This is a genomic window from Microcella alkalica (assembly GCF_014595885.1).
GTDB lineage: Bacteria > Actinomycetota > Actinomycetes > Actinomycetales > Microbacteriaceae > Microcella > Microcella alkaliphila_B.
The window spans coordinates 510,955-623,059 of the sequence record NZ_JABUKC010000002.1 but is presented as its reverse complement, the minus strand read 5'-3'; the positions used below and the strand labels follow the sequence as shown (position 1 = coordinate 623,059).

Genomic DNA, 112,105 nt, shown 5'->3' with positions numbered 1-112,105 from the left:
CCCTGGCCGATGCGCGCGAGCAGCACGGCAAGCTCGACGGGAACATCCTCGCCGCGCTCATCAGCGAGGGCGATCCGGGCGCCCTGCACGCCCTGGCGCAGCTTGGCCGCTGGCTCGGGCAGGCGTGCGCGAGCCTGTCGGCCGTGCTCGACCCCGAGATGTTCGTCTTCGGCGGCGGCGTCTCGATCGCCGGCGATCTGCTGCTCGACCCGGTGCGCGAGGCCTACCTCGCCCACCTGCCCGCCCGCGGCTACCACCCCGAACCCGCGTTCGTGACGGCGCAGCTCGTCAACGACGCCGGGGTCGTCGGGGCCGCCGACCTCGCGCGCATCCACGCCGCGGGGCTCGAGGCGCCCAGCGCCGGTTAGGGTTGTCGCACACGATCGCGAGGGAAGGGGGACGACGGTGTTCTACTGGCTCATGAAGAACCTCGTCATCGGGCCCATCCTGCTGACGGTCTTCCGGCCCTGGGTGCGCGGCGTCGAGAACGTGCCGCGCTCGGGCCCGGTCATCCTCGCCAGCAACCATCTGTCGTTCGTCGACTCGATCTTCCTGCCGCTCGTGCTCGACCGCAGGATGGTCTTCCTGGCCAAGAGCGACTACTTCACCGGCAAGGGCATCAAAGGCTGGCTGACGCGCTTCTTCTTCGAGGCCAGCGGGCAGCTGCCGATCGACCGCTCGGGCGGCAAGGCGAGCGAGGCCTCGCTCAACACGGGCCTCCGCGTGCTCGCGGAGGGTCTCGCGCTCGGCATCTACCCGGAGGGCACCCGCAGCCCCGACGGCGTCATGTACCGCGGTCGCACGGGCGTGGCGCGCATGATCCTGGAGTCGGGGGCGACCGTCGTGCCCGTCGCCATGATCGACACCGAGAAGGTCATGCCGATCGGCTCGCGAATGCCGAAGGTCATGCGGCCCGGCATCGTCTTCGGTGAGCCGCTCGACTTCACGCGCTTCGCCGGGCTGGAATCCGACCGCTTCGTGCTGCGCTCGATCACCGACGAGATCATGTACGAGCTCAACCGACTGAGCGGCCAGGAGTACCACGACGTGTACGCGACGACCGTGAAGGACAAGCGCCCGGCGCACCTGCGCTGACCCCGAAGGATGCCCGGGGTCGCGCCGTTCGCGGGCCTCGCGACCGCGCGCGGCGGCCTCTCGCCGCTCGGCTAGGCTCGTCCCAGCGGCAAGGGTGCCGCATCCTGCCCTGTTCCCCGTCGCTGTGAAGGACGTTCCACCGTGGTCGATGCGACCGAGCCCGTCATCTCCGCCGATCCCGCCGTGCTCGCGGGACTCGACCACTGGCGCACTCTCCCGATCAAGCAGCAGCCGGAGTGGCCCGACCCCGCCGCCGTTGCCGCCGCCTCCGCCGAGCTCGCCTCGATGCCGCCGCTCGTCTTCGCCGGTGAGGTCGACCAGCTGCGCGAGCGGCTGGCGCGCGCCGCCCGCGGCGAGGCGTTCCTGCTGCAGGGCGGCGACTGCGCCGAGACCTTCGCCGGGGCCACCGCCGACCAGATCCGCAACCGCGTGAAGACGATCCTGCAGATGGCGGTCGTGCTCACCTACGGCGCCTCGATGCCCGTCATCAAGATGGGCCGCATGGCCGGCCAGTTCGCGAAGCCGCGCTCGAGCGACACGGAGACCCGCGGCGACGTCACGCTGCCGGCGTACCGCGGCGACATCGTCAACGGCTACGACTTCACGCCCGAGTCGCGCCAGGCCGACCCCGCGCGGCTCGTGAAGGGCTACCACACGAGCGCGGCGACGCTGAATCTCATCCGCGCCTTCACGCAGGGTGGCTTCGCCGACCTGCGGATGGTGCACAGCTGGAACAAGGGCTTCGCCTCCAACCCCGCCAACCAGCGCTACGAGGGCCTCGCGAGCGAGATCGACCGCGCGATCCGCTTCATGGAGGCGGCGGGCGCCGACTTCGACGAGCTCAAGCGGGTGGAGTTCTACTCCAGCCACGAGGGCCTGCTCATGGACTACGAGCGCCCCATGACGCGCATCGACTCGCGCACGGGCACGCCGTACAACACGAGCGCGCACTTCCTCTGGATCGGCGAGCGCACGCGCGACCTCGACGGTGCGCACGTCGACTTCTTCCGTCGCATCCGCAACCCCATCGGCGTGAAGCTCGGGCCGACGACGACGCCCGAGACGATGGAGCGCCTCATCGATGTGCTCGACCCCGATCGCGAGCCCGGTCGCCTCACCTTCATCACGCGCATGGGCGCGGGAAAGATTCGGGATGCCCTGCCGCCGCTGCTCGAGGCCATCCAGCGCTTCGACGCGACGCCGCTGTGGGTCACCGACCCGATGCACGGCAACGGCCTCACGACGCCCACCGGCTACAAGACGCGTCGCTTTGACGACGTCGTCGATGAGGTGAAGGGCTTCTTCGAGGCGCACCGCGAGGCGGGCACGCACCCCGGCGGCATCCACGTCGAGCTCACGGGCGACGACGTGACCGAGTGCCTCGGCGGCTCGGAGATGATCGACGAGGCGACCCTCGCCACGCGCTACGAGTCGCTCTGCGACCCTCGCCTGAACCACATGCAGTCGCTCGAGCTGTCGTTCCTCGTCGCCGAGGAGCTCAGCCGCGCGCCGCGGGCGTAGAGCCGATACACGCAGGAGGGGCCCCGGTCGTCAGGGGGTGCAGAGCCTCAGTCGAAGTACGCCGAGATCGTGATCTCGCTGTTGCGGATCGCCTGGCCGTCCTGCGAGGGCTCGACGGCCTGCACGGTGGCGATGCCCCAGAAGAACTCAGGCACGTTCGTGTCGACGATCGGCACGAAGCCCGCCTCCTCGAGCAGGCCGATCGCGGCCTCGATGCTCTCGCCGATCACGTCGGGCACGTCGACGAGGTCCGGTCCGCGCGAGACGATGAGCGTGAACGCGTCGCCGGGGCGGATCGGCCCCTCCTCGGCCGCGACCGCCCGCAGCACGAGGCCCGCGGCAATGTCGTTGTCGAACTCGCTGTCGCCGCCGACCGTCGCCGTCAGCCCGAGCGCCTCGAAGGCAGCGCTCGCCGTCGCCGGCTCGACCCCGACGACGTTCGGCAGCGGGCCGAGCGACACGATGAGGGTCACGGGCGTTCCTCGGAACGAGTCGGCGCCCTCGGCGAGCGCGGTCTCGGCGCCGTCGTCGGCGACGGAGACGACCGCGATCGCCGAGCCCTGCGCGATGCCGTCGTCGATCTGACGGATCGACTCCTCGGCGACGACGAAGCCGGCGGTCTCGAGCGCCGCGCGCGCGTCGGCCTCGGGCAGCCCCGCGACGGCGGGCACCGTCGTCGGCTCGGCGCCGAGCGAGACGACGATCGTCACCTCGGTGTCGCGCGGCACGGTCTCGCCCGCAGGAGGGTCGGTGCCGAGCACCGATCCCGCCGGCACCTCGAGGTCGTAGGCCTCGCCGCGCTCGGCCGCGACCGTCAGGCCCTGGTCGAGCAGCGCGGCCTCGGCCGCCTCGGGCGACGCGCCTCGGACATCCGTGATCGTCACCTGCGCGCCGGGGCCGGCCCCGAACCACCAGCCGGCGCCGCCGGCCAGCAGGGCGAGCAGGAGCACGAGCGCGAGGGCGATCCAGCCACGGCGGCGACGCCCCGCCGTGCCGCGGGCCAGCTCACCGGTCGCCGACAGCGGCGCGGCAGGAGCGGCGCGCGGGGGCGCGACGCCCCCGATGACCTGCGTCTCGGCCGTCTGCGTCGGCGGCACGAGCGGGGTCGTGAACACCATCGTCTTCTGCGGACCGGTGGCCGAGAGCGAGGTCTCGAGGGAGCGGGCGACCTCGGTGACCTGCTCGAGGAGGGCACGGGCATCCGCCGGCCGGTGCTCGGGGACGCGCGCCGTCGCCCACAGCACGAGCTCGTCGAGCTCGGCGGGCACGCTCGGGTTCACCGAGCTCGGCGCGGGCACCGAGTCGTTCGCGTGCTGGAAGGCGATCTGCATCGGCTGCTCGCCCTTGAAGGGCTGCTCGCCCGTGAGCATCTCGAACATCATGATGCCGACCGCGTAGATGTCGCTGCGGGTGTCCGCGACGCCGCGCGTGACGAGCTCGGGGGAGAGGTAGGCGATCGTGCCCAGCAGCGCGGCGCCCGCGGCCGTCGCGGCCGACGCGGCCCGCGCGAGGCCGAAGTCGCCGATCTTGATGCGCCCGTCGTCGGCGAGCAGCACGTTCTCGGGCTTGAGGTCGCGATGCACGATGCCGGCCTTGTGGGCGGCCGCGAGCCCCGACAGCAGGGCCTCGACGATGTCGAGGGTCTGCTGCGGCGTGAGGGCGCCGTACTCCTGCAGCAGCTCGCGCAGGGTGATGCCCGGCAGGTACTCCATGACGAGGTAGGCGGAGTCGGCATCCTGCCCCTGGTCGAAGACATTGACCACGTTCGGGTGCGCGAGGCGCGCCGCCGAGCGGGCCTCCTGGATGAAGCGCGCCGTGAACTGACTGTCGTCGGCGAGGTGGCCGTGCATGATCTTCACGGCGACGAGCCGCTCGAGTCGAAGATCCGTGGCGAGGTAGACGGTGGCCATGCCGCCGCGCGCGATCCGCGAGCGCACCTGGTAGCGACCGTCGATGAGCCGCCCGATCATGGGGTCGGACGTCGAGGTGCTCACCCGGCCCAGTCTAGGTCGCGGGCCCTCGTCGGGCGGGGCGCCACACGGCCTAGGTGAGTTCGTAGAGCCAGGCCCAGGCCGAGGCCTCCCACTTGGCGTAGTGGTCGGGGTACGCCGAGATCTGCACCGCCTGCGCCGCCTGCGTGACGGTCATCGACTGCCAGCCGCGGATGTCGAGAAGGCCCCGCGTGTAGCCCTCGCGGCCGACGTAGAACAGGCGAGCGGCGTGGGCCGGATCCTGCAGCTCGGCGACCGTGCCCCAGCCGGTGCTCGGCCGCTGCTGGAAGAGGCCGACCGAGTCGCGGTCGCCCCACGAGAGGTTGCGCATCGAGGATTCCTGCATCGCAGTCGCGAGCGCGATGACGATGCCGTAGTCCGGCACGCCCAGCTGACGACCGACCTGGATGATCGTGGCGGCGTGCGCGCGGCCCTCCGCGTTGAGCGGCGTGATCGTGCCGGCGGAAGGCGCGGAGGGGGCCGGTGCGGGTGCCGGCGGCGCGGCGGGAGCCGGAGTCTGACTGGTCGGTGCCGGCGCCGGCGCGGGAGCCGGTGCGGGCGCCGCCGCGGGTGCGGGCCCGCCCGGGAGCACGGGACGCTCGGCGATCGGCATGGCCGTGACGGCCGAGACCGTCTCGCTCGCCGGAGCGGCGGGCGCGCTCGTCGTGCCGGGGATGACGAGGGTCTGGCCCGGGTAGATGATGCTCTTCCAGGTCAGGCCGTTGGCGTCAAGGATCGACTGGGTGGAGACGCCGAAGCGCGCGGCGATCGCGGAGACGGTGTCGCCGCTGCGCACCTGATAGGCGCCGCCGGGCGACACGGGGGCCGACGGCGCGGCGCCCTTCGTCGGCGAGCTCGTGAGGGTGAGCACCTGGCCCGGGAAGATCACCGACTTCCAGCTCAGCCCGTTGAGGGCCAGCACGCCGGCCGTCGAGAGGCCGAACCGCGCCGCGATGGAGGAGACGGTGTCGCCCGCTTCGACCGTGTAGAAGGCGGGGGCGGCGGTGGTCGCGACGGCGGTGGCCGGCATCGCACCGGGCGTGATCGCCGTGCCGATCTGGGCGAGTGCGGCGCGCAGGGTGGCGGGGCCGAGGGCCTGCTGGGGCTTCGGGCTCAGCGGCTTGCGGGGCGCGGCGTGGGCGGCGTCGACGGGGCCGGTGAGGCCCAGGCCGAGGGTCAGGGCGCCGGTCAGCACGAGCGGCATCGTCGAGAGGGCCGCGCTGCGGGCGCGAGCGGCGGCACGGGCGGAGGCGTCGCCGGTGGCGGCGAGCGTCGGTGCGGCCGTGGAGCCCGGCGTGCGGGGGGTCAGGCCGCCGAACACCCTGCGGGCGCGCTCCCGCGCCTCCTCCTGCTCGCGGACGACCTCCGCGTCGTCGTGGGCGGTGGTGCTGCGGTCGAGCTCGATCATCAAGCCGTCCCCTCCTGACGCCGGTGCGGCCAGCGTCGGCCGCGAGCGGATCCCCGTCCGCCGGTTACACATTAACACTCGTGTCAATCATCGTGGCGGATGTGGTTTGCGTTAACACGTTCGTAACATGAGCGCTGCGCGGTGCCGAGCCCCCGTTCGTGGCACGCTGGAAGCGTGACCGCTGACTCCCGTCGCTGGCTGACCGTCCCCGACCTGGTCGAGATCCTCGGCGTCTCGCCCGGCCGCATCCACCGCCTGCTCGAAGACCGCCACCTGCTGGGCGTGCGGCGCGACAAGGTGCTCGTCGTGCCGGAGGAGTTCCTGCGCGACGGCGAACCCCTCCACGAGCTTCGCGGCACCCTCATGCTGCTGGCCGACAACGGGTTCACCGACGACGAGGCGATGGAGTGGATGCTCTCGGTCGACGACGCGCTCGGCGTCGCCCCCGTCGAGGCGCTGCGGGCCGGCCGCAAGGCTGAGGTCCGGCGCGTGGCGCAGGCGCTGCTCTAGCGGCCGCTGGGCGCGGAGAGGTCAGTGCGCGCCGAGATCAGTGCGCGCGGCGGGTCACCAGATCGGCGAGACCGACCAGCTCGGCGCGCGCCGCGCGGCTGAGCGGTGCGTGGTCGAGTGCCGTCACCGCTTCGCGCACCGAGCGGGCGATGATCGACTCGACCGTGTCGACGGCGCCGCTCTCGCGGATCGTCGCCTGCAGCGTCGCGATCTGGTGCGGGGTGAGATCCGGGTCGCCCAGCAGCTCGTCGATGAGGCGCACGGCGGAGGCCGGCAGCGCGCGGCGGGCGAGGGCGATGAGCACGGTGCGCTTGCCCTCGCGCAGATCGTCGCCGGCAGGCTTGCCGGTCACCTCGGGGTCGCCGAACACGCCGAGCAGGTCGTCGCGCAGCTGGAAGGCGACGCCGAGGGGCAGGCCGAACGCGCGCAGGGCATCCACCTGCTCGTCCGTTCCTCCCGCCATGAGCCCGCCCAGTGCGAGCGGCGCCTCGATGGAGTACTTCGCCGACTTGTAGGTGACGACGCGGTGGGCGCGGGGGAGCAGGTCCTCCTCCGGCGACTCGCGCCAGGCCACCTCCTCGAGGATGTCGAGGTACTGGCCCATCGTGACCTCGGTGCGCATGACGTGGAACTCGCTGCGCGCGCGGCGGGCCGAGGCGCGGTCGGCGACGAGGGAGAGACCCTCGGCGAGCAGCTCGTCGCTCCACCCCAGCAGCAGGTCGCCGAGCATGAGCGCGGAGGAGGTGCCGTAGCCGGCAGCCGAGCCGACCCACTCGCGCGAGGCGTGCTCGGTCTCGAAGCGGCGGTGCATCGACGGCATGCCGCGCCGGGTGTCGGAGTTGTCCATGATGTCGTCGTGCACGAGCGCCGCGGCGTGGAAGATCTCGAGCGCCGCCGCGAGGGCGATGACCGCGTCGAGCTCGTCGTGGTCGTCGAGGTCGGCCAGCAGGTCGTCGGGCCGCTGCGTGCCGATGACGGCGTGCCAGCCCCAGTACGCGAAGAGCGCGCGGAAGCGCTTCCCGCCGCGGAGGAGGTCGCGGGAGGCGTCGATGAAGACCTCGAGCTCGTCGGCGATCGAGGCGAGGTGGGTGGCCCGTTCGGTCAGGAAGACGTCCAGTCGGGCGTTGACCAGGTCGACTAACCGCAATCTCTCAGACACTCGCCTAGCCTATCCAGCGGGCCGAGCCTAGAATGAGGAGGCGCCGGGAGCCCACCCGCGCGATCTGTCGAACAAGGGGTCCACATGCCGCTGTCGGAGCAGGAGCAGCGCCTCCTCGAAGAGATGGAGCGCAGCCTCTATCAGAACGACGCCGACTTCGTGGCGACCGTCTCGGGTCGTCGCGGTCGACCGAACTACACGCAGATCGTGCTCGGCTCGCTGCTCGCCATCGCGGGCGTCGCCACCCTCGTCGCCGGCGTCATCGTGCAGCTGCCGATCGTCGGCGTCATCGGCTTCGCCCTCATGCTCGCAGGCGTGCTGCTGGTGCTCACCCCCGGCAAGGCCGCGCAGGCGGATGCGACCGCCTCGACCTCCGGTTCGGCTCGCCCCGCGCCGCAGCGCAAGCGCTCCTCGTTCATGGACACGATCAACGAGCGCTGGGAGCGCCGGCAGGACGGCGACCAGGGCCGCTAGCCCTCCGCCGGGCATCCCGGCACGCAGCCTTCAGGGGCCGACCTTCGGGTCGGCCCCTTCTTCATGCGCTTCCGCTACGGCGCTGGCCGTGCTCCACTTCGCTCCACCCCCACCCGTGCCCTGCGCGCCCTCCGCGCGATTCCGCGGGTTGAGGATGCTGCGCTCGACGTGATCGGCCGCCGAGCGCTCGGGAAGCAAAGAGATCCCTCCACGGTGCTCCACGGGGCGACAGCCTCGATTTCTCGCGGAGGTCGTGCCCCCATTTCGAGCTACAGTGGGTCGAAAAGATGGCGTTGTGGAGCATTGTGGAGTAAAGTGGAGGTCACCTAGAACTTCAGGCCGGCGAAGGAAGGGGGAGCGGACGATGTTCCTCGGCACGCACACCCCCAAGCTCGACGACAAAGGGCGCATCATCCTGCCGGCGAAGTTCCGCGACGAGCTCGCGAACGGCCTCGTGCTCGCTCGCGGCCAGGAGCGCTGCATCTACGTCTTCAGCGCCGAGGGCTTCGCGGCGCAGGTCGAGAAGATCCGCCAGGCGCCGCTCACGAGCAAGCTCGCTCGCGACTACGTGCGCATCTTCCTGTCGGGCGCGAGCGACGAGCGCCCGGACAAGCAGCACCGCGTCACGATCCCTCCGGCCCTGCGCGAGTACGCGGGGCTCGATCGCGACCTCACGGTCATCGGTGCGGGCGACCGTGCCGAGATCTGGGCCACCGAGGCCTGGAACGCCTACTACGCCGAGAAGGAAGAAGCCTTCTCCACCACCGAGGAGGAGGTGATCCCGGGCCTCTTCTGATCGCGAGGCGTCGGACTCCCAGCCGTCATCGCCCTGACATCACTTCCCCGGTGCCAGGTCGACGGATGGGGATCCGGGCCCCGCGCTCCACCTCCGGAACACGATGACCGAGACACGCCACATCCCCGTCCTGCTCGAGCGCACGCTCGAGCTGCTCGCCCCCGCGCTCGAGCGCGAGGGCGCGGTCATGGTCGACGCGACGCTCGGCCTCGGCGGCCACAGCGCCGCCGCGCTCGAGCGCTTCCCGAACCTGACGATCGTGGGCCTCGACCGCGACACCGACGCCCTCGCCGCGGCGACAGAGCGCCTGGCGCCGTTCGGGGATCGCTTCCGCCCCGTGCACACCGTCTACGACGGCATCCGCTCGGCCCTCGACGCGCTCGGCATCGCCGAGGTCGACGCCGTGCTGTTCGACCTCGGTGTCTCCTCCATGCAGCTCGACGAGGCCGACCGCGGCTTCGCCTACGCGCAGGATGCTCCGCTCGACATGCGCATGGACCGCACGTCGGGGCGCACCGCCGCCGACGTGCTCGCGACCTACCCGGAGGAGGAGCTGCGGCGCATCTTCTACGCCTACGGCGAGGAGAAGCTCGCGCCGCGCTACGCCCGCCGCATCGTCGAGGCGCGCGCCGTCGCCCCGATCGAGCGCAGCGCGCAGCTGAACCAGATCATCTTCGACGCCACGCCCCGGTCGGCCCAGCGCACCGGCCACCCGGCGAAGCGCGTCTACCAGGCCCTGCGCATCGAGGTGAACGACGAGCTCTCCGCGCTCGAGACGGCGCTGCCGGCCGCGCTCGACGCGCTCGCGGTCGGCGGCCGCATCGTCGTGCTCGCGTATCAGTCGCTCGAGGATCGCATCGTCAAGCGCGAGCTCGCCGCGCGCGTCCGCTCGACGGTCCCCGCGGGCCTGCCGATGGAGCTGCCCGAGCACGCCCCCCGCTTCCGCCTGCTGGTGCGCGGCGCCGAGCTCGCCGACGAGGCCGAGCGCGCCGCGAACCCCCGAGCGATCCCCGTGCGCCTGCGCGCGGCCGAGCGACTGCGAGCGGCCGCGTGAGCGCCGTCCTCGCCCCGACCCCCCAGCGAGTCGCGGCCTCGAGTCCCCGCCGGGCGCCGCGACCCGTGGAGGTCGTCGCCACCCGCTCCCAGCGGCGTGCGCGCCCCCGCGCCGTCTACGCGGTCGTGTCGACGGCCGGCGTCTTCGCGATCCTCCTCGCCCAGCTGCTGCTGTCGATCACGCTCTCGGAGGGCGCCTACCGCATCGCGGCCCTGCAGTCGCAGGCGGTCGAGCTCGACCGCAGCGCCCAGGTGCTGACCGAGAGCCTCGACACGCTGCGCTCGCCCCAGAACCTCGCCGCGAACGCCGAGTCGCTCGGCATGGTCGCGAACGCGAGCCCCGCCTACCTGCGGCTCGCCGACGCCACCGTGCTCGGCGCACCGGTCGCCGCGGGCAGCGGCGCGGGCGTGCTCGCCGGGCGCGACAGCATGATCGGCAACGTGCTGCTGGCGGATGTCCCGCTCGTGTCCGACGCCGCGACCGGTGCAGCGGCCGCTGCCGAACCGGGCGTGGCGACCGGGGGTGATGCGTCGCCATCGGTAGCCTCGGGCCCGACCGCACCGACCGCCACCGCGCCCGGAGCCGCCCCGCAGGCGCCCTCCGGTGTCGCCCCGAACCTCCCCGCCGCACCGCCGGCGGGCCCGGCGACGCTCCCGTCGCCGGTGACCCAGTAGCCCAGAGGGCACCGACCGAGCACCACCGAGCAGCACCCAGGGGAGGACGACCGCGTGATCGCCGTTCGACGCACTCGCCGCCGCCTCGCCGTGACGGTGCTGCTCGTGACCGCCATCCTCGCGGCGTTCTTCATCCGACTGGTCGACATCCAAGTCGTGCGCGCGGGCGAGCTCGCGGAGCAGTCGGAGGCGCGTCGCTCGATCCCGCAGGTGCTGCCGGGCGCGCGCGGCGACATCGTCGATCGCAACGGGGTCGTGCTCGCCGACACGGTCTACCGCTACGACATCACCGTCTCGCCGCGCTTCGTCGCGCCGTCGACGATCCTCGACGAGGAGACCGACCAGCGCATCACCCGCACGGTGTTCGAGGCGCTCACGCAGCTCGGCGCGATCACGGGGCAGGATCCCGCCGCCCTGCAGTCGCTCATCGACGCCGAGCTCGCCGCCGACCCCGACGACGACTTCGCCTACCTCGTGCGCGGGGTGGAGGCCGACGTGTACGAGGCGGTGCGCGAGCTGCGTATCCCCTGGGTCTACTTCGAGCGTCAGTCGGCCCGGGCGTACCCCAACGGGCAGGTCGCCGGCAATCTCGTCGGGTTCCTCGGCACCGACGGCCCGCAGACGGGGCTCGAGCTGAGCGCGAACGAGTGCCTGCAGGCGACCGACGGCACCTCGACCTACGAGCGCGGCGCCGACGGCGTGCGGCTGCCCGGCACGACCGTGGTCGAGCAGGAGCCGATCGATGGCGGCACCCTGCAGCTCACGATCGATTCCGACGTGCAGTGGTTCGCGCAGCAGGCGATCGCCGAGCAGGGCACCGCGGTCGGGGCCGACTGGGCGACGGCTTTCGTCGTGCGCGTCGCCGACGGCGCGATCATCGCCGCCGCCGACTGGCCGACGGTCGACCCCAACGACGTCAACGGCACGCCCGTCGACAATCTCGGCGCCCGCAGCTTCACCGCCCCCTACGAGCCGGGCTCGACGATCAAGGCGCTGACCTTCGCGGCGCTGCTCGACGAGGGCGTCACGACGCCGCTGGAGAAGTTCACGGTGCCCGGCCGGTACGCGACGATCCTGAACTACACGATCGGGGATGCGTGGGCGCACGGCGACCTGCCGCTCACGACCGCGGGCATCCTCATGAACTCCTCGAACGTGGGCACCTCGATGGTGGTCGAGCGCACCAGTCTCGAGCAGCGCGCCGAGATGCTCACCCGCTACGGCCTCGGCGAGCCGACGGCCGTCGGCTTCCTCGGCGAGGAGGGCGGCACGATCCGCGACCCCGCCTCGATCGACGGGCACAGCGCCTTCACGCAGATGTTCGGGCAGGGCATGACGGCGACGAGCGCGCAGGTGGCGAGCGCCTACCAGGCGATCGCCAACGGGGGCGTGCACATGCCGCTCACCCTCGTGGCGGGGTGCACCCGCGCAGACGGCACGACGACCATGCAGCCGAGCGGCGAGGGCGAGCGCATCCTCTCGGAGGAGGCCGCAGACACGACCGTGCAGATCCTCGAATCGGTGGTGACCGATGGGTTCCTGTCGTCGCAGCTCAGCATCCCCGGCTACCGCGTCGCGGCGAAGACCGGCACCGCCGAGGTCGCCGAGAACGGTCGCTACGGCGGGCAGCGCATCGTCTCGCTCGCCGGCATCGCTCCGGCCGACGACCCCCAGTTCGTCGTGGTCGTGACGCTTGCTCGTCCCGATACGATGAAGACGTCGGCTGCCGCGGCGCCCACCTTCCGCTCGATCATGACGCAAGTGCTCAAGACGTTCCGGGTGCCGCCTTCGACGCAGCCCCCGCCGCGTCTGCCCCTGACGTGGTAGGCCCCGCCGAGAAAGAGGTCGTGTTGTCCGGTCGCGTTCCCCCCGTCCTGCGGCCCGAGCACCCCTCCGCGCGCCCGCTGGGCGGGCTCGTCGAGGCGTTCGGGCTCGAGGCCGCGCATGGTCGCGTCGACGGCGTCGAGGTCACCGGCATCACGCTCGCCACGGGTGACCTCCGGCCGGGCGACCTCTACGTGGGGGTGCGCGGGCAGCACCGGCACGGTGCCGAGTTCGCGGCCGCCGCGGTCGAGGCGGGGGCCGTCGCCGTGGTCACCGACCGCGCTGGCGTCGAGCTCGCGGCGGGCCTTGGCGTGCCCGTGCTCGTCGTCGACGATCCGCGGGCCGCCCTCGGCGCGCTCTCGGCGTGGGTGTACCGCACCGACGAGGAGCCCCCGCTTCTGTTCGGCGTCACCGGCACCAACGGCAAGACCTCGACCGCCTACCTGCTCGACGCGGTGCTGCGCCAGCTCGGGCTCGTCACGGGCCTGTCGTCCACGGCCGAGCGCAAGATCGGCGACCTCACCGTCGTGAGCCGCCTCACAACTCCGGAGGCGAGCGAGATGCACGCCCTGCTCGCGCGCATGCGCGAGGCCGGTGTGCGCGCCGTCGCCGTGGAGGTCAGCGCGCAGGCGCTCAGCCGGCACCGCGTCGACGGCATCGTCTTCGACGTCGCGGGCTTCACCAACCTCAGCCACGACCACCTCGACGACTACGCCGACATGGAGGAGTACTTCCAGGCGAAGCTGCCGCTGTTCCAGCCCGACCGCGCGCGCCGCGGCGTCGTGTCGCTCGACACGGCTTGGGGCGAGCGCGTCGTCGAGTCGGCGCGCATCCCGGTGACGACGATCACGGCGAAGCCCGGCGTCGAGGCCGAGTGGCGCGTGGAGCTGACGGAGGAGACCCCAGCGTTCACGGCGTTCCGCCTCACCGGCCCCGACGGTCAGTCGCTCACCACGCGCGTGCCGCTCATCGGCTGGCACATGGCCTCCAACGCCGCGCTCGCGATCGTCATGATGGTCGAGGCCGGCTTCGAGCTCGCCGTGATCGAGCAGGCGCTCGGCGAGACCGGCATCGACGCCTACCTGCCCGGCCGCACCGAGCGCGTCTCCGGCGACCGGGGGCCGAGCGTCTTCGTCGACTTCGGCCATAGCCCCGACGCCTTCGAGCAGACCCTCGGCGCCGTGCGCGCCTTCACGACGGGCCGCACCATCATGGTGTTCGGCGCCGACGGCGACCGTGACGCGACGAAGCGGCACGACATGGGCCGGGTCGCCGCCGAGGGCTGCGACGTGCTCGTCATCACCGACCACCACCCGCGCTTCGAAGACCCGGCGTCCATCCGCGCGACCCTGCTCGAGGGCGCCGCGATGGCGACCAACCGGCCGGAGATCCACGAGGTGAGCCCGCCGGAGGCGGCGATCCGCGTGGCCGTGAACCTCGCGCAGGAGGGCGACTCGATCCTGTGGGCCGGGCCGGGGCACCAGGACTACCGCGACATCCGCGGCGTGCGCACCGAGTACTCGGCGCGCGACGAGGCGCGCGCGGCGCTGCGCGAGGCCGGCTGGCCGACGCGATGAGCGAGCCGCTCGTCATCGACGACCTCGAGCACCGGCTCGACGGCGCCCGCATCCACCTCCGGTGCGCCCAGGAGCGCGCGACCGTGACGCTCGACGCGCTCGGCGACGCCGTCGTCGACGCGGCGCTGGCGCGAGTGCGAGAGGCGCTCGCGCGCGGCGCGAGTCTCGCCGAGGCCGCGACCGCGGCGGGGCAGACCGCGGAGGTCCCGGGCCGCTGCGCGCGCATCCGCACCGCCGACGGCCTCATCGTGCTCGACGACACCGGCGCGACGACCGCCGACGAGGTGCGTCGCTCGCTCAAGGTGCTCGCGGACGCGACGCGGGGCGTCACGCGCTCGTTCGCGGTCGTCGGCGAGCTCGTGAGCGAGCCGACGTCGTGGTTCGACGACCACGACCAGCTCGGCCGGCTCGTCGTGCGCCTCGACATCTCGCAGCTCGTCGTGGTCGGCCACGGCGCCCGCCACACGGCCACCGCGGCTGGGCTCGAGGGCTCGTGGAGCGGGGAGTCGCTGCTCGTCGACGACCTCGACGCCGCCTACGATGAGCTTCGCGCCCGGCTCCGCCCGGGGGATGCGGTGCTCGTGACCGCCGCGGGCGTCACGCCCCTGGCACCCCTGATCGACCGCCTGACGGAGGAGACGGCATGAGAGCCCTGCTGCTGTCCGGCGCCTTCGCGCTCGCCTTCACCCTCCTGCTGACGCCGCTGTTCATCCGCCTCTTCCGGCGCCTGGAGTGGGGCCAGTTCATCCGCGACGACGGCCCGCAGACGCACCACACCAAGCGCGGCACGCCCACGATGGGCGGCATCGTCGTCATCGCCGGTGCGACCCTCGGCTACTTCTTCGGCCACCTCGTCGACCAGACCGCGCCGACGCAGTCGGCGATGCTCGTGCTGCTGCTCATGGTCGGGCTCGGCGTCGTCGGCTTCATCGACGACTTCATGAAGGTGCGCAATCAGCGCAGCCTCGGCCTGACCGGCTGGGCGAAGGTCGCCGGGCAGGTGATCGTCGCCTCCGGCTTCGCCATCCTCGCGATCTCGTTCCCCGACGCCGACGGCCAGACGCCCGCCTCGACGATGGTGTCGGGCGTGCGCGACATCGACTGGCTCGACTTCGCCGCGCTCGGCGCCGTCGGCATCGTGCTGTTCGTGGTCTGGATCAACCTCATCGTCGTCAGCACCTCGAACGCCGTGAACGTCGCCGACGGCCTCGACGGCCTCGCGACGGGCTCGGCGATCCTCGCGATCGCGTCGTACATCATCATCGCCTTCTGGCAGTTCAACCAGAACTGCTTCAACCCGAACCTCGACCCCGAGCTGGCGTACAAGTGCTACGAGGTGCGCGGCGATTCGCTCGACATCGCCGTCGTGTCGGCGGCGATCGCGGCCGCCCTCATCGGGTTCCTGTGGTGGAACACCTCGCCCGCCCAGATCTTCCTCGGCGACACCGGCTCGCTCGGCATCGGCGGCGCGATCGCGGGCCTCGCGATCGTGACGCGCACCGAGCTGCTGCTCGTGCTCATCGGCGGGCTCTTCCTCATCGTGACGGGCTCGGTCATCGTGCAGCGGCTGTACTTCAAGATCACCAAGGGCAAGCGCATCTTCCTCATGAGCCCGCTGCACCACCACTTCGAGCTCAAGGGCTGGGCCGAGGTCACGGTCGTCGTGCGCTTCTGGCTCATCGCGGGCCTCTTCGTCGCCGTGGGCGTCGGGCTGTTCTACCTCGAGTGGGTCAGCCAGTGACGCCGAGCCGGCTCGACGGGCTGACGAGCTGGCGCGCCGACTGGTCGGGCCTGCGCGTGCTCGTGCTGGGGCTCGGCGTGACGGGCTTCGCGGCCGCCGACACGCTCGCCGAGCTCGGCTGCCGCGTCACGGTCGCCGCACGCAACCCCGACGCCGATCGCGCGCGCATCCTGCCGGTCATCGGCGTCGACCTGATCGAGCTCGAGGGCTCCGATGAGGATGCTCTGCCGCAGCTCGCCGCCCTCGAGCCCGAGCTCGTCATCGTCTCGCCCGGGTTCCGCCCCGATCATCCGATCGTGGGGTGGGCCGCCGACCGCGCGCTGCCGATGTGGGGTGACATCGAGCTCGCCTGGCGCGTGCGCGACAAGGTCGAGCCGGCCGCCGAGTGGGTGCTCATCACGGGCACGAACGGCAAGACCACGACGACCCAGCTGACGGCGGCGATGCTGCAGGAGGGGGGGCTGCGCGTCGCCCCGTGCGGCAACATCGGCGTGCCCGTGCTCGACGCGGTGCGCGATCCGGCCGGCTTCGACGTGCTCGTGGTCGAGATCTCGAGCTTCCAGCTGCACCAGCTGCCGACGGAGGGCCCCGGCGCGCTGCACCCGCTCGCGAGCGTCTGCCTCAACCTCGCGGAGGATCACTACGACTGGCACGGCGGCGCGCAGGCGTACCGCGACGCGAAGGCGAAGGTGTACGCGAACACGCGCTTCGCGTGCGTCTACAACCGCGCCGACGACGCGACGATGCGCATGGTCGAGGAGGCCGACGTGCACGACGGCGCCCGCGCGATCGGCTTTGGGGCCGACACGCCGGGCCCGAGCGATGTGGGGCTCGTCGACGACATCCTCGTCGACCGCGCCTTCCTCGACGACCGCCATCGCTCCGCGCTCGAGCTCGGCACCCTCGACGACGTGCGCCTCGCGGGGCTCGCGACGCCGCACGGTCTCGCGAACGCGCTCGCGGCGGCGGCGCTCGCGCGCGCGGCGGGCGCCTCGCCCCTCGCGGTCCGCGACGGCCTGCGCCGCTTCCGCGTCGACCACCACCGCACCGAGATTGTGCTCGAGGCCGGCGGCGTCATGTGGGTCGACGACTCGAAGGCGACGAACCCGCACGCCGCGAACTCGGCGCTGAGCGCCTTCCGCTCGATCGTGTGGATCGTCGGCGGCCTCCTGAAGGGCGTCGAGCTCGACGCGCTCGTCGAGGCGCACCGCGCGCGGCTGCGGGCGGCCGTCGTGATCGGCGTCGAGCGGGCGGCGGTCGTCGCGGCGTTCGAGCGACACGCGCCGGGGCTCCCCGTCTTCGAGGTCGCCGCCGACGACACTGGGCAGGTGATGCGGGCGGCCGTCGAGCAGGCGGCAGCCGTGGCGCTCGATGGCGACACCGTGCTCCTGGCTCCTGCGGCCGCATCCATGGACCAGTTCACCGACTACGCCGACCGCGGCCGTCGCTTCCAGGAGGCGGTGCGCGAGCGGCACAGCCGCACCTAGACCGTCGTACGGCGCGAGCACCCGGGGGAGGGGATCGCATGACCACCACCCGCCCGCCGCACCGCGCGCCGGGGACGCGAGCGCAGCATCCCTCGTCGCCCATCGCCGAGCCGACCAGGCCGGCGCACGGTGCCGCCGCGGTCGTCGCGGTCCGCCGCCTGTTCACGGCGCAGAGCGCCGACTGGATGCTCGTGCTCGGTACGACGGTCTTCCTCGTGCTGTTCGGGCTCGTCATGGTGCTCTCGAGCTCGTTCGTGCAGTCCGGCAAGGGCGGCGGCGACTTCTTCGGCATCTTCCTGCGGCAGAGCATCTTCGCCGCGATCGGGATCCCGCTCATGCTGCTCGTCTCGCGCCTTCCCGCCGTCTTCTGGCGGCGCTGGGCGCGCAACGCGGTGCTGCTGGGTCTGGGCCTGCAGCTGCTGGTCTTCGTGCCCGGCATCGGCTGGGGGTACGGCGGCAACCAGAACTGGATCAACATCGGCGGCATCAGCGCCCAGCCGAGCGAGTTCCTGAAGCTCGCGCTCGTGGTGTGGCTCGCGACGGTGCTCGCACCGCGCGCCGACGCCTTCACCGACTGGCGCAGCGTGGCGATGCCGGCGCTGCCGATCTCGGCGGCCGCGATCGGCCTCGTGCTGCTCGGTCAGGATCTCGGCACCGTGACGATCATGGCTTCGATCGTGCTCGCCGCGCTGTTCTTCGCGGGGGCGCCGCTGCGGTACATTCTTGGGCTCGTCGCTCTCGGGGTCGGCGGGGCGGTGCTGTTCGCGCTGACGGGCGCGTCGCGCTCCGACCGGATCAGCGCCTGGCTGAACGGCTGCACCCCCGACCAGCTGGAGGACGTCTGCTGGCAGCCGATGCACGGCATGTGGGCGCTCGGCTCGGGCGGCGTGTTCGGGGTCGGCCTCGGCAACTCGGCGCTGAAGTGGTCGTGGCTGCCGCACGCCGAGAGCGACTACATCTTCGCGATCATCGGCGAAGAGCTGGGGCTCATCGGCGCGATGGTCGTGCTCGTGCTGTTCGCGGTGCTCGCGATCGGCATGGTGCGGCTCATGAGGGCCCACACCGACCCGTTCCGGCGCATCGCGACGGGGGCGGTGCTGGTCTGGATCGTCGGCCAGGCCTTCGTCAACGTCGCCGTGGTGCTCGGCATGCTGCCGGTGCTGGGCGTGCCGCTGCCGCTCATGTCGGCGGGTGGCACGGCGCTCGTGGCGACGCTCATCGCGATCGGCGTGGTGCTGTCGCTCGCGCGCGATGTGCGACCGGGGCTGCCGTCGTGACGACGGCGCTGCTCGCCGGCGGGGGCACCGCCGGTCACGTGAACCCCCTGCTCGCGCTCGCCGATCACTGGCGAGCGGTCGAGCCCGAGGTGGGCATCCTCGCGCTGGGCACGGCGGGCGGTCTCGAAGAGCGCCTCGTGCCGGCGCGCGGCTATGAGCTGCTGACGATCGCGCGCGTGCCGTTCCCGCGCCGGCCGAACGCGGCGGCCCTGCGGTTCCCGTCAGCGTTCCGGGGCGCGGTGGCGCAGTCGCGTGCCATCATCCGCGATCGGGGGGTGGATGTCGTGGTCGGCTTCGGCGGGTACGCCTCGGCCCCCGCGTACGTCGCCGCACGCCTCGAGCGCGTGCCGATCGTGGCGCACGAGGCGAACGCGCGGCCCGGCATCGCGAATCGGCTGGCTGGCTGGCTGGGCGGGCGCGTGGGCACGACCTTCCCCGGCACGCCGCTGCGCGGCGCGCGCGTGGTCGGCATGCCGCTGCGACGCGAGATCGTCGAGCTCGACCGGGCGGCGGCCCGGCCGGAGGCCATGGCGTTCTTCGACCTCGACGGCTCGCGGCCGACGCTGCTCGTGACGGGCGGCTCGACGGGGGCGCGCCGGCTCAACGAGACGGTGTCGGCGTCGATCGCGCACCTGCTCGGCTCGGGCTGGAACGTGCTGCACATCACGGGCCGCGACCGCGGCGGCGACGACCCGGGGCTGCCGGGCTATCGCGTGCTGGAGTACTGCGACCGCATGGATCTGGCGTTCGCGGCCGCCGATCTCGTGGTGTGCCGCTCGGGCTCGGCGACGGTGAGCGAGCTCGCCGCGGTGGGCCTGCCGGCGATCCTCGTGCCGTACCCGGTGGGCAACGGCGAGCAGCGGCTGAACGCGCGCGAGCTGGTCGCGGCGGGCGGTGCGCGCCTGGTCGACGACGCGGCATTCACGCCCGCGTTCGTGTCCGACGAGCTCGTGCCGCTGCTGACGGGCCGCGCCGAGGTGGCGCGCATGGCAGCGGCGGCGCAGTCGGTGGGGCGCCGTGACGGCAGTGCGGCGCTGCTCGCGTTGGTGCGCGAGGCGCTCGGCGCCGAGCGCGTAGGGTGATCGGCGATGACGATCAAGCCCGACCTCTCGCTCGTGCTGCCCGATGACCTGGGCCGCCTCCACTTCGTCGGCATCGGCGGCTCCGGCATGAGCGGCATCGCCCGGCTGTTCCACGAGCGGGGCTTCGCGGTGACCGGCAGCGACCGCTCCGATTCGGCGACGGTGCAGGCGCTGCGCGATCTGGGCATCCCCGTCTCGATCGGGCACGATGCCGCCCACGTGGGCGACGCCGACACGCTCGTGGTGACCGGTGCCCTGTGGGTGGAGAACCCGGAGTACCAGGAGGCGCTGCGGCGCGGCCTGCCCGTGCTGCACCGCTCGCAGGCGCTCGCCTGGCTGGTGCGCGGCGAGCGGCTGCTGGCGGTCGCGGGCGCCCACGGCAAGTCGACGTCGACGGGGATGCTCGTCACGGCGCTGCGCGCCCTCGACCGCGACCCCTCGTTCGTGAACGGCGCGGTGATCCAGGGCGCGGGCACCTCCTCGGCGTGGGGTGAGGGGGATCTGTTCGTGGTGGAGGCCGACGAGTCGGACGGCTCGTTCCTGCTCTACGACACCGCGATCGCGCTCGTCACGAACATCGACTCCGACCACCTCGACCACTACGGCTCGGCGGAGGCGATCGCCGAGGCCTTCGTCGACTTCGCGCGCGCCGCGGGCGAGCTCGTGGTGCTCTCGGCGGATGACGCCGGCACGCGTGCGCTGCGGGAGGCGCTCGTCGCGCGCGGCTCGGCGCCGCGCATCCTGACTTTCGGCGAGGCCGCCGACGCCGATGTGCGCTTGACGGCGGTGAGCGAGTCCGGGCCGATCGCCTTCACGATCGTCGCCGACGGCGTCGCGGCGCACGGGCAGCTGGGCGTGCCGGGCCGGCACAACGCGCTCAACGCCGCGGGCGCGGTCGCGGTGCTGCTGGGCATCGGCATCCCCCTCGGCGAGGCGGTCGCCGCGCTCGACGGCTTCGCGGGCACGCTGCGGCGCTTCGAGTCGCACGGCGAGGCCGCGGGGGTGCGGCTCTACGACGACTACGCCCACCACCCGACGGAGGTCGCGGCGGCGCTGCAGACGGCTCGCTCGGTCGTGGGCGAGCACCGGGTGATCGCGATCCACCAGCCGCACCTGTTCAGCCGCACGCAGGCGATGGCGGGCGAGTTCGCGGCGGTCTATGAGCGCCTCGCCGATCACACGGTCGTGCTCGACGTGTACGGCGCCCGGGAGGATCCGATCCCCGGTGTGACGGGCGCCCTGGTGAGCGAGGCCTTCGCCGAGCCCTCCCACGTGGACTACCGGCCCGACTGGGCGGAGGCGGCCGAGCGCGTCGCGGAGATCGCGCGTCCCGGCGACATCGTGATGACGCTGTCATGCGGCGACGTGTACCGCATTCTGCCGCAGGTGCGCGAGGCGATTCTCGCCGCGGCGCCCTCCGCATCGGTGTCGGCGGATGCCCCTGACGCCGCCGAGGAGCCGCTGCGGTGAAGCGCCCCGAGGGCTTCGATCGCGGGCGCCAGCCCGGGTCGGGGGCTCCTGCGGGTTCCGGCTCCGCGGCGTCGCGGCCGGCGGGTCGCGTCGGTGCGCCGGGCCCGGCCGCTCCGCCGTCGCCGGCGTCGGGCCGTGCCCCGCGCGGGTCGCGCGTCGTGCGCCCGTCGGCGCCCGCCGCGGCTGCGGAGCCGGCGGCCGCGTCGCGCCCGCCGGTCGCCGGCGGCCGGGGGAGCGCGGAGGCGGATCCGGGTCGCTCCGGCGGTGGCGTGGGTCGCCTGCTGCCGGCGCGTTCGGTGGATCCGGCGGTGGAGGCGCGTCGGCGCGCGGACCGCGCCGAGCGCGCGGCGGCGAGGGCGGCTCGTCGGGCGGAGCGGGCGGAGGCGCGGCGCTTCACACGGCGCTCGCGTCGTCGTCGGCTGCTGACGTGGGGGTCGGTGGGCACGCTGTCGGTGCTGCTGCTGACGGTGGTGGCGGTGTCGCTGTCGCCGCTCATGGCGCTCACGGACATCCGCGTGACGGGGACGGTGCGGCTGGATCCTGCGGCGATCTCGCAGGCGCTGGAGCGGCACAGGGAGACCCCGCTGGCGCTGCTCGACGAGGGTGGTATCCGGTCGGATCTGGAGGAGTTCGCGCTGATCCGCTCGTACTCGCTGGAGGTGGTGCCGCCGCATTCGCTGCTGGTCCGCATCGTCGAGCGGGCGCCGATCGGGGCGGTGGAGCGCGGGTCGTCGTTCGATCTGGTGGACGCGGCGGGCGTGGTGGTGGAGTCGTCGCGGGAGCGTCCGGCGGGTGTGCCGCTCATCAGGGCGGGGGAAGCGTCGCCGGAGGAGGCGGCCTTCCGCTCGGTCGCGGAGGTGCTCGAGGCGCTGCCGGACGAGCTGGCGGCGCGGGTCGACGTCGTGACGGCGTCGACGCGCGACGACGTGGCGTTCACCATCCGTGACGCGGGTCATCGGGTCGTGTGGGGCAGCGCGGAGCGCTCGGCGTACAAGACGCGCGTGCTGGAGGCGGCGATCGCCGTGAACGACCCGGCGGTGTCGTGGCAGTTCGACGTGTCGGCGCCGGACAGCGTGATCGTCCGTCGTCTCTGATGGCATTCGCCGACACGCGGGGCGCCTGCTGAGGCGCTGCGGCCGCGACCCATACCGTGATCGCTCAGGAGTACATACTGAGCATAACTTTAGACCTCAACTGAAGGTTTAAGGTTTGACGCGGAGGCCGGACGTGACCAGCAACCAGAACTACCTCGCCGTGATCAAGGTCGTGGGCATCGGCGGCGGCGGTGTCAACGCGGTCAACCGCATGATCGAGCTCGGCCTGCGCGGCGTCGAGTTCATCGCGATCAACACCGACGCCCAGGCGCTGCTCATGAGCGACGCCGACGTCAAGCTCGACGTGGGCCGAGAGCTCACGCGCGGGCTCGGCGCGGGTGCCGACCCCGAGGTCGGCCGACGCGCCGCCGAGGATCACGCGGAGGAGATTGAGGAGGCCCTCGCGGGCGCCGACATGGTCTTCGTCACCGCGGGCGAGGGCGGCGGCACGGGCACGGGCGGCGCTCCCGTCGTGGCGCGCATCGCGAAATCGATCGGCGCCCTCACGATCGGCGTCGTCACGAAGCCCTTCAGCTTCGAGGGCAAGCGCCGCCAGGCGCAGGCGGAGGACGGCGTCGCGGCCCTCAAGAACGAGGTCGACACGCTCATCGTCGTGCCCAACGACCGCCTGCTCGAGATCAGCGACCGCGGCATCAGCATGCTCGAGGCCTTCGCGACCGCCGACCAGGTGCTGCTCGCCGGCGTGCAGGGCATCACCGACCTCATCACGACCCCCGGCCTCATCAACCTCGACTTCGCCGACGTCAAGAGCGTCATGCAGGGCGCCGGCAGCGCGCTCATGGGCATCGGCTCGAGCAGGGGAGCCGACCGCGCCATCAAGGCCGCCGAGCTCGCCGTCGCGAGCCCGCTGCTCGAGGCGAGCATCGACGGCGCGCACGGCGTGCTGCTGTCAATCCAGGGCGGGTCGAACCTCGGCATCTTTGAGATCAACGACGCCGCGAAGCTCGTGCAGGAGGCTGTGCACCCCGAGGCCAACATCATCTTCGGCGCCGTCATCGACGACACCCTCGGCGACGAGGTGCGCGTGACGGTCATCGCGGCCGGCTTCGACGGCGGCGAGCCCACGACGGTGCCCAAGGATCGCCGCTCGTCGTTCGTGCCGGCGGCCCCGGGCGAGCGCGTCACGGCGCAGCCGGGGGAGTCCGCGCCCGACGCGGGCCACGACCTCGCCGCGACCGCGCCGATCGACCCGCTCGAGGTCGAGGCCGACGACGACGACCTCGACATCCCCGAGTTCCTGCGCTGACGACGTGAGCGCGGCACCCGAGCTCGCCGAGCGGTACGCGGCGGTCACGGCGGGCATCGCCGAAGCGTGCGCCGCCGCAGGCCGCGCCCCGGAGGAGATCACGCTCGTCGTCGTGACGAAGTTCCACCCCGCGCAACTCATCCGCGAGCTCGTCGAGCTCGGCGCGCGGCACGTCGGCGAGAACCGCCACCAGGACGCCGCGCCGAAGGCCGCCGAGCTCGCCGACCTGCCGCTCACCTGGCACTTCGTGGGCCAGCTCCAGTCGAACAAGGCGAAGGCCGTCGCCCGCTACGCCGACGTCATCCACTCGGTGGACCGCGCATCCCTCGTCACGGCGCTCGCGGGGGCCGAGCGCGCCGTCGACGTCTTCCTCGAGGTGAACCTCACCGACGACCCCGGCCGCGGCGGCGTCGCGCCGAGCGAGGTCGAGCGCCTCGCCGAGCAGGTGCTCGCGACCGAGCGCCTGCGCCTGCGCGGCGTCATGGGTGTCGCGCCCCTCGATGAGGATGCCCGCAGCGCGTTCGCGAGGCTCCGCGCGATCGGCGAGCGGGTGCGCACGATCGCACCCCACGCCACCGACCTCTCGGCCGGCATGTCGGGCGACTACGCCGAGGCCATCGCCGAGGGGGCGACACACCTGCGCATCGGCACCGCAATCACCGGAAAACGCCCGGCCCCGCACTAGCCTGCAAGCGCACCACGACTCGAAGGACGCCTCATGACGAACCCGCTTCGCAAGACCATGGTCTACCTCGGCCTCGCCGATGAAGAGGTCGAGTACGACGCGCCCGCCGAGCAGCGCGCGCAGCCCGCGCCCTCCGTCGCCGCCGTGCCCGCTCCGGGCCCGCAGCGCGCCCCCGTGACGCCCCTGCGTCGCCCCGCCCCGACCCGGAACGCCGCTCCTGCCGACATGAATGAGATCCTCACCGTCCACCCGCGTCACTACAAGGACGCGCAGGTCATCGCCGAGAGCTTCCGCGAGGGCATCCCCGTCATCATCAACCTCTCGCAGATGACCGAGTCGGAGGCCCGTCGTCTCGTCGACTTCGCCAGCGGCCTCTCTCAGGGCCTCTACGGCAAGATCGAGCGCGTCACGAGCAAGGTCTTCCTGCTCTCGCCGGCCCACGTCGCGGTGAGCGGCGAGCAGGCGGAGCCCGAGCCGGGCGTCGACGCCTCGTTCCTCTCCTGAGCGGCGGCCTCGCCGGGTCGTGCTCCCAGCGTGACCTGGAAGACTAGGAACCGTGCAGGCCGCTCTCTCCATCGTGTTCGGCGTGATCTACGTCGCATTGCTCATCGTCTTCATCGCCATGTGGGCCCGGTTCGTCTTCGACTGGATTCAGGCGCTCAACCGGTCCTGGCGGCCGCAGGGTGCCGTGGTCATCGCCGCCGAGGTGAGCTACACGATCACCGACCCGCCGATCCGCGCGGTGCGTCGCGTCATCCCGCCGATCCGGCTCGGCGCGATCCAGCTCGACCTGGCCTGGACGATCGTCATGATCGTGCTGTTCATCCTCATGTCGATCGTCGGGCCGCGCTAGGCCGGAAGGCTCTGCCGCACCGCCCTCCGAGTGGATAGGGTGGGGGCACCGATGTGACGCGTGAGGTCCGCTGTTGCTAGCGTTACCTCATCGTTATCCGACCGCTCTCCAGAAAGTTTCGAGGTAGACGGCATGGCCCTCACTCCCGAAGACGTCGTCAACAAGCGCTTCCAGTCGACCAAGTTCCGCGAGGGATACGACCAGGACGAGGTCGATGACTTCCTCGATGAGATCGTCGTCGAGTTCCGCCGCCTCAATCAGGAGAACGACGAGCTGAAGCAGCGTCTCGTCGCGGCCGACGCCCGCATCGCCGAGCTGCAGCGCAGCGGGGGCGCAGCGCCCGCCGCCGAGGCCCCGCAGGCCCCGACGCCCGCGGTCTCCGCTCCCGCCCCCTCGGCTCCCGCGGTCTCGGCTCCCGCGTACTCGGCGCCCGCGCCGGCGTCGGCTCCCGCCGCGACCGACGCCTCGCTCGAGACCACGAGCACGAACAACCTGCTGCAGCTCGCGCGCCGCCTCCACGAGGAGCACGTGCGCGAGGGCATCGCCAAGCGCGACGAGCTCATCGCCGAGGGCCAGGCGACCGCCGCTCGACTCGTGAGCGAGGCCGAGGGCCAGCAGCGCCAGATCGTCGAGCAGCTGCAGGCCGAGAAGACCTCGCTCGAGGCGCGCGTGGAAGAGCTGCGCGTGTTCGAGCGCGAGTACCGCAACCAGCTGCGCACCTACATCCAGGGCCAGCTGCGCGAGCTCGAGGGCTCGACCGCCTCGGTGGCGCAGCCGGGCTCGGCCGCGGCCCCGGGCTCGGCCGCGGCGCCCATCGGCTCGGCACCGGTCGGTGCCCCCGGCTCCGCCCAGTTCCCGGGCTCCGCGCCGAGCTTCGGCCAGCCGCAGCAGACCCCGGGCCAGTACCCGGGCTACGGCTCCTGAGCCTCAGCCTCTCGTCGGGGACGGGAGGAGCGCCGTGACCGAGTCGCGCGCTCTTCCCGTCCCCGACGGTCTGTCCGGCGAGCGCGTGGACGCAGCCCTGGCGAAACTGCTCGGGTTCTCCCGCTCCTTCGCGGCGGAGGTCGCCGAGGCCGGCGGGGTCACGGTCGACGGCCGCACGGTCGGCAAGTCCGATCGACTGCCGCGCGACGCGTGGCTGGAGGTCTCGTGGCAGCCGCGACGCGAGCCGAGCATCCAGCCGGTCGCGGTCGAGAGCCTGCGCATCGTGCACGACGACGACGACCTGGTCGTGATCGACAAGCCCGTCGGCGTCGCCGCCCATCCGAGCGTCGGGTGGGAGGGACCGACCGTGCTCGGCGCCCTCGCCGCCGCAGGGTTCCGCATCGCCACCTCCGGTCCCGCCGAGCGGGCCGGCATCGTGCACCGGCTCGACGCCGGCACGAGCGGGCTCATGGTCGTCGCGAAGAGCGAGTCGGCCTATCGCGAGCTCAAGCGGCAGTTCCACGACCGCGAGGTGTCGAAGATCTACCACGCGGTCGTGCAAGGGCACCCCGACCCGTTCTCGGGCACGATCGACGCCCCGATCGGCCGGCACCCCGGCTCGGCGTGGAAATTCGCCGTGGTCGCGGGCGGCAAGCCGAGCGTCACCCACTACGACACGCTCGAGGCCTTCCCCGCCGCGACGCTGCTGGAGATCCACCTCGAGACCGGGCGCACCCACCAGATCCGCGTGCACATGGCCGCGCAGCGCCACCCCTGCGTGGGCGACGCGATGTACGGCGCCGACCCCGTGCTGAGCGCGCGACTCGGCCTCACGCGGCAGTGGCTGCATGCCATGCGACTCGGGTTCCGGCACCCGGGCAGCGGCGCCGAGGTCGAGTTCTCCTCCGTCTACCCGGACGACCTGCAGCACGCGCTCGACGTGCTCCGCGCCGCCTGAGTGTTCAGCGGCCGCCCAGCGCCGCGCGCCAGTCGTCGGCCGTGAGGCGGTACTGCCGGAAGACCACCTCGCCGAAGGTCGTCTCGCCCGCGGGCTCGAAGCCCCAGCGGGCGAGCGCGCGGTCGGGCGACGTCCGCGAGTGCGGCAGCGCCACGAGCACGACCGGCAGCCCGAGCTGCTCGAAGCCGACCTGCAGCATCCGCCGCGCGACGGCCGCCCCGAGGCCCCAGTGCGCCGGGTCGAGCACGAGCGCGAGATCCGCGCCGGCCTCCTCGTGCTGGAAGCCGCCCCAGCCGACGAACCGGTCGTCGACCATGACCGCCCATGGCCCGTAGCCGTGCTCGGCCCACTGGGCATCCTTCGCACCGACCCAGGCCTCGGCCGCCGGCACGGTGAAGGGCTCGCCGACGAGCGGCATGTGCCGGGCGTTGCCCGGCTCGTTGAGCAGCGCCGCGACCTCCTCGACGGGCACGCCCGTGAGTCGCGTCAGCTCGATCCGGGGTGCCGTCATGCCGGGAGGCCAGCGCGCTCGGGCGCCTCCCGGCGCCGCTCCCGATGGCTCTCCCGACGGCCGTCTCCGAGCGCGGATGCGCGGCTCGCGCGCCACGCCCACGACACGCCGAGCGCCCCCTCCGACCGACCTAGACTGGTGACCCCGCACGACCAGGGCCGACCCTCGCGACCGACCCGCCGACCGCACCCGGAGGTGCCGTGACCACCGACTCGTTCGTCCACCTCCACGTGCACAGCGAGTACTCGATGCTCGACGGAGCGGCCCGCGTGAAGCCGCTCATCGAGGAGGCGGTCGCCCAGGGCATGCCGGCGATCGCCGTTACCGACCACGGCAACATGTTCGGTGCCTTCGACTTCTGGCGCACCGCGACCGAGGCCGGCATCAAGCCGATCATCGGCACCGAGGCGTACCTCACCCCGGGCACGCACCGCACCGACAAGACCCGCGTGAAGTGGGGCACGGGCGGCGAGGATGACGTGTCGGGCGCCGGCTCGTACACCCACATCACCCTGCTCGCCGAGACGACCGCTGGCATGCACAACCTGTTCCGCCTGTCGTCGCTCGCCTCGATCGAGGGCTACTACTTCAAACCTCGTATGGATCGCGAGCTGCTGAGCCGGTACAGCGAGGGCATCATCGCCACGACGGGCTGCCCGAGCGGCGAGGTGCAGACGCGCCTGCGGCTCGGCCAGTACGAGAAGGCTCGCGAGGCGGCAGCGGAGTTCCGCGACATCTTCGGCCGCGAGAACTACTTCGCCGAGATCATGGATCACGGCCTCGGCATCGAGCGCCGCATCATGAGCGACCTCATCCGCCTCGCGAAAGACCTCGGGCTACCGCTCGTCGCGACGAACGACCTGCACTACACGCACCCGGGCGACGCGAGCTCGCACGCGGCCCTGCTGTGCGTGCAGTCCGGCTCGACCCTCGACGACCCGAACCGCTTCAAGTTCGACGCCGACGAGTTCTACCTCAAGACCCCGGCGCAGATGCGTGAGCTCTTCCGCGACCACCCCGAGGCCTGCGACTCGACGCTGCTCATCGCCGAGCGCGTGAACGTCGCTTTCGACACGGCCGCCAACTACATGCCGCGCTTCCCGGTGCCCGAGGGCGAGACCGAGAACAGCTGGTTCATCAAGGAGGTCGAGAAGGGCCTCGAGCAGCGCTACCCGGGCGGCGTGTCGGCCGAGGTACGAGCGCGGGCCGAGTACGAGATCGGCGTCATCACGCAGATGGGCTTCTCGGGCTACTTCCTCGTCGTCGCCGACTTCATCAACTGGTCCAAGCGCAACGGCATCCGCGTCGGCCCCGGCCGCGGCTCGGGCGCCGGCTCGATGGCCGCCTACGCGATGCGCATCACCGACCTCGATCCGATCGAGCACGGCCTGCTGTTCGAGCGCTTCCTCAACCCCGACCGCGTCTCGATGCCCGACTTCGACGTCGACTTCGACGACCGTCGCCGCGGCGAGGTGATCCGCTACGTCACCGAGAAGTACGGCGACGAGCGCGTCGCGCAGATCGTCACCTACGGCACCATCAAGGCCAAGCAGGCGTTGAAAGACAGCTCGCGCGTGCTCGGCTTCCCCTTCGGCATGGGCGAGAAGCTCACGAAGGCGATGCCCCCGGCAATCATGGGCAAAGACATGCCGCTGTCGGGCATCCTCGACCCCGCGCATCCGCGTCACAAGGAGGCGGGCGATTTCCGCGCCGTCATCGAGGTCGATCCGGATGCTCGGCGCGTGTTCGACACGGCCCTCGGGCTCGAGAACCTCAAGCGCCAGTGGGGCGTGCACGCGGCGGGCGTGATCATGTCGAGCGAGCCGCTCATCGACATCATCCCGATCATGAAGCGCGAGCAGGACGGCCAGATCGTCACGCAGTTCGACTACCCCGCGTGCGAGTCGCTCGGCCTCATCAAGATGGACTTCCTGGGGCTGCGCAACCTCACGATCATCGACGACGCGCTCGACAACATCCGCGCCAACCGCGGCATCGAGCTCGTGCTGGAGGATCTCGCCCTCGACGACCCGGCCGCGTACGAGCTCATGGCGCGCGGTGACACGCTCGGCGTCTTCCAGCTCGATGGTGGCCCCATGCGCTCGCTGCTGCGCATGATGAAGCCCGACAACTTCGAAGACATCTCGGCCGTGCTCGCGCTCTACCGCCCCGGCCCGATGGGTGCGGAGTCGCACACCAACTACGCGCTGCGCAAGAACGGCCGCCAGCCGATCACGCCGATCCATCCGGAGCTCGCCGAGCCGCTGGAGGAGGTGCTCGGCACGACCTACGGCCTCATCGTCTACCAGGAGCAGGTCATGGCGATCGCGCAGAAGCTCGCGGGCTACACGCTCGCGCAGGCCGACCTGCTGCGGCGCGCGATGGGCAAGAAGAAGAAGAGCGAGCTCGACAAGCAGTTCGAGAACTTCAGCGCCGGCATGCAGGCGAACGGCTACTCGGCCGACGCGGTGAAGACGCTGTGGGACATTCTGCTGCCGTTCTCCGACTACGCCTTCAACAAGGCGCACTCGGCCGCCTACGGCGTCGTGTCGTACTGGACGGCCTACCTCAAGGCGCACTACCCGGCCGAGTACATGGCCGCCCTGCTGACGAGCGTGGGCGACTCGAAGGACAAGATGGCGGTGTACCTCAACGAGTGCCGCCGCATGGGCATCACGGTGCTGCCGCCCGACGTCAACGAGTCGATCGGGTTCTTCGCCGCCGTCGGCGACGACATCCGCTTCGGGCTCGGCGCCGTGCGCAACGTCGGGCACAACGTCGTCGAGGGCATCCGGCAGGCGCGCGAGGAGAAGGGCCGCTTCACCGGCTTCCACGACTTCCTCAAGAAGGTGCCGACGCCCGTGGCCAACAAGCGCGCCATCGAGTCGCTCATCAAGGCCGGCGCCTTCGACTCGCTCGGCGCCACGCGGCGCGCGCTCATGGAGATCCACGAGAGCGCCGTCGAGGCCGCCGTGAAGGAGAAGCGCGCGGAGGACAACGGCGACTTCGGCTTCGACTTCGACAGCCTCTTCGACGAGCCGACGGCGACCGAGCAGGTGCCCGACCGGCCGGAGTGGGCGAAGAAGGACAAGCTCGCCTTCGAGCGCGAGATGCTCGGCCTCTACGTGAGCGACCACCCGCTCGCCGGGCTCGAGATCGCCCTCGCCAAGCACGCGGGCGCGCCGATCGCCGAGCTCAACGACAATCCGCCCGACGACGGCGAGCAGGTCACCGTCGCGGGGCTCATCACGAGCGTGCAGCACCGCGTGGCGCGCAACTCCGGCAACCCCTACGGCATGGTGACGATCGAGGACTTCGGCGGCGAGCTCACCGTGATGTTCCTCGGCAAGACCTACCAGGAGTTCGGTCCGCGCCTGCAGGCCGACTCGATCGTCGTCATCCGCGGTCGCGTCAACCACCGCGACGACGGCATCACCCTGCAGGCCATGACGCTGCAGACGCCCGACTTCGGAGTCGCGAGCGAGACGGGCCCGCTCGTGCTCTCGCTGCGCGAGCAGCGCGCCACCGTCGACGTCGTCACCGAGCTCGAAGCGGTGCTGCGCCGCCACCGCGGCTCGACCGAGGTGCGGCTGCGGCTCGTGCGCGACGAGGCCGCGCGGGTGTTCGAGCTGCCTCACCGCATCGAGCCCACGGCGGGCTTCTTCGGCGAGGTGAAGAGCCTGCTGGGGCCCCGCGCGCTCGCCTGAGCCGGGCATCCGCTGAGAATCGCTCGGCCGCGCCGTCGGTCGCACCAGAATGTTGGCGACGCCTCGACGAGGAGGCGGCACGATTGCGCGCAGCGCAGAAGGAGATCGCGATGGGCATCGACGACATCACCGGCAAGGCCAAGGAGTTCCTCGACAGCGAGCAGGTCAAGGGGATGCTCGAGAGCGAGCAAGCCGAGAACATCAGTGACACGGTGCTCGACGGCGTCGCCGACGTGGCCGACAGGGTCACGGGAGGTCGGTTCACTGAGCAGATCGACGACGTGAAGGCGAACATCGACGGCGCGATCGGCACCGACCGCGGGGGAGCGGCCTCCTAGAGCTCGTCGCCGAGGGCGCGGTAGCGGCGCTCGTGGTAGAGCAGCGGCTCATCGGGCTCGCCGAGCGAGCCCTGCTCGATCTGCACGGCGATCATCGCGCTCTCGGCGACGTGGGTGCGGGCCACGATGCGGCCGACCATCCACGCCGTGACGCCGCGCAGCACGGGCAGGCCGTGCGGCCCCTCCTCCCAGTGGTCGCCGTCGAAGCGGCGGTCGTGGTCGCCGGCCATGATGCGCGCGACCTCCAGGTCGTCGAGGCCGAGCATGTGGATCGCGACGTGGTCGGTGCCCTCGATCGCGGGCCAGCTGCTCGCCGTGCGCGCCATGTTGAAGGTCGCGAGCGGGGGAGTCGCCGCGAGCGAGGCGAGCGAGGTCGCCGTGAAGCCGACGGGTCGGCCGTCGGGCGTGCGCGCCGTGATCACGGCGACCCCGGCCGCGTGGCGGCGGAAGGCCTGCGCGAAGGCGTCGAATCCGGTGGCGTCGGCTGCTGCGGTCATCACGCTCGATCCAACACCGCCCTCGCCCGGCTATTCCCGAGGCTGGCCGCGATTAGGCTGAGCGGGCCATGATGCAGACCCTCGACCTCCGCGGCCGCGCCCTCTCCACCGCTGAGCTGCTGGCCCTCGTGCCCCGCTCCGCGAGCGACGTCGGCTCCGCCGTCGATGCCGTCGACGCCCTCATCGCGGATGTCCGCGAGCGCGGCTCCGCGGCCCTCCTCGATCAGGCCGAGCGCTTCGATCGCGTCCGCCCGCCGCACGTGCGCGTGCCGCTCGGCGCGCTGCGCGAGGCCGAGGCCGCGCTCGACCCCGCGGTGCGCGCCGCCCTCGTGGAGGCGATCGACCGCGTGCGCCGCGGCACCGCCGCCCAGGTGCCGCCGACCGTGGAGACCGCGATCGCGCCCGGCGCGCGCATCGTGCAGCGCTGGCAGCCGGTCGACCGCGTGGGCCTGTACGTGCCGGGCGGCAAGGCCGTGTACCCCTCGAGCGTCGTCATGAACGTCGTCGCCGCGCAGGTCGCCGGAGTGGCGTCGATCGCGCTCGCGAGCCCACCGCAGGCAGCCTTCGGCGGCTCGGTGCACCCGACGATCCTCGGCGCGGCCGCCCTGCTCGGCGTTGACGAGGTCTACGCGATGGGCGGGGCGGGCGCCATCGGGGCGCTCGCGTACGGCGTCGCCGACCTGGGGCTCGAGCCGGTGCAGGTCATCACGGGGCCGGGCAACCTGTTCGTGGCGACCGCGAAGCGCGCCGTGAAGGGCGTCGTCGGCATCGACTCGGAGGCCGGCCCGACCGAGATCCTCATCATCGCCGACGCAAGCGCCGACCCCGACCTCATCGTCGCCGACCTGGTGAGCCAGGCCGAGCACGACGAGCTCGCTGGGGCCGTGCTCGTGACCGACGCGCCCGAGCTCGCGGCCGCCGTGGCCGAGCGCCTGCCCGCGGCGGTCGCCGGCACGCACCACCGCGAGCGCGTCGAGACGGCGCTGCGCGGCCCGCAGTCGGCGCTCGTGCTCGTCGACGACCTCGAGCAGGGCGCTCGCTTCAGCAACGCCTACGCCCCCGAGCACCTCGAGGTGCACGTGAGCGAGCCCGACCCGCTCGTGCCCCGCTTGACGAGCGCGGGCGCGATCTTCGTCGGCGATTCCACGCCCGTGAGCCTCGGCGACTACATCGCCGGCTCCAACCACGTGCTGCCGACCGGTGGCCAGGCGCGCTTCGCCGCGGGGCTCGGCGCCTACAGCTTCCTCCGCCCGCAGCAGATCATCGAGTACGACCGCGCCGCGCTGCGGCAGGTCGCCGAGCAGGTCGGGGTGCTGAGCGACGCCGAGGCGCTCCCGGCGCACGGCGACGCGGTGCGGGCACGCTTCCGCGGCGAGCAGCGCTAGCGGCTCGGCCGGTAGGCTGAGGCACCATGCACTGCCCCTTCTGCCGGTTCCCGGACAGCCGCGTCATCGACTCGCGCACGAGCGACGACGGGCTCTCCATCCGCCGCCGTCGGCAGTGCCCCGAGTGCGGTCGCCGCTTCTCGACGACCGAGACCGCGAGCCTCTCGGTCATCAAGCGCACCGGCGTCGTCGAGCCGTTCTCGCGTGAGAAGATCGTGGCCGGCGTGCGCAAGGCGTGCCAGGGCCGCCCGGTGACCGACACGGATCTGGCGCTGCTGGCCCAGAAGGTGGAGGAGAACCTGCGCGCGACGGGCGCGTCGCAGCTCGAGGCGAACGACATCGGGCTGGCGATCCTGCCCGAGCTGCGCCAGCTCGACGAGGTCGCGTTCCTGCGCTTCGCGAGCGTCTACCAGGCCTTCGAGAACCTCGACGACTTCGAGTCGGCCATCCGCCAGCTGCGCATCGAGGACGAGCAGCGGGCTGCCGGGGCGGCGGAGTGACCGCCTACGACCTGCTGTTCCGCCAGGTCTTCGCGCGCCTGGATCCCGAGCGCGCCCACCACCTCGCGGTCTCGGTCATCCGGGCGATCCCGCGGCTCGGGCTCACGCGCCTCGTGCGCCGGTTCACCGCGCCCGACCCGAGCCTCGCGGTTGAGGCCATGGGGCTGCGCTTCGAGTCGCCTTTCGGCATGGCCGCGGGCTTCGACAAGGATGCGGAGAGCATCCGCGGGCTCTGGGCGCTCGGATTCGGCCACGTCGAGATCGGCACGGTGACCGCGATCGCGCAGGAGGGCAACCCGCGGCCGCGGCTGTTCCGCCTCATCGCCGACCGCGCGGTCATCAACCGCATGGGCTTCAACAACCGCGGGGCCGAGCACGCCGCCCGGAACGTGCGTCGCGAGGCCGCGCGCAGCCCCCGCCCGATCATCGGCGCCAACATCGGCAAGAGCCGCGTCGTCGCGGTGGAGGATGCCGTGGCCGACTACCGCGCGTCGGCGCGCCTGCTGGCCCCCGTCGCCGACTACCTCGCGGTCAACGTCTCCTCACCGAACACGCCGGGGCTGCGCGGCCTGCAGGACGAGGCGCTGCTCGGCCCGCTGCTCGACGCCGTGCTCGAGGAGGCCGGCTCGACGCCCGTGCTCGTGAAGATCGCGCCCGATCTCGACGACGAGGCGATCGACGCCGTTGCCCGCCTCGCGGTCAAGAAGGGCCTGCGCGGCATTATCGCCACCAACACCACGATCGGCCGCGAGGGTCTCGCGACCGACGCCGCGACCGTCGAGGCGGCGGGAGCCGGCGGACTCAGCGGCGCACCGCTGAAGGCGCGCGCGCTCGAGGTGCTGCGCCGCGTGCGCGCCGCCGTGCCCGCCGACTACTGCGTCATCGCCGTCGGCGGCATCGACACCGCACAGGACGCGGCGGAGCGGCTCGAGGCGGGTGCGACGCTCGTGCAGGGCTACACCGCGTTCCTGTACCGGGGCCCGGGCTGGGCTCGGCAGGTCACTCGGGGCCTCGCCAGCCACCGCGCCGCGGCGCCGACGCGCTAGGACCGACGCGCTAGGACCGACGCGCGAGCCGCAGGCGGTCGCGCTGCGGTCCGCCGCGGCTCAGGCCGGGAATTCGCCGCGCTTCACCTGCGGCTTCGGCAGGCGCAGCACGCGCAGCTGCAGCGAGCGCATCGCGGCGTACCAGCGCACGCCGCGCTCGACCTTCGAGGCGCCGAACTTCTCGGCGAGGCGCCGCTTGACGAGGAAGCCGAGGATCGTGGCGTCGAGCACGGCCACGAGGAAGAACGCCCACAGCGCGAGGATCGCGTAGACGTCGAGACCGGGCACGAAGCTCAAGATGATGACGGCGAACATGACCGGGATCATGAATTCGCCCACGCCCCAGCGCGCATCGACGTAGTCGCGCACGAACTTCTTCTGCGGGCCCTTGTCGCGCGTCGGCAGATAGCGCTCCTCGCCGTTGGCCATGCCGATGCGGGCGCGCTCGCGCGCCTCGTTCATCTTCGCGCGGGCCGCCTTGGCCGCCTCCTTGCGGTCGTTCGGCACGAGCGGGCGCTTGCGCGCGGCCTCGCGCTCCTTGCGCGACGGGGTCGGGCGGCCCTTGCCGGCGAGCGTGGAGGCCGCGCTCGCGTCGGCGCTCGGCGCGCTGCCGTTCGCGGCGGTCGCGGCGGCGTCAGCGTTGTCTCGGGGGGCCACGGCGGCACATCCTTCCGGGTGAGGGGCGCGCACTAGATTACCGGCATGACGCTCCACGATCGGCCCACGAGGCCCGCCACCCCGACCGACCTCCTCGAGCAGCTGCGCGGCAGCGTGCGCGACGGCTTCCCCGCCGCCGTGGCCGACCTGTCGCGGCTCGTGCGCATCCCCTCGGTCTCGTGGGACGGCTTCGACCCGGCCCACGTGCTGGCCTCCGCCGACGAGGTCGCGCGCCTCGTGCGCGAGCTCGGCGTGTTCGACGAGGTCCTCGTCGACCGGGTCGAGATCCCCGGCACGGGCGTGCTCGGCCAGCCCGCGGTGCTCGCCCGCCGCGAGCCGAGGGCGGGCCGGCCCACCGTGCTGCTCTACGCGCACCACGACGTGCAGCCTCCCGGTCGCGATGAGGACTGGTCGACGCCGCCCTTCGAGCCGACGGTCATCGGCGACCGGCTCTACGGCCGCGGCGCCGCCGACGACAAGGCCGGTGTCATCGCGCACGTCGCCGCGATCCGCAGCCTGCTCGAGACGGTCGGCGACCCCGAGCTCGGCATCGTCCTCTTCATCGAGGGGGAGGAGGAGTTCGGCTCCCGCTCGTTCACCGCCCTGCTCGAGAAGCACCGCGAGCTGCTGGCCGCCGACGTGATCGTCGTGGCCGATTCCGACAACTGGGATGCCCGCACCCCGTCGCTCACGGTCGGGCTGCGCGGCAACGCGGCCTTCACGCTCACGATCTCGACCCTCGGGCACGCCTCGCACTCCGGCATGTTCGGCGGGGCGGCGCCCGATGCGATGCTCGCCGCGATCCAGCTGCTCGCGACGCTGCATGACGCGGACGGCTCGGTCGCCGTGGAGGGCCTGCGCTCGCACGACCAGGAGGTGCCGGAGTACTCGGAGGAGCGCTTGCGCGAGGAGGCGGCGCTGCTCGAGGGCGTGCGCCCGATCGGTCGCGGCCCCGTGCTGAGCCGACTCTGGGCGCAGCCCACGGTGACCGTCACGGGCATCGACGCGCCGAGCGTGCAGAACGCCTCCAACACCCTGCTGCCGAGCGTGTCGGTGAAGATCAGCGCGCGGGTCGCGCCCGGGCAGTCGGCGGAGGAGGCCTTCGCCGCCATCCGCCGCCACCTCGAGGCGCATGCGCCGTACGGCGCCCACTTGAGCTTCGGCGCCGTCGACCTCGGCAACCCGTTCCTGGTCGATACGAGCGCGTGGGCGGTCGACGAGGCGCTCACGGCGATGCGCGAGGCATGGGAGGCCGACCCGGTGATGGTGGGCGTGGGCGGCTCGATCCCGTTCATCGCCGAGCTGAAGGAGACCTTCCCCGAGGCGCACGTGCTCGTGACGGGCGTCGAGGACCCCGACACGCGCGCGCACAGCCCCAACGAGTCGCTGCACCTCGGCGTGCTGCAGCGCGCGATCCTCAGCGAGGCCGTGCTGCTGGCGCGCCTCGGCGGAGCGGTCGAGCTCTCGGCCTAGCGACGTACACTGGCAGCAGTCCCATCGACTCCGGGAGGAACCCCATGACCGACACCGCTCTCGACACGCACGGCGTCGCCCTCACCGACGCGGCCGCCGCCAAGGTCAAGTCGCTGCTCGAGCAGGAGGGCCGCGACGATCTGCGACTGCGGCTCGCGGTGCAGCCCGGCGGCTGCTCGGGCCTGATCTACCAGCTCTACTTCGACGAGCGCCTCCTCGACGGCGACGTCACGCGCGACTTCGACGGGGTCGAGGTCGTCGTCGACAAGATGAGCGTGCCCTACCTCGACGGCGCCTCGATCGACTTCGAGGACAGCATCCAGAAGCAGGGCTTCACGATCGACAACCCCAACGCGCAGGGCTCCTGCGCGTGCGGCGACAGCTTCCACTGAGCCGCACGCGAGCCGGGGGAGCAGGCCTCCCCGCGGTGATCGCGACCCGCAGATCGACCGGCGCGGGCATCCCCCTTCGAGAGGATGCCCGCGCCGTCGTCGTTCGACGCGGAAACGGTCGTCGCAAGCGTCGTTCAGCGCCGATCTCGCAGGTTCCCCGGAGCGTCGGAGGGCAATCCGACCGGTGCCGGTGACGTAGACTGACAAGCGATTCACGTCCTGCTTCCACTCCCTCGAGAGGCCCACCGGTGCGTTCCAACCGACGTCTTCGATTGGCGGCGATCCCCCTCGCCGTCGTCACCTCGCTCGTGCTCGCGGCGTGCACGCCGCAGATGCAGCTGGGCTGGCTCCCCACGGAGCCCGGAACGACCAACCAGGTCGACCGCGTCATCGGCCTCTGGGTGACCTCGTGGATCGTCCTGCTCGGCGTCGGCGTCATCACCTGGGGCCTCATCATCTGGGCCGCGGTCGTCTACCGCCGCCGCAAGGGGCAGACCGGGCTGCCGGTGCAGCTGCGCTACAACATGCCGATCGAGATCCTCTACACGGTGATCCCGCTCATCCTCATCATCGGCTTCTTCGCCTTCACCGCGCGCGACCAGCAGGCCATCGAGGAGCCCCTCGCCGACCCCGATGTCACGATCGAGGTGTACGGCAAGCGCTGGGCGTGGGACTTCAACTACGTCAACGAGAACGTCTACTACCAGGGCATCCAGGCGCAGGAGCGCGAGGATGGCCAGCTCGACATCTCGACCGTGCCGACCCTCTACCTCCCGGTCGGCCAGAAGGTCGAGGTCAAGATCGAGTCGCGCGACGTGCTGCACTCCTTCTGGATCGTCGACTTCCTCTACAAGAAGGACATGATCCCGGCGAAGTCCAACTACTGGTACTTCATCCCCGAGAAGGAGGGTTCGTACGTCGGCAAGTGCGCCGAGCTCTGCGGCGAGTACCACTCCCTCATGCTCTTCAACGTCGAGGTCGTCTCCCAGGACGAGTACGACGCCTACATCGAGTCGCTGCGCGCGGCCGGCTTCGAGGGCCAGGCCGACGAGTCGCTCAACACGAACTCCAACCTGCCGGGCACCACCGGCTCCAGCGAAGAGGAGTAAGCGGCATCATGACGACGACCGCACCCCGCCCCTCGCTCGGCACCACCGAGCCCGGCTACAGCAGCCCCAAGGTGGCCCGCAAGGGCAACGTCTTCGTCGGCTGGATCACCTCCACCGACCACAAGACGATCGGGTACATGTACCTGATCACCTCGTTCGCGTACTTCCTCATCGGTGGCGCGATGGCGCTCGTGATCCGCGCGCAGCTCTTCGCGCCGGGCCTCGAGATCGTGGCCACGAAGGAGCAGTACAACCAGCTGTTCACGATGCACGGCACGATCATGCTGCTGATGTTCGCGACGCCGCTCTTCGCCGGCTTCGCCAACGTGCTCATGCCGCTGCAGATCGGCGCGCCGGACGTAGCCTTCCCGCGCCTGAACGCGTTCGCGTACTGGCTGTACTCCTTCGGCTCGCTCATCGCGGTCGCCGGCTTCTTCACCCCGCAGGGCGCCGCGTCGTTCGGCTGGTTCGCCTACGCACCCCTGTCGAGTCAGACCTTCTCGCCGGGCATCGGCGGCAACCTCTGGGTCTTCGGCCTCACCATGAGCGGCTTCGGCACGATCCTCGGCGCCGTCAACTTCATCACGACGATCATCGTGATGCGCGCCCCGGGCATGACGATGTGGCGGATGCCGATCTTCACCTGGAACACCCTGGTGACCTCGCTCCTCGTGCTCATGGCGTTCCCGGTGCTCGCCGCGGCGCTCTTCGCGCTCGGCTCCGACCGCATCTTCGGCTCGCACTTCTTCGACGCCGCCAACGGCGGTGCGATCCTCTGGCAGCACCTGTTCTGGTTCTTCGGGCACCCCGAGGTGTACATCCTCGCCCTGCCGTTCTTCGGCATCGTCTCGGAGATCATCCCGGTGTTCAGCCGCAAGCCGATCTTCGGCTACAAGACCCTCGTCTACGCGACGATCGCCATCGCCGCCCTGTCGATGACGGTGTGGGCGCATCACATGTACGTCACCGGCTCGGTGCTGCTGCCGTTCTTCGCGCTCATGACGATGCTCATCGCGGTGCCGACGGGCGTGAAGATCTTCAACTGGATCGGCACGATGTGGCGCGGCTCGGTGACCTTCGAGAACCCGATGATCTGGACGATCGGCTTCCTCATCACCTTCGTCTTCGGCGGTCTGACCGGCGTCATCCTCGCCTCGCCGCCGCTGGACTTCCACGTCTCCGACTCGTACTTCGTCGTGGCGCACTTCCACTACGTGGTGTTCGGCACGGTCGTCTTCGCGATGTTCGCCGGCTTCTACTTCTGGTGGCCGAAGTGGACGGGCAAGATGCTCAACGAGCGCCTCGGCCAGATCCACTTCTGGACCCTCTTCATCGGGTTCCACACGACCTTCCTCGTGCAGCACTGGCTCGGCGTCGTGGGCATGCCACGCCGCTACGCCACGTACCTCGTCGAGGACGGCTTCACCTGGATGAACCAGCTGTCGACGTTCGGCTCGTTCCTGCTCGCCGCCTCGATGATCCCGTTCCTGCTGAACGTGTACATCACGGCGCGTCGTGCGCCCAAGGTGACGGTCAACGACCCGTGGGGCTACGGCCGCTCGCTCGAGTGGGCCACGTCGTGCCCGCCGCCCCGCCACAACTTCACCTCGATCCCGCGCATCCGCAGCGAGTCGCCGGCGTTCGACCTCAACCACCCGGAGGCGGGCATTCCCGTCGGCATCGGCCCGGCGAAGGACGCCCCTGACGCGCCCACCTTCGACCTCGACGACCAGAAGGTGAAGTAGCCCTCGCCATGAAGACCAACATCAACATCTTCTGGATCCTCGTCGGCTTCTTCGCCCTCCTCACGGCGGTCTACACGACCTGGGCCCTGATCGACACGAACGAGGTCGAGTGGGTCGGCACCGTCGCCATCGGCCTCTGCGCGGTGCTGTCGGCCTTCATCGCGTTCTATCTGCAGCTCGTCGACCGCTCCAGCGGCGGTCTGCTGCCGGAGGACCGCCTCGACGCCGACATCGACGACGGCGACCCGGAGCTGGGTCACTTCTCGCCGTGGAGCTGGTGGCCGATCTTCCTCGCCGGTGGCGTGAGCCTGGCCTTCCTCGGCCTCGCTGCGGGCATCTGGATCGTGTTCTACGCCGTGCCGCTCGCCCTCGTCGGCATCGTCGGCTGGGTGTACGAGTACTACCGCGGCAACTTCGGGCGCTGACGTGGCGGTTCGACGCGCTCTGGCGGGCGACGCCGACGCCGTCTTCGGACTCGTCCAGCAGCTGGGGGCCGCGTTCATCCCCGTGCGCGCGGCGTTCGACGCGAGCTACGCCGAGCTGGTCGAGGCGCCGGAGGACGCGGACACGCTCCTCCTCGTCGCCGAGGACGAGCAGGGTCGCGTCGCCGGCTACGCCCTGACGACGATCGCGCGCCTGCTCTCCACGAACGGGCCCTCCGCGCAGCTGCAGGAGATCGCGGTCGACGAGGCGGTGCGCGGGCAGGATCTCGGCACGCAGCTCGTGCACGCCGTCGAGGCCGAGTGCATCCGTCGCGGCGTGCGCCAGATCACGGTCGCCAGCCGCCGCGCCGGCGGGTTCTACGACCGCCTCGGCTACAGCCAGAACGCCGAGTACATGCGTCGAGTCTTCTGATCCACCGATGACCGGGTCGGTGCGGCTCGAGACGGACCGGCTCGTCATCGAACCGCTGGTCGAGACCGACATCCCCACGTTCGTCGCGTACCGTCGCGACCCCGCGGTCGCTCGATACCAGTCGTGGGGCGACGACTTCTCGGTCGCCGACGCCGAGGCGCTCATCGCCGGTCAGCCGGCAACATTCCCGCTGCCCGGTCAGTGGGTGCAGCTGGCGCTCCGCCCACGGGGGCCTGCGGGTGATGCGTCGCCGGTCCTGCTGGGCGACATCGCGATCGGGGGTGACGCTGTGCAGCCGGACACCTTCGAACTCGGCGTCACGATCGCACCGGCGCATCAGGGCGCGGGTCTCGCTCGGGAAGCCCTCGAGGCCGCGATCGAGCATCTTTTCTTCGCGCGAGGCGCGCACCGGGTGCTCATGCAGGGCGACGCCCGCAACGAGCCGGTGCTGCGTCTGATGCGCCGGCTCGGCCTGCGGCACGAGGGCAGCATCTTCGAGGGGGATTGGTTCAAGGGGGAGTGGACCACGCTAGAGCGCTTCGCGCTCCTGCGCCGGGAGTGGTCGGCGCGCTAGCCCTCAGAGCGCCTCGAGAACCTCGGTCAGGCGCGCGGCCGTGCGCTGGGCGGCGGGATAGCTCTCGGGCCAGCTGCGCCCTCGCGGCACCCAGACGGCGACGAGACCGGCGCGCTGGGCGCCGAGCACGTCCCACGGGTGGCACGCGATGAGCGCCGTGCGCTCCGGCGTCGTGCCGAGCCGGTCGCACGCCCCGAGGTAGGCCTCGCTGTGCGGCTTCCAGGTGCGGGTGCCGTCGACGCTGAGCGTCTCGACGTCGCCCTCGAGGCCCAGCCGCTGCAGCAGGGCACGTGCGACGCCCACGCCGCCGTTCGTGAGGGTCGCGACGCGCAGACCCGCGTCGAGCATCCGCCGGATGCCCGGCTCGACGTCCTCATGAGCCGGCAGCCCCGCCACCACCGTCGGCAGCTGCTCGGCGAGAGCCGCGGCGCGCTCCTCGTCGGCCTCGCCGCCGGCCGCGGCGGCGAGGAGGTCGCGCAGGGCCGTGCGGCCGAGCGGGCCGAAGCGCGCCGGTACGCCCGCGAGGCTCGCCGCGAGGCCGTCGCGCAGCACGGAAGCCAGCCACGCGCTCGCGGAGCCCGGGCCGAGGCCCTGCTCGCGCATCCACGCCTCGAGGGGGCCCAGATCGGTCAGTGTCTCGTTGACGTCCAGCAGCACGGTCGTGACGTCGGAGAGCCGCGTGGGGTGCTCGGTCATGCGCTCACGCTACGCGCTCGCCGGGGAAACGGCGACGGCCCGCCCCGACGAGGGGAGCGGGCCGTCGGTGAGAGCGGCGCTAGTGGCGCTGCGACTCGAGCTCCTTCTGCGTGACCGGCGCGATGCGGTCTTCGAAGAACCAGCGCGACAGGCCGGCACGCACCCGCTGGCGAGCGGTGATGCGACCGCGCGCGTCGGGGCGCACCATGAGCGGCTGGTACTCCTCGTAGCTGACGAGCTTCCAGCGCTCGAAGTCGTCGAGCTGCTCGTGCACTTCGATGTACTCGCCACCGGGCAGGCGCACGATGCGGCCGGACTCGTAGCCGTGCAGCGCGATCTCGCGATCCTTCCGCATGAGCGCGAGGCACACGCGCTTGGTGATGAAGTACGCGATGAACGGGCCGACCACAGTGACGAACTGCAGCGCGTGGATGACCCCCTCGATCGAGAGGCGGAAGTGCGTCGCGATGAGGTCGGAGCTCGCCGCGGCCCACAGGCCGGCGTAGAAGGTCACGCCGGCGGCGCCGATCGCGGTGCGGGTCGGGTTGTTGCGCGGGCGCTCGGCGATGTGGTGCTCGCGCTTGTCGCCCGTGACCCACGCCTCGAGGAACGGGTAGAGGGCGGCGGCGGCGAGGAACACCAGGAGACCGACGAGCGGGATGAGTACGTTCCACGACCAGGTGTAGCCGAAGATCACCGTCTCGAGGTGCGGCGGGATCAGACGGAGGGCACCGTCGGCGAAGCCGATGTACCAGTCGGGCTGCGTGCCTGCCGACACCGGCGAGGGGTCGTACGGGCCGTAGTTCCAGATCGGGTTGATCGTGAACAGCGACGCGATGAGCACGATGACGCCGAAGACCAGGAAGAAGAACCCACCGGCCTTCGCGGCGAACACCGGCATGACCGGAGCGCCCACGACGTTGTCGTTCGTGCGGCCGGGGCCGGCGAACTGAGTGTGCTTGTTGACGATGAGCAGCACCATGTGCGCACCGATGAGCGCGACGAGGATCGCCGGCAGCAGGAGGATGTGCAGCACGTAGAGGCGCGGGATGATGTCGGTGCCGGGGAACTCATCGCCGAACAGCAGGTAGGAGATCCAGGCGCCGGCCACCGGCACGGCCTTGATCATGCCGTCGATGATCCGCAGGCCGTTGCCCGAGAGCAGGTCGTCCGGCAGCGAGTAGCCGGTGAAGCCGAGCGCCATCGCGAGCACGAAGAGCAGGAAGCCGATGACCCAGTTGAGCTCGCGCGGCTTGCGGAAGGCGCCCGTGAAGAACACGCGGAGCATGTGCAGGCCGATCGAGGCGACGAAGAGCAGCGCCGCCCAGTGGTGCACCTGACGCATGAGCAGGCCGCCGCGGATCTCGAACGAGATGTCGAGCGAGGAGTGGTAGGCGACCGACATCGGGATGCCCTGGAGGGGCACGTACGAGCCCTCGTACTCGACCTCGGTCATCGACGGGTCGAAGAAGAAGGTGAGGAACGTGCCGCTGAGGAGGATGACGACGAAGCTGTACAGCGCCACCTCGCCGAGCATGAACGACCAGTGGTCGGGAAAGATCTTGCGACCCAGCGCCTTGACGGCGGTCGACGCGCTCGTGCGCTCGTCGATGTAGTTCGCCGCCCACCCGGTGAACCGCATGCCGCGCGACGGCGCGGCTGCGACAGCCGGGGCGGCGGGCTCAGTGGCGGTACTCACAGTGCACGCTCCCAGAAGCTCGGACCCACAGGTTCGGTGAAGTCGCTCTTGGCGACGAGGTAACCCTCTTCATCCACAGTGATCGGGAGCTGGGGAAGCGGGCGCGCCGCCGGTCCGAAGATGACTTCGGCGTGGTTGGCCACGTCGAACTCGGACTGGTGGCAGGGGCACAGCAGGTGGTGGGTCTGCTGCTCGTACAGCGCGACGGGGCAGCCGACGTGCGTACAGATCTTGGAGTAGGCGACGATGCCGTCGTAGGACCAGTCTTTGCGGTCCTCGCGCTCGTTGAGTCGGTCGAGGGGGAGACGCATGAGCAGCACGGCCGCTTTCGCCTTCTCCTCCAGCTTGTGCGACTCGAGCTCGGCGAGCCCCTCGGGGATGACGTGGAAGGCCGATCCGATGGTGACCTCGGAGGCCTTGATGGGCGTGCCGGAGGGGTCGCGCGTCAGTCGCACGCCCTCCTCCCACATCGTGTGCTTGAGCAGCGCGACCGGGTCCTCCGCGGGCGCGAGGTCGCGGAAGATCGCGATCGCAGGGATCGGCGTGGCCACGAGCGCGCCGATGAGGGTGTTGCGGACGAGGCTGCGGCGCGTGAAGCCCGACTCCTTGTTGGCGGCCTGGAAGATCTCGACGGCCTTCGCGCGCGTCTCGTCGGAGCCGCGGGTCGGGTGGCGCTCCTCGACGAGCTCGTGCCCGTGCATGAGGGCCTTCGACCAGTGCACCGCGCCGATGCCGATGCCGAGCAGGCCGAGCGTGATGCCGAGGCCGAGGAAGAGGTTGTTCAGACGGATCGTCTCCGGCTGACCCTCCACGATCGGGAAGGCGACGTACGCGACGACCGCGAGCACGCTGCCGACGACAGAGAGCAGGAACAGGCCCGAGACGGTGCGCTCGGCGGCCTTCTCCTTCTTGGGGTCGAGATCGGTGACCCGGAGGCGCTCGGGCGGGAAGCCCGGGTTCTGGATGCGATCGGCGCGCTCGACGGCGACCCCGGGGGAGGGTGCGCTGCTCGAGTGCTTCTCGACAGCCGTCTCCGGGGCCTCGCCGCCGGTCGCGCCGTCGTGAACGTCCGCCATTATGGTCCTTTCCTAGCCTGCTGCTCGGGCCGTCAGTTCGACTTCGCGGTGAGCCAGATGGTCACTGCGATGAGTCCGCCGAGGCCGAAGATCCAGATGAAGAGACCCTCCGACACCGGGCCGAGCGAGCCGAGGTCGAAGCCGCCGACCGAGGGGTTCTCCTCCACGTACTTCAGGTACGTGATGATGTCGTTCTTCTCCTCGGGGGTGAGGTTGAGGTCGTTGAAGACCGGCATGTTCTGCGGACCGGTCGCCATCGCGCCGTAGATGTGCACGGGGTCGACGCCCGCAAGACCGGGGGCGTACTTGCCCTCGGTCAGGGCACCGCCGGCGCCGGCCACGTTGTGGCACATGGCGCAGTTGATGCGGAACAGCTCGGCACCGATCGCAGCGTCGCCGTCGCCGGCGAGGTAGCGCTCCGGCGGCACGGCGGGGCCGGGAGCCAGCTCGGCGACCCAGGCGGCCATCGCGTCGATCTGCTCCTGCGTGAACTGCACGGGCTTGACCTCGGCCTGCGGGCCGGAGGCCGCCATGGGCATGCGACCGGTGCCGACCTGGAAGTCGACGGCGAGGGCGCCGACGCCGATGAGCGACGGACCTGCCTCGGTGCCGGCGGCCTGGAGGCCGTGGCAGCTGGCGCAGTTGGCGGCGAAGAGCTTGCCGCCCTCCTCGACCAGCTGCTCGCTGGCCGCGGTCGTCTCAGCGGTCGCCGAAGTCGTGGCGAGGGCGTAGGCGCCGCCGGTCGCGAGGAGGCCGACGACGAGCAGGGCCGCGGTCGCCAGGGGGTGCCGGCGGCCGGAGCGGCGTGCTGCGGGGGAGGTGGGTGCCATGGTGTGCTGCGTCTCGATTCGCTTGCTTACTGGAGGACGTAGATGACGAGGAAGAGGCCGATCCAGACGACGTCGACGAAGTGCCAGTAGTACGAGACGACGATCGCGCTCGTGGCGTCGCGGTGGGTGAAGACCTTGACCGCGTACGCGCGGCCGATGACGAGGAGGAAGGCGATGAGACCGCCGGTCACGTGCAGACCGTGGAAGCCGGTCGTGAGGTAGAAGGCCGAGCCGAAGGCGTCGGAGGTGAGCGTGACGTACTCGCTGACGAGGATCGCGTACTCGTAGACCTGGCCGATGACGAAGATCGCGCCCATCGCGTAGGTCAGGAAGAACCACTCGACCATGCCCCACTGGGTGGGCTTCCAGCCGGTGCGGCGGGCCTGGAGGCGCTCGGCGGCGAAGACGCCGAACTGCGCGGTCACGCTCGAGAGCACCAGGATCGTCGTGTTCACCGCGGCGAACGGGATGTTGAACACCTCCGTGCCGGCCTCCCACAGCTCGGGAGAGGTGGACCGCAGCGTGAAGTAGATCGCGAACAGGCCTGCGAAGAACATGACCTCGCTGCCGAGCCAGACGATCGTGCCGACCGCGACGGTGTTCGGCCGGTTGATCGTGGGTGCGGTGAGAGATCTCGACAGAGAGGTACTGGTCACCTGATCATTATGACGGATGCCGCGGCCACTTCTTGCCCGCCGACATGCCTTCTCGCGGTGATTCACTAGCCTTTACCCATGTCCACCGCCCCGACCTGGCCCGGCCTGCTCGCTCGACTGCTCGAGGGCGAGGACCTCTCGATCTCCGAGGCCTCCTGGGCCATGGAGCAGGTCATGGCGGGCGAGGCCACCGCGGCCCAGCTCGCCGCCTTCCTGGTGGCGCTGCGGGCGAAGGGCGAGACGGTCGACGAGTTCGTCGGCTTCCGCGACGCGGCGCTCGCGCACGCCCGCTCGGTCGACATCGATCCGATGGCGCTCGACATCGTCGGCACGGGCGGCGACCCGTTCGGCGCGGTCGTGAACGTCTCCTCGATCGCCTCGATCGTGGTCGCCGCGGCGGGTGTGCCGGTCGCCAAGCACGGCAACCGCGGCGCTTCCAGCGCCTCGGGCGCCTCCGACGTGCTGAGCGAGCTGGGCATCGACCTCGACCTGTCGCCGGAGGGGGTCGCGCACGTCTTCCGAGAGGTCGGGCTCACCTATCTGCACGCTCAGACCTTCCACCCGGGGTTCCGGCACGCCGGCCCCGTCCGCCGGGAGCTGGGCGTCTCCACCCTGTTCAACGTGCTGGGCCCGCTCGTGAACCCGGCGCGGCCGGAGGCCTCCGCCGTCGGCGTCGCGCACCTCGACCGGGTGCCCCTCGTGGTCGGCGTCTTCCGCACCCGCGGAGCGACCGCGCTGGTCTATCGAGGCGATGACGGCATCGACAAGCTGACGACGACGGGGCACAGCCACATGTGGGAGGTCTCGCGCGGCTCCGTCACCGAGCACGACATCGACCCGCGCGAGCTCGGCATCGCCACGAGCCCCGTCGAGGCGATCCTCGGCGCCGGCCCCGCGCACAACGCTGGCCTCGCACGAGCGGTGCTCGCCGGCGAGGCTGGCCCGGTGCGCGACATCGTGCTGCTGAACGCGGCCGCGGGCCTCGTGTCGTTCCGACTCGCGCAGGATCCCACGCAGCTCACCCGGTCCATCGCGGAGCGGCTGCGCGAGCAGCTGCAGGTGGCCGCCGACGTCATCGACTCGGGTCGCGCCGAGCGGAAGCTCGCGGAGTGGGCGGCGGCGACGCAGGAGGCGAGCCGCCTCGGGGCTTGACCCGGGCATCCGGGGGGTGGATGCTGGCGACCGGTCGGCGCGCGGCGCCGCGGAAGGAGCCGGGCCCATGACCGCGTCGATGGTCTTCCTCAATCTGCCGGTGCGCGACCTCGCGCGGTCGCGCGCGTTCTTCGAGGGGCTCGGGTTCGAGATCGAGCCGCGCTACACGGGCGAGGAGAGCGCCTGCATCGTGCTCGGCCCGACGATCTTCGCGATGCTGCACGCGCCCTCGTCGTACGAGCGCTTCGATCGGCGACCGCTCGCCGACGCCCGGGCGCACGCGACGGGCATCTACGCCCTCGGGGTCGACCGGCGATCCGACGTCGACGCCATCGCCGACCGGGCGATCGACGCGGGCGGCTCGGCCGCGCGCGAGCCTGAGGACCTCGGCTTCATGTACCTGCGCAGCTTCCACGACCCCGACGGGCACCTCTGGGAGATCGCGTGGATGGACCAGACGGCGGCCGAGAGCTCATCGCCCGCCGAGTGACGGAGCGCCGCGATCACGCCAGCGGGTCGTGCCCCCAGTTCATGAGCGAGTACCGCCACGGGGTCTCGCGAACGTCGCCCTTCGGTCGCTGCGCGGAATGCCGGCGCACGAAGCCGACCACCTTCCGCATGTGGGCGTAGTCGTCGGCGGTCAGATCGCTTTTGCGCGTGCGCAGCAGCGTCACGATGCGGCGGCCGCTGCGGTGACCGGTCGACTCCCCGCCGCCGGAGGAGTCGCCGACGGCGCGGCTCTCGTCGGTCTCGAGCCAGCGCTCCAGCTCGGCGGGTGCCATTGTGATGGCCTCGCGGAACTCGCGGTACGTGGTGTCGTCGTCGCCCATCGCCCCAGCCTCGCGCGCCCGCCGTGCCCGCGCCCGAGCATCCTGGCAGCTCCCAGGCCGTTCGGAGGGCGTTCCCCGAGAACGACGGCCGGCGGCGCGCGGGGCGCCTAGCCTCACCGGCATGACGAAGCGATTCGAGGCGGGCGACCGGGTGGCGTGGAACTCGCACGGCGGCGAGGCCGTCGGCGAGGTGGTGCGACGCATCACGAGCGATGGCGAAGTGGCGGGGCGGATGGTGCGGGCATCCGCCGACGACCCGCAGTACCTCGTGCGCAGCGAGAAGAGCGGCGGCGAGGCCGTGCACCGCCCGGAGGCGCTGCGCCGGCGCTAGGGCTCGGCGCGGGGGAGCAGACCTGCTCCGTCGATGACCTCGAACACGAGCTGCGTCTCGGTGTGGCGCACGCCCGGGTGGCCCTGCAGGTGCTCGAGCACGAGGTCGCGCAGCGCGGTCGTCGACGAGACCGCGACGTGGAGCAGGTAGTCGTCGGCGCCGGCGACGTGGAAGATGCGCACAACGTTCGGGATGTCGCGCAGTCGGGACTGGAACGCGCGCACCTGCTCTCGCCCGTGACTCGCGAGCCGCACGGTGATGACCGCCTGGATGCCGAGGCCGAGCGCCTCGGGATCGATCTCGGTCGTGAAGCGCCGGATCGTGCCCGAGTCGCGCAGCGCGCGCAGGCGCTGGCTGCACGTCGACTCGGCGATGCCGGCGCGCTCGGCGAGCGCCGCGTTCGTGAGACGGCCGTTGCGCTCGAGCTCGGCGAGCAGGGCGAGGTCGGTGGGGTCGAGCGCGGGTCGCGCGATCTGCGGGCGAGAGGGCTCGGGCATGTCCTCAGGATGCAGGATGCGCGGCCAGAGCGCCAGAGAACGCAGAGTGTGCGTGCTTTCGCCCATCACGGCGCAGAGTGCGCGAAGATCGGCGCATGCACGACGATGTGGCGTTCGAGACTCTGGCCGTTCGAGCGGGACGCGGTGACCTCACCGCGCTGGGGGTGCACGCGCCGCCCCTCGACCTGTCGTCGACGAACCCGCTGCCCGACATCGAGCTCGGCGGGGCATCCTATGAATCGCTGGCCACGGGCCATCACCCGACCGAGGGCGGCAACGTCTACGCCCGCCTCTGGAACCCCACCGTCGCCCGGTTCGAGGAGGGGCTCGCCCAGCTCGAGGGCGCCGAGGAGGCCGTCGCCTTCGCCTCCGGCATGGCGGCCTTCAGCGCCGCCGTCATGGCGGCCGCCGGCCGCGGCCGCGGTCGTCACGTCGTCGCCGTGCGGCCGCTCTACGGCGGCACCGACCACGTGCTCGCCTCGGGCATGCTGAGCGTCGAGACGACGTTCACGACCGCCGACGGCATCGCCGCCGCCGTGCGGCCCGACACGTGCCTCGTCGTCATCGAGACGCCGGCCAACCCGACGCTCGAGCTCGTCGACATCGCGGCGGCCGTCGAGGCGGCGGGTGACGCGCCCGTGCTCGTCGACAACACCTTCGCGACCCCGGTGCTGCAGAACCCGCTCGCGCTCGGGGCGCAGCTGGTCATGCACAGCGCCACGAAGTACCTAGGCGGCCACGGCGACGTCATCGGCGGCGTGCTCGCGGGCTCGGGGGAGTGGGCCACGAGCATCCGCCCCGTTCGCGCCCTCACGGGCGGACTGCTGCACCCGCTCGCCGCGTACCTGCTGCATCGCGGCCTGCCGACGCTCGCCCTGCGGGTGCGCGCGCAGCAGGCGACGGCGCGGATGCTCGCCGAGCGTCTCGCGCAGCATCCGGCCGTGACGCGAGCCTTCTACCCGGGCCTCGGCGACAGCGACCCGACCGGGCTCGTCGGGCGCCAGATGCGCGGCGGCGGCGCCATGGTCTCGCTCGAGCTCGCCGGCGGACTGCCGGCGGCGGAGGAGATGATCCGCGAGCTGCAGCTCTTCACGCACGCCGTGTCGCTCGGCGGCGTCGACTCGCTCGTGCAGCATCCAGCCTCGCTCACGCACCGCCCGGTGGCGCCCGAGGCGCGGCCCGGCGCGGGCATCCTGCGCCTGTCGATCGGGCTCGAGCACCTCGAGGACCTGTGGGCCGACCTCGAGCGGGGGCTCGCGGCGACGCGCTGAGCGCTGCCCGGGTGCTAGACAGGAGCGTGGGCTCCGCACCGTTGCGCGTCGTCATCGCACCCGACTCGTTCAAGGGTTCGTTGCGTGCGAGCGGCGTCGCTCGAGCGATCGCGGCGGGGTGGCGAGCTGAGCGCCCGCAGGACGAGCTCGACCTCGTGCCGATGGCCGACGGGGGAGAGGGCACGCTCGATTCGCTTGAGACCGCGCTGCCGGATGCTCGGCGCATGCCCCTCGGGGTGACGGGCCCCGACGGCCGCCGCGTCGCCGCGCACTGGCTGCTGCTCGCAGACTCCGCGGGCGGCTCGACCGGCGTCGTCGAGCTCGCCGCCTGCTCGGGCATGGAACTGCTCGAGCGCCCGCGGCCCCTCGACGCGCACACGATCGGCTTCGGGGAGGCGGTGCGCGCCGCGCTCGACCACGGGGTCGACCGGCTGCTGCTCGCGATCGGCGGCAGCTCCTCGACCGACGGCGGGGCTGGCGCGCTCTCTGCCCTCGGCGCACGACTGCTCGACCACGACGGGGCGCCCATCGGCGGCGGGGCGCGCGGGCTCGCGCAGCTCGCGGCGGTCTCGGTCTCGGCGATGCGGCCGCCGCCGCCGGGCGGCGCCGTCGTGCTGAGCGACGTGGCGCATCCGCTGCTCGGCCCGCAGGGCGCAGCGACGGTCTTCGGGCCGCAGAAGGGGCTCGTCGGCGCCGATGCCGAGCTCGCCGAGCGCGCGCTCGGCCGCTGGGCCCGGCTGCTCGTTCGGGCGACCGGTGCCGAGGCCGATCTCGCGGCGCACCGCGGCGCCGGCGCGGCCGGCGGCACCGGCTTCGGTCTGCTCGCGTGGGGAGCGACCCTGCGATCGGGTGCCCGCGCGGTCGCGGAGGCGGTGCGGCTGGACGAGCGGATCGCTACCGCCGACCTCGTCGTCTGCGGGGAGGGGCGGTTCGACGCGACCTCGAGCGCCGGCAAGGCGGTGGGCGAGGTTGCTCGCCTTGCGGCCGACGCCGCGGTGCCCGTCGTGCTGGTCTCAGGGGCGATCGCCGCACCGGTCGACGCGTTTGCGGCATCCCTCGCCCTGGATCAGCTCGCCGGCGGGACGACCGCGGCGATCACCGAGCCGGAGCGGTGGCTGCGCGAGGCGGGTTCGCGGATCGCGAAATCGAGGGGGTGAGGGCCCGCGCGCGCCCGACGCGTGGCGGGCCCTCGACGGGCTGCGTCAGCGGCTGGAGGACCGCTCGGACGGGTTGCCCGTCGTCTCGAGGCAGTTCGACGCGCCCGACGTGCCCATGTGCGGGCCCGCCTTGCTGCCCTCGGCATCGGTCGTGGCGCGCGCGTGGGCGCCGAACCACGAGAAGCCGGGAGACGTGCCGGTGCTGTCGAGGCAGTGGGCGGCGGATGCGGCGCCGGCGCTGCCGAGCACGATCGCGCTCGCGACGATGGCCGTCGCGAACGCCGAGGAGAGGACCTTCTTCATCGAAACCTCCGGGGGAGTGGGGGAGCGGGAGTGCTCGCACCGCTTTTTCGGAGCCGAGTGCCCCCCGGATGGGGGTCGCGCTCACATCGGCGCGACGTAGAGCCAGTGAGCGCCCTCGCGCACGAAGCGGCTCACCTCGTGGAGCTCGCCGACGCCGTCGGGGGAGCGGTGATGCGCGACGAACTCGACGACGCCGTCGCGGTCGAGCGGGCCGCCGCGCTCGGTGCGCAGCACGTCGAGGCGATACCAGCGCAGCTCGGGATCGAGCTCGAGCGCCGCGGGCCTGGTCGACGGATGCCACGTCGCGAGCAGGTACGCGGCATCGCCGACCGCGAAGGCCGAGAACCGCGAGCGCATGAGCTGCTCGGCGGTCGGCGCCGCCCGCTCACCGCGGTGCAGCGGGCCGCAGCACTCGTCGTAGGGGAGACCGGTGGAGCAGGGGCAGCGCATCGTCGCAGGCTACCGGCGCCGATGCGGTCGCGCCGTCAGCGGGCGGGTCGCGGACCGTCCGGGTCGGGGTGCGGCTCCGAGGCCGGGTGCGACTGCTGCCACGGCCACCGGCCGTCGAGCTCGACCTCGAGCGTGAAGCTCAGGAAGGTGCGGATGAGCACGATGACCCCGAGCACCGCCAGGGAGTCGAGCGTGGGCTCGATCGCGACGGTGCGGATGATGTCGGCGGCGACGAGCAGCTCGAGCCCGAGGAGGATGGCGCGGCCGAACCGGCGACGCGTCGCGCCGTAGACGTCGGTCGCTCCTCGTCGCGCGTCACGCCCGGCGAGGATGACGGCCAGCACGACGCCGGCGGCGATGACGGCGACGCCCGCGATGTCGATCACCGTGCCGACGAGGTCGATGATCTCTCGCAGCGACATCCGACCATGCTCGGCCGCGAGGGCGCTGCGCGCGCGGGGGTGTCGCTCGCCCTCGTCCGGCGATACTGTGCCGCCCCATGAGATTCTTCATCGGCGTCATCGACGTCAGCACGGGCACGGCGGACGTGGGGGAGATGGCCGCGATCGACGCCTTCAACGCCTCGCTGCGGGATGCCGGGCACTGGGTCATGGCGGCGGGTCTCGCCGCGCCGGCGGAGTCGACGGTGATCGATGCGCGCGGACCCGAGCCGGTCATCCGCTCAGGGCCCGTCGCCGACACGGCCGACTACGTGGCCGGATTCTGGATCATCGAGGCGACCGACCGGGATGCCGCGCTCGCGCTCGCGACGGAGGGCTCGCGCGCCTGCAACCGCCGCGTCGAGCTCCGCCCATTCCTGTGACCGCGCCGTTCCTCCGATCGCGATCGCATCCGCGTCGCACGGCACCTGTGGCCGACTGCGGCGCTCGACCGCGAGCGTGGAGGAGGATGCTCGAACCGACGACTGCCGACCGAGGAACGAGGATTCCGTGCGTTATCTGCTGCTGATCTGCGACGACCCGAGCGCCGAGCCGTACGACCCCGACGGCGACAACATCGAGGAGTGGGTGAGCTCGCTCGAGGACTCGGGCGCCTACGTCGTCGGTGATCGCCTCCGGCCGGTCGTCGAGGCGCGCACCGTGCGGGTGCGCGGGGGAGAGGCGGCGGTGACCGAGGCGCCCTTCTCGGCCGGTCCGGTGTCGCTCGCAGGGTTCGACGTCATCGAGGCCGCCGACCGTGACGCGGCGATCGAGATCGCCGCGCGCCACCCGATGGCGCGTTTCGGAGCGGTCGAGGTGCGCGAGCTCTGGCCCTTCGAGGGCTAGCCGCGCAGGGGCGACCCTGCCACGCGGAATCGAGCACCGCTCATCTCACCCGAGAGGAGCGGCATCGCCTCGCCGATCGCGGCGCGCACGCTCGGCAGCGCGAGCGACGCGGCGTGCGCCTCAGGCGAGGTCCACAGCTCGAGCACGTGCACGGCGTCGGGGTCGTCGTCCGCGACGCCGACCTCGTAGAGCAGGCAGCCAGCGCCGGCGAGCTCGGCGCTGGGCCGGGTCAGGATCGACAGGAGCTCGTCGCGACGGCCAGGCCGCGCGCCCAGCCGGCCGACGTTCGCGAAGGTCATGCGGGGGACTCTGCCATGATGCGCGGACATTCCGCCCAGTGGATCCACGCCGCGCTGCGGTGCGTTCGAGTTGACATAATGATGATTATCGGATGTCAGTCCCGATGCGGGAGGGGGCTCCGGAGCCGCCTCAGCCGCCGAACTCGCCGTGGAGCACGATCGGACTCTGATTCTCGGCGCAGGCGGCGCCGATCACGACGAACCCGGGCTCCAGCGCCCGGTAGGCCGTGCCGGGCGCTGGCGTGGTTGCGCTGAGCTCGCCGTGCAGCTGAGTCAGCGCCGCGGACAGCTCTGTCGTCGATGCCGCGGCGAGCTCGCCGAGCTCGACCGTCGCGCCCTGCACGCGCTCGCGCCACGCCGTCTCGTCGAAGGCTGCGTACTGCGTGAGCCCCACGTCGGCGTTCATGAGCGCGCTGGAGACCTCGGAGAACGCCGCGCACTCCGCCACGAGCGCCTCGTCGACCGCGAACTCCGCGGTCGAGAACGTCGGCTCCGCCGTCCAGATCGCGCCGGCGTCGAGCTGCACGGCGAGCGTCGGTGCCGTGCGGCTCTCGATCGGCCACGACAGGCTGTGCGGCTCGCCGCACGTGCCGCTGAGCGGCGACTGGCCGAGCATCATCGAGTCGCCCAGCTCGACACTGAAGGCGCCGTCACCGTCGCAGTGGAACGCGATGCTCACGGAACGAGCGTCCTCCGGGATGGGGAACGCCACGCCCGGAAAACCCGTCGGCCCCTCGCCGCTCACCGGGTCGAGCGCGCGGGTCGACGCCGTGGACTCGGCGGGTTCGGCCGCGACCGGCTCGACCTCGGGGCTGGCCGCGGCGGAGCATCCGCTCAGGGCGATGCCCGCCGCCACAGCGGCGAGTGCGGTGATGCGACGGAGGTGACGGTGCGCGGTCATCGGGCTCCTTCGGCCTGATCGCCCTGCCGGGCGGATGCCGCCGCGGCGAGCCCGCGACCTCGGTCGTAGCGATCGCGGCCCCAGAGGAACCACACGAGCGGGCCGACGAACTGGGCGATCACGACGAAGGCGTACCAGCCGAGCTCTTCGAGCCCCGTCATCGCCGCTGCTCGGCGATGGATCGACACGAGCGCGCCGGCGAACAGCCAGAGCAGCGCGCCGATGGGCACGAGCCACGCGATCGCGAACAAGACGTCGAAGGCGGCTGGCACCGCGGGGTTCATGATCTCGGCGGCGCGCGGGGGCATGATCGTGACGCTACTGCGACTCCCCCGCGAAGTCGAGCAAAACTTCCACCTCCGTCGCGCCGCTGCCTTCATTGGCACGTAAAGGGTGAAGTGTGGTACACTTGTCGGCGGGGGGGAGTATCCCCGACCCGCGTCGCGTCGTCACTACGATCCGTCCGCACGGATCCGGCGCCACGGGCCGATCTCAGACCATCTCGGCCGGGAAAGACCTCCTGAATCGCCTCAACGACCTTTCAGGAGTCACGTCATGGACGTTCCCCTCTGGCTGTGGTTCGCCGTCATCGGCGGCATCCTCGTCATGCTCGCGATCGACCTCGTCGCGCACCGCAAGGCCCACGTCATCAGCGTCAAGGAGGCGGCCGCGTGGTCGGTCGTCTGGGTGACGCTCGGCGTCGCCTTCGGCGGCTACATCTGGTGGGAGTACGGGGCCGAGCTCGGCCAGCAGTACTACGCCGGCTACCTCATCGAGAAGTCGCTCGCCGTCGACAACGTGTTCGTGTGGGCGATCATCTTCGCCTTCTTCGGCGTGCCCCGCGAGTTCCAGCACCGCGTGCTCTTCCTCGGCGTGCTCGGCGCCCTCGTGTTCCGCGCCATCTTCATCGCTCTCGGCGCGGTGCTCATCGACCAGTTCTCGTGGATCCTCTACGTCTTCGCGGCCTTCCTGCTCTACACGGGCTGGATGATGATCCGGAAGCGCAACGAGCACATGGACGTCGCGAACTCGAAGATCCTCAAGACCTTCAAGCGCTTCGTGCCGATGACCGACGCCTACCACGGCCAGAAGTTCCTCATCCGCAAGGCCGGCGTCATCGTCGCCACTCCCCTGCTCGCGGTGCTCGTGCTCGTCGAGGTGACCGACATCATCTTCGCGGTCGACTCGATCCCGGCGATCTTCGGCGTGACGAGCGAGCCGTTCATCGTGTTCACCGCGAACGCCTTCGCCATCCTGGGCCTGCGGGCGATGTACTTCCTGCTCGCCGACCTGATCCACCGCTTCATCTACCTCAAGCTCGGCCTGGCGTTCGTGCTCATCTGGGTCGGCATCAAGATGCTGCTGCTCGACGTCTACAAGATCCCCACGAGCGTCTCGCTCGCCGTCGTCGCGATCATCATCACCGTGTCGATCGTCGCGAGCCTGCGCGCCACGAAGGGCGAGGGCCGGCACGAGGTGCACGTCGAGAACGCTCCCCCGTTCCGCATCGCGAGCGAGGAGGAGATGGCCGAGGCCGAGCCCGTGTTCGGCAAGCGGCCGATCGCGGCCGGCATCGCGGCGGATGCTCCCTCGCGGTTCCACGAGGGCGACGAGCCCGCGGGCCCGGGCGCTCAGTCGAGCGGCGCGGCTGACGCGAACGACCGCAGCAGCCGCGGCAGGTCGTAGGGCTCGAACGGCTGGCCGGTGGCGAGCAGCTCGTCCGCGGTGAACCACCCGTGGGCGGTCACGTCGATGTGCTCGTCATCGGTCCAGTTCGTCGACACCGGCTCGAAGCGCTCGCAGCGCACGAGGTAGTACTCGGCGTGGCCGCGGTCGTGGTCCGCGGCATCCCACGCCACCTCGAAGTCGATCGACCAGACGGGCGTGCCGACGCTCTCGACGACGAGCCCGGTCTCTTCGAAGAGCTCGCGGATCGCCGCCTGCTCGTGCGTCTCGCCCGGGTCGACGCCGCCGCCCGGAGTGATCCACCGGGCCCACCGGCTGGAGTCGGGCGAGGCCGTGAAGAACAGCAGTGCGGCCCCTGCGTCGTCCAGGAGGATGATGCGGGATGACCGGCGCAGGCCCGGCGTCGGGGCCACGGTGCTACTCCCCCGCGGCGTACTCGGTGAAGTAGCCGACGTCGCCGACGAGGCGCGTGTTGTCGGCCGGCACGGGGTCGACCGCGGCCTGCGCGACCTCGGCGGCGAACTCGGCGACGTTGTACAGCTTGCCGACGGCCTCCTTGCGCGCCTCGATGGCGCCGGGGTTGGCGCGGTCGAGCAGCGTCGCGGTGACGGTGCCCTCGATCATGTCGCCCGAGACGACCGTGAAGCCGATGCCGGCGGCCTGCAGCTGCGGGATGAACTCGCGCAGGGCATCCTCGCCAGCGCGCTTGGAGAGCGCGACGGGCTCGTACTCGGGCATCGTCGGCACGGTGCGGATGAAGTGGGCCTGGTGGCTGGTGACGAACACGATGCGCGAGCCCTCGTGCAGCAGCGGCAGCGCCTTCGTCAGCACGTTCACCTGGGCGTCGCGGTTGAGCCGCAGCGCGTAGTCCTCGCCCATGCCGGCCTCCATGCCGCCGGAGGCGTTGAGCACGAGGATGTCGAGGGCGCCGAAGCGCTCGCGCACAGCATCCATCATCGATTCGACGGAAGCGGGGTCGGTGAGGTCGGCGCCGATCGCGAGACCCTGCGTGCCGTTTGCCTCGAGCTCGGCGAGCAGCTTCTCAGCCCGCGGCGCCTTCGAGCGGTAGTTGATGACGACGTTCGCGCCGGCGGCGGCGAAGTAGCGCACGGTGTCGGCGCCGATGCCGCGGGAGGAGCCGGTGACGAGGGCGGTCTTGCCGGCGAGCGAGCCGGGCTGCAGGGGGCTGTTCACGACTCCCGACCCTACCGCGGATGCCCGCCGTGTCGGGCGCCCTGGGGCGTCGGGGGCCGGTGATAGCGTGAGCATCAGTCGACCCAGGAAGGCGCCGATGCCCGACCTCACCCAGTACCTCTGGATCATCTGGCTGGTCTTCGTGCTCGTGTGCGTGATCATCGAGCTGCTGACGCTCGAGTTCACCTTCCTCATGATCGGCGCCGGCAGCCTCATCGGCGGTCTCGGCGTGAACCTCGCCGGCGGCCCGTGGTGGCTGCAGATCGGCGCGGCGGCCATCGTCTCGGCCCTGCTGCTGTTCACGATCAGGCCGCTGCTGCTGAAGACGCTGCGGCGCGGCGCCGATGAGCGCGGCGCGCGCACCAACGTCGACGCCCTGCAGGGCATGCAGGGGCGCGTGACAGCTGATTTCTCCGGCGACACCGGCTACGTGCGGCTCGCCAACGGCGAGACCTGGACGGCCAGGCTCGCCCCCGAGCATGAGACCACCACCCTGCGCGAGGGCGATCGCGTCGTCGTCACGCGCATCGACGGAGCGACCGCCGAGGTCGCCCCGCATGAGAGGAGCACCACGTCGTGATCAGCCTCACCGACTTCGTCGGGCAAGTCTTCACGGTCGGCCTGCTGGTCGTCCTCGGCATCTTCGTCGTCGTCGTCATTCTGCGCTCGATCCGCATCGTGCCGCAGGCGTACGCCGGCGTCGTCGAGCGCCTCGGGCGGTACCACAAGACCCTCCAGCCGGGCCTCAACCTCCTCGTGCCCTTCATCGATCGGCTGCGTCCGCTCGTCGACATGCGCGAGCAGGTCGTGTCGTTCCCGCCGCAGCCCGTCATCACCGAGGACAACCTCGTCGTCTCGATCGACACGGTCGTCTACTTCCAGGTGACGGATGCCCGTGCCGCGACCTACGAGATCGCGAACTACCTCGCCGCCGTCGAGCAGCTCACCGTCACGACGCTGCGCAACGTCGTGGGTGGCCTCAACCTCGAGGAGGCGCTGACGAGCCGCGACAACATCAACGGCCAGCTGCGCGTCGTGCTCGACGAGGCGACGGGCAAGTGGGGCATCCGCGTCAACCGCGTGGAGCTCAAGGCCATCGACCCGCCCGCGAGCATCCAGGATTCGATGGAGAAGCAGATGCGTGCCGAGCGCGACCGCCGCGCCGCGATCCTCACCGCGGAGGGCACGAAGCAGTCGCAGATCCTCGAGGCGGAGGGGCGCCGCCAGGCCGAGATCCTCAAGGCCGAGGGCGACGCGAAGGCGCAGGTGCTGCGCGCGCAGGCCGAGGCTGAGGCGATCCAGACCGTCTTCGACGCCATCCACAAGGGCGACCCCGACTCGAAGCTGCTCGCCTACCAGTACCTGCAGACCCTGCCGAAGCTCGCCGAGGGCGCCTCGAACAAGATGTGGATCATCCCGAGCGAGCTCACCGAGGCGCTCAAGGGCATCACGAACGGCTTCGGGCTCGGGCCCTCCGCCGGTCGTACGCCCGGCGGCGAGTCGCGCACCGAGCCGATCGTGCCGGGGGCGACCTCCTAGGTGCGGTCGGAGGCGGCTGAGGCGTACTTCTCCCCCGCGCTCCCCCGCGTGCTCGCGCACCGGGGGCTCGCGGTCGACGCGCCCGAGAACACCCTCCTGGCCTTCGCGCACGCGCTCGCGATCGGGGTCGAGCATCTCGAGACCGACGTGCACGCGAGCCGCGATGGCGTCGCGGTGATCGCCCACGACGCCGACCTCGATCGCGTCGCGGGCATCCCGGGCCGGGTCGGTGAGCGCACGGCGGCCGAGCTCGCGCAGGTGCCGCTCGGTGAGGGGCAGGGTTTCCCCACGCTCGCCGAGGCGCTCGAGGCCTTCCCGGAGGCGCGCTTCAACATCGACCTCAAGAGCGCGGAGGCGGTCGCGCCCGCGGTCGACGCGGTGCGGCAGCTGCGTGCCGAGCATCGCGTTCTGCTGACGTCGTTCAGCGAACGGCGGCGCGCCGCGGCCCTGCGCCTGCTGCCGGAGGTCGCGACGAGCGCCTCGGCACCACGGTTCGCCGCTGCCCTGCTCGCCGCGCGCCTCGGCGCCGTGCCGCTCGTGCGGGCGGCCCTCGCGGGCGTGCACGCGGTGCAGATGCCCGAGCGCGCGCTCGGCGGCGAGACGACCGCTCCCCGCGTGCTGCGGGCCTTCCGCGCCGCGGGCGTCGAAGTGCACGTCTGGACGGTCAACGATCCCGCGACGATGCACACGCTGCTCGATCGCGGCGTCGACGGCATCGTCACCGACCGCGCGGATCTCGCGCTCGAGGTGCTGCGCTCCCGCACCTAGCGATTCTGTACCCCGGTGACGTGAATCGGGGGACACTGGCAAAGGTCTGGGAAAGCCGCTCTCGCACTCGCCGACGCGGGCGGAAAGGTCTATACCTTTTCATGGAAACGCGACGCGGAAGGGGTGCATCATGGCCGATCGAACGCTCCGGGGCATGCGCCTCGGCTCGCAGAGCATGCAGAGCGAAGAGGGTGTCGAGTTCGCCTCCCGGCAGCGTGCGCAGTACCGCACGAGCGACGGCGAGACCTTCGAGGTCGTCTTCGCCGCCGACGCGGAACTGCCCGAGACGTGGGAGTCGCCGAAGTCGGGCCGCGAGGGCGTGCTGCTCTCGCCCGACGGCACTCCCGTCGACATCGAGCAGGGTGAGGTCAAGGCCGCGCGCACCCACTGGGACATGCTGCTCGAGCGCCGCACCATCGCCGAGCTGGAAGAGCTGCTCAAGGAGCGCCTGCAGCTGCTGCGCCAGCGCCGCGGCACCGACGAGCGCCTCGGCGCGTAGCGCCCGCCGCGCATCCCCCTCCGTCGGCCGCCGACGCCTCCCTCCCGTGCCCCCGCGTGACGAGCGCCTAGGCTCGAGGATCATGGCGCTCCCCCAGCACGACACCCTCGTCAGCTACCCCGACGGCGCAATCGGCTCCACCGGCACCGTCGTGCACGTCGAACCCCTCGTGGACGGCCGTTCGGCCGTCATCCTCGACCGCACGGCGCTGCACCCCGTCGATACCGCGTGGCCCGACCAGCCGGCCGACCGCGGAGAGCTGCGCCTGGCCGACCGCGCGCTGCCCGTCGTCGACGCCGTCATGGGCGGCGTGCACGACGGCACGCTGCTGCTCGGGCGCGACCTGCCGGTGCGCACCGGCACCGAGGGGTGGGTCTTTGTCGTCGCCCACGTCATCGAGGGCGAGCCGCCCGCCGAGGGCGAGGTCGTCGAGGTCGTCGTCGACGCCGAGCTGCGCGGGGCGCTGTGTGCCGGGCACACGGCCTGCCACCTCGCCTCGCTCGCGCTCGACGGCGCGCTCGCCGACGCCTGGACGAAGGATGCCCCGCGCGACGCGCTCGGGCATCCGGCGTTCGACCAGCTCGCGATCGTGACCTCGCGCATCCACGAGCACGGTTCGATCGACACCTACCGCATCGGCAAGTCGCTGCGTCGGAAGGGCTTTGCGCCCGCGGCGCTCGACGCGCTCGCGGCGGTCGAGGAGCGCGCGAACGCCGCGCTCGCCACCTGGGTCGCCGCGGGCGGCGCGGTACGCATCGAACGCGACGACGAGGCGATCACGGCACGCCGGACCTGGGTGTGCGCGCTACCCGAGGGCGAGGTGCGCATCCCCTGCGGCGGCACCCACGTCGATGACCTCGCCGTGTTCGCGAGCCTGAAGGTCGCGCTCGAGCGGCGCGAGGTCGAGGGCGGGCTCGAGCTCGTCATGACGACGACGGCGACGATGCGCTGACCGCGCGCCGCACGCGACTCGACGCGGCGGCGCTCAGACGCGCGACGTCGACGGCAGCGGTTCGCGGCCGAGTCGCGCGCTCGTGCCCCACGCGGTGACGCGCCACAGCGCCTCGGCGACGATGCCGGCGTGCATCTTCGAGCGGCCCGTGGCGCGCTCGACGAAGGCGATCGGGTGCTCCAGGATGCGCCCGCCCGCGCGCTCGAGCCGCCAGGCGAGCTCGACCTGGAAGCAGTAGCCGTGCGACGACACGACCGAGCCGTCGAGGCCCGCGAGCACGGCGGCGCGGTAGACGCGGAATCCGGCCGTCAGGTCCTGCACGCGCGAGCGCAGCATCCACCGGGCGTAGGCGTTGCCGCTGCGCGAGATCGCGCGCCGCAGCCACGGCCAGTTCACGACCGCGCCGCCGGGCACCCAGCGCGAGCCGATGACCAGGTCAGCGCCCTCGCGCTCGGCGAGGCCGAGCATCGCCGGCAGCTCGGCGGGGTCGTGCGAGCCGTCGGCGTCGATCTCGACGACGAAGCGGTAGCCGCGCTCGAGCGCGATCGCGAAGCCCGCGAGGTAGGCGGCGCCGAGGCCCGCCTTGCCCGGGCGGTGCAGGACGCTCACCCCCGGGTCGGCGGCGGCGAGCTCGTCGGCAATCGCGCCGGTGCCGTCGGGCGAGGCGTCATCGACGACGAGCACGGCGGCCTCCGGCACCGCGACGCGGATGCGTGCGACGATGCTGCGGATGCTCTCGGCCTCGTTGTACGTCGGCAGCACGATGAGCGCGCTCGCGCCGGTCCCGCTCACGCTCGCCGCCCCCGCGAGCCGCGCACCGCGAGGCCGGCGAGCAGGAGGGCGGACGCGCCGAGCAGGCAGACGAACCACTCCGGGGTGCGGCCGAGCGCGTGCGCGGGCGTGACGACCTCGCTCAGCGCGACCTCCTGCACCATGACGCCCGGCTCGAAGCGGGGCAGCTCGTCGACCGTCGACCCGTCGGGCGCGATGATCGCGCTCGAGCCGACCGTCGAGGCCTGCACGACGCTGCGCCCCGACTCGATGGCGCGCAGGCGGGCGATCGAGAGCTGCTGCAGGGCCTGATCGGTGCGCCCGAAGTCGGCGTTGTTCGTCGGCGCGAAGAGCACTGTCGCGCCCTCGTCGATCATACGGGCGAGCAGGTCGTCGTCGACAATGTCGTAGCAGATGGCGATGCCGGCGACGAGGTCGTCGAGCTCAAGCACCGTGTCGCGCTGCCCGATCGAGTAGTCGCGCGGCACGAGGTCGAACAGGTCGGGCGCGAGCGGGTAGAAGACCTCGCGCTCGGGCAGGTACTCGGCGAAGGGCACGGGATGGATCTTGTCGTACTGGTCGACTGCGCCCTCGCCGGCCTGCCACAGCAGCACCGAGTTGTAGGTGCGCTCGCCGTCGGCGGTGATCGTGCCGACGACGACGGGCGCCTGCAGTCGATTCGACACCGAGTCGAGCGCGCCGGCGGCGTAGGGCTCGCGCAGCGGGTCAAGGTCGGAGGCGTTCTCGGGCCAGACGACGACGTCGAGCGGCGGCTCGGCGCCGGCCGCGGCGCCCTCTCCCCCGCCGAGGTCGTACAGCGGCACGCTCGCATCGAGGTGATCCTGCAGGATGTCGCCGCGCTCGTACTGCGCGAAGAGCCCCGTCTGCGAGTTGCCCTGCACCGCGGCGACGCGCGCCGAGCCGCTCGTCACGGTCGGGAACGCCGGCCAGACGAGCATCGTCGCGGCGAGCCCCGTCACGAGCGCGCCGCGCGCGACGACCGGCGTGCGCCGCTCGACCGCGACCGCCGCGAGCACCGCGGCCAGCAGCGCGAGCAGGAAGCTCAGCCCCGAGACCCCCACCCACGCGGCCCAGTGCGCGAGCGGGCCCCCGGCGTGCGAGATCGCGAGCCTCCCCCACGCGAACCCGCCCCACGGCCACACGTTCGAGATGCCCTCGCGCGCCGTCCACAGCCCCGCGATCACGACGGGGGTGAGCAGCAGGCGGCCGGCGACGCCGGGGAAGGCCACGGGCATCCACCGCCAGGCGAGCGCGATCGGCACGGCGCCGAGCGCGACGAAGAAGACCTGCGCGAGCGTCAGTGCGAGCCACGGCACGATGCCGAGGTACACCGTCAGCCACTCGATGAGCACGCCGTAGAAGGTGAAGCCGGCGACCGCACCGACGAGCAGGGCGCCGCCGATCGAGCGGCCGCGCAGGCTCCACAGCACGAGCGCGGTGCCGACGATCGTCAGCGGCCACCAGCCGCGGTCGGGGAACCCGAGATCCATCGTCCAGCCACCGAGGGCGGCGGCGAGCAGGGCGACGCCGAGTCGCGGCACGGCCGGGGCGGGCGCGGCGAGCGCGAGCGGCGGGGCGGCGAGTGACGGTGCGGCCTCGCGCGGGCGGGCGGGAGCATCCATCACGGTTCGATCCTAGAGAGCGCGAACGGGCGGATGCTCACGCCACCGAGCTGTAGGCGACGATGCCGCGCCGCACCGCGTCGAGGGCCGTGCGCGCGGTGCGCCCGACCGGCCCGTCGGCGACGAGCGAGACCTGGTCGAGCAGGTCGATGGTCTGCTTGCACCAGCGCACGAAGTCGCCCGCGGCGAGGCCGGACTCGCGCAGCACGACCTCGAGGCTCTTGCCGCTCGCCCACTGGTGCATGGGCAGCGCGAGCGTCGTCGCGAGCGGGTCGGAGCCGGGCAGGCGGTGCTCGCGCTCCAGGTCGTCGAGCTCGGCCCACAGCAGCTGGGTGCGCTCGAGCGCGATGCGGAACGGGCCGCGCGGCAGGGCGTACTCGGGGGCCTGCCCGTCGTCGCGCCGGGCCTCGAACACGATCGCGCACGCCATCGCGGCGAGGGCGGGGGCGTCGAGGTCGTTCCAGTAGCCGCGGCGCAGGCTCTCGGCCACGAGCAGGTCGCGCTCGCCGTAGATGCGCCGCAGCGCGCGGCCGTCGGCGGTGAGGCCCGTGCGACCGTGCTCGTCCTTCTCGAGGTAGCCGAGCTCGCCGAGCACCTCGGTGACGCGGTCGAAGACCTGCGCGACGGCGCCCGTGCGGCCGCGGATCTGCCGGCTCACCTTGTCGCTCTCGCGCTTGAGGCGCCACCAGCGCTCGGCCCAGCGGGCGTGCGCCTCGCGGTCGGCGCAGCCGTGACAGGGGTGCTTGCGCATGCGGCGTCGCACGCCCTCGATCTGCCGCTGGCGCCGGTCGCGCTCAGCGCGGCCGCCCTGCTCGCCCACCCGGGCGCGCTCTCGCTCGAGGTCGCTGAGCTCGCGGCGCAGCGCCGAGTACTCGGTGAAGTCACCGAGGTGGCACTGCATGCTGCGCGCGTAGCCCTCGAGCGACTCCTGCTGCTTGCGCACGGTGCGGGCGAGGTCGACGACGGCGCGGTCGGCCTGGAACTGCGCGAACGAACTCTCCAGGATCTCGCGCGTGCGCTGGCGCCCGAACTGCTCGATGAGGTTGACGGCCATGTTGTACGTCGGCCGGAAGCTCGAGTTCAGCGGGTACGTGCGGCGCGAGGCGAGGCTCGCAACGGCCTGCGGATCGAGCCCGCCCGTCCACTGGATGACGGCGTGGCCCTCGACGTCGATGCCGCGGCGACCGGCGCGGCCGGTGAGCTGCGTGTACTCCCCCGGCGTGATCGGCACGCGCGCCTCGCCGTTGAACTTCTCCAGCTTCTCGAGCACGACCGTGCGCGCGGGCATGTTGATGCCGAGGGCGAGCGTCTCGGTCGCGAAGACGACCTTGAGCAGCTTCCGCTGGAAGAGCTCCTCGACGACTTCCTTGAACGCCGGCAGTAGCCCCGCGTGGTGCGCGGCGACGCCGCGCTGGAGGCCGTCGAGCCACTCCCAGTAGCCGAGCACGGCGAGGTCGTCGTCGCGCAGCGTGCGGCAGCGCTCCTCGACGATCTGGCGGATCTCCTCGCGCTCCCACGACTCGGTGAGCTTGATGCCCGAGCGCAGCAGCTGGCGCACCGCGCCGTCGCAGCCGGCGCGGGAGAAGATGAAGAAGATCGCCGGCAGCAGGTTGCGCTGCGCGAGCAGCATCGCCACCTCGGCGCGCTCCAGGCGGCCGTCGCCGCCGGGGCGCTTCTCCCACCGTCGAGGGTGGTGCTGGCGGCCGCGGTGCGGCGTGTGCCCGCCCGCGCGCGCGAGCTGCACGAGCTCGGGGTTGACGCGGTTCGTCGCAGCTTGCCCGCTGGAGTCGAAGAGGTCGACGAGCTTCGAGCGCACGAGCACGTGCTGCTCGAGCGGCACCGGTCGGGTCTCGCTGACGATCACGTCGGTGTCGCCGCGCACGGCCTGCAGCCAGTCGCCGAACTCCTCGGCGTTCGACACGGTCGCGCTGAGCGAGACCAGGCGCACCGGCAGCGGCAGGTGGATGATCACCTCCTCCCACACCGCACCGCGGAAGCGGTCGGCGAGGTAGTGCACCTCGTCCATGACGACGTACTGCAGGTCGGTGAGCAGCGCCGAGTCGGCGTAGAGCATGTTGCGCAGCACCTCGGTCGTCATGACGACGATGCGCGCGGTCGCGTTGATGTTGGTGTCGCCCGTGAGCAGCCCGACCTCGCTCGGCCCGTACTGGGCGACGAGCTCGTTGTACTTCTGGTTGCTGAGCGCCTTCATCGGCGCGGTGTAGAAGATCTTCGCCCGGGGGTCGAACATCGCCAGGAAGACGGCGAACTCGGCCACGATCGTCTTGCCGGCCCCGGTCGGCGCGGCGACGAGCACGCTGCGCCCCTCCTCGAGCACGGCGCACGCGGCCTGCTGGAAGGGGTCGAGGTCGAAGGTCAGATGGTCGCGGAACGCCCGCAGACGGGGATGCTCGCGCAGGGCCCGCGCGGCGGCGAAGCGCTCGGCGGGGCTCGGCTCGGCCGCCGAGGTCATGCGACCACGTCGGCGGTGCGGATCGCGCGGGTCATGCGGGCGCCGCGTCGATGCCGTACTCGGCGGCGAGGGCGGCCTCGCGCTTGGCGACGCGCTTGTCGTTGATGACCGAGATGCCCGCGGCGAGGTAGTACAGCCCGACCATGGGGATCGCGAGCAGGAACATCGACATGATGTCGGCGGCCGGCGTCGCGAAGGCCGTGAAGACCGTGATCGTCAGGATCGCCCAGCGCCAGGCCTTGAGGATGCTCGCGCCCGTGATGACCCGCGCGAAGTTCAGCATCACGAGCACGACCGGCAGCACGAAGCCGATGCCGATCGCGAGGATGAGCTTGAGCGAGAAGTCGAGGTAGAACTTCGCCGTCAGCAGCGTCGCCGTGCCCTCCGCGGCGAAGCCCGTGAGCAGCTCCACGATGTGCGGCAGCACGAACCAGCCGGCGGCGCAGCCGGCCAGGAAGAGCGGCAGGGCCGCGGCGAGGAACCCGATCGCGTACTGCTTCTCGCGGCGATGCAGCGCTGGCACGATGAAGGCCCACAGCTGGTAGAGCCAGATGGGCGAGGCGATGACGACGCCGAGCACCAGCGCGATGACGAGCTTCGTGTCGAAGGCCTCGGTGACCGCCGTGTAGTTGATCGTCGCATCGCGCCCCTGCGCTTCCGCCACCACGCGGAGCGGCTCGCTGAGCGCCGCCCAGACGGGATCGGCGAGGAACCATCCGCCGACGGCGGCGGCGAGGATCGCGACGCCGATGATGGTCAGGCGCTTGCGGAGCTCGACGAGGTGCTCGCCGAGCGACATCCGACCCTCGGAGTTGCGAGGACGGGCGGTGCGGATTGCCACGGCCTAGGGCTTGGGCGTGGTGTCGGTCCCCTCCGCGGTCGTCGCGGCCGGCGCGGCCGGGTCAGCGGGAGCGTCGGGGTTCTTCACCTCGCTCTTGAAGATCTTCATCGACTGCCCGAGGCTTCGCGCCAGCGCGGGAAGCTTCGGCGCCCCGAACAGGAGCAGGATGACGACGAGCAGGATGACAGCGTGCCAGCCGGTGAATGCGTTGCCGAACATGGGGTCGTCCTCACGAGAAAGGGGCGAAGTGCTTGCAGTCTACCCGTCGTGAGCGAGCGCGAGCCGAACGAGCGGTATGCGGTGGCCGAGTCGCCGCGGGCCTCGTGCGACCTCAGTCGAGCGGCTCGCCGGAGGCGGCGAGAGCCTCGCGGGCCCACTGCGCGGCCGCGGCACGAGCATCCGCCGGTTCGGTGATCGCGCCCACGCCGGCGAGGCGGGCCGCCAGACGACCGACGAGACCGCGATGGGCCAGCGGGATGCGCGCGATCGCGCGGTCGCCGGCGTACTCGACGGCGTCCTCCGGCCCGAGGTAGTCGGCGATGAGCGGCAGCGAGGCGGCCGGCAGCTCGACCGTCACGAGCAGGTCGTCGGCGTCGCTGCGGAACAGCTCGCCCGCGTCGGCCGTCGAGGGCTCGTGCGGCTCGGCGTCGCCGATCGGGACCGCGCTCGCCATGCGGTCCAGGCGGAAGGTGCGCTCGGCCTCGCGACTCAGGCACCAGGCGCGCAGGTACCAGACGTCGTCGACCGACTCCAGGCGGATCGGATCGACCTCGCGCTCGTCGCGCTCGCCGCGCGTCGTCACGTAGTCGAGCCGCAGCCGCTGCCCGGCCGCGACCGCCGCGGCGACCGTCTCGCGCAGGGCGTCGGCCGTGCGCGTCTGCACCGCCACCGGGGCGACCTCGCCCGAGGCGCCGCGCGCGAGCTTGCCCATGAGGCGCTCCAGGTCGTCGCGCTCGGCGAAGCCCGGCAGAGCCGCGAGCGCCTGCAGGCCGGCGAGCAGCGCGGCGGCCTCGCGTGCCGAGAGGCGCGGACGCTCGTCGAGCGGCGCCTGGCGGAACCGGATGATGTCGCGCTGCTCGAAGTCGTCCCAGTCGATGTCGAACAGCCCCTGCGGCAGGTACAGGCCGTCGGGCCCGGGCTCGCCCGTGCCGATGAGGTAGCCGACGAGCGCGCGCATCTGATCCGGCGTCGTCTCGAACTGCGCGGCCGCCTGCGTCACGCTCACGCGCACCTCGTCGATGAGGTACGGCACGAGGCCGAGCAGGAGGGCGAGCTTGTCACCCGACTTCACCGGGGGCGTGCGATCAGCCATGCGCGCGCACCACCTCGCGCCAGCGGGCGAGCACGGCCTTGCGCACCGACTCCGGCCCCTCGACGCGCACGTCGGCGCCGAACGCCGCGAGCTCATCGGCGAGCACCGCGAGGTCGGTCGTGCGCACGATGAGCGCCTCCCCCTCGACGACGGTGCCGGCGCGATTGCGCAGCACCACGTCGGCCTCGCTGCCCGGGCGCGCGACGACCGTCGCCGTCGTGCGCTCGAAGAGCTGCTGCAGCTCGGCCTGGGCGAGCGCGGCCTCGTCCGGGCGCGGGGCGCGCGCCGGGGCATCCTCCGCGCGCACGGTGCCGACGATGCGGCGCAGCAGGAAGGTGCGCGGGGCATCCGCCGCCTCGTCGTGGGCGTGCAGATGCCAGCGCCCCTCGTGATTGACCAGCGCGAGGGGCGAGACACGCCGCAGCTCGGGCTCGGCGAGGCCCGGCTTCAGGTACGGAAAGCTCACCTGGCGGCGACGATCGATCGCGTCGGCGAGCGGGTCGTGGGCCGCCTCACGCGTGCGGATCGACGGCGCGAAGCCGATGACGCTGCTCTCGACGGCGTGGCCGAAGGCTCTGAGCTTCGTCAGCGCTCGCCGCGATCGCTCGGTGAGCGAGCCCTCGCGCCAGACCTGGCCCGCGAGGCTCAGCAGCGCCACCTCCTCCGCCGAGAACTCGACGTCGTCGGGCAGGCGGTACTGCGACTTCGGGATGCGGTAGCGCTGCAGGCGCGTGTCGCCCTCGGCGCCCGGCTGGTCGACGGTCTCCAGCGGCACGCCGAGCTCGCGGACATCCTCCTTGTCACGCTCGAACTGGCGCTCGAGCGCCGTGCGCTCCTTGTCGTCGGCCTGCTCGAAGCGCTCGGAGTAGCCGGCGACCGTCGAGAGGATGTCGTGCTTCGTCAGCCCCTGGTCGGTCGCCATGAGGGCGAGGATGAGGTTGAACTGGCGCTGCTCTGGCGGCACGCGGCGGCGGGCCGACGCGGCGTCGGCCCGGGCGCTGCGACGCGCGGCCACGAGCGGCTACTCCTCGATGCCGAGGATGTCGACGACGAACACCATGGTCGAGCCGGCCGGGATCGTGGCCGGGGCCTGACCCTCCGGGTAGCCGAGCTCGGGCGGGATCACGACGACGACCTGCGAGCCGACCGTCTTGCCCTCGAGCGCCTGCGCGAGGCCGGGGACGATGCCCGCCGGGTCCTCCTCGAAGCTCACGATCGGGAAGGTCGCCGCGGTGCCGCGCTCCCAGCTGGAGTCGAAGACCTCCTCGGTCTCCCACACCAGGCCTGTGTAGTGCAGCACGGCGCGGTCGCCGGCCTCCAGCGCCTCGCCGTCGCCGAGCACGAGCACGTGATCGATGAGCTCGCCCGAGGGCTGCTCGTCCGGGATCGTGATGCCCGGCACGCCCTCCGGAGTCGTGACGACCGCGGGCACGCCCGAGGCACCGAGCTGCGGGGCGCCGTCCGCCTTCCCCAGGTAGGCCTCCTGGAAGTCGATGACGAGCACGACGGGGCTGGCGTCCTCCAGACCCGTCGACGGGTCGATCTGGCCGGGGCCGAAGACGTCGGCGATGGTGGCCGTCACCGCGACGCGCGAGCCGACCTCGGCGCACTGCGCGGCCTCGGCGATGATGTCGCCTTCCGCGCCGGCGGTGCGGCGCAGCGGCTCGCTCTCCTCGTCGTAGGAGGAGGCCGTGATGAGCTCGCCCGACTCGCCGTCGAACAGGCTGACCTGCAGGTCGACGGTCTGGCCGGCGCCGATCGTGTCACCCTCGCCGGCGAGCAGCACGGCGCGCTCCGGCGAGTCGCTCAGCAGCGGCGTCGGGAAGTCGACGCGCGGCTCGCTCAGCAGCTCGCCGCTCGCCTCGACGAAGCTCGGCTGGTCGCCCGTCGGCACGACAGGAGAGCACGCCTCGTCGGCGGCGGGCGCGCAGGCGGTGAGCGTGCCGAGCACGACGGCGGTCATCACGATGGCGGGAGCGGACGTGCGCACAGAACCTCTTCGAGTCGTGGTGGGGCGTTCGGTCAGAACTCTACCGGGGCGTCGCCGAGCCGCTTGGCCGAGCGCTCGGCGAGCGACTGCGCCTCGCGGACGGCCTTGCGCAGCCGCTTGGCGCTCGCCTGCCGGTCGCCGAGCGCGCCCGGGGTCCACAGCTCGACGTCCTCGTCACCGTGCTCGGTCTTCTGCCCGCGCTTGGCCTTCACGAAGCGCGCGGTGCCGTCCGCGAGGCGGCGGGCGGTGAGCAGGAAGCCCGTGTGCGCGACCATGCGGTGGTCGGGGCGCACCGAGAGGCCGTCGACGTTCCAGCCGCGCACCATCGTCTCGCTCGACAGCGGCTCGGTGAAGCGCTCCTGCGCGCGAATCGCCTCGGCGACCCGGCTCAGCTGGGTGGCGGTGGCGACGTAGACCACGAGCACTCCCCCGGGCGTCAGCGCGTCGCCGACCGCCTCGAGGCACTCCCAGGGGGCGAGCATGTCGAGCACGACGCGGTCGACCGTGCCCGGTTCGACGGTCTGCGGCAGGGCATCCTGCAGATCGCCCAGCGTGATCGTCCAGTTCGCCGGCGCCTCGCCCAGGAAGGCGGCGGCGTTGCCGCGGGCGATGTCGGCGAACTCCTCGCGGCGCTCGAAGCTCAGCAGGCGCCCGGTGGGCCCGATCGCGCGCAGCAGCGACAGCGAGAGGGCTCCCGAGCCGACGCCTGCCTCGACGACCGTCGCGCCCGGGAAGACGTCGCCCATCGCGACGATCTGCCCGGCATCCTTCGGGTAGACGATCGCCGCGCCGCGCGGCATCGACATGACGAAGTCGGTCAGCAGCGGGCGCAGCGCCAGGTACGGCACGCCGTTGGAGTTCTCGACGACGCTGCCGTCGGGCAGCCCGATGAGCGACTCGTGCGGCAGCACGCCGCGGTGGCTGTGGAACGCCTTGCCGCGCTCGAGGGTCACGGTGTTGAGCCGGCCCTTCGTGTCGGTCAGCTGCACCTGGTCGCCCTCGACGAACGGGCCGGACTGGCGGCGGAGAGTCATGCGGGGGCTCCTGTCGCGCGGTGGTGGTGACGCTCGAGCGCCGCCGCGAGGTCGTCGAGGGTGCGGCCGGCGAGGCTCGGCCACAACTCGTGGGTGGGCGCCGCGTGCAGCGTCACGTGGCAGGGCACGCCAATCGTGGCGGCGCCCGAGGCGACGGCCGAGACGAGACCGAACTCACTGTCTTCGATCGCGATGCAGTCGCGGATGCTCACCCCGAGCCGCTCGGCGGCTGTCAGGTAGGGCTCCGGGTGCGGCTTGGGTCGCGTGACGTCGTCGCCCGCGACCACGAGGTCGAAGGCGTCGCTGCCGAGCGCGTCGGCGACCGTGAGCGCCATGCGGCGCAGCGACATCGTGACGAGCGCGGTGCGCACACCGGCCGCGCGCAGCTCGCCGAGCAGCTCGCGTGCGCCCGGACGCCACGGCACCTCCTGCGCGATGAGCGCCATCACGCGGTCGGTGAGGCGGTCGACGATCTCCGGCAGCGGCAGATCGACCCCCGCCTCGCGGATGATGGCGGCGGCGTCGAGCAGGCCGGAGCCGACGAGCTGGAGGCCGTCATCGGCGCTCCAGGAGCCGCCGAAGCTCTCGATGAGCTCGGTCTCGGCGCGCATCCAGTACGGCTCGGTGTCGACGATCGTGCCATCCATGTCCCACAGCACCGCCGCGGGCAGGCGCGCGGGATCGATCGGTGCGGTCACGACGGGCCAGTCTAGTTGCGTTCTATCCTGGTCAGCGCGCCGCCGGAGGTCGGCCGGCGCGGGCGACGAGAGCGAGCGACGTGACCCAGAGCGACCTGTTCCGCGGCGGGCGGCTGCTCGTCGTCGCCTTCGAGGGCTGGAACGACGCCGGCGAGGCCGCGAGCGGCGCGGTGAAGGCCCTCAAGGAGGTGCTCGACGTCGTGGCCATCGCCGACGTCGACCCCGAGGACTACTACGACTTCCAGCTCAATCGGCCCGTCGCCGAGTTCGACGAGGAGGGGCGGCGCCGACTCCGCTGGCCCGGCGTGACCTTCTACGGGCCGGCGAACGACGACGGCCTGCCGCGCGAGGCCTCGCCCGAGCGGATCCTCGACGTCAGCGGCACCAACCACGACAACATCTACCTGCTGCTCGGCACCGAGCCCTCCCGCGGCTGGCGCACCTTCGCCACCGAGACCATCGACCAGGCCCTCACCGCCGACATCACGGGCATCATCCTGCTCGGAGCGCTGCTGGCCGACGTGCCGCACTCGCGCCCCATCGCCGTGCACGCCTCGAGCGAGAACGCGCAGGTGCGCGAGGAGCTCGGCGTCGAGCGCTCGAGCTACGAAGGCCCGGTCGGCATCCTCAGCGTCATCGCCGCCGCCGCGGAGGAGGTCGGCATCCCCGTCGTGTCGCTGTGGGCCTCCGTGCCGCACTACGTGCACAACGCGCCCTCGCCCAAGGCGACGCTCGCGCTGCTGGACAAGCTCGAGGAGTTCGTCGACGTCACCATCCCCCGCGGCGACCTGCTCGACGAGGCTCGCGCCTGGGAGGACGGCATCGACGCCCTCGCCGACGACGACGAGGACATGAAGTCGTACATCGTCTCGCTCGAGCGGGCGCGCGACGCCGTCGAGGCGCCCGAGGCGAGCGGTGAGGCGATTGCGCAGGAGTTCGAGCGCTACCTGCGCAAGCGCGACGACGACGAGCCGCCGCAGTCGGCCAGCGAGCCGCCCGCGTAGGGCGGGCATCCCCCCATCGGCGCCCCTGCGCCGACCACGACGTGGGCGGATGCCCGGCGCGCCTAGCCCGCGTCGATGACACCCGCGCCGAGCAGGATGAGCAGCACGGTGCCGAGCACCACGCGGTAGATCACGAACGGCAGGAACGAGCGCGTCGAGATGTACCGCATGAGGCCCGCGATGACGAGGTAGCCGACGCCGAAGGCGACGACCGTCGCGGCGAGCGTGTCGAACCAGCCGAAGGGGCTCGCGCTCGGCTCGCGGAACGCGGTCAGCAGCTCGTACAGGCCACTGCCGAAGACCGCGGGGATCGCGAGCAGGAAGGCGTAGCGCGCCGCCGCCGGGCGCGTGTAGCCGAGCGCGAGACCCATGGTCGTCGTCGCGCCCGAGCGAGACACGCCGGGGATGAGGGCGAGCATCTGCGCGGCGCCGTACAGCAGGCCGTGCGGGTAGGTGAGCTGGTCGAGCTCGCGCGTGCGGCGACCGAGCCAGTCGGCGAGGCCCAGGATCAGGCCGAAGACGATGAGCACGATCGCGACGAGCCAGAGCGAGCGGAACGTGGAGCGGATGGACTCCTGCGCGAGGTAGCCGACCACGACGATCGGGATCGTGCCGATGATGATGAGCCAGCCCATGCGCACGTCGGGGTCGGTGCGCGGCACGCCCGAGCTCGGCGAGAAGTGCCGGAACCAGCGGCCAATGATGCGCGTGATGTCCTTCCAGAAGTAGAGCAGCACCGCCAGCTCGGTGCCGATCTGCGTGATCGCGGTGAACGTCGCGCCCGGATCAGTGGCGCTCGGCAGGAACTCGCCCGCGATGCGCAGGTGGGCGCTGGAGGAGATGGGCAGGAACTCCGTCAGGCCCTGGATGAGGCCGAGGATGATCGCTTCGAGGAGGGACACGCGGCTCCTAGTAGGTCGACAGCAGGTCGGTCAGGGCGCGGTGCCCGAAGTCGAGGGCGTCGAGCGGCACGCGCTCGTCGACGCCGTGGAACATGCCCGCGAAGTCGAGCTCGGCCGGCAGGCGCAGCGGCGCGAAGCCGTAGCCGGTGATGCCGAGCTCGCTGAGGGCCTTGTTGTCGGTGCCGCCGCTCAGCAGGTACGGCAGCACCTCGGCCTCCGGGTCGTGGCGGCGCAGCGTGCTGACCATCGCATCGACGAGTGCGCCGGAGAACGGGTTCTCGAGCCCCACGTCGCGCGTGACGACCTCGATCTCGACGTCGTCGGCGAGCAGCGCGCGCACCTCGGCGAGCACCGCGTCCTCCTCGCCCGGCAGGGTGCGGATGTCGATGAGCGCCTCGGCGGCGTCGGGGATGACGTTGTGCTTGTACCCGGCCTTCAGCAGCGTCGGGTTCGTCGTCGTGCGCAGGGTCGCCGTCAGGAAGCCGGCCGCGGTGCCGGTGCGCAGCAGCAGCTCGTCGGCGCCCTGCCCCTGCGGCCCGATCGCCTCGGGGTCGGAGCCCATGAGGCGCGCGAGCTCGGCGAGCAGCTGCCGGGTCGTCGTCGTGAGGTGGATCGGCCACTCCTGCCGGCCGAGCGTCGCGACCGCCTCGGCGAGCTTCGTCACGGCGTTGTCGCGGATGACGCGCGAGCCGTGCGCCGCCGTGCCGCGCGTGCGCAGCCGGATCCAGACCAGCGCCTTCTCCCCGGTCTGCAGCAGGTACGCGCGGCGGCCCTTGATGTCGACCGAGTACCCGCCGACTTCGCTGATCGCCTCGGTGGCACCCGCGAAGAGCTCGGGGTGATGGGTGACGAGGTGGTGCGAGCCGAAGGCGCCGCCGTTCTCCTCATCGGCGAGGAACGCGACCACGAGATCGCGGTTGGGCTGCCCTCCCCCGCCGAGGATCTGGCGCAGCGCAGTGAGGATCATCGCGTCCATGTTCTTCATGTCGACGGCGCCGCGCCCCCACAGCATCCCGTCGCGGATCTCGCCGCCGAAGGGGTCGACCGACCAGTTCGCGGGGTCGGCCGGCACGACGTCGAGGTGGCCGTGCACGACGAGGGCCGGGCGCTCGCCGCGGGCGGTGTCGACCGGGTTCGCGTACGAGCCCTCGATGCGCGCGACGACGCTCGTGCGGCCGGGAGCGGCGTCGATGAACTCGGGGCGCAGACCCATGTCGGCGAGGATCGCGCCGACGTACTCGGCGGCCTCGGTCTCGCCCTTCGAGCGGCCCTCGCCGTAGTTCGTGGTGTCGAACCGGATGAGGTCGCGGGCGATGCGGGCGGTCTCGCTGAGCTGCTCGTGGCCTGCCATGGCGACCACGCTACCCGGCGTGCGAACGGCACCTTCGAACGTGCTAGTGTCGACTCTCGGTTGCCCCGCCCGAGGGTGGAGCGGCCGGACCAGCGCGGGTGGCGGAATTGGCAGACGCGCTAGCTTGAGGTGCTAGTGCCCGTATAGGGCGTGGGGGTTCAAGTCCCCCCTCGCGCACGCTGGTCGGTGAGGGATCACCAACCAACCAGAACTGGTTGAGACAGTCCGCTTCTCGAAGCGGAGAACGGCCCCGAGGCTTACGCCCGGGGCCGTTCTGCATGTGCGGGGTGCGACGGGCGGGCAACGCCCGGCGCGCGGCGCGTCAGGCGGGGGCTGCGGCGCTTGCCGCCTCCGTGCGACGGCGCTCGAGCATCCGCTCGCGGTTCATCAGGAACAGCGGGAAGGTGAACGCGATCGCGGTCAGCCCCGAGAAGGCGATGTACGCCCACAGGTGCCGCATGCCCAGGCGACGGCCCTCGATGACGATGAAGGCGCAGCCGGCGACCGCCATGACGAGCAGGTCGGTCGTGAGCGAGCTGACGGCGGGGCCGCCGGCGAACCAGTCGCCGAGGAAATCACGGCGCTCGATGATCGCGAGGGCGTTGTACGTCCAGGTGCCAACGAGGCCGACGAGGGCGAGCACGCCGAAGACGACGGCGCGGGAGTTCCAGTGACGGGTCATGGGGTCATGATGCCGCAGGCGGGTGCGCTCGTCCGATGCGCGGGTGCGCGAGGATGGAGGGATGCCCGCCACCACCGCGCCCTTCGGCCTGCTGCTCGACGTCGACGGCCCCATCGCGAGCCCCGAGACCCGCACCATCGCGATCGACTCGATCGTCGACGACCTGCTGACGCTCGCGCTCGCGGGCGTGCCGGTCGCGTTCGTCACCGGCCGCAGCGACGCCTTCATGCGCGAGCAGGTCGTCTCGCGCCTCATCGAGGGTGGGATGCGCGACGCGGCCCTCTTCGGCGTGTTCGAGAAGGGCGGGGCGTGGGCTCCGATCACGGCCGCGGGCCTCGGCGAGGTCGAGGTCGACCCCTCGGTCGCGCTGCCGACCGAGGCGCGCGCCGAGGTCGAGGCGATCGCGCGCGAGCAGTACGGGCACGCGATGTTCGTCGACGAGGGCAAGCGCGTCATGGTGTCGCTCGAGCAGCTGGTCTCGGTGTCGCCGGAGGAGTATCGAGCGGCGCAGACCGCCTTCGAGGAGGCGGCGTTCTCGGCGCTCGCCGAGCGCGGGGTGGGCATCCGGTATCGCGATCGCTCGGTGCCGGACGCCGCGGGGGCGGTGCCGTACCGCATCGACCCCACGATCATCTCGACCGACATCGAGTCGGTGCGGCTCGACAAGGATCACGGCGCGGCGCGCGCGATCGACTGGTTCGCCGGCCGCGGCATCACGGCGCCGCGCTGGTACTCGGTCGGCGACTCGCGCTCGGACTACCTCATGGCCGACCACGTGCACGCCGTCGGGCTCGAGGCGGTGCACGTGGATGTGCGGCCGAGCGACGGCGTGCTGCAGCGGCCGTACCCGGTGGAGGTGCGCGGGTCGCTCGTGCACGACGCGGCGGGGGCCGACTTCCTGCGGGAACGGGTGGCGGCGCTCGCCGCGTAGGCCTCGGTCGGGCCCGTCAGGCCGGTCGCGCCCGTGCGTCGACGAGGATTCCGCGACGCTCCCCGACACGCCGTCGAATGTCGGTGGCGGTTGCGATATTCGAACGTATGTTCGACCATGGAGAGGTGCCCGCACTCGCCCTCGCCTCCCCTGCGCCGACCCTGTCGGCCGTGCAGGCGCTGCAGGCGCGCATCGACGAGATGCAGCGCACGACGCTCGACTCGAAGCTCAAGCCCACGCACGAGGCGCTCGCCGATCTGCTGCCCGACGGCGGCTTGAAGGAGGGCGCCGCCTACTCGGTGAGCCCCTCGAGCGCCCTCGTGATGGCGCTGCTCGCCGGCCCCTCGGCGGCCGGCTCGTGGTGCGGGGTCGTCGGCATGCCCGAGTTCGGCGTCGAGGCGGCCGAGGCGATGGGCCTCGACCTCGACCGGCTCGTGCTCGTGCCGCACCCCGGCGACCAGTGGCTCACCGTCACGGCCTCGATCGCCGATGCGCTCGGGGTCGTCGTCGTGAAGCCCGGGCGCGCCGCGGGTGATGCGGCCGTCGCCCGGCTCGCGGGCCGACTGCGCGACCGCGGCTCGACCCTGCTCGTGGTCGGCGCATGGCCGCAGACCGAGGCCATGATCAGCCTCACCGACAGCCGGTGGTCGGGGCTCGGGGCGGGCTCCGGCTGCCTCACGAGCCGCGAGGTGACCGTGACGGTGACGAGCAGGCGCTCGCCGCGGCCCGTGAGCGGGCGACTGCTGCTGCCCGACCCCGAGCAGGGCATCCGTCGCCTCGATGCGCCGCGCGCCGCCCTGGGCGCCCGCGGGCGCTCGGCCGCCGATCGCGCTCGCGAGGTCTGGCGGGAGGTCGGCTGATGCTGCGCGCGCTGTGCCTGTGGGTGCCCGACTGGCCGGTGCTCGCGGCGGTGCGCGACGGTGCCGCCCGTGCCGGAGCACCGCTCGCGATCGTCGCCGCCAACCGCGTCGTCGCGTGCTCGGCCTCGGCCCGAGCGCAGGGCGTCGTGCGCGGGCAGCGCCGCCGCGAGGCGCAGGGGCTCTGCCCCGCCCTCGTCGTGCTGCCCCATGACGACGACCGCGACCACCGGCTGTTCTCGCCGCTCGTCGATGCGATCGAGGGGCTCGTCGCGGGCGTGCAGGTCGTGCGCCCCGGGCTCGTCATGATCGGCGCGCGCGGGCCGGCCCGCTACTACGGCGGCGAGCGGGCGGCCGCGCTCGCGCTGCGCGCGGCCCTCGCCGACGAGGGGGTCGCCGACGCGCGCGCGGGCATCGCCGACGGCGCGTTCACGGCCGAGCTCGCGGCGCGGGATGCCCGGGCCGACGACCCCGTGCGCCTCGTGCCGGCCGGCGCGGCGGCGGCGTTCCTCGCCCCGCACCCCGTCTCGACGCTCGACGACCCCGAGCTCACGACCCTGCTGGGCCGACTCGGCATCCGCACCCTCGGCGAGTTCGCGCAGCTGCCCGCCGAAGCCGTACGCGACCGCTTCGGCGAGCGAGGGGCTCACCGGCACGCGCTCGCGAGCGCGATCGATGCGCGGTCGCTCGTGCCGCGCATCCCGCCGCTCGATCTCGAGCGCGTGCTCGAGCTCGAACCGCCGCTCGACCGGGTCGACCAGGTCGCGTTCGCGGTGCGGCGCCTCGCCGACGAGGTCGTCGAGACGCTCGCGAGCCACCGGCTCGTCGCGACGGCCGTGCGCATCGGCTTCGTCGACGAGCTCGGCGGCGAGAGCGAGCGCGCGTGGCTGCACCCCCGCTCGTTCCGGCCGAGCGAGATCGTCGACCGCGTGCGCTGGCAGCTCAGCGGGGCGACGCGCACGCTCGGGGCGGGCGGGCGCGGCGGCTCGAGCGGCGGCGGTGCGGGCCTCGGCGGCGCGGCCACCTCGGGCTCCGGCGCGCCGGCCGGCCCCGATCTGCGTGCCGCGATCGCGCGCGTGCGCATCGTGCCCGAGAGCCTCGACGCGCTCGCCCACCACGAGCCGGGGCTGTGGGGTTCCGGGCCCGACGAGCGCGTGCACCACGCCCTCTCGCGCGTGCAGAGCCTGCTCGGGCACGAGGCCGTGCTGACGGCGCAGCGCTCCGGCGGTCGCACGCTCGCCGAGCGGCGCGTGCTCGTGCCCTGGGGCGATCGCGCCGTCATCACGCGCCCCGTCGATCGCCCGTGGCCGGGGGCGCTGCCGCAGCCGGCGCCCGCGACCGTCTACGCCTCGCGGCACCCCGTCTCGGTCGTGGATGCCCGGGGCGAGACCGTGCGCATCGACGAGCGCCTGCGCCTCAGCGCCCCGCCCGCGGGGTTCGCGCCGAGCGCGGGCGGCGCCGTGCGGCCCATCGCCTCGTGGGCGGGGCCGTGGCCGCTCGAGGAGCGCTGGTGGGATCCGGCGAGAGCCCGTCGCGCCCACCGGCTGCAGGTCGTCGACGCCGCGGGCGTCGCCTGGCTGCTCGTGCTCGAGGGCGCGAGCTGGTGGGCGGAGGCGAAGTATGACTGAGCGGGCGCGGGCGCGGGCGCGGGCGCGGCGGCTCGGCGGGCGCGAGCGGCGGGCGCGCTGATGGGCTGGCACAACCCGCCCATCTCGTGGAGCGAGTTCGAGCGCACGCTGCGCGAGGGCACGCGCCCCGGCACGACTCCCCCGCCCGGCGCCGACGGCGGCGACTCCCCCGCCTGGTCGCCGAAGCGCGCGCCCTACCGACCCGCCGCCCTCGAGCAGCCCGACCCCGAGACGGTCGTGCCGTACGCCGAGCTGCACGCGCACTCGTCGTTCTCGTTCCTCGACGGGGCCTCGAGCCCGGAGGAGCTGCTCGAAGAGGCAGCGCGGCTCGGCCTGCACGGCCTCGCGCTCACCGACCACGACGGCCTCTACGGCGTCGTGCGCATGGCCGAGGCCGCCGAGCCCTACGGCCTCACGACCGTCTTCGGCGCCGAGCTGAGCCTCGGCCTGACCAGGCCGCAGCTCGGCGAGCCCGACCCCGAGGGCACCCACCTGCTCGTGCTCGCGCGCGGGCAGGCCGGCTACCACCGCCTCGCCGCGGCGATCACCGAGGGGCAGCTCGCCGGCGGCGAGAAGGGCCGGCCCGTGTACCGGCTCGACGACCTCGCCGAGCAGGCCGCGGGCGACTGGGTCGTGCTCACCGGCTGCCGCAAGGGCGCCGTGCGCGCCGCCCTCGGCGATCGCGCGGCGCCCACCCGCGCGCAGGTCGAGGCCGCGGGCGTCGAGCTCGACGCGCTCGTGGAGCGCTTCGGCCGCGAGGCCGTCATCGTCGAGCTCATCGACCAGGGGCGCCCGCTCGACTCGGTGCACAACGACGCGCTCGCGGCCCTCGCCCGCGATCGGGGCCTGCCCGTCGTCGCGACCGGTGCCGTGCACTACGCGACGCCCGCACGGCATCCGCTCGCGACCGCGTTCGCCGCGCTGCGCGCCCGCCGCAGCCTCGACGACATGGAGGGCTGGCTGCCGCCCGCCGGCACCGCCCACCTGCGCAGCGGCGCCGAGATGGCCGAGCGCTTCGCCCGCTACCCCGGCGCCGTCGCCCGCAGCGTCGAGCTCGCCGACGCGCTCGGGTTCTCGCTGCGGCAGGCCAAGCCCCAGCTGCCGAAGCAGGAGGTGCCCGACGGGCACACGCCCATGAGCTGGCTGCGCGAGCTCGTCTGGGCGGCCGTGCCGCGCAAGTACCCTGACGCGACAGACGCCGACCGGGCGCGCATCGACCGAGAGCTCGACGTCATCGAGCAGAAGGGGTTCCCCGGCTACTTCCTCATCGTGCACGACATCGTGCAGTTCGCGCGCTCGCGCGGCATCCTCTGCCAGGGCCGCGGCTCGGCCGCGAACTCCGCCGTCTGCTACCTGCTCGACATCACCGCCGTCGACTCGATCGCCTACCGGCTGCCGTTCGAGCGGTTCCTCTCGGCACTGCGCGACGAGGAGCCCGACATCGACGTCGATTTCGACTCCGACCGGCGCGAGGAGGTCATCCAGTACGTCTTCGAGAAGTACGGTCGGCGCAACGCCGCCCAGGTCGCCAACGTCATCTCGTACCGGCCCAAGAACGCCGTGCGCGACATGGCGAAGGCGCTCGGCTTCTCGACCGGGCAGCAGGATGCGTGGAGCAAGCAGGTGGAGCGCTGGGGCGCGGTGCTCTCGAGCGACGACCACGACATCCCCGAACCCGTCGTCGCGCTCGCCCAGCAGGTGCTCACCTACCCGCGGCACCTCGGCATCCACTCCGGGGGCATGGTGCTCACCGATCGACCGGTCGGCGAGATCGTGCCGATCGAGCACGCGCGCATGGAGCACCGCACGGTGCTGCAGTGGGACAAGGACGACTGCGCCTGGATGGGCCTCGTGAAGTTCGACCTGCTCGGGCTCGGCATGCTCGCGGCGCTGCAGTACGCCTTCGACCTCATCGACGAGCACCTCGGCGAGCGCTGGGAGCTGGCCACCCTGCCCAAGGAGGAGCAGGCGACCTACGACATGCTGTGCCGCGCCGACTCGGTCGGTGTCTTCCAGGTCGAGAGCCGCGCCCAGATGAGCCTGCTGCCGCGCCTGCAGCCGCGCCGCTTCTACGACCTCGTCGTGCAGATCGCGCTCGTGCGCCCCGGGCCCATCCAGGGCGGCGCCGTGCACCCCTTCGTGCGCCGCAAGCTCGGCGAGGAGCCGATCGTCTACGACCATCCCAAGCTCGTCGAGCCGCTCGAGCGCACCCTCGGCGTGCCCGTCTTCCAGGAGCAGCTCATGCAGATCGCCATGGCGGTCGGCGGCTGCACGGGCGACGACGCCGACCTGCTGCGCCGCGCCATGGGCAGCAAGCGCGGGCTCGAGCGCATCGAGTCGCTGCGCGAGACCCTCTACGCCGGCATGGCCGACAACGGCATCACCGGCCAGCTCGCCGACGAGATCTACGGCCGCATCCAGGCCTTCGCGAACTTCGGCTTCGCCGAGAGCCACTCCATCAGCTTCGGCCTGCTCGTCTACGCGAGCTCGTGGCTCAAGCTGCACTACCCCGGCGTGTTCCTCGCCGCGCTGCTGCGGGCGCAGCCGATGGGCTTCTTCTCCCCCGCCACGCTCGCCGCCGACGCCGAGCGCCACGGGGTCGAGGTGCGCACGCCGTGCATCCTGCGCTCCGGCGTCGAAGCGGGCCTCGAGCGCGTCGACCTGGTCGTCGACGATCCGTTCGCGGCCGTGCCGGCGGATGCCCGGCGCGCGCAGTCCACGGGCCTCGAGCAGTGCCGCGAGCGTCGGCAGCCGCCCGTGCCCGAGTTCGACCCCGCCGCACCGGATGAGTCGGCCGCCCACCGCCGCGACGGCGACCTCGCCGTGCGGCAGGGGCTCGCCGCCGTCGGCGGCATCGGCCGCGCCACCGCCGAGCGCATCGTCGCCGAGCGCGAGCGCGGCGGCCCCTACCGCGACCTCACCGAGCTCGCCTACCGCACCGGCCTCACCGCGGCGCAGCTCGAGGCGCTCGCGACCGCGGGAGCCTTCGACGTGCTCGGCCTCACCCGCCGCGAGGCGCTCTGGGCCGCGGGCGCCGCCGCGCAGGCCCGCCCCGAGTACCTGCCCGGCACGGTCGTCGCCGTGCAGCCGCCGCTGTTCAGCGCCCTCGACGACGCCGAGACGATGGTGGCGAACCTCGTCTCGACGGGGATCGCGCCGGGCGATCATCCGGTGCGGTACGCGCGCCCGGCCCTCGCCCGCCGCGGCGTGCTCACCGCGCGCGACCTGCGCACCGCCGAGCCGGGCCGCCGCGTCGAGATCGGTGGGGTCGTGACCCACCGCCAGCGGCCGGCGACCGCGAGCGGCATCACCTTCCTCAACGTGGAGGACGAGACCGGGCTCGTCAACGTCATCTGCAGCGTCGGGCTGTGGGGCCGCTACCGCCGCGTCGTGCGCGAGAGCCGCGCGCTCATCATCCGCGGCACGCTCGAGCGCTCCCGCGAGGGCGTCATCGCGATCGTCGCCGACCGGGTCGAGGCGCTGCCGCTGCGGGCGAGCGTCGCCAGTCGCGACTTCCGCTGACCTCGGCCGAGCATCCGCGAACCGCTAGCGCGTGCAGCATCGGCGGACAACCCCGCGCCAGGAAACCGATCCGCGCTCTACTCTGGCCGGATGACCTCCCCGATCGAGGACGCGCCGGCGCGCCCGCACGCGCCCGCGCTGTCGAGCCGCACCCACCGCATCGTCATGCGCACCGGCTACGCGGTCAACGGCGTGCTGCACGTGCTCATCGGCGTGCTCGCGCTGCTCGTGCCGCTCATCGCGCTGCTCACCGAGAACGTCGAACGCGTCGGTGCCCTCCGCGCTGTCGCCGGCAACCCCGGCGGCGCGCTGCTGTACTGGATCGTCGCCATCGGCTACCTCGTGCTCGGCGCGTGGATGATCGCGACCCTCGTGCTCCGTCAGCCCGGCGAGCCCCGCCCGCGCGACCGCCAGATCGCGGCGGGCCGCGCCGTGGCGTACCTCGCCCTCGCCGTCGTCGCCGGCAGCCTCGCCGTCTCCGGTCGCACTCGCCCCGGCGAGGATCCCGGCTCCCTCCTCGCCACACCGCTGCAGCTGCCCCCGCTGCTGTTCGCGCCCGTCGGCCTCATCGCCCTCGGCGTCGCCGCCTACTACGCCCTCAAGGGCTGGCGCCGCGGATTCCTCGACGACATCCGCCTGCCCGCGCGCTCCTCCGGACGACGGCCGATGCTCGTCGCCGGCCGTGTGGCGTACCTCGGCAAGGCCGTCGCCCTCGCGACCATCGGCGTGCTCCTGCTCATCGGGGCGCTGCTGCCGGCGGGCGACGCCGGCATCGGCAGCCACCTCGCCTCCCTCGCGCTCTCGCCGGCCGGGCCGCTCGTGCTCGCCCTCATCGGTCTCGGCCTCATCGCGTACGGCTTCTACTGCGCCGCCCGCGCGCGGCTCGCCCGGCTGTGAGGGCCGAAGCCGCCCGCTCCGTGCGCGGGAGCCGCGGCTTCCGGCTCGCCGCGCGCGCCGGCTTCGCCGTCAACGGACTGCTGCACGTACTCATGGGCCTCCTCGCGATAGGCATCGCCCTCGGAGCGGGTCGCGGCACGAGCGCCGACCCCGGCGGCGCTCTCGGTGCCCTCGCCGCGACACCGGGCGGAGGCGCCCTGCTGTGGGTGCTGGCAGCCGGACTCGCCGCGCTCGCGCTGTGGCTGCTCGTCGAGGGTCTGCTCGTCGAGGCACCCGCCGGTCGTCGACGCGAGGCCGTCGTGGACGTGCTCAAGGCTTTCACCTACGGAGCGCTCGCCGCGACCGCGGTCGCGATCGCCCTCGGCGGGCGCGCCGATTCCGACGGCGAGGCCCGCGAGGCGAGCGCGGCCCTGCTCGCGGCCCCGGGCGGTGTGCTGCTGCTCGGCGCGATCGGCGTCGGCGTCGCCGTGCTCGGCGTGGTCGTCGCGGCGAAGGGTGTGCGACGCGGGTTCCTCGACGACCTGCGGCTGCCGCGCGGGGCGCTCGGTCGCACCGTGACCGCGCTCGGGGTCACCGGCTACGTCGCCAAGGGCGTCGCGCTCGTCGCCGTCGGCGGCATCGTCGTCACCGCGGCGGTCACGACCGATGCGAGCGAGGCGGGCTCGTTCGATGACGCCCTGCGCACGATCGCCGAGCTGCCGTTCGGCGTCGTGCTGCTCACGCTCGTCGGCATCGGGCTCGTCGCGTACGGCGCGTACTGCGCCGCGCGGGCACGCTGGGCCAGGCTGTGAACACCTCCGACGCCGTGCAGCAGGTGCACGAGAGCCGCGCCTTCACGATCGTGGCGCGCTCGGGCTGGTTCGTCACCGGGCTGCTGCACATCATCATCGGGGCCCTCGCGATCGCGGTCGCGCTCGGCGACCGCGGCGTGCGACCCGACGAGGTCGGCGCCTTCGAGGCGATCGCCGCGGCGCCGGTCGGCGGGGTGCTGCTCACCGCCGTCATCGTCAGCCTCGGCGGCCTCGGACTCTGGATGATCGTCGACGCCCTGCTCAACGGCGGCCCCATGCACCGCTGGACCTCCGCCGTCGCGAGCGGCGCCCAGGGCCTGGTCTACCTCGCGCTCGCGGTGCCGCCGACGATCCTCCTGCTCGGCGGAGAGCTCGAATCGGGGCGCACCGCTCGCACGGTGAGTGCGTTCCTGCTCGACACCGTCGCGGGCGCCATCGTGCTCGTGCTCATCGGCCTCGGGGTCGCCGTCGCGGGGGGCTACTTCGTCGTGAAGGGCATCCGCCGCCGGTTCTCCTGGGAGCTGCGGCCGATGACGCCGCGCCGCGGCCGCGCCGTGCGCGCGCTGGGCGCGATCGGCTACCTCGCGCGCGGCGTGGCCTTCCTGCTGCTCGCGGGCCTCATCGTCGTCGAGGCGATCCAGGCCGACCCCTACGACGTCACGGGGCTCGCCGGCGCTCTCGGGGCGCTCAACCGCGGCTTCCTCGGCCCGCTCTGGCTCGCGGCCATCGGCGCAGGGCTCATCGTCTACGGCGCCTACGGCATCGCCCGCGCTCGCCTCGCGCGGCTCTAGGTGTTGGCGCCGCGCGCGCTCACCGGCCAGATGGCATGCTCGGCACCCGCCCGCTCGACGACGAGCTCGTCGGCGAGGTTCACCGCCGAGCACACGTGATTCGGCGCCAGCCGCAGCCGCGCCCCGAGCCTCGGCAGGGGCGCGTCGGTCGGCCACGCGATCGTCGCGTGGTGCTCCGACAGTGCCGTGATGCGAGCCTCCGGCTCGTCGACGACGCGCCCGAAGCCGCTCACCCACGCTGGTCGGTCGGCACCGAGCACCTTGCTGCCCGCATCCACGACGACGACCCCGGCGCGTCGACTCACGACCGTGGCGCGCGCCGTGAGGGCGATCGACTCGGCGCCGATCGTGCCGAGCTCCCACTGCTGGGCGTCGCCGAGCGCCGAGACGCCCGGCCGCAGCTCCGTCAGCACGTCGCCCCGGGCCGCGGCGGCGCTCGGCGTCGACCCGCCGCTCACGACGGGGCACGGGATGCCCGCCGCCGTCAGCGCGTCGCGCGCGACCGCGAGCGCCCGCCCTTCGTCCGCGGCGGCAGCCGCCCGCACGTCGATGCCGCCCGCCCCGACGCCGTACGCGTGGCCGGGGAACGTGAACACGCCGTCGACCGCGAGGCCGGCGTCGAGCGCCGCGGCGGCGACCTCCGCGGCGCGTTCGGGCGGAAGGCCCGAGCGGTGGTGGCCGGAGTCGACCTCGACCGCGATCGCGAGCGGGGCGGCGCCGGGGTGACCGGCGAGCACGGCGGCGGCGAGCATCCGTACGCTCTCGACGGAGTCGGCGCCGACGCGCAGGCGCACGGCGTGGGCGACGGTGCGCAGGCGGTCGGCGCGCGGACCCTCCGCCCAGACGGGGTAGGCGATGAAGAGGTCGGTGGCGCCGTGGGCGGCGAAGACCTCGGCCTCGCCGACCGTCGCGACCGTCAGCCCGACTGCGCCGTGGGCGAGCTGCCGGCGAGCGATGTCGGGCGACTTGTGGGTCTTCGCGTGTGGGCGCAGCGCGACGCCGAGCGCGCGGGCGTGCGCGGCGGCGGCGGCGAGGTTCGCCTCGAGCACGTCGACGTCGACGACGAGGTAGGGGGTGTCGCGCATGGGCACCATCCTGCCGCGGTGAGCGGTCGGCGCGGCGTCAGTGCCCGCCCTGCGCCATCTGCCGCCGCAGCAGGTCGATGCGCTGCTGCAGCTGCGCGACGGTCGCCTGCCCCACGGCGGGCCCCCCGCACAGGCGCCGCAGCTCGGCGTGCACGTGGCCGTGCGGCTGGCCGGTGAGCTTCGCATGCAGGCCGACGAGGCTGTTGAGCAGCGTGCGCTGCTCTTTGAGCGTGCGGTAGAGCGGCGGTGGCTGGCGCTCCGACGGCGGGCGCTCGGCGACGCGGCGCATTTGCCGCTGGTAGCGCGAGCGCAGCAGCTCGTGCACCTGGTCCGGTTCGAGGATGCCCGGCAGGCCCAGGAAGTCGAGCTCCTCCAGGCTGCCGACCTCGGCCTGCTGCCCGAACTCGACGCCCTCGTAGAGCACCTTGTCGAACTGCGCCTGCGACTCGAGCGCTGCGAAGCTGTAGGTCTCGGTGAGGGCGTCGCTCGCGCTGTCTCCCGTCTCGGCCTCGCGCAGCAGGTCGTCGTCGAGCAGCATCGTCTCGTCGATCTCGCGGTCGAGGGCGTGGTCGCGCTGGCGCTCGAGCTCGTTGGCGAGCGCCATGATCGGCGGCACGCTCGGGATGAAGATCGACGCCGTCTCGCCGCGGCGCCTGGCCCGCACGAAGCGCCCGATCGCCTGGGCGAAGAACAGTGGCGTCGACGAGCTCGTCGCGTAGACGCCGACGGCGAGCCGGGGCACGTCGACGCCCTCGGAGACCATGCGCACCGCGACGAGCCAGCGCGACTCGCCGTCGGCGTACTGCTGGATCCGCTCGCTCGCGCCCTTGTCATCCGACAGCACGACGGTCGGGGCCTCGCCCGTGATGCGCTCGAGCAGCGCCGCGTAGGCGCGCGCGGAAGTCTGGTCGGTCGCGATGACGAGGCCGCCCGCATCCGGGATCGCGTGCCGCACCTCGCTCAGCCGGCGGTCGGCCGCCGACAGCACCCCGGGCATCCACTGCCCCTCGGGGTCGAGGGCGGTGCGCCAGGCCTGCGCCGTGACGTCCTGCGTGTCGCCCTGCCCGAGCTGGGCCTCCATCTCATCGCCGGTCGTGGTGCGCCAGCGCACCTTGCCGGCGTAGGCCATGAAGAGCACGGGGCGCACGACGCCGTCGGCGAGGGCGCGACCGTAGCCGTACGCGTAGTCGGTCTGCGAGATGCGGATGCCCTGCTCGTCGGGCACGTACGTGACGAAGGGAATCGGCGCCGAGTCGGAGCGGAACGGCGTACCGGTGAGCGAGAGCCTCCGCGTCGCCCCCTCATAGGCCTCGCGGATGGCGTCGCCCCAGCTCAGCGCATCGCCGCCGTGGTGTACCTCGTCGAGGATCACGAGCGTCGTCGCGCTCTCGGTGAGCGTGCGGTGCAGGTACGGCTTCGCGGCGACCTGCGCGTAGGTCACGGCGATGCCGTGGTACTGCCGCGGGATGACGCGCTGACTGTTGCGGAAGCCCGGATCGAGGCGGATGCCGACCCGGTGCGCGGCGTCGGCCCACTGCCGCTTGAGGTGCTCGGTCGGGGCGACGACCATGACCCGGTCGACGCGCCGGCGGGCGAGCAGCTCGGTCGCGAGGCGCAGGGCGAAGGTCGTCTTGCCGGCGCCGGGCGTCGCGGCGGCGAGGAAGTCGCGCGGCTCGGTCTCGAAGTAGCGGTCGAGGGCCTCGGCCTGCCAGGCGCGGAGGCGGCTCGCGGTGCCGCGCGCGGCGCGCTCGGGGAACGATGGAGACAGATGCTCGGCCGCGAAGGTGCCGACGTGAGGCGCGGGGCGGTCGGTCTGGCTCACTCGACCCGATGCTAGTCGAGGCTGCCGACATCCTCGCTCGACAGGGCCGAGCGCCGGCGCCGCTCCCCCGGCTGCAGCAGCGAGGCGCGCGTGAGGGCCCCGCGCCCGAAGCGCTCGGCGACTGCGTCGGCGGTCGTCTCGGCGTCGCGCCACGGCTCGTCGTCGTCCCACAGGCCGCGCGCGACCGAGCCGGCCGGCAGGAGGTTCTCGGCGCGCACGCCGATGAGGCGGATGCCCGTGCCCGCCGGGCGCGCCTCCTGCAGCAGCCCGCGCGCCTCCCGCGAGAGGCGCTCGGCGACGTCGGTCGGCTCTGCGAGCGTGCGCGAGCGCGTGATGGTGCGGAAGTCGCCGAAGCGCAGCTTGAGCGCGACGGTGCGCGCGACCCAGCCGCCGCGGCGGAGGCGCTCGGCGACGCGCGTCGCCAGGCGCAGCAGCTCGCGCTCGAGCGCGTCGGCGTCGGCGACGTCGCGCTCGAAGGTCACCTCGTGCCCGATCGACTTCTCGTCGCGCGAGGGCGTGACCGCGCGAGGGTCTCGACCCCACGACAGCTCGTGCAGCCGCACCGCCCCGGCTTCGCCGATGGCGGCCCGCAGCGCGTCGAGCGGCGTGCGAGCCAGGTCGCCGACGGTGCGTAGGCCGAGGCGCGCCAGGCGCTCCTCCGTCGCCCCGCCGACACCCCACAGCGCCGTGATCGGCTGGGGGTGCAGGAAGCCCAGCGTCTCGGCCTCGGGCACGACGAGCAGCCCGTCGGGCTTCGCGCGACTGGAGGCGAGCTTCGCGACGAACTTGGTCGCCGCGGCGCCGACGGAGGCCGTGAGCCCGGTCTCGCGACGGATGCGCTCGCGCAGCGTCGTCGCGATCGCGAACGGCGGCCCGAAGAGCGGCACGGCGCCGCGCACGTCGAGGAAGGCCTCGTCGATCGACAGCGGCTCGACGAGGGGCGTGACGTCGCCGAGGATGCCCATGACCTGCCTCGAGAAGGCCGTGTAGCGGTCGTAGTGCGGTTCGAGCACGATCGCGTTCGGGCACCGGCGCAGCGCGATCGCCATGGGCATGGCCGAGTTGACGCCGTACCGGCGGGCTTCGTAGGTCGCGGCGGTGACGACCGACCGGGCGCCGCGGTGCCCGACGATGACGGGGCGGCCGCGCAGCTCCGGTCGCTCGAGCAGCTCGACCGAGGCGAAGAACGCGTCCATGTCGAGGTGCAGGATGCGCGCGCTCGTGTCGTCGGTCGGCTGGGCCGTGACCTGCCGCCCGCTGCCGTCCTGCTTGCTCACCCGAGCATCCTCGCACCGACCACCGACGGGGCCGACGCCGATGGGGCCGACACCGATGGGGTCGAGACCGCGGCGGCCAACCTGCAGACGCCGACGGGGGCGGGCCGCCGAAGCGACCCGCCCCCGTGCGAGCGGTACTGGTGGGCGATTACGCGCGGCGGCCGCGGCGGCCGACGATGGCGCCGTAGATCAGCAGGACGATGATCGCGCCGCCGATGGCCAGCAGCCAGGTGCTGAGGTCGAAGAATTCCTCGAGGCCCGTGCCGAAGAGCACGCTGCCGAGCCAGCCGCCGAGCAGGGCGCCGAGCACACCGAGCACGAGCGTCATGAGCCAGCCGATGTTCTGCTTGCCGGGGATGATGAGCTTCGCGATGGCGCCGGCGATGAGGCCGAGGAGGAGAAAAGCGAGGAAACCCATGGGATTGTCCTTTCCTTGGGGCTGAGGGCCAGCCGGCTCTCAGCCTTCGTTCGAACGACTCGGTGGAATCGCTCGGCGGACAGTCAAGCACACCCCCCGAACGGGGGCGGGAGAACTTCCAGGCGGCTCTCAGGTTGTTCGCGCCGTCGAGCGCGCAGTGCCGCGCTCGGATCCGGCGTCGATCAGCACCTTCTGCCAGAGTGGGAGCATGTCTCAACAGCACCCCTGGTCGCGCTACGTCGCGCTCGGAGACTCGTTCACGGAGGGCATCGGGGACCCCGAGCCCGCCTCCCCCGGCGGTCATCGTGGCTGGGCCGACCGCGTCGCCGAGCAGCTCGGCGCTCGCACCGACGACTTCGCCTACGCCAACCTCGCCATCCGCGGCCGACTGCTGCAGCAGATCATCGACGAGCAGCTCGAGCCGGCCCTCGCCCTCCGCCCCGACCTCGTCACGATCTCGGCCGGCGGCAACGACATCATCCGCCCCGGCACCGACCCGGACGAGGTCGCCTCGCGGTTCGACGGCGCGATCGGGCGACTCGCGGCCGACGGAGCCACGGTCGTCATGTTCACCGGCCCCGACATCGGCATGACCCCCGTGCTGCGGCGCGTGCGCGGAAAGGTCGCGATCTACAACGAGAACCTGCGCACGATCGCGGCGAAGCACGACGCGCTCGTCGTCGACATGTGGGCCCTGCGCGAGCTGCAGGATCCGCGCATGTGGGATCCGGATCGCCTGCACTTCTCGGCCCTCGGCCACCACACGATCGCCCGTGCCGCGCTCTCGACCCTCGGCATCGAGCACGAGCTCGAGCCGTGGCAGCCCGAGCCGCTGCCGCCGCGCACGTGGCGCGAGGCCCGCGTGCAGGACATCGGCTGGGCGCGCGAGTACCTCGTGCCGTGGGTGGTGCGGCGCATCCGCCACCAGTCGTCGGGCGATCGCATCACGGCCAAGCGGCCGCACGCCCTGCCGCTGCCGGTGCCGCCGCCCGAGTGAGACGGCCGACCCTCATTCGGTGAGGATGCCCGCCTCGCGCAGCGGCCGCAGCAGCCGCCAGGCGAGGTCCGGGCCCTCGATCGCGCCGCTCCACTGCAGCGGCACCTCCAGCTGCTCGTCGCCGAGCTGCACCGCCATGGCCGGAGCATCGGGGGCCGGGAAGCCGGCCCGCAGCTCGGGGGTCGGCACGAACGACTGGCTCGTGGCGTCGCCCCAGACGAGCTCGCTCGCACCCTCGGCGGTGCGCAGCTCGACCTCGTCGCCCCACGGCGCGCGCCAGCGAGCGACGGGCTCTCCAGGCTCCGCGACGGTGACGAGCCGGTAGTCGTCGACGACGCTCGTGAGCAGCGCGCGGGCGTCGGCCGCAGCCTGCGACTGCACCTCGGCGTCGAGCACGACGCCGACGACGTCAACGGTCTCGCCGTCGATCTGGGCGCGCCCGCTGAAGAGCAGGCAGGCACCGGCCTCCTCGGTCGTGCCGGTCTTGAGCCCCGTGACGCCGTCGCGCCCGAGGGCGAGGTTGCGGTTCTCGAACCGGCCGACGCCGGGCACGTCGATGACCTCCTGCGCGGCCGACTCGGCGACGACGGGGTGCGCGGCGGCGAGCCGCGCGAGCTCGAGCAGGGCGCGCGGCGTGCCGGCGCTGTCGGGCGAGAAGCCGGTCGCGTCGGCCACCTGCAGGTTCTCGATGCCGTGCCGGTCGAGGTACTCGGCGGCGGCGGCGAGGTAGTTCTCGGTCGAGCCGAAGGCCCAGATCGCGAGCGTGTCGGCGTAATTGTTGGCCGACCACACGAGCATGAGGTCGATGAGCTGCCGCTGCGTCAGCTGCAGCCCGGCCTCGGCCGGGGCGACGGAGCCGTTGCGCGCCCGGTACTCCTCGTCGAGGCGCCCGGCGGCGGTGTCGAGCGTGATCGTCGGTCCGCTCTCCCCCGCCGCGAGGGGCGCCTGCTCGAGCACGACGAGGGCGGTGACGACCTTGGTGATCGAGGCGATCGGTCGAACGGTGTCGAGGTCGACCCCGGCGTAGACGGTGCCTGCCTCGTCGAGCGGGCCGATCGCGCTCGCGCCGTAGCCGGGCAGCGCGACCGTGGCAGCGGGCGTCGAGACGCTCACCCGCTCGAGCGCGCGGCCGTCGATGCCGGGCAGCGGCGCGAGCAGCGCGAGCGTGCTGTACACGCCCGTCGCCGTCACGAGCGCGGCGGCTGTGCCTCCCGCGACGAGGGCGAGAGAACGGCGCAGCACCCGCCCAGTCTACGAAGCGGCGGATGCCCGGCTCACGCCGACGCGCGCCAGACGACCTCGGTCTCGAGCATGACCCCGCCTTCGTCGCCCGTCTCGCCGAAGGCGATCTGCGCGAGCACGAGCTCGGCCGCGCGAGCGCCGAGCAGGGCGGCCGGCTGGCGCACGGTCGACAGCAGCGGCTGGCAGCGCAGCGCCCACGCCGAGTCGTCGAAGCCGACGACGCCGACGTCGTCGGGCACGCGGCGACCGCGCGCGCGGAGCACGTCGATCGCTCCCGCGGCGACGGCGTCGGAGGCGGCGAAGACGCCGTCGAGCTCGGGCTCGCGCTCGAGCAGCTCGGTCATGCCGGCGACGCCCGCGTCGAAGGTGTAGAAGGGCTGCCGCGAGACGAGCGAGGCGTCGAAGGCGTCGCCCAGGGCATCCTGGAAGCCGGCGAGTCGATCGCGACCGGAGTCGCGGTCGAGACCGGCCGCGATCATGCCGATGCGCCGCCGCCCCGTCGTCGCGAGGCGCTCGGCGATCTCGCGCGCGGCGCCGCGGTTGTCGATGCCCACCCAGGGCAGGCGCGGCTGGTTGTCGGGGCGACCGATCATGACGGCGGGCAGGCGCAGGTCGGCGATCGCGCGCGAGATCGGGTCGCCCTCGCGCGCCGAGACGATGATGGCGCCGTCGACGAAGCCGCCGCCGAGGTACCCGCTCACGCGCTCGGAGTCGCGCTCGGTCTCGATGACGAGCGTGACGAGCTGGTAGTCGGCGGCCGAGAGCGCGCCGTTCGTGCCGAGCAGGATGTTGCCGATGTTGGGGTCGTCGACGAAGACCGAGTTGGGTTCGTGCACGATGAGCGCGATCGCGCCGGAGGCCTGTCTGGCGAGGTTGCGGGCCGCCGTGTTGCGCACGTAGCCGACCTTCGCGATCGCCGCCTCGATCGCCTGTCGGGCGGTCTCGGAGACGTACGGCTCGCCGTTGAGCACGCGCGAGACGGTGCCGCGCGAGACGCCGGCCTCGGCCGCCACGTCGAAGATCGTGGCGCGCTTGGGTCGCGCAGGAGGGGGCGTCATGGGGGCCAGTGTAATGACGCGCGACACGCCGAGCCGCGCATCCGGTCGTTGACATGCTCGCCGCGCCGTGCCTAGTCTGTGCACGCTCCCAGAAATCGACCGGGCGTGGTTCGCAGCACCGTCTGTGCACGCTCCCAGATTCCGCGGGCGACAACGACGACGCAACGACGGAACAGGACGGTTCGTGAGCCTCACCCCCGCACTCCCCCGCACGGCCGACGCTGCCCTGGTGCCCGGCTGGCCGACGGGGTCGATCCTGCTCGGGTGCGACTACAACCCCGAGCAGTGGGATCGCGCGATCTGGCGCGACGACATCCGGCTCATGCGCGAGCTCGGCGTCGACCTCGTCGCGATCAACATCTTCGGCTGGGCGCACCTCGAGCCGCGCGACGGCGAGTTCGACTTCTCCGGTCTCGACGAGATCATGAGCCTGCTGCACGAGGCGGGCATCCGCGTGAACCTCGGCACCGGCACCGCCTCGCCGCCGCCGTGGCTCTCGCGGCTGCACCCCGAGATCCTGCCGCGCGACCGCGACGGCGTCATCGCCTATCCGGGCGGCCGCCAGGCGTGGTGCCCGAGCTCGCCCGTCTTCCGCGCCCGCGCCCTCGCGCTCGTCGAGCGCGTCGCGGAGCGCTACGGCGAGCACCCCGCCCTCGCGCTCTGGCACGTCAGCAACGAGCTCGGCTGCCACAACGCCTACTGCTACTGCGACGTCTCCGCCGAGGCGTTCCGTGGCTGGCTGCGGGCGCGCTACGGCAGCATCGAGGCGCTCAACGCGGCGTGGGGGACGGCGTTCTGGAGCCAGCGCTACAGCGAGTGGGCCGACGTGCTGCCGCCGCGCACGACGCTCTCGGCCGGCAACCCCGCCCAGAAGCTCGACTTCGAGCGCTTCAGCAGCGACGAGCAGCTCGCCCACTACCGCGCCGAGGCCGAGGTGCTGCGCCGTCGCTCGGCCGCGCCCGTCACGACGAACCTGATGGTCACCGACCACATCCGCGCCCTCGATTACTGGAGCTGGACGGGCGACCTCGACGTCATCGCCAACGACCACTACCTCGACCATCGCCTCGCCGACCCGCTCGCCGAGCTCGCCTTCAGCGCCGACCTCACGCGCGGCCTCGCCGACGGAGCCCCCTGGATGCTCATGGAGACCTCGACGAGCGCCGTCAGCTGGCAGCCCGTCAATCACGCCAAGCGCGAGGGCGAGCTCGCCCGCACCGTGCTCGGGCACGTCGCGCGCGGCGCCGACTCGATCTGCTTCTTCCAGTGGCGCGCCTCGCAGCGCGGCGCCGAGAAGTTCCACTCCGCGCTGCTGCCGCACGCCGGTGCCGCCGGCCCCGGCTGGCAGCGCAGCGTCGAGCTCTCCGCGCTGCTCGACCGCCTCGAGCCCGTCGTCGGCACGCGCGTCGAGGCGCGCGCCGCGATGGTCATCGGCTGGCAGGAGCGGTGGGCGGCCGAGGTCGACACCCACCCCACGCAGCTGCTGCAGTACCTGCCCGAGGCGCGCCGTTACCACGCCGCGCTGCGCGCGCTCGGCGTCACCGTCGACATGGTGCGCCCCGGTGACGATCTCGCCGGCTACGACCTCGTCGTCGTGCCGACCCTGTACTCGGTGACGGATGCTGCGGCTGCGTCGATCGCGCGGGCGGCGGCCGACGGGGCGACCGTGCTCGTCACCCCGTTCAGCGGTCTCGCCGACGAGCAGGCCGCGATCCGTCTCGGCGGCTACCCCGGCGCCTTCCGCGACCTGCTCGGCATCGTCGTCGACGAGCTGCGCCCGCTCGCGGCCGACGACCGCGTCGCCCTCGAGGGCGGCGCCACGGGCGTCATCTGGAGCGAGGCGCTGCGCACCGAGCACGCCGAGGTGCTCGACCGCTTCGCCACGGGCCCCGCCGCGGGCCAGCCGGCCGTGACCCGGGCGGCCCACGGCGCCGGTGCCGCGTGGTACGTCGCCACGGCGCTCGAGGCCGACGGCCTGCGCGACCTCATGCGGCGCCTGTGCGGCGAGGCGGGCATCCCCGTCATCGAGGTCGGCGACGACGTCGACGTCGTCGTGCGCTCCGCCGACGACCGCCGCATCGCCTTCGTCATCAACCACCGTGACGAGCCCGTCGAGATCGCGAGCCCCGCGCTCATCGGTCTCGACCTCGTCGCGGGCACCGCGGTCGCGGGCCCCGCGACCATCGTCCCCGCCGGCGGCGTCGTCGCCGTGCTGAGCGAGAGGAGCGAGCCGTGACCGTCACCGCCGTGCGCCGGCCCCGCGCCGTGCGTCACCGAGGGGCCCTCGCGGTCTTCCTCATCCCCTTCGGAGCGCTCTTCGCGCTGTTCTACGTGATCCCGATCGGGTACGCCGTCTACCAGTCGCTGCTCGTCGTCGAGCGCGACGGCACCTTCGGCCCCGCCGTGCAGGTCTTCGGCGGCCTCACGCAGTACATCGCCGTGTTCGAGAACGAGGCGTTCTGGGCGTCGATCGGGCGCGTGCTGCTCTTCGGCGTCGTGCAGGTGCCGATCATGCTCGGGCTCGCGCTCATCCTCGCGCTGCTGCTGGACTCGCCGCTCGTGCGCGGATCGAAGTTCTTCCGCCTCGCGTTCTTCGCGCCGTACGCGGTGCCGAGCGTCATCGCCGCCATCATGTGGGGCTTCCTGTACTCGCCGAACCTCTCGCCGTTCACGGGCGTCACCCAGGCCGTCGACTTCCTCTCGGCCGAGAGCGTGCTCTGGTCGATCGCCAACGTCGTCACGTGGGTCTACGTCGGCTACAACATGCTCATCATCTACTCGGCGCTCCTGGCGATCCCGAGCGAGATCTACGAGGCGGCCCGCCTCGACGGCGCGAGCCAGCTGCGCATCGCGTGGTCGATCAAGATCCCGCTCGTCGTGCCCGCGCTCGTGCTGACCGGCATCTTCTCGATCATCGGCACGCTGCAGCTGCTCGCCGAGCCGCAGGTGTTCCAGTCGTTCAGCTCGGCCGTGACGAGCACCTTCACGCCGAACCTCACCATCTACTCCACCGCATCGATCCCGAACATCAGCCTCGCCGCCGCGATGAGCGTCGTGCTCGCGCTCGCGACGTTCGTGCTGTCGTTCACGGTGCTCAAGCTCACGCAGCGGAGGACGGCAGCATGACCGCGACCACAGCATCCCCCGCTCGCACGGCGAAGCCGAAGCGCGCCCCCCGTGGGGCGAGCCAGCACAGCGGCATCCGCGAGAGCGCCGTCTCGCGCACGATCGCCATGGCCGTCATGGTCGTCGCGACGCTGTACTTCCTCACCCCGATCTGGTGGCTCTTCGTCGCCTCGTCGAAGACGCGCGCTGACTTCACGACCACTGCCCCGCTGTGGTTCGCCGACTTCGCGCTCTTCGACAACATCGCGGCGCTCTTCGACTACCGCAACGCGGTCTTCCTGCGCTGGCTCGGCAACTCGGCCCTCTACGCGGGCGTCGGCGCGCTCATCGCCACGATCATCGCGGCGATGGCCGGCTACGCGATCGCGAAGTACACCTTCCGCGGCCGCGAGACCCTCTTCAACGTCATCCTCGGCGGCGTGCTCGTGCCCGCCACCGCGCTCGCGCTGCCGCTCTTCCTGCTCTTCAGCCAGGTCGGCGCGACGAACACCGTGTGGGCGGTGTTCCTGCCGAGCCTCGTGAGCCCCTTCGGGGTCTACCTCTCGCGCATCTACGCCGCCGCGAGCGTGCCCGACGAGATCATCGAGGCCGCCCGCATCGACGGCGCGGGCGAGGTGCGCACGTTCTTCACGGTCGCCACGCGGCTCATGGCGCCGGCCCTCGTGACGATCTTCCTGTTCCAGTTCGTCGCGATCTGGAACAACTTCTTCCTGCCGCTCATCATGCTGCGCGACGAGAGCCTCTTCCCCGTCACCCTCGGGCTCTACGTCTGGAACACGCAGGTGAGCCAGATCCCCGACATCCGCGCGCTCGTCATCATCGGGTCGCTGCTGTCGATCATCCCGCTCATCCTCACCTTCCTGGGCCTGCAGCGCTTCTGGCAGTCGGGCCTGGCGAACGGCGGCCTCAAGTGAGTCCGCTCCCCCGAACTCCCGATCACCCTGAGATCGGGCGCACCACCGGCACCACCCGAACCACCACCAAGAGAAAGGAACATCGCATGGCGATCTCCACCGTCGCCCGCGCGGGAGCCATGGCGGCTCTCACGGCGCTGGCGCTCACCGCCTGCTCGACCGGGGGCAGCGAGGCCCCCGGCGCCGCCGGAGGCGACTGCGCTCCCTCCGACGGCCCCGTCACCCTGACCTTCACGAGCTGGCTGCCCGGCGTCGAGGAGGCCGTGGCGATCTGGAACGAGGAGAACCCCGACATCCAGGTCGAGGTGCAGACCGGCCCCAACGGCAACGGCGGCACCTACCAGAACTTCTTCAACCAGCTCGAGGCCGGCAACGCCCCCGACCTGGGCCAGATCGAGTTCGACGCGATGCCGAACTTCCGCGTGCAGGACGGCCTCGAGAACATCGCGGCCTGCGAGGGCATCCTCGAGGCGGAGGACCAGTTCGTGCCGTGGACCTGGAGCCAGGTCACCTTCGGCGAGGAGGACGCGGTCTACGCGATCCCGCAGGACACCGGCCCCATGGCCATGTTCTACCGCGCCGACCTCTTCGAGGCGGCGGGCATCCCCGTGCCGACCACGTGGGAGGAGTACGAGGCGGCCGCCGCGCAGATCCGCGAGCAGGGCGGCTACATCAACAACTTCTCGCAGAGCGACATCAACGCCTTCGCCGGCCTCGTGTGGCAGGCGGGCGGCGAGTGGTTCGCCAACGACGGCGAGCAGTGGGAGGTCAACCTCACCGGTGAGGAGACCACCCGCGTCGCCGAGTACTGGCAGGGTCTGATCGACAACGACCTCGTTGCGGTCTACCCGCCGTGGACGGACGAGTGGAACGCCGCCTACAACTCGAGCGAGATCTGGACCTGGGTCTCGGCCGTGTGGGGCGCCAACACCATCGCGAGCGGCGCGCCCGACACCGCCGGCAACTGGGCCGTCGCCCCGATGCCGCAGTGGGAGGCGGGCCAGTCGGCCGCCGGCAACTGGGGCGGTTCGACCACCGCGGTGCTGAAGGGCTCGGACCACCCGTACGAGGCCGCGCAGTTCGCGCTGTGGCTCAACACCGACGCCGACGCGCTCACCGCGATGAACAAGACGGCGAACATCTACCCCGCGACGATCGAGGGCGCGAACCTGCCCGTGTTCGGTGAGGGCGTGGAGTTCTACGGTGGCCAGAACATCTACGAGGTGTTCGCCGAGGCCGGCAACAACGTCGACCCCGACTTCACGTGGGGCCCGACGATGACGCAGGTCTACAACGACGTCGCCGACGGTTTCTCCGGCGCGGTCTCGGGCAGCGGTACGCTCCTCGAGGCCCTGCAGGCGGGCCAGGCGTCGACCATCGACGCCCTGAAGGCGGCATCGATCCCCGTCAAGGAGTAGTCATCTCCCTGCACCACCTCCGCGCCGCGGGTGTCAGCCTCGTGCTCGACGCCCGCGGCGCGGCCGTGCCCGCCGTCCGCTACTGGGGCGCCGACCTCGGCGAGCTCGACGAGGCGGGCCTCGCGGCCGTCGCCGCTGCGCCCGCGATCGCACCGAGCTCCCCCGACCTCCCGCTCGTGCCGTCGATCCTGCCGACGGCCGCCGAGGGCTGGACGGGCTCCCCGGGCCTCGAGGCCCATCGCGTGGGGATGCCCCCCTCACGTCTGCCGCTGGTGCTGCGCTCCACGGCCGTGCACCGCTCCGCCCCCGCCGGCCTGCTCGTGGCCCTGCGGGCACACGACGAGCACGGGCCGCTACTCGACCTCCGCTGGAGCGTGAAGCTCACCGAGGAGGGCCTCGTCGAGGTGGCGATCTCCGCGACCGCCGTGGGCGAGCATCCGGTCGCTCTCGATCGTCTTGCCGCGCGCCTGCCCGTGCCGGCGCGCGCGCTCGACCTGCTCGACTTCTCCGGCCTGTGGGCGGGCGAGCGGCACCCGCAGCGCGGTCGCGTGCGCGACGGCCTGCACGTGCGCGAGCAGCGGCAGGGCCGGCCGGGCCACGACGCGCCCTTCCTCACCGTGCTCGGCTCGCCGGGGTTCGGCTTCGCCGCCGGCGAGGTGTGGGCGCTGCACCACGCATGGAGCGGCGACAGCCGCGTCACCGTCGAGTCGCTCGCGACGGGACACCGCCACCTCGGCGCCGAGGAGCTGCTGCAGCCCGGCGAGATCGTGCTCGCCCCCGGCGCGACCTACGAGGCGCCGCTGGCGATCTTCGCCTCGTCTCGCGAGGGCCTCGACGGGCTCTCCGACCGCTTCCACCCCTACGTGCGACGCCTCACGCCGCCGACGCACCGGCCCGTCGTGCTCAACACGTGGGAGGCCGTCTACTTCGACCACTCGCTCGACGCCCTCGCCCCGCTCGTCGACGCCGCGGCCGACCTCGGCGTCGAGCGCTTCGTGCTCGACGACGGCTGGTTCGACGGGCGCACCGACGACCGCCGCGCCCTCGGCGACTGGGTCGTCGACCCCGAGCGCTGGCCCGAGGGCCTGCACCCGCTCGTCGCGCACGTGCAGCGCCGCGGCATGGAGTTCGGCCTGTGGGTCGAGCCCGAGATGGTGAGCCCCGACTCGCGGCTCGCGCGCGAGCATCCGGAGTGGCTGCTGGCCAGCCCCGACGGCGCCGTGCCGCCGACCTGGCGCTGGCAGCACACCCTCGACCTCGCGAACCCGGCCGTCCGCGAGCACCTGCTCGCGGCGCTCGACGCGCTGCTGACCGAGTACCCGATCGCCTTCCTGAAGTGGGATCACAACCGCGCGCTCATGGCCCGCGGCGCCGCGGCGCAGACGCGCGGCCTGTACGCGCTGCTCGACGCCCTGCGCGAGCGGCACCCCGAGATCGCGATCGAGTCGTGTGCCTCCGGCGGCGGCCGCATCGACCTCGGCATCGCGCGCCGCACCCACCGCTTCTGGACGAGCGACACGAACGACGCCCTCGAGCGGCAGAGCATCCAGCGCTTCTCGAGCGTCCTCGTGCCGCTCGAGCTGCTGGGCGGCCACGTCGGCGCCGGGCGCGCCCACATCACCGGTCGCACGCACGACCTCTCGCTGCGCCTCGCGACAGCGCTGTTCGGTCACGCCGGCATCGAGTGGGATGTCACGCGCGCGAGCGACGACGAGCGACGGATGCTCGCTGACTGGGTCGCCGCCGTGCAGCGGTTCCGGCCGCTGGTGCATTCGGGCCGCACGGTGAGGCCCGACGCCGACGACGACGCGAGCCGGCTCGTGCTCGGCGTCGTCGCGCCCGACCGCGGTGAGGCGCTGTACTCGCTGGCGACGGTCGCGGCCTCGCGCGTGGCGGTGCCGCCGCCGCTGCGCCTGCCCGGCCTCGACCCCGACCGCCGCTACCGCGTCGCGCGCGTGCCGCTCGGCGCGGCCCCCCACGCGGTGCAGGATGCCCCGCCGGCGTGGTTCGCCGCCGGCGAGCTCGACGCCCCCGGCCGCGTGCTCGCCGAGGTCGGCCTCCCGGTGCCCCTGCTCGCGCCGGAGCAGGCGATCGTGCTGCACGTCACGGCGCTCGACTGAGGCCGTGCGCCCCGAGCGCTACGCCTGCAGCGCGTACAGCGCGACCGCGCTCGCGGCGGCGACGTTGAGCGAGTCGACGCCGTGCGCCATCGGGATCGTCACGACGACGTCCGCTGCCTCGAGCGCCTGCCGCGAGAGCCCGTCGCCCTCCGCACCGACGAGCACGGCGACGCGCTCGGGCGCACTCGCGGCGAACGCGCGCAGCGGCACGGCGTCGTCGGCGAGGGCGAGCGCCGCGATCGTGAAGCCGGCCTCGTGCAGCAGCGGCGCGGCCTCGCTCCACTCGGGCAGGCGGGTCCACGGCACCTGCAGCACGGTGCCCATCGAGACGCGCACGCTGCGGCGGTAGAGGGGGTCGGCGCAGCGCGGCGTGACGAGCACGGCGTCGGCGCCGAGGCCGGCCACCGAGCGGAAGATCGCCCCGACGTTGGTGTGGTCGACGACGTCTTCGACGATGACGACGCGCCGAGCATCCGCCAGCAGCGCACGGGGGTCGATCGGCGCGGGTCGATGCATGCTCGCGAGCGCCCCGCGATGCAGGTGGTAGCCGGTGAGCGCCTCGAGCGCGCGCGGCTCGCCGACGTAGACGGGCAGGTCGCGACCGTCGAGCAGCCGCTCGATCTCGGGCAGCCACTTCTCGCTCGTGAGCACCGAGCGCGGCTCATGCCCGGCCCGCAGCGCGCGGCCGATGACGGTGAGCGATTCGGCGAGGTACAGCCCGCCCTCCGGCTCGGTGACGCGGCGGAGGGCGACGTCGGTGAGGCGGGCGTAGTCGTCGAGGTCGGGATGCTCCAGGCCCTCGATCCGCACGATCCGCACCGCACTCCCCCGCTTCCCGATCGCGCGCGATCGCCGTCGTGTTCGCCGAGGGCGGTCGATGCTCCGCTCAGCCTCCGGAAACATATCCGAAACCGCGCGCGTTTAGCCTGCTGGAGGATCCAGGGAGGCCCCATGCAGCAGTCGACCGCGCCGAGCGCGTCCGCGCCCGCGTCGACGCTGAGCGAGGATGCCCGCGCGGGTCTCAAGGCGGCGATCGGTCTGCTGCGCGGCGGTCGCATCGCCGTGCTCACCGGTGCCGGCGTGAGCACCGATTCGGGCATCCCCGACTACCGGGGGGAGGGTGCACCGGTGCGCACGCCGATGACGTACAGCCAGTTCCTGGCCGACCACGACTACCGCCGCCGCTACTGGGCCGGCAGCCACCTGGGCTGGAAGCGCTTCGCAGCGGCCCGCCCGAACCACGGCCACCGCCTGCTCGCCGAGCTCGAGCACGGCGGCCTCATCAGCGGGGTCGTGACGCAGAACGTCGACGGGTTGCACGTGCGGGCCGGCAGCCGCCGCGTCGTCGACCTGCACGGCTCGATGGATCGCGTCACGTGCCTGCACTGCGGGCAGTTCTTCGCGCGCGACGCGATCGCCGAGCGCATCGAGGCGCTCAACCCGTGGCTCGACCCGGAGGGGCCGCACGCGATCAACCCCGACGGCGACGCCGAGGTCGACGACGTCTCGCAGTTCGCGGTGCCGGAGTGCTCGGTGTGCGGCGGCACGCTCAAGCCCGACGTGGTGTTCTTCGGCGAGTTCGTGCCCCCGACGAAGTTCGAGGAGGCCCGCGGCATCGTGCAGCGCGCCGACGCCCTGCTCGTGCTGGGCTCGTCGCTCGTGGTGAACTCGGGCATCCGGCTCGTCGGTCTCGCGCAGAAGCGGCGCCTGCCGATCGTCATCGTCAACCGCGGCGCGACGAAGGCCGATGCGCGCGCGGCGGTGAAGATCGACGCCGGCACGAGCGAGGTGCTCGCCGCCCTGCACGACGCGCTACTGCCCTGAGCGGCGCGGCTAGGCTCGAGGCATGACCGCGTTCGCCCTCGTCCGCCATGGCGAGACCGACTGGAACCGCGCGCGGCGCATCCAGGGGTCGACCGACATCCCCCTCAACGACACCGGCCGCGAGCAGGCCGCTGCGACGGGCGAGCTGCTGCGCGGCCGGCAGTGGTCGCGCATCGTCGCCTCGCCGCTGTCGCGCGCCGCCGAGACCGCGACGATCATTGCCGACGCGATCGGGATGCCCGGGCCTGAGCTCGACGCCGCCTTCGTCGAGCGCAACTACGGCGAGGCGGAGGGCTTCACGGGCGCCGAGCTCGACGCCCGATTCCCTGACGGCGCCGAGGTGCCGGGTCGCGAGTCGCGCGAGGCGGTCGCCGAGCGCGTCGTCGCGGCGCTGCACCGGCTCGCGGCCGAGCATCCCGGCGAGGCGATCATCGTCGTCGCGCACGGCGGCGTGATCCGCAGCGTGCTCGAGACGGTCGCCCCGGGCCGCCACCGCGAGCCGATCACGAACGGCTCGGTGCACTCCTTCCTGCACGCCGACGGCGACCTGGAGCTCTCGCGCTTCGACGACCCGGTCGACGAGCAGTCGATCTTCCCCCTCGCGGAGGACTTCGAGGAGCAGAACCCGCTCGCCCGCCGCGAGGAGGGCCGCGGCGCCGAGGGCGACCGCTGATGGCGTCCGGCGCCGAGCGCTTCGCCGCCGCGACCGCCGGTCTGGGGCTGTCGCCGGTGCGGATGCCCGACTCGACCCACACCGCCGCCGAGGCCGCGGCCGCCGTCGGCTGCGAGGTCGGCGCGATCGTGAAGTCGCTCGTCTTCGTCGCGGTCGACGGCGACGAGCGCTCGCCCCTGCTCGCGCTCGTCGCGGGTGACCGTCGCGCCGACCTCGACCTGCTCGCCGAGGCGGTGGGGATGCCCGTCGAGAAGGCCGACGCGAAGACCGTGAAGGCGGCGACGGGCTACTCGATCGGCGGCGTGCCCCCGATCGGGCATCCGTCGCCCGTGCGCACGCTCGTCGATGAGAGCCTGCTGCGCTTCGACACCGTGTGGAGCGCCGCCGGCAGCGCCTACGACGTCTTCCCGGCGAGCCCGCACGACATCGTCGCGTGGTCGAACGGCACGGTCGCCGCGATCGCGACCGAGGGCTGACTCGCGTCGCTCGCGCCGTCGCACCGAGCGGGGCGTACAGTGCGGTCATGCTCTCGCGCCGTGCGGTCGCCGTCGTCGTCGCTCTCGCCGTCACGACGCTCGTGGCGATCGTCGTGGTGCTCGTCCTGACGGCGCCGCCCGCGCAGACGCCTGGAGAGGGCGAGGGCGGGCCGGGTCTGCCCGTGCAGCTGCCGGGCGACACCTACGCGGGTGACCCGGTGGCCGGCGAGGGCGAGCTCGTGCTGGGCGAGGAGGGGTGCTTTCGCGTCGACCTCGGCGAGGGCGCTCGCTTCGCGATCTGGCCCGAGGGATTCAGCGCCGACGGCGACGCGGTGCTCGACGCCGACGGCACGCGCCTGGTCGATGGCGCGCGCCTGACGGTCGAGGGCCTCGTGATGCCGTACGCCGAGCTCGTCGCGATCGAGGGCCCCGACGGGTACTGGGCGAACGTCGCCGGGTTCTGCATCGACGACGACGACACCGTGCTCGTGCTCGACGAGGTCACGCGCGCCGGCTGAGCCGCAGACGCCACCCCGCCCCGACAGCTCAGCGCCGGGGCGCCGCCGCGAGCTCGCGCAGCAGCTGCAGCAGGATGCCCGCGCTGCGCCCCCAGTCGAACCGCGCCGCCTGCGCGTACCCGGCCTGCGATCGCGCTTCCCACTCCCCCGGCGCGAGCAGCTCGCGCACCCGCCGCGCGAAGCCCGCGGCGTCGTCGGGTGCCGCGTAGAGCGCCGCCGACCCGCCGATCTCGCGGAAGATCGGGGTGTCGGCGACGACGACGGGCGTGCCGCGCCCCATCGCCTCGACGAGCGGGATGCCGAAGCCCTCCTCGCGCGAGGCGTGCACGAGCGCCGTGGCGCCGTCGAGGATGGAGGCGTACTCCTCGTCGGTCACGCCGTCGTGGACCACGAGGGCGCCGGAGGGTGCGAGTGCGGTGAGCCGCGAGCGATCCTCCGGCCGGATGCGGCTCAGCAAGTGCAGCCTCGCGCCCGGCAGCTCGTGCAGGGCCCGGCACAGCGTCTCGACGTTCTTGTACGGCATGAACGAGCCCATGTAGACGAGCTCGACGCCCTCGGGCCGCACCCGCTCGCGCTCGACAGGCGGGCGATCGGCCGCGTTTGGCACGACGACGACGCGCCGCGAGGTGAGACGGTGGGCCTCGATGAGGCCGCGCGTCGTCTCGCTCACGGTGACCACGGCATCCGCCCGATTCAGCAGCAGTCGCTGCGGCCACCACGCGAGGTGGTACAGCCGCCACAGCACCCGCACGGGCGCGGGCAGGTCGCGCGGCGGCGTCGGGTGCGCGTAGTAGATGAGATCGTGCAGCGTGAGCGCGAGCGGGTAGCGCCGGCCCCATGTGCCCATCGTCTGCATGGGGCTGAACACCACGTCGGGGCGGATGCGGTTGACCTGCGCCGCGACCCACGGCTCGCGCGCGCTCGTCGGCGCGCTCACGCGGTGCACCGTGAGCCCCGCGGGCAGCATGTCGAGCTGGCGGTCGTCGTGGATGAGCGCGACGAGCTCGTCGTCGGCGCCGAGCAGCGGCAGCAGGTGCTCGACGAGGCTCGCCGTGAAGCGGCTGATGCCGTCGTGCCGGCCGATGCGCACGTAGCGGCAGTCGATCGCGATCCTCACGGGCGGCGCCTCACGCGAGGAACTCGCGGATCGCGCGCGCCGCGGCCGCCGGCGCCTCGTAGTGCACGAGGTGGCCGACCTCGGGCACGACGACGAGGCGTGCGTCCGGGAAGAGCCGCACGAGCCGGTGCTGCGCCGCAAGCGGCGTGATGTCGTCCTCCTCCGCCGCGATGAGCAGCGTCGGCACGCGCACCTGGGCGGCGTAGTCGCTGACGTCGTGCGACACCGACGCGCGGAACGCCTCGAGCAGCATGTCGCGGTTCGCGAAGCCCGAGAAGTAGCGGTCGTGCTCCTCGTGGATCCAGCGCCGCAGGCTCCTCTCGCGCGTCTTCGCCATCGACACGCTCATGACGCGCGTGATCGCGCGACTGCGCAGCAGGGCGAAGCCCGCCCGGCGCGGCAGCACCGCGCCCAGCCGGTAGAAGGCGACCGCTCCGCGGGTGAGGATGCCCCGCGGGCCCTCGAGCGCCGGCTGGCCGATCGGGTTGATGAGCACCGATCGCGGCGCGGGCACGCCGCCCGCGAGCGCCCCTGCCACCACGATCGAGCCGAAGCTGTGGCCGAGCAGCACCGCGGTGCCGCGCACGCCGAGCGCGACGAGCAGCGCATCGAGCCAGGCGGCGTAGCCCTCGATGTCGTGCGCGCGGTCGGGCAGCGGCTCCGACGCGCCGAACCCCGGCAGATCCGGAGCGATGATGCGCAGCTCGGGCAGGAGGGCGACGACGGGCTCGAGCCCGTGGTGATCGCCGCGGAAGCCGTGCACGACGACGAGGGTGCGCGGGGCATCCGCCGGGCCGTACTCGGCGATGCGGGTGCGGGCTCCGAGCACCTCGAGCTCGAGGTCGCGGCGCGGGATCGCGCTGAGGGCGGCGGCGTAGGGAGAGGGAGCGGGCATCCCGGTCAGTCTAGGTCGGCGCGCATGCCGAGGGCCCGGCGACGACCGGATTACAGTGGACCGACCGCGCCCTGCAGCGGCGCATCCGATCTCCCTCTCCTACCACCGAGGAGCCTCGTGACCTTCACCGCCCCGATCACCCTGCCCGGCCTCGCGCTCGACCCGCAGTGGTACCGCCGCAGCGTCTTCTACGAGGTCATGGTGCGGTCGTTCATGGATTCCAACGGCGACGGCACGGGCGACCTGGGCGGCCTGATCTCGAAGCTCGACTACCTGCAGTGGCTCGGCATCGACGCGCTGTGGCTGCCGCCGTTCTTCCAGAGCCCGCTGCGCGACGGCGGCTACGACGTCAGCGACTACACGGCGATCCTGCCCGAGTTCGGCACGATCGAGGAGTTCCGCGAGCTCGTCACGAAGGCGCACGAGCGCAACATGCGCATCGTCATCGACCTCGTCGTCAACCACACCTCCGACCAGCACCCGTGGTTCCAGGCCTCGCGGGAGGACCCGGAGGGGCCGTACGGCGACTTCTACGTCTGGAGCGACACCGACGAGAAGTACGAGAACGTGCGCATCATCTTCGTCGACACCGAGGAGTCGAACTGGGCCTTCGACCCCGTGCGCCGGCAGTTCTACTGGCACCGCTTCTTCTCGCACCAGCCCGACCTCAACTTCGAGAACCCGGCCGTGCACGAGGCGCTGTTCGACGTCGTGCGGTTCTGGCTCGACCTCGGCGTCGACGGGTTCCGCCTCGACGCGATCCCGTACCTCTACGAGTCCGACGAGGGCAACGGCGAGGGCGAGCCGAAGACGCACGAGTTCATCGCGAAGCTGCGCGCCATGGTCGACAAGGAGTACCCGGGTCGCGTGCTCATCGCCGAGGCCAACCAGTGGCCGCACGAGGTCGTCGAGTTCTTCGGCTCCGAGGACGAGCCGGAGTGCCACATGGCCTTCGACTTCCCCGTCATGCCCCGCATCTTCTACGCCCTGCGCTCGCAGCAGGCGACCGAGCTCGAGCGCCAGCTGAGCGAAGAGATCAACGCGCCCGAGGGGGCCGCCTGGGGCGTGTTCCTGCGCAACCACGACGAGCTCACGCTCGAGATGGTGAGCGAGGAGTACCGCCAGGCGATGTACGGCTGGTACGCCTACGACCCGCGCATGCGCGCCAACATCGGAATCCGTCGCCGCCTCGCGCCCCTGCTCGACAACTCCCGCGCCGAGCTCGAGCTCGCCCACGCGCTGCTGTTCTCGCTGCCCGGCAGCCCGTTCCTGTACTACGGCGACGAGATCGGCATGGGCGACAACATCTGGCTGCCCGACCGCGACAGCTCGCGCACGCCCATGCAGTGGACCCCCGACCGCAACGCGGGCTTCTCGCACGCCGATCCCGGCAAGCTCTACCTGCCCGTGGTGCAGTCGCTCGTCTACCACTACAACCAGATCAACGTCGAGACGCAGCTGGCGCAGTCGCGCTCGCTGCTGCACTGGATCCGCAACGTCATCCACGTGCGCAAGGCGCACCCGACCTTCGGCCTGGGCACGATCCGCGTGCTGAAGACGAACCACGAGTCGGTGCTGGCCTTCGTGCGCGAGTACGCCGGCAGCGGCACGCACCTCGGCGACGCCCCCGAGCGCATCCTGTGCGTGTTCTCGTTCGCCCACAACCCGGTCGCCGCGACGATCGACATGTCGGGCTTCGAGGGCGCGCCGCTGTGGGATCTGTTCGGCGGCGCCGACTTTCCCTCGGTCGACGAGAACGGGCACGTCACGCTCACGATGGCGACGCAGAGCTTCTACTGGCTGCACGTCGGCGATCGCGACCCGCACCCCCACCACGGCGGAGGCTTCGGCGTCGGTGCGCACGCCTAGGCTCGCGGCATGACCGTTCTCGACCCGAGCACCACCGACACCGACGGTGGCGCCCGCCACTGGAGCGACGAGCTCGCCGTCTTCGACCTCGAGACCACGGGCGTCGATGTGCGCACCTCGCGCATCGTCACGGCGCACATCGCCGTGATCGGCGCTGACGGGCTGCCGCGCGAGTCGTGGTCGTGGCTCGCCGACCCGGGCATCGAGATCCCCGAGGGGGCGACGGCGGTGCACGGCATCACGACCGAGCGCGCCCGTGCGGAGGGGCGGCCGGCGCGCGAGGTCGTCGCCGAGATCACGGATGCCCTGCGCGCGCTGCTCGCCCGCCCCGTGCCGCTCGTGGTCTACAACGCCGCCTACGATCTGAGCCTGCTCGAGCACGAGTGCCGTCGTCACGGCGTGGAGCCGCTCATCGACCCGGCCCCCGTCGTCGACCCGCTCGTGATCGACAAGGCCGTCGACCGGTACCGCAAGGGCAAGCGCACGCTGGAGGCGGCGGCCGCGCACTACGGGGTCGAGCTCACGGGCGCGCACGATGCCGCCGCCGACGCGATCGCCGCGGGCCGCGTTGCGCAGGCGCTCGCCCGCCGGTTCGCGGATGCCCTGCCCGACGACCTCGCTGCCCTCCACGGTGCGCAGGTCAGCTGGCACGAGCAGCAGTGCGACTCGTTCGAGGACTACATGCGGCGCACCCGCGACCACCGCTTCACGGCCGACCGCGGCTGGCCCACCCGCGCCTGAGCGCGGCATCGCTCGCGCGAGAACGACGAAGGGCCCCGCCTGCTGGCGGGGCCCTTCGTGAAGTTGCTGCGGCTTACTTGCCGAAGTTCTTGAAGCGCTGGTTGAACTTCTCGACGCGACCGGCCGAGTCCATGATGCGCTGCTTGCCCGTGTAGAACGGGTGCGAGGCCGACGAGATCTCGACGTCGATCACCGGGTACTCCGTGCCGTCGAGCTCGATCGTCTTGTCGCTCGAGACGGTCGAGCGCGTGAGGAAGGTCTCGCCCGACGCGAGGTCGCGGAACACGACCGCCTTGTACTCGGGGTGGATGTCAGTCTTCATGAACGGTTCCTTGGTTGTGATTCAGCGGGTGGCCCCCGCTGCGGGCAAGTTCGATCGGCGCGACGAGAAGTGCCGCGGGCCGACTCTCAAGACTAGCAGAGCCCGGCCGTGCGGCGGGGCGGGATCAGGCCGCGCGCGCCGTGAAGCGGTCGCCGTCGCGGTGCACCTGCAGCTCGATGCCGAAGGTGCGGCTGAGGTGCTCGCCGGTGATGATCTCGTCAATCGGCCCGGCGGCGGTGATGCCGCCGTCGGCGAGCAGCAGCGCGTGCGTGAAGCCGGCGGGGATCTCCTCCACGTGGTGGGTGACCATGACCATCGCGGGCGAGTCGGGCGAGCTGGCGAAGCTGCCGAGCAGCTGCAGCAGCTCTTCGCGCGCGCCGAGGTCGAGGCTCGCGGCGGGCTCGTCGAGCAGCAGCAGCTCCGGGTCGGTCATGATGGCGCGCGCGATCTGCACGCGCTTCTGCTCGCCGTCGCTGAGGCTGCCGAAGCGGCGCTGCTCGAAGCGGTCGAGCTTCCACTCGCGCAGCACGCGGCGGGCGCGCCGCTCGTCGACCTCCTCGTACTCCTCGTTCCACCGGCCGGTGACGGAGTACGCGGCGGTCATGACGACGTCGAGCACGCTCTCATCGGCGGGGATGCGCCGCGCCATCGCCGTCGAGGCGAAGCCGATGCGGGGCCGCAGCGCGGCGAGATCGCTGTGGCCGACCTCCTCCTCGAGGAGCGTCACGCGCCCGGTCGAGGGATGCTGCGCCGCGGCCGCGAGCTGCAGCAGCGTCGTCTTGCCGGCGCCGTTGGGCCCGAGGATCACCCAGCGGTCGGCCTCGTCGACGCTCCAGTGCACGTCGTGCAGGATGGCCGCGCCATCGCGGGTGAAGGAGACATCGTCGAACTCGAGAACGCTGGCCATGATGGCTCCCAGCCTAGACGAGCAGGCTCGCGTAGAGGGCGCGTGTGCGTTCCGCGATCGCGCCCCACGCGAAGTGCTCCTCGGCCCGCCGACGACCAGCCTCGCCCATGGTGCGCGCACGCTCGCGGTCGCTCACGACGTCGGCGAGCACGGCGGCGAGGTCGGCGACGAAGCGAGCCGGGTCGACGGGCGTGCCCGTGCCGTCCTGCACCTGCTCGATCGGCACGAGTCGGCCGGTGATGCCGTCATCGACGACCTCCGGGATGCCGCCCGTGGCGGTGCCGACGACGGCGACGCCGCACGCCATGGCCTCGAGGTTGACGATGCCGAGGGGCTCGTAGACGCTCGGGCACACGAACGCGGTGGCGTGCGACAGCACGGAGGCCAGTTCGCGCTGCGAGAGCATCCTCTCGATCCAGACGACGCCCGTGCGCTCGCCCTGCAGCGCCGCGACGCCGTGCTGCACCTCGCGCAGGATCTCCGGCGTGTCGGGGGCGCCGGCGCACAGCACGAGCTGCACGTCCTTCGGCAGGGCGCGCATGGCCTCGAGAAGATAGGGCAGGCCCTTCTGGCGCGTGATGCGGCCGACGAAGGCGACCGTCGGGCGGTCGGGGTCGATGCCGAGGGTGCGCACGAACTCGTGGTCGATCGTGCGCTGCCATCCGTCGAGGTCGATGCCGTTGTGGATGACGCTGACCTTCTGCTCGTCGAGCTGGGGGTAGCAGCGCAGGATGTCGCGACGCATGCCGTCGCTCACCGCGATCACGGCATCCGCGGTCTCGAAGGCCCCGCGCTCGATCCAGCTGGAGATGCGGTAGCCGCCGCCGAGCTGCTCGGCCTTCCACGGGCGCAGCGGCTCGAGGCTGTGCGCGGTGACGACGTGCGGAATGTCGTGCAGCATCGCCGCGAGCTGGCCGGCGGCGTTGGCGTACCAGGTGTGCGAGTGCACGAGGTCAGCGCCGTCGACGTCGTCGGCGATCGCGAGGTCGACGCCGAGCGTCGCGAGCGCCGGGTTGGCCGACGAGAGGGCGCCGGGCACGAGGTAGGCGTGCGTGTCGGCCTCGTTGCGGGGGGCGCCGAAGCAGCGCACGCGCACGTCGAGGGCGTCGTGCCGCAGGGCCCGCACGAGCTCGGCGACGTGCACTCCCGCTCCCCCGTAGACCTCGGGCGGATACTCACGGGAGATGACGTCGACGCGCATGGTGACGACGCTAGTACAGCGAGGGACGCTCCCCTACTGTGGGGGCATGGCGTCCCCCAAGGTGTTCGGAATCGTGCTGGCCGGTGGCGAAGGGAAGCGGCTCATGCCGCTCACGGCTGACCGGGCGAAACCCGCCGTGCCCTTCGGCGGCGGCTACCGGCTCATCGACTTCGCGCTGTCGAACC

115 protein-coding genes and 1 tRNA gene (2 of these 116 running past the window's edge) are annotated in these 112,105 nt (G+C 72.4%); 70 read left to right on the top strand and 46 right to left on the bottom strand.

Annotated features, from left to right (window positions below):
• The 3 genes from ID804_RS07460 to ID804_RS07450 form a co-directional block, all read left to right on the top strand.
• Window positions 1–368: the 3' portion of an ROK family glucokinase gene (locus ID804_RS07460; RefSeq protein ID WP_169078560.1), read on the top strand. Its footprint begins 598 nt before the window's first position; 368 of the gene's 966 nt are visible here — the last part of the coding sequence; its start codon lies off the left edge, out of view; it ends in the stop codon at window positions 366–368.
• Between the two features lie 37 nt (window positions 369–405).
• Window positions 406–1,095 carry a lysophospholipid acyltransferase family protein gene (locus ID804_RS07455; RefSeq protein WP_169078558.1) on the top strand — a complete coding sequence of 230 codons (690 nt, stop codon included), beginning with the start codon at window positions 406–408 and terminating at the stop codon, window positions 1,093–1,095.
• 141 nt (window positions 1,096–1,236) lie between these two features.
• Window positions 1,237–2,616 (top strand): class II 3-deoxy-7-phosphoheptulonate synthase, encoded by a 1,380-nt coding sequence (locus ID804_RS07450; RefSeq protein ID WP_169078556.1) that lies wholly within the window; start codon window positions 1,237–1,239, stop codon window positions 2,614–2,616.
• 47 nt (window positions 2,617–2,663) lie between these two features.
• Here ID804_RS07450 and pknB read toward each other — a convergent pair whose 3' ends face one another.
• Both pknB and ID804_RS07440 read right to left on the bottom strand, forming a co-directional pair.
• Entirely contained in the window at window positions 2,664–4,610 is a 1,947-nt protein-coding gene (pknB, locus tag ID804_RS07445) for a Stk1 family PASTA domain-containing Ser/Thr kinase (protein WP_169078554.1), read from the bottom strand.
• Window positions 4,611–4,659: 49 nt separating this feature from the next.
• Window positions 4,660–5,811 carry a LysM peptidoglycan-binding domain-containing protein gene (locus ID804_RS07440; RefSeq protein WP_169078829.1) on the bottom strand — a complete coding sequence of 384 codons (1,152 nt, stop codon included), beginning with the start codon at window positions 5,809–5,811 and terminating at the stop codon, window positions 4,660–4,662.
• Window positions 5,812–6,189: 378 nt separating this feature from the next.
• Here ID804_RS07440 and ID804_RS07435 point away from each other — a divergent pair, with 378 nt between their 5' ends.
• Window positions 6,190–6,525, top strand: a complete 336-nt coding sequence (locus ID804_RS07435) for an Rv2175c family DNA-binding protein (protein WP_317451215.1) — start codon at window positions 6,190–6,192, stop codon at window positions 6,523–6,525.
• A 37-nt stretch (window positions 6,526–6,562) separates the two neighbouring features.
• Here ID804_RS07435 and ID804_RS07430 read toward each other — a convergent pair whose 3' ends face one another.
• Complete coding sequence (locus ID804_RS07430) at window positions 6,563–7,684, bottom strand: polyprenyl synthetase family protein (RefSeq protein ID WP_169078552.1); 1,122 nt, start codon at window positions 7,682–7,684, stop codon at window positions 6,563–6,565.
• 84 nt (window positions 7,685–7,768) lie between these two features.
• Between ID804_RS07430 and ID804_RS07425 the strand changes: the two genes are divergently transcribed.
• The 19 genes from ID804_RS07425 (at window position 7,769) to ID804_RS07335 (ending at window position 26,921) form a co-directional block, all read left to right on the top strand.
• Window positions 7,769–8,158: a DUF3040 domain-containing protein gene (locus ID804_RS07425; RefSeq protein WP_169078550.1), complete on the top strand. Its 390-nt coding sequence runs from the start codon at window positions 7,769–7,771 to the stop codon at window positions 8,156–8,158.
• A 364-nt stretch (window positions 8,159–8,522) separates the two neighbouring features.
• A complete protein-coding gene (mraZ, locus tag ID804_RS07420; protein WP_169078548.1) occupies window positions 8,523–8,954 on the top strand; it encodes a division/cell wall cluster transcriptional repressor MraZ in 432 nt (143 codons plus the stop codon).
• Window positions 8,955–9,057: 103 nt separating this feature from the next.
• Window positions 9,058–10,008, top strand: a complete 951-nt coding sequence (rsmH, locus tag ID804_RS07415; RefSeq protein WP_169078546.1) for a 16S rRNA (cytosine(1402)-N(4))-methyltransferase RsmH — start codon at window positions 9,058–9,060, stop codon at window positions 10,006–10,008.
• Window positions 10,009–10,073: 65 nt separating this feature from the next.
• Entirely contained in the window at window positions 10,074–10,682 is a 609-nt protein-coding gene (gene ftsL, locus ID804_RS07410) for a cell division protein FtsL (protein ID WP_169078544.1), read from the top strand.
• A gap of 54 nt (window positions 10,683–10,736) precedes the next feature.
• Window positions 10,737–12,509 (top strand): peptidoglycan D,D-transpeptidase FtsI family protein, encoded by a 1,773-nt coding sequence (locus ID804_RS07405; protein ID WP_317451214.1) that lies wholly within the window; start codon window positions 10,737–10,739, stop codon window positions 12,507–12,509.
• 23 nt (window positions 12,510–12,532) lie between these two features.
• Window positions 12,533–14,083, top strand: coding sequence for a Mur ligase family protein (locus tag ID804_RS07400; protein WP_169078822.1), 1,551 nt, complete (start codon window positions 12,533–12,535; stop codon window positions 14,081–14,083).
• On the top strand, window positions 14,080–14,730 hold the full coding sequence (locus ID804_RS07395) for a glutamate ligase domain-containing protein (RefSeq protein ID WP_169078542.1): 651 nt from the start codon (window positions 14,080–14,082) through the stop codon (window positions 14,728–14,730). Before ID804_RS07400 ends, ID804_RS07395 begins: the two co-directional genes overlap by 4 nt.
• Window positions 14,727–15,824: a phospho-N-acetylmuramoyl-pentapeptide-transferase gene (mraY, locus tag ID804_RS07390; RefSeq protein WP_169078540.1), complete on the top strand. Its 1,098-nt coding sequence runs from the start codon at window positions 14,727–14,729 to the stop codon at window positions 15,822–15,824. Before ID804_RS07395 ends, mraY begins: the two co-directional genes overlap by 4 nt.
• Entirely contained in the window at window positions 15,821–17,311 is a 1,491-nt protein-coding gene (gene murD / locus ID804_RS07385; RefSeq protein ID WP_169078538.1) for a UDP-N-acetylmuramoyl-L-alanine--D-glutamate ligase, read from the top strand. Before mraY ends, murD begins: the two co-directional genes overlap by 4 nt.
• 38 nt (window positions 17,312–17,349) lie before the next feature.
• Window positions 17,350–18,588 (top strand): putative lipid II flippase FtsW, encoded by a 1,239-nt coding sequence (gene ftsW / locus ID804_RS07380; protein ID WP_169078536.1) that lies wholly within the window; start codon window positions 17,350–17,352, stop codon window positions 18,586–18,588.
• Window positions 18,585–19,670, top strand: coding sequence for an undecaprenyldiphospho-muramoylpentapeptide beta-N-acetylglucosaminyltransferase (murG, locus tag ID804_RS07375; protein ID WP_169078534.1), 1,086 nt, complete (start codon window positions 18,585–18,587; stop codon window positions 19,668–19,670). The genes ftsW and murG overlap by 4 nt, the downstream gene beginning before the upstream one ends.
• A 6-nt stretch (window positions 19,671–19,676) precedes the next feature.
• Window positions 19,677–21,140, top strand: coding sequence for a UDP-N-acetylmuramate--L-alanine ligase (gene murC, locus ID804_RS07370; RefSeq protein ID WP_169078532.1), 1,464 nt, complete (start codon window positions 19,677–19,679; stop codon window positions 21,138–21,140).
• 269 nt (window positions 21,141–21,409) lie between these two features.
• The gene (locus ID804_RS07365; RefSeq protein WP_317451213.1) at window positions 21,410–22,234 is read left to right on the top strand and encodes a cell division protein FtsQ/DivIB; all 825 of its coding nucleotides are present in this window, start codon (window positions 21,410–21,412) and stop codon (window positions 22,232–22,234) included.
• Window positions 22,235–22,367: 133 nt separating this feature from the next.
• Window positions 22,368–23,501, top strand: coding sequence for a cell division protein FtsZ (ftsZ, locus tag ID804_RS07360; RefSeq protein WP_169078530.1), 1,134 nt, complete (start codon window positions 22,368–22,370; stop codon window positions 23,499–23,501).
• 4 nt (window positions 23,502–23,505) lie between these two features.
• Window positions 23,506–24,186 carry a YggS family pyridoxal phosphate-dependent enzyme gene (locus tag ID804_RS07355; protein ID WP_169078528.1) on the top strand — a complete coding sequence of 227 codons (681 nt, stop codon included), beginning with the start codon at window positions 23,506–23,508 and terminating at the stop codon, window positions 24,184–24,186.
• 33 nt (window positions 24,187–24,219) lie between these two features.
• Window positions 24,220–24,690 carry a cell division protein SepF gene (locus tag ID804_RS07350; RefSeq protein WP_169078526.1) on the top strand — a complete coding sequence of 157 codons (471 nt, stop codon included), beginning with the start codon at window positions 24,220–24,222 and terminating at the stop codon, window positions 24,688–24,690.
• A gap of 52 nt (window positions 24,691–24,742) precedes the next feature.
• Entirely contained in the window at window positions 24,743–25,039 is a 297-nt protein-coding gene (locus ID804_RS07345) for a YggT family protein (RefSeq protein ID WP_317451212.1), read from the top strand.
• Window positions 25,040–25,171: 132 nt separating this feature from the next.
• Window positions 25,172–25,963 carry a DivIVA domain-containing protein gene (locus tag ID804_RS07340; protein ID WP_169078524.1) on the top strand — a complete coding sequence of 264 codons (792 nt, stop codon included), beginning with the start codon at window positions 25,172–25,174 and terminating at the stop codon, window positions 25,961–25,963.
• 34 nt (window positions 25,964–25,997) lie between these two features.
• On the top strand, window positions 25,998–26,921 hold the full coding sequence (locus ID804_RS07335; protein ID WP_169078522.1) for an RluA family pseudouridine synthase: 924 nt from the start codon (window positions 25,998–26,000) through the stop codon (window positions 26,919–26,921).
• Between the two features lie 4 nt (window positions 26,922–26,925).
• On the opposite strand, the gene ID804_RS07330 is transcribed toward ID804_RS07335, so the two are convergent.
• A complete protein-coding gene (locus tag ID804_RS07330; RefSeq protein ID WP_169078520.1) occupies window positions 26,926–27,432 on the bottom strand; it encodes a GNAT family N-acetyltransferase in 507 nt (168 codons plus the stop codon).
• A gap of 248 nt (window positions 27,433–27,680) precedes the next feature.
• Between ID804_RS07330 and dnaE the strand changes: the two genes are divergently transcribed.
• Together dnaE and ID804_RS07320 are read left to right on the top strand one after the other, a co-directional pair.
• Window positions 27,681–31,139 carry a DNA polymerase III subunit alpha gene (dnaE, locus tag ID804_RS07325; RefSeq protein ID WP_211161133.1) on the top strand — a complete coding sequence of 1,153 codons (3,459 nt, stop codon included), beginning with the start codon at window positions 27,681–27,683 and terminating at the stop codon, window positions 31,137–31,139.
• Between the two features lie 110 nt (window positions 31,140–31,249).
• Window positions 31,250–31,477, top strand: coding sequence for an Rv0909 family putative TA system antitoxin (locus ID804_RS07320; RefSeq protein ID WP_169078516.1), 228 nt, complete (start codon window positions 31,250–31,252; stop codon window positions 31,475–31,477).
• Here the strand turns inward: ID804_RS07320 and ID804_RS07315 are convergent.
• Window positions 31,474–31,974 carry a flavin reductase family protein gene (locus ID804_RS07315; protein ID WP_169078514.1) on the bottom strand — a complete coding sequence of 167 codons (501 nt, stop codon included), beginning with the start codon at window positions 31,972–31,974 and terminating at the stop codon, window positions 31,474–31,476. The genes ID804_RS07320 and ID804_RS07315 overlap by 4 nt on opposite strands.
• 68 nt (window positions 31,975–32,042) lie before the next feature.
• Between ID804_RS07315 and hisD the strand changes: the two genes are divergently transcribed.
• Genes hisD through ID804_RS07300 form a run of 3 tightly spaced genes read left to right on the top strand, consistent with a single transcriptional unit; the run spans window position 32,043 to window position 34,905 of the window.
• Window positions 32,043–33,359 (top strand): histidinol dehydrogenase, encoded by a 1,317-nt coding sequence (gene hisD, locus ID804_RS07310; RefSeq protein WP_169078512.1) that lies wholly within the window; start codon window positions 32,043–32,045, stop codon window positions 33,357–33,359.
• 26 nt (window positions 33,360–33,385) lie between these two features.
• Entirely contained in the window at window positions 33,386–33,859 is a 474-nt protein-coding gene (gene nrdR, locus ID804_RS07305) for a transcriptional regulator NrdR (RefSeq protein WP_169078510.1), read from the top strand.
• On the top strand, window positions 33,856–34,905 hold the full coding sequence (locus ID804_RS07300) for a quinone-dependent dihydroorotate dehydrogenase (protein ID WP_169078508.1): 1,050 nt from the start codon (window positions 33,856–33,858) through the stop codon (window positions 34,903–34,905). Before nrdR ends, ID804_RS07300 begins: the two co-directional genes overlap by 4 nt.
• A gap of 60 nt (window positions 34,906–34,965) precedes the next feature.
• Here the strand turns inward: ID804_RS07300 and ID804_RS07295 are convergent, their stop codons facing one another.
• Entirely contained in the window at window positions 34,966–35,562 is a 597-nt protein-coding gene (locus ID804_RS07295; RefSeq protein WP_169078506.1) for a DUF3043 domain-containing protein, read from the bottom strand.
• A gap of 45 nt (window positions 35,563–35,607) precedes the next feature.
• On the opposite strand from ID804_RS07295, the gene ID804_RS07290 reads away from it, so the two are divergent.
• From ID804_RS07290 to ID804_RS07260, 7 genes are all read left to right on the top strand, one after another.
• Window positions 35,608–37,035 carry a dipeptidase gene (locus tag ID804_RS07290; RefSeq protein ID WP_169078504.1) on the top strand — a complete coding sequence of 476 codons (1,428 nt, stop codon included), beginning with the start codon at window positions 35,608–35,610 and terminating at the stop codon, window positions 37,033–37,035.
• A 44-nt stretch (window positions 37,036–37,079) separates the two neighbouring features.
• Window positions 37,080–37,427: an iron-sulfur cluster insertion protein ErpA gene (erpA, locus tag ID804_RS07285; protein ID WP_169078502.1), complete on the top strand. Its 348-nt coding sequence runs from the start codon at window positions 37,080–37,082 to the stop codon at window positions 37,425–37,427.
• Between the two features lie 248 nt (window positions 37,428–37,675).
• Complete coding sequence (ctaC, locus tag ID804_RS07280; RefSeq protein WP_317451211.1) at window positions 37,676–38,536, top strand: aa3-type cytochrome oxidase subunit II; 861 nt, start codon at window positions 37,676–37,678, stop codon at window positions 38,534–38,536.
• Between the two features lie 8 nt (window positions 38,537–38,544).
• Window positions 38,545–40,281, top strand: coding sequence for an aa3-type cytochrome oxidase subunit I (ctaD, locus tag ID804_RS07275; RefSeq protein ID WP_169078500.1), 1,737 nt, complete (start codon window positions 38,545–38,547; stop codon window positions 40,279–40,281).
• 8 nt (window positions 40,282–40,289) lie between these two features.
• Entirely contained in the window at window positions 40,290–40,706 is a 417-nt protein-coding gene (locus tag ID804_RS07270) for a cytochrome c oxidase subunit 4 (RefSeq protein ID WP_169078498.1), read from the top strand.
• 1 nt (window position 40,707) lies between these two features.
• Window positions 40,708–41,136, top strand: a complete 429-nt coding sequence (locus ID804_RS07265; protein WP_169078496.1) for a GNAT family N-acetyltransferase — start codon at window positions 40,708–40,710, stop codon at window positions 41,134–41,136.
• A gap of 7 nt (window positions 41,137–41,143) precedes the next feature.
• The gene (locus tag ID804_RS07260; protein ID WP_169078494.1) at window positions 41,144–41,710 is read left to right on the top strand and encodes a GNAT family N-acetyltransferase; all 567 of its coding nucleotides are present in this window, start codon (window positions 41,144–41,146) and stop codon (window positions 41,708–41,710) included.
• Between the two features lie 3 nt (window positions 41,711–41,713).
• On the opposite strand, the gene ID804_RS07255 is transcribed toward ID804_RS07260, so the two are convergent.
• The 5 genes from ID804_RS07255 to ctaE all read right to left on the bottom strand — a co-directional run bounded on the left by ID804_RS07255 (window position 41,714) and on the right by ctaE (window position 46,667).
• On the bottom strand, window positions 41,714–42,406 hold the full coding sequence (locus ID804_RS07255) for an HAD family hydrolase (protein ID WP_169078492.1): 693 nt from the start codon (window positions 42,404–42,406) through the stop codon (window positions 41,714–41,716).
• A gap of 79 nt (window positions 42,407–42,485) precedes the next feature.
• Window positions 42,486–44,048 (bottom strand): cytochrome bc1 complex cytochrome b subunit, encoded by a 1,563-nt coding sequence (gene qcrB, locus ID804_RS07250; RefSeq protein ID WP_169078813.1) that lies wholly within the window; start codon window positions 44,046–44,048, stop codon window positions 42,486–42,488.
• 53 nt (window positions 44,049–44,101) lie between these two features.
• Window positions 44,102–45,181 (bottom strand): cytochrome bc1 complex Rieske iron-sulfur subunit, encoded by a 1,080-nt coding sequence (gene qcrA, locus ID804_RS07245; RefSeq protein WP_169078490.1) that lies wholly within the window; start codon window positions 45,179–45,181, stop codon window positions 44,102–44,104.
• Window positions 45,182–45,213: 32 nt separating this feature from the next.
• A complete protein-coding gene (qcrC, locus tag ID804_RS07240) occupies window positions 45,214–46,011 on the bottom strand; it encodes a cytochrome bc1 complex diheme cytochrome c subunit (RefSeq protein WP_169078488.1) in 798 nt (265 codons plus the stop codon).
• Window positions 46,012–46,037: 26 nt separating this feature from the next.
• A complete protein-coding gene (gene ctaE, locus ID804_RS07235; RefSeq protein WP_169078486.1) occupies window positions 46,038–46,667 on the bottom strand; it encodes an aa3-type cytochrome oxidase subunit III in 630 nt (209 codons plus the stop codon).
• A 78-nt stretch (window positions 46,668–46,745) separates the two neighbouring features.
• Here ctaE and trpD point away from each other — a divergent pair, with 78 nt between their 5' ends.
• On the top strand, window positions 46,746–47,819 hold the full coding sequence (trpD, locus tag ID804_RS07230; protein WP_169078484.1) for an anthranilate phosphoribosyltransferase: 1,074 nt from the start codon (window positions 46,746–46,748) through the stop codon (window positions 47,817–47,819).
• A gap of 67 nt (window positions 47,820–47,886) precedes the next feature.
• Window positions 47,887–48,309: a VOC family protein gene (locus tag ID804_RS07225; protein WP_169078482.1), complete on the top strand. Its 423-nt coding sequence runs from the start codon at window positions 47,887–47,889 to the stop codon at window positions 48,307–48,309.
• 13 nt (window positions 48,310–48,322) lie between these two features.
• Here ID804_RS07225 and ID804_RS07220 read toward each other — a convergent pair whose 3' ends face one another.
• Entirely contained in the window at window positions 48,323–48,649 is a 327-nt protein-coding gene (locus tag ID804_RS07220) for a DUF3140 domain-containing protein (RefSeq protein WP_169078480.1), read from the bottom strand.
• 121 nt (window positions 48,650–48,770) lie between these two features.
• Between ID804_RS07220 and ID804_RS07215 the strand changes: the two genes are divergently transcribed.
• Complete coding sequence (locus ID804_RS07215) at window positions 48,771–48,980, top strand: hypervirulence associated TUDOR domain-containing protein (protein ID WP_169078478.1); 210 nt, start codon at window positions 48,771–48,773, stop codon at window positions 48,978–48,980.
• Here ID804_RS07215 and ID804_RS07210 read toward each other — a convergent pair.
• Window positions 48,977–49,477, bottom strand: a complete 501-nt coding sequence (locus tag ID804_RS07210) for an Lrp/AsnC family transcriptional regulator (RefSeq protein WP_169078476.1) — start codon at window positions 49,475–49,477, stop codon at window positions 48,977–48,979. The genes ID804_RS07215 and ID804_RS07210 overlap by 4 nt on opposite strands.
• A gap of 95 nt (window positions 49,478–49,572) precedes the next feature.
• On the opposite strand from ID804_RS07210, the gene ID804_RS07205 reads away from it, so the two are divergent.
• A complete protein-coding gene (locus ID804_RS07205; RefSeq protein WP_169078474.1) occupies window positions 49,573–50,748 on the top strand; it encodes a trans-sulfuration enzyme family protein in 1,176 nt (391 codons plus the stop codon).
• Window positions 50,749–50,774: 26 nt separating this feature from the next.
• Window positions 50,775–51,905 carry a glycerate kinase gene (locus ID804_RS07200; protein ID WP_317451210.1) on the top strand — a complete coding sequence of 377 codons (1,131 nt, stop codon included), beginning with the start codon at window positions 50,775–50,777 and terminating at the stop codon, window positions 51,903–51,905.
• Window positions 51,906–51,950: 45 nt separating this feature from the next.
• On the opposite strand, the gene ID804_RS07195 is transcribed toward ID804_RS07200, so the two are convergent.
• From ID804_RS07195 to ID804_RS07185, 3 genes are all read right to left on the bottom strand, one after another.
• Window positions 51,951–52,208 (bottom strand): hypothetical protein, encoded by a 258-nt coding sequence (locus ID804_RS07195; RefSeq protein WP_169078472.1) that lies wholly within the window; start codon window positions 52,206–52,208, stop codon window positions 51,951–51,953.
• 81 nt (window positions 52,209–52,289) lie between these two features.
• Window positions 52,290–52,658 (bottom strand): YchJ family protein, encoded by a 369-nt coding sequence (locus ID804_RS07190; RefSeq protein ID WP_169078470.1) that lies wholly within the window; start codon window positions 52,656–52,658, stop codon window positions 52,290–52,292.
• 35 nt (window positions 52,659–52,693) lie between these two features.
• Window positions 52,694–53,080 (bottom strand): DUF1622 domain-containing protein, encoded by a 387-nt coding sequence (locus ID804_RS07185; protein WP_169078468.1) that lies wholly within the window; start codon window positions 53,078–53,080, stop codon window positions 52,694–52,696.
• Window positions 53,081–53,157: 77 nt separating this feature from the next.
• Here ID804_RS07185 and ID804_RS07180 point away from each other — a divergent pair, with 77 nt between their 5' ends.
• Both ID804_RS07180 and ID804_RS07175 read left to right on the top strand, forming a co-directional pair.
• Window positions 53,158–53,481, top strand: a complete 324-nt coding sequence (locus ID804_RS07180; RefSeq protein ID WP_169078466.1) for a YciI family protein — start codon at window positions 53,158–53,160, stop codon at window positions 53,479–53,481.
• 127 nt (window positions 53,482–53,608) lie between these two features.
• Entirely contained in the window at window positions 53,609–53,944 is a 336-nt protein-coding gene (locus ID804_RS07175) for a YciI family protein (protein WP_169078464.1), read from the top strand.
• Here the strand turns inward: ID804_RS07175 and ID804_RS07170 are convergent.
• From ID804_RS07170 to ID804_RS07160, 3 genes are all read right to left on the bottom strand, one after another.
• On the bottom strand, window positions 53,941–54,243 hold the full coding sequence (locus ID804_RS07170) for a putative quinol monooxygenase (protein ID WP_169078462.1): 303 nt from the start codon (window positions 54,241–54,243) through the stop codon (window positions 53,941–53,943). The genes ID804_RS07175 and ID804_RS07170 overlap by 4 nt on opposite strands.
• Before the next feature lie 130 nt (window positions 54,244–54,373).
• Entirely contained in the window at window positions 54,374–55,144 is a 771-nt protein-coding gene (locus ID804_RS07165; RefSeq protein WP_211161033.1) for a hypothetical protein, read from the bottom strand.
• Complete coding sequence (locus tag ID804_RS07160; RefSeq protein WP_169078460.1) at window positions 55,141–55,452, bottom strand: hypothetical protein; 312 nt, start codon at window positions 55,450–55,452, stop codon at window positions 55,141–55,143. The genes ID804_RS07165 and ID804_RS07160 overlap by 4 nt, the downstream gene beginning before the upstream one ends.
• 247 nt (window positions 55,453–55,699) lie before the next feature.
• Here ID804_RS07160 and ID804_RS07155 point away from each other — a divergent pair, with 247 nt between their 5' ends.
• Window positions 55,700–56,830 (top strand): TerC family protein, encoded by a 1,131-nt coding sequence (locus tag ID804_RS07155; RefSeq protein WP_169078458.1) that lies wholly within the window; start codon window positions 55,700–55,702, stop codon window positions 56,828–56,830.
• On the opposite strand, the gene ID804_RS07150 is transcribed toward ID804_RS07155, so the two are convergent.
• Together ID804_RS07150 and ID804_RS07145 are read right to left on the bottom strand one after the other, a co-directional pair.
• Window positions 56,776–57,243 (bottom strand): NUDIX hydrolase, encoded by a 468-nt coding sequence (locus ID804_RS07150; protein ID WP_169078456.1) that lies wholly within the window; start codon window positions 57,241–57,243, stop codon window positions 56,776–56,778. The two genes, ID804_RS07155 and ID804_RS07150, sit on opposite strands and share 55 nt — an antisense overlap.
• 4 nt (window positions 57,244–57,247) lie before the next feature.
• Window positions 57,248–58,024 (bottom strand): SDR family oxidoreductase, encoded by a 777-nt coding sequence (locus tag ID804_RS07145; RefSeq protein WP_169078454.1) that lies wholly within the window; start codon window positions 58,022–58,024, stop codon window positions 57,248–57,250.
• A 97-nt stretch (window positions 58,025–58,121) separates the two neighbouring features.
• Between ID804_RS07145 and ID804_RS07140 the strand changes: the two genes are divergently transcribed.
• The 5 genes from ID804_RS07140 to ID804_RS07120 all read left to right on the top strand — a co-directional run bounded on the left by ID804_RS07140 (window position 58,122) and on the right by ID804_RS07120 (window position 61,782).
• Window positions 58,122–58,604, top strand: a complete 483-nt coding sequence (locus tag ID804_RS07140) for an NfeD family protein (RefSeq protein ID WP_153981032.1) — start codon at window positions 58,122–58,124, stop codon at window positions 58,602–58,604.
• Complete coding sequence (locus ID804_RS07135) at window positions 58,604–59,563, top strand: SPFH domain-containing protein (protein WP_317451226.1); 960 nt, start codon at window positions 58,604–58,606, stop codon at window positions 59,561–59,563. Before ID804_RS07140 ends, ID804_RS07135 begins: the two co-directional genes overlap by 1 nt.
• Before the next feature lie 48 nt (window positions 59,564–59,611).
• A complete protein-coding gene (locus ID804_RS07130) occupies window positions 59,612–60,331 on the top strand; it encodes a glycerophosphodiester phosphodiesterase family protein (protein WP_317451209.1) in 720 nt (239 codons plus the stop codon).
• Between the two features lie 130 nt (window positions 60,332–60,461).
• Window positions 60,462–60,830: an RNA polymerase-binding protein RbpA gene (locus ID804_RS07125; protein ID WP_169078448.1), complete on the top strand. Its 369-nt coding sequence runs from the start codon at window positions 60,462–60,464 to the stop codon at window positions 60,828–60,830.
• A gap of 82 nt (window positions 60,831–60,912) precedes the next feature.
• On the top strand, window positions 60,913–61,782 hold the full coding sequence (locus ID804_RS07120) for an alanyl-tRNA editing protein (RefSeq protein WP_169078446.1): 870 nt from the start codon (window positions 60,913–60,915) through the stop codon (window positions 61,780–61,782).
• 33 nt (window positions 61,783–61,815) lie between these two features.
• Here ID804_RS07120 and ID804_RS07115 read toward each other — a convergent pair whose 3' ends face one another.
• The 10 genes from ID804_RS07115 to ID804_RS07070 form a co-directional block, all read right to left on the bottom strand.
• Window positions 61,816–62,574, bottom strand: coding sequence for a polyprenol monophosphomannose synthase (locus ID804_RS07115; RefSeq protein WP_169078444.1), 759 nt, complete (start codon window positions 62,572–62,574; stop codon window positions 61,816–61,818).
• Window positions 62,571–64,196, bottom strand: a complete 1,626-nt coding sequence (lnt, locus tag ID804_RS07110; protein WP_169078442.1) for an apolipoprotein N-acyltransferase — start codon at window positions 64,194–64,196, stop codon at window positions 62,571–62,573. Before lnt ends, ID804_RS07115 begins: the two co-directional genes overlap by 4 nt.
• A 37-nt stretch (window positions 64,197–64,233) precedes the next feature.
• Window positions 64,234–66,669 carry a DEAD/DEAH box helicase gene (locus ID804_RS07105; protein ID WP_169078440.1) on the bottom strand — a complete coding sequence of 812 codons (2,436 nt, stop codon included), beginning with the start codon at window positions 66,667–66,669 and terminating at the stop codon, window positions 64,234–64,236.
• A gap of 31 nt (window positions 66,670–66,700) precedes the next feature.
• On the bottom strand, window positions 66,701–67,510 hold the full coding sequence (gene tatC / locus ID804_RS07100) for a twin-arginine translocase subunit TatC (protein ID WP_317451208.1): 810 nt from the start codon (window positions 67,508–67,510) through the stop codon (window positions 66,701–66,703).
• 3 nt (window positions 67,511–67,513) lie between these two features.
• On the bottom strand, window positions 67,514–67,729 hold the full coding sequence (tatA, locus tag ID804_RS07095) for a twin-arginine translocase TatA/TatE family subunit (RefSeq protein ID WP_169078438.1): 216 nt from the start codon (window positions 67,727–67,729) through the stop codon (window positions 67,514–67,516).
• A gap of 112 nt (window positions 67,730–67,841) precedes the next feature.
• A complete protein-coding gene (locus ID804_RS07090) occupies window positions 67,842–68,822 on the bottom strand; it encodes a helix-turn-helix transcriptional regulator (RefSeq protein WP_169078436.1) in 981 nt (326 codons plus the stop codon).
• Window positions 68,815–69,837, bottom strand: a complete 1,023-nt coding sequence (locus ID804_RS07085) for a helix-turn-helix transcriptional regulator (protein ID WP_317451207.1) — start codon at window positions 69,835–69,837, stop codon at window positions 68,815–68,817. Before ID804_RS07085 ends, ID804_RS07090 begins: the two co-directional genes overlap by 8 nt.
• A 6-nt stretch (window positions 69,838–69,843) precedes the next feature.
• Window positions 69,844–70,812, bottom strand: a complete 969-nt coding sequence (locus ID804_RS07080; RefSeq protein ID WP_169078433.1) for an FKBP-type peptidyl-prolyl cis-trans isomerase — start codon at window positions 70,810–70,812, stop codon at window positions 69,844–69,846.
• Between the two features lie 32 nt (window positions 70,813–70,844).
• On the bottom strand, window positions 70,845–71,846 hold the full coding sequence (locus ID804_RS07075) for a tRNA (adenine-N1)-methyltransferase (RefSeq protein WP_169078431.1): 1,002 nt from the start codon (window positions 71,844–71,846) through the stop codon (window positions 70,845–70,847).
• Complete coding sequence (locus tag ID804_RS07070; RefSeq protein WP_348981078.1) at window positions 71,843–72,544, bottom strand: HAD family hydrolase; 702 nt, start codon at window positions 72,542–72,544, stop codon at window positions 71,843–71,845. The genes ID804_RS07075 and ID804_RS07070 overlap by 4 nt, the downstream gene beginning before the upstream one ends.
• 80 nt (window positions 72,545–72,624) lie before the next feature.
• On the opposite strand from ID804_RS07070, the gene ID804_RS07065 reads away from it, so the two are divergent.
• Window positions 72,625–73,548, top strand: coding sequence for a PAC2 family protein (locus ID804_RS07065; RefSeq protein WP_169078429.1), 924 nt, complete (start codon window positions 72,625–72,627; stop codon window positions 73,546–73,548).
• A gap of 62 nt (window positions 73,549–73,610) precedes the next feature.
• On the opposite strand, the gene ID804_RS07060 is transcribed toward ID804_RS07065, so the two are convergent.
• The gene (locus tag ID804_RS07060; RefSeq protein ID WP_169078427.1) at window positions 73,611–74,450 is read right to left on the bottom strand and encodes an undecaprenyl-diphosphate phosphatase; all 840 of its coding nucleotides are present in this window, start codon (window positions 74,448–74,450) and stop codon (window positions 73,611–73,613) included.
• Window positions 74,451–74,457: 7 nt separating this feature from the next.
• Window positions 74,458–75,801, bottom strand: a complete 1,344-nt coding sequence (locus tag ID804_RS07055; RefSeq protein WP_169078425.1) for a M20/M25/M40 family metallo-hydrolase — start codon at window positions 75,799–75,801, stop codon at window positions 74,458–74,460.
• 92 nt (window positions 75,802–75,893) lie between these two features.
• On the opposite strand from ID804_RS07055, the gene ID804_RS07050 reads away from it, so the two are divergent.
• Window positions 75,894–75,978: transfer RNA gene (locus ID804_RS07050), tRNA-Leu, on the top strand.
• Window positions 75,979–76,123: 145 nt separating this feature from the next.
• Here the strand turns inward: ID804_RS07050 and ID804_RS07045 are convergent.
• Window positions 76,124–76,483: a DUF2834 domain-containing protein gene (locus ID804_RS07045; protein ID WP_169078423.1), complete on the bottom strand. Its 360-nt coding sequence runs from the start codon at window positions 76,481–76,483 to the stop codon at window positions 76,124–76,126.
• A 61-nt stretch (window positions 76,484–76,544) separates the two neighbouring features.
• On the opposite strand from ID804_RS07045, the gene ID804_RS07040 reads away from it, so the two are divergent.
• From ID804_RS07040 to ID804_RS07010, 7 genes are all read left to right on the top strand, one after another.
• Window positions 76,545–77,414, top strand: coding sequence for a hypothetical protein (locus ID804_RS07040; protein WP_169078421.1), 870 nt, complete (start codon window positions 76,545–76,547; stop codon window positions 77,412–77,414).
• A 125-nt stretch (window positions 77,415–77,539) separates the two neighbouring features.
• Window positions 77,540–78,274 carry a hypothetical protein gene (locus tag ID804_RS07035; protein WP_169078419.1) on the top strand — a complete coding sequence of 245 codons (735 nt, stop codon included), beginning with the start codon at window positions 77,540–77,542 and terminating at the stop codon, window positions 78,272–78,274.
• Window positions 78,274–79,899: a DNA polymerase Y family protein gene (locus tag ID804_RS07030; protein ID WP_169078417.1), complete on the top strand. Its 1,626-nt coding sequence runs from the start codon at window positions 78,274–78,276 to the stop codon at window positions 79,897–79,899. The genes ID804_RS07035 and ID804_RS07030 overlap by 1 nt, the downstream gene beginning before the upstream one ends.
• A 60-nt stretch (window positions 79,900–79,959) precedes the next feature.
• On the top strand, window positions 79,960–83,421 hold the full coding sequence (locus ID804_RS07025; protein WP_169078415.1) for an error-prone DNA polymerase: 3,462 nt from the start codon (window positions 79,960–79,962) through the stop codon (window positions 83,419–83,421).
• 90 nt (window positions 83,422–83,511) lie between these two features.
• Window positions 83,512–84,318: a DUF1206 domain-containing protein gene (locus ID804_RS07020; protein WP_169078413.1), complete on the top strand. Its 807-nt coding sequence runs from the start codon at window positions 83,512–83,514 to the stop codon at window positions 84,316–84,318.
• A gap of 20 nt (window positions 84,319–84,338) precedes the next feature.
• Window positions 84,339–85,109: a DUF1206 domain-containing protein gene (locus tag ID804_RS07015; RefSeq protein WP_317451206.1), complete on the top strand. Its 771-nt coding sequence runs from the start codon at window positions 84,339–84,341 to the stop codon at window positions 85,107–85,109.
• The gene (locus ID804_RS07010) at window positions 85,106–85,900 is read left to right on the top strand and encodes a DUF1206 domain-containing protein (protein WP_169078411.1); all 795 of its coding nucleotides are present in this window, start codon (window positions 85,106–85,108) and stop codon (window positions 85,898–85,900) included. Before ID804_RS07015 ends, ID804_RS07010 begins: the two co-directional genes overlap by 4 nt.
• Here the strand turns inward: ID804_RS07010 and ID804_RS07005 are convergent.
• The 4 genes from ID804_RS07005 to ID804_RS06990 all read right to left on the bottom strand — a co-directional run bounded on the left by ID804_RS07005 (window position 85,897) and on the right by ID804_RS06990 (window position 90,502).
• Window positions 85,897–86,985 (bottom strand): alanine racemase, encoded by a 1,089-nt coding sequence (locus ID804_RS07005; RefSeq protein WP_169078409.1) that lies wholly within the window; start codon window positions 86,983–86,985, stop codon window positions 85,897–85,899. The two genes, ID804_RS07010 and ID804_RS07005, sit on opposite strands and share 4 nt — an antisense overlap.
• A gap of 37 nt (window positions 86,986–87,022) precedes the next feature.
• On the bottom strand, window positions 87,023–88,807 hold the full coding sequence (locus ID804_RS07000; protein WP_169078407.1) for a DEAD/DEAH box helicase: 1,785 nt from the start codon (window positions 88,805–88,807) through the stop codon (window positions 87,023–87,025).
• Window positions 88,808–88,818: 11 nt separating this feature from the next.
• Window positions 88,819–90,084, bottom strand: a complete 1,266-nt coding sequence (locus tag ID804_RS06995) for a DNA polymerase IV (protein WP_169078405.1) — start codon at window positions 90,082–90,084, stop codon at window positions 88,819–88,821.
• Between the two features lie 148 nt (window positions 90,085–90,232).
• On the bottom strand, window positions 90,233–90,502 hold the full coding sequence (locus ID804_RS06990) for a GlsB/YeaQ/YmgE family stress response membrane protein (RefSeq protein ID WP_169078403.1): 270 nt from the start codon (window positions 90,500–90,502) through the stop codon (window positions 90,233–90,235).
• Window positions 90,503–90,710: 208 nt separating this feature from the next.
• Between ID804_RS06990 and ID804_RS06985 the strand changes: the two genes are divergently transcribed.
• On the top strand, window positions 90,711–91,499 hold the full coding sequence (locus ID804_RS06985; RefSeq protein WP_169078401.1) for an SGNH/GDSL hydrolase family protein: 789 nt from the start codon (window positions 90,711–90,713) through the stop codon (window positions 91,497–91,499).
• 12 nt (window positions 91,500–91,511) lie between these two features.
• Here ID804_RS06985 and ID804_RS06980 read toward each other — a convergent pair whose 3' ends face one another.
• Together ID804_RS06980 and ID804_RS06975 are read right to left on the bottom strand one after the other, a co-directional pair.
• Entirely contained in the window at window positions 91,512–92,741 is a 1,230-nt protein-coding gene (locus ID804_RS06980; RefSeq protein WP_169078399.1) for a D-alanyl-D-alanine carboxypeptidase family protein, read from the bottom strand.
• A 32-nt stretch (window positions 92,742–92,773) separates the two neighbouring features.
• The gene (locus ID804_RS06975; RefSeq protein ID WP_169078397.1) at window positions 92,774–93,799 is read right to left on the bottom strand and encodes a LacI family DNA-binding transcriptional regulator; all 1,026 of its coding nucleotides are present in this window, start codon (window positions 93,797–93,799) and stop codon (window positions 92,774–92,776) included.
• Between the two features lie 184 nt (window positions 93,800–93,983).
• Here ID804_RS06975 and ID804_RS06970 point away from each other — a divergent pair, with 184 nt between their 5' ends.
• The 5 genes from ID804_RS06970 to ID804_RS06950 all read left to right on the top strand — a co-directional run bounded on the left by ID804_RS06970 (window position 93,984) and on the right by ID804_RS06950 (window position 101,377).
• The gene (locus tag ID804_RS06970) at window positions 93,984–96,035 is read left to right on the top strand and encodes a beta-galactosidase (RefSeq protein WP_317451205.1); all 2,052 of its coding nucleotides are present in this window, start codon (window positions 93,984–93,986) and stop codon (window positions 96,033–96,035) included.
• Window positions 96,032–96,925 carry a carbohydrate ABC transporter permease gene (locus tag ID804_RS06965; RefSeq protein WP_317451204.1) on the top strand — a complete coding sequence of 298 codons (894 nt, stop codon included), beginning with the start codon at window positions 96,032–96,034 and terminating at the stop codon, window positions 96,923–96,925. Before ID804_RS06970 ends, ID804_RS06965 begins: the two co-directional genes overlap by 4 nt.
• Window positions 96,922–97,839, top strand: a complete 918-nt coding sequence (locus tag ID804_RS06960) for a carbohydrate ABC transporter permease (protein ID WP_211161031.1) — start codon at window positions 96,922–96,924, stop codon at window positions 97,837–97,839. Before ID804_RS06965 ends, ID804_RS06960 begins: the two co-directional genes overlap by 4 nt.
• 86 nt (window positions 97,840–97,925) lie before the next feature.
• A complete protein-coding gene (locus ID804_RS06955; RefSeq protein WP_169078394.1) occupies window positions 97,926–99,257 on the top strand; it encodes an ABC transporter substrate-binding protein in 1,332 nt (443 codons plus the stop codon).
• Between the two features lie 41 nt (window positions 99,258–99,298).
• Window positions 99,299–101,377, top strand: coding sequence for an alpha-galactosidase (locus ID804_RS06950; RefSeq protein ID WP_317451203.1), 2,079 nt, complete (start codon window positions 99,299–99,301; stop codon window positions 101,375–101,377).
• 18 nt (window positions 101,378–101,395) lie between these two features.
• On the opposite strand, the gene ID804_RS06945 is transcribed toward ID804_RS06950, so the two are convergent.
• Window positions 101,396–102,196 (bottom strand): TrmH family RNA methyltransferase, encoded by an 801-nt coding sequence (locus ID804_RS06945; RefSeq protein WP_169078392.1) that lies wholly within the window; start codon window positions 102,194–102,196, stop codon window positions 101,396–101,398.
• A 132-nt stretch (window positions 102,197–102,328) separates the two neighbouring features.
• Between ID804_RS06945 and ID804_RS06940 the strand changes: the two genes are divergently transcribed.
• The 4 genes from ID804_RS06940 to ID804_RS06925 are packed head-to-tail and all read left to right on the top strand — an operon-like array spanning window position 102,329 to window position 104,868.
• Window positions 102,329–103,201, top strand: coding sequence for a Sir2 family NAD-dependent protein deacetylase (locus tag ID804_RS06940; RefSeq protein WP_169078390.1), 873 nt, complete (start codon window positions 102,329–102,331; stop codon window positions 103,199–103,201).
• A 22-nt stretch (window positions 103,202–103,223) separates the two neighbouring features.
• Window positions 103,224–103,874: a histidine phosphatase family protein gene (locus tag ID804_RS06935; protein ID WP_169078388.1), complete on the top strand. Its 651-nt coding sequence runs from the start codon at window positions 103,224–103,226 to the stop codon at window positions 103,872–103,874.
• On the top strand, window positions 103,874–104,350 hold the full coding sequence (locus ID804_RS06930) for a YbaK/EbsC family protein (RefSeq protein WP_169078386.1): 477 nt from the start codon (window positions 103,874–103,876) through the stop codon (window positions 104,348–104,350). The genes ID804_RS06935 and ID804_RS06930 overlap by 1 nt, the downstream gene beginning before the upstream one ends.
• 47 nt (window positions 104,351–104,397) lie before the next feature.
• Entirely contained in the window at window positions 104,398–104,868 is a 471-nt protein-coding gene (locus ID804_RS06925) for a hypothetical protein (RefSeq protein WP_169078384.1), read from the top strand.
• Window positions 104,869–104,896: 28 nt separating this feature from the next.
• On the opposite strand, the gene ID804_RS06920 is transcribed toward ID804_RS06925, so the two are convergent.
• Window positions 104,897–105,985: a glycosyltransferase family 4 protein gene (locus ID804_RS06920; protein WP_169078382.1), complete on the bottom strand. Its 1,089-nt coding sequence runs from the start codon at window positions 105,983–105,985 to the stop codon at window positions 104,897–104,899.
• Window positions 105,986–105,995: 10 nt separating this feature from the next.
• A complete protein-coding gene (locus tag ID804_RS06915) occupies window positions 105,996–106,880 on the bottom strand; it encodes an alpha/beta fold hydrolase (protein WP_169078380.1) in 885 nt (294 codons plus the stop codon).
• A 117-nt stretch (window positions 106,881–106,997) separates the two neighbouring features.
• Here ID804_RS06915 and treS point away from each other — a divergent pair, with 117 nt between their 5' ends.
• Together treS and ID804_RS06905 are read left to right on the top strand one after the other, a co-directional pair.
• On the top strand, window positions 106,998–108,749 hold the full coding sequence (gene treS / locus ID804_RS06910) for a maltose alpha-D-glucosyltransferase (RefSeq protein WP_169078378.1): 1,752 nt from the start codon (window positions 106,998–107,000) through the stop codon (window positions 108,747–108,749).
• Window positions 108,750–108,758: 9 nt separating this feature from the next.
• A complete protein-coding gene (locus ID804_RS06905; RefSeq protein WP_169078376.1) occupies window positions 108,759–109,490 on the top strand; it encodes an exonuclease domain-containing protein in 732 nt (243 codons plus the stop codon).
• Window positions 109,491–109,563: 73 nt separating this feature from the next.
• Here ID804_RS06905 and ID804_RS06900 read toward each other — a convergent pair whose 3' ends face one another.
• The 3 genes from ID804_RS06900 to glgA form a co-directional block, all read right to left on the bottom strand.
• Window positions 109,564–109,812, bottom strand: coding sequence for a type B 50S ribosomal protein L31 (locus ID804_RS06900; protein WP_169078374.1), 249 nt, complete (start codon window positions 109,810–109,812; stop codon window positions 109,564–109,566).
• 124 nt (window positions 109,813–109,936) lie between these two features.
• Complete coding sequence (locus ID804_RS06895; RefSeq protein WP_169078372.1) at window positions 109,937–110,719, bottom strand: ABC transporter ATP-binding protein; 783 nt, start codon at window positions 110,717–110,719, stop codon at window positions 109,937–109,939.
• A 13-nt stretch (window positions 110,720–110,732) separates the two neighbouring features.
• On the bottom strand, window positions 110,733–111,920 hold the full coding sequence (gene glgA / locus ID804_RS06890; RefSeq protein WP_169078370.1) for a glycogen synthase: 1,188 nt from the start codon (window positions 111,918–111,920) through the stop codon (window positions 110,733–110,735).
• A 46-nt stretch (window positions 111,921–111,966) separates the two neighbouring features.
• Between glgA and glgC the strand changes: the two genes are divergently transcribed.
• A protein-coding gene (gene glgC / locus ID804_RS06885) for a glucose-1-phosphate adenylyltransferase (protein ID WP_169078368.1) crosses the window boundary here: on the top strand, window positions 111,967–112,105 show its 5' end (the start). The gene runs 1,097 nt beyond the window's last position; only the first 139 of its 1,236 coding nucleotides appear in the window; the start codon lies at window positions 111,967–111,969; the stop codon falls past the right edge of the window.

Coding starts and splice junctions, on each gene's coding strand:
- ID804_RS07440 (WP_169078829.1), bottom strand. CDS start 5,811: ATGCCGCTCGTGCTGACCGGCGCCCTGACCCTCGGCCTGGGCCTCACC.
- ID804_RS07425 (WP_169078550.1), top strand. CDS start 7,769: ATGCCGCTGTCGGAGCAGGAGCAGCGCCTCCTCGAAGAGATGGAGCGC.
- mraZ (WP_169078548.1), top strand. CDS start 8,523: ATGTTCCTCGGCACGCACACCCCCAAGCTCGACGACAAAGGGCGCATC.
- rsmH (WP_169078546.1), top strand. CDS start 9,058: ATGACCGAGACACGCCACATCCCCGTCCTGCTCGAGCGCACGCTCGAG.
- ID804_RS07395 (WP_169078542.1), top strand. CDS start 14,080: ATGAGCGAGCCGCTCGTCATCGACGACCTCGAGCACCGGCTCGACGGC.
- mraY (WP_169078540.1), top strand. CDS start 14,727: ATGAGAGCCCTGCTGCTGTCCGGCGCCTTCGCGCTCGCCTTCACCCTC.
- ftsW (WP_169078536.1), top strand. CDS start 17,350: ATGACCACCACCCGCCCGCCGCACCGCGCGCCGGGGACGCGAGCGCAG.
- murC (WP_169078532.1), top strand. CDS start 19,677: ATGACGATCAAGCCCGACCTCTCGCTCGTGCTGCCCGATGACCTGGGC.
- ID804_RS07350 (WP_169078526.1), top strand. CDS start 24,220: ATGACGAACCCGCTTCGCAAGACCATGGTCTACCTCGGCCTCGCCGAT.
- ID804_RS07340 (WP_169078524.1), top strand. CDS start 25,172: ATGGCCCTCACTCCCGAAGACGTCGTCAACAAGCGCTTCCAGTCGACC.
- ID804_RS07330 (WP_169078520.1), bottom strand. CDS start 27,432: ATGACGGCACCCCGGATCGAGCTGACGCGACTCACGGGCGTGCCCGTC.
- dnaE (WP_211161133.1), top strand. CDS start 27,681: ATGCTCGACGGAGCGGCCCGCGTGAAGCCGCTCATCGAGGAGGCGGTC.
- ID804_RS07320 (WP_169078516.1), top strand. CDS start 31,250: ATGGGCATCGACGACATCACCGGCAAGGCCAAGGAGTTCCTCGACAGC.
- ID804_RS07315 (WP_169078514.1), bottom strand. CDS start 31,974: ATGACCGCAGCAGCCGACGCCACCGGATTCGACGCCTTCGCGCAGGCC.
- hisD (WP_169078512.1), top strand. CDS start 32,043: ATGATGCAGACCCTCGACCTCCGCGGCCGCGCCCTCTCCACCGCTGAG.
- nrdR (WP_169078510.1), top strand. CDS start 33,386: ATGCACTGCCCCTTCTGCCGGTTCCCGGACAGCCGCGTCATCGACTCG.
- ID804_RS07290 (WP_169078504.1), top strand. CDS start 35,608: ATGACGCTCCACGATCGGCCCACGAGGCCCGCCACCCCGACCGACCTC.
- erpA (WP_169078502.1), top strand. CDS start 37,080: ATGACCGACACCGCTCTCGACACGCACGGCGTCGCCCTCACCGACGCG.
- ctaD (WP_169078500.1), top strand. CDS start 38,545: ATGACGACGACCGCACCCCGCCCCTCGCTCGGCACCACCGAGCCCGGC.
- ID804_RS07270 (WP_169078498.1), top strand. CDS start 40,290: ATGAAGACCAACATCAACATCTTCTGGATCCTCGTCGGCTTCTTCGCC.
- ID804_RS07260 (WP_169078494.1), top strand. CDS start 41,144: ATGACCGGGTCGGTGCGGCTCGAGACGGACCGGCTCGTCATCGAACCG.
- ID804_RS07255 (WP_169078492.1), bottom strand. CDS start 42,406: ATGACCGAGCACCCCACGCGGCTCTCCGACGTCACGACCGTGCTGCTG.
- qcrB (WP_169078813.1), bottom strand. CDS start 44,048: ATGCGGTTCACCGGGTGGGCGGCGAACTACATCGACGAGCGCACGAGC.
- qcrA (WP_169078490.1), bottom strand. CDS start 45,181: ATGGCGGACGTTCACGACGGCGCGACCGGCGGCGAGGCCCCGGAGACG.
- qcrC (WP_169078488.1), bottom strand. CDS start 46,011: ATGGCACCCACCTCCCCCGCAGCACGCCGCTCCGGCCGCCGGCACCCC.
- trpD (WP_169078484.1), top strand. CDS start 46,746: ATGTCCACCGCCCCGACCTGGCCCGGCCTGCTCGCTCGACTGCTCGAG.
- ID804_RS07225 (WP_169078482.1), top strand. CDS start 47,887: ATGACCGCGTCGATGGTCTTCCTCAATCTGCCGGTGCGCGACCTCGCG.
- ID804_RS07220 (WP_169078480.1), bottom strand. CDS start 48,649: ATGGGCGACGACGACACCACGTACCGCGAGTTCCGCGAGGCCATCACA.
- ID804_RS07215 (WP_169078478.1), top strand. CDS start 48,771: ATGACGAAGCGATTCGAGGCGGGCGACCGGGTGGCGTGGAACTCGCAC.
- ID804_RS07210 (WP_169078476.1), bottom strand. CDS start 49,477: ATGCCCGAGCCCTCTCGCCCGCAGATCGCGCGACCCGCGCTCGACCCC.
- ID804_RS07205 (WP_169078474.1), top strand. CDS start 49,573: ATGCACGACGATGTGGCGTTCGAGACTCTGGCCGTTCGAGCGGGACGC.
- ID804_RS07195 (WP_169078472.1), bottom strand. CDS start 52,208: ATGAAGAAGGTCCTCTCCTCGGCGTTCGCGACGGCCATCGTCGCGAGC.
- ID804_RS07190 (WP_169078470.1), bottom strand. CDS start 52,658: ATGCGCTGCCCCTGCTCCACCGGTCTCCCCTACGACGAGTGCTGCGGC.
- ID804_RS07185 (WP_169078468.1), bottom strand. CDS start 53,080: ATGTCGCTGCGAGAGATCATCGACCTCGTCGGCACGGTGATCGACATC.
- ID804_RS07180 (WP_169078466.1), top strand. CDS start 53,158: ATGAGATTCTTCATCGGCGTCATCGACGTCAGCACGGGCACGGCGGAC.
- ID804_RS07170 (WP_169078462.1), bottom strand. CDS start 54,243: ATGACCTTCGCGAACGTCGGCCGGCTGGGCGCGCGGCCTGGCCGTCGC.
- ID804_RS07165 (WP_211161033.1), bottom strand. CDS start 55,144: ATGACCGCGCACCGTCACCTCCGTCGCATCACCGCACTCGCCGCTGTG.
- ID804_RS07160 (WP_169078460.1), bottom strand. CDS start 55,452: ATGCCCCCGCGCGCCGCCGAGATCATGAACCCCGCGGTGCCAGCCGCC.
- ID804_RS07155 (WP_169078458.1), top strand. CDS start 55,700: ATGGACGTTCCCCTCTGGCTGTGGTTCGCCGTCATCGGCGGCATCCTC.
- ID804_RS07140 (WP_153981032.1), top strand. CDS start 58,122: ATGCCCGACCTCACCCAGTACCTCTGGATCATCTGGCTGGTCTTCGTG.
- ID804_RS07125 (WP_169078448.1), top strand. CDS start 60,462: ATGGCCGATCGAACGCTCCGGGGCATGCGCCTCGGCTCGCAGAGCATG.
- ID804_RS07120 (WP_169078446.1), top strand. CDS start 60,913: ATGGCGCTCCCCCAGCACGACACCCTCGTCAGCTACCCCGACGGCGCA.
- lnt (WP_169078442.1), bottom strand. CDS start 64,196: ATGGATGCTCCCGCCCGCCCGCGCGAGGCCGCACCGTCACTCGCCGCC.
- ID804_RS07105 (WP_169078440.1), bottom strand. CDS start 66,669: ATGACCTCGGCGGCCGAGCCGAGCCCCGCCGAGCGCTTCGCCGCCGCG.
- tatA (WP_169078438.1), bottom strand. CDS start 67,729: ATGTTCGGCAACGCATTCACCGGCTGGCACGCTGTCATCCTGCTCGTC.
- ID804_RS07090 (WP_169078436.1), bottom strand. CDS start 68,822: ATGGCTGATCGCACGCCCCCGGTGAAGTCGGGTGACAAGCTCGCCCTC.
- ID804_RS07075 (WP_169078431.1), bottom strand. CDS start 71,846: ATGACTCTCCGCCGCCAGTCCGGCCCGTTCGTCGAGGGCGACCAGGTG.
- ID804_RS07055 (WP_169078425.1), bottom strand. CDS start 75,801: ATGGCAGGCCACGAGCAGCTCAGCGAGACCGCCCGCATCGCCCGCGAC.
- ID804_RS07045 (WP_169078423.1), bottom strand. CDS start 76,483: ATGACCCGTCACTGGAACTCCCGCGCCGTCGTCTTCGGCGTGCTCGCC.
- ID804_RS07040 (WP_169078421.1), top strand. CDS start 76,545: ATGCCCGCCACCACCGCGCCCTTCGGCCTGCTGCTCGACGTCGACGGC.
- ID804_RS07030 (WP_169078417.1), top strand. CDS start 78,274: ATGCTGCGCGCGCTGTGCCTGTGGGTGCCCGACTGGCCGGTGCTCGCG.
- ID804_RS07025 (WP_169078415.1), top strand. CDS start 79,960: ATGGGCTGGCACAACCCGCCCATCTCGTGGAGCGAGTTCGAGCGCACG.
- ID804_RS07020 (WP_169078413.1), top strand. CDS start 83,512: ATGACCTCCCCGATCGAGGACGCGCCGGCGCGCCCGCACGCGCCCGCG.
- ID804_RS07005 (WP_169078409.1), bottom strand. CDS start 86,985: ATGCGCGACACCCCCTACCTCGTCGTCGACGTCGACGTGCTCGAGGCG.
- ID804_RS06990 (WP_169078403.1), bottom strand. CDS start 90,502: ATGGGTTTCCTCGCTTTTCTCCTCCTCGGCCTCATCGCCGGCGCCATC.
- ID804_RS06985 (WP_169078401.1), top strand. CDS start 90,711: ATGTCTCAACAGCACCCCTGGTCGCGCTACGTCGCGCTCGGAGACTCG.
- ID804_RS06975 (WP_169078397.1), bottom strand. CDS start 93,799: ATGACGCCCCCTCCTGCGCGACCCAAGCGCGCCACGATCTTCGACGTG.
- ID804_RS06960 (WP_211161031.1), top strand. CDS start 96,922: ATGACCGCGACCACAGCATCCCCCGCTCGCACGGCGAAGCCGAAGCGC.
- ID804_RS06955 (WP_169078394.1), top strand. CDS start 97,926: ATGGCGATCTCCACCGTCGCCCGCGCGGGAGCCATGGCGGCTCTCACG.
- ID804_RS06940 (WP_169078390.1), top strand. CDS start 102,329: ATGCAGCAGTCGACCGCGCCGAGCGCGTCCGCGCCCGCGTCGACGCTG.
- ID804_RS06935 (WP_169078388.1), top strand. CDS start 103,224: ATGACCGCGTTCGCCCTCGTCCGCCATGGCGAGACCGACTGGAACCGC.
- ID804_RS06930 (WP_169078386.1), top strand. CDS start 103,874: ATGGCGTCCGGCGCCGAGCGCTTCGCCGCCGCGACCGCCGGTCTGGGG.
- ID804_RS06925 (WP_169078384.1), top strand. CDS start 104,398: ATGCTCTCGCGCCGTGCGGTCGCCGTCGTCGTCGCTCTCGCCGTCACG.
- ID804_RS06915 (WP_169078380.1), bottom strand. CDS start 106,880: ATGCCCGCTCCCTCTCCCTACGCCGCCGCCCTCAGCGCGATCCCGCGC.
- ID804_RS06905 (WP_169078376.1), top strand. CDS start 108,759: ATGACCGTTCTCGACCCGAGCACCACCGACACCGACGGTGGCGCCCGC.
- ID804_RS06900 (WP_169078374.1), bottom strand. CDS start 109,812: ATGAAGACTGACATCCACCCCGAGTACAAGGCGGTCGTGTTCCGCGAC.
- ID804_RS06895 (WP_169078372.1), bottom strand. CDS start 110,719: ATGGCCAGCGTTCTCGAGTTCGACGATGTCTCCTTCACCCGCGATGGC.
- glgA (WP_169078370.1), bottom strand. CDS start 111,920: ATGCGCGTCGACGTCATCTCCCGTGAGTATCCGCCCGAGGTCTACGGG.